Source organism: Kribbella sp. NPDC026596, from assembly GCF_040638415.1.
In the GTDB taxonomy this organism is placed as follows: Bacteria; Actinomycetota; Actinomycetes; order Propionibacteriales; family Kribbellaceae; genus Kribbella.
Window position 1 is genome coordinate 56,143 of the sequence record NZ_JBEZYF010000002.1, and the last position, 113,248, is coordinate 169,390.

Below are 113,248 nucleotides of genomic sequence, written 5' to 3' on the forward strand. Positions count from 1 at the left end.
CTGCAGCGCCGTACGCAGCGCGTCGTACCCGCCGGAACGCTGGTACGACGAGAGCTGCCAGGAACGGATCTGGTCCCAGTTGTCGGACAGTACCGGGGTCAGCATGGTCAGTCCTCCTTCTGGGTCCGGTCGGTCCGGGACGGCTGCCCCGGAGCGGTCCAGTTGCGCTCACGCGCGAGCCGGAGACCGGCCAGCGTCGCCTTGCCGCCGGTCGGGCCCTCGTCGGCCCGGCCGTCGGGGAAGCCGGCCAGCACGCGCTCGGCCTCGCGCCAGGTGCAGATCGTCGCGCCGCGCGGCGACTTCACCTCGGTGCCCTCGCGCAGGTCGTCGACCAGCTGGGTCGCCGACTCCGGCGTCATGTCGTCGAAGAACTCCCAGTTCACCATCATCACCGGCGCGTAGTCGCAGGCGGCGTTGCACTCCAGGTGCTCGAGGGTGATCTTGCCGTCCTCGGTGGTCTCGTCGTTGCCGACGTCGAGGTGATCCTTGAGCCGCTCGAAGATCAGGTCACCGCCCATCACGGCGCACAGCGTGTTGGTGCAGACCCCGACGTGGTAGTCGCCGACCGGGCGGCGCTTGTACATCGTGTAGAAGGTCGCCACCGCGGACACCTCGGCGCCGGTCAGCCCGAGCACGTCGGCACAGGCCTCGATGCCCTCCGGGGTGACCCGGCCCTCGACCGACTGCACCAGGTGCAGCATCGGCAGCAGCGCGGACCGGCCGACCGGGTACCGGGCGGCCAGCTCGCGCATCTCCGCGATCGTGGTGTCGGTGATGTTGGAATCACCCGTGCTGTAGGGCACCGGCTTGTCGGTCGCAGTCGCATGATTCTGGCTGCTGTTCTCGGCCATCTATCGGTCCACTCCACCCATCACCGGGTCAAGGCTGGCGACGGCGACGATCACGTCGGCGACCTGTGCGCCCTCGCACATGATCGGCATCGCCTGCAGGTTTGCGAAGGACGGGTCGCGGAAGTGCGCCCGGTACGGCTTCGTGCCGCCGTCGGAGACCAGGTGGCAGCCGAGCTCGCCGCGCGGCGACTCCAGCGCCACGTAGGCCTGGCCGGCCGGTACCCGGAAGCCCTCGGTGACCAGCTTGAAGTGATGGATCAGCGCTTCCATCGACTCGCCCATGATGTGCTTGATGTGGTCGAGGGAGTTGCCCATCCCGTCGGAGCCGACGGCCAGCTGGCTCGGCCAGCCGATCTTCTTGTCGGCCACCATCACCGGGTCCCCGTCCATCTTCGCCAGCCGGTCGGCGCACTGCTCGACGATCTTCAGCGACTCGTGCATCTCCTGCAGCCGGACCCGGAACCGCCCGTAGGAGTCCGAGGAGTCCCAGGTCGGTACGTCGAAGTCGTACGTCTCGTACCCGCAGTACGGCTGGGTCTTGCGCAGGTCCAGCGCGTAGCCGGTCGAGCGCACCGGCGGGCCGGAGATGCCCAGCGCCATGCAGCCGGCCAGATCCAGGTAGCCGACGTTCTGCAGCCGGGCCTTGAAGATCGGGTTCGCGTTGCAGAGCTCGGCGTACTCCGGCAGGTGCTTGTTCATCCAGGTGATGTACTCGCGGATCTTGTCCAGCGCACCCGGGGGCAGGTCCTGCGCGACGCCGCCCGGCCGGATGAACGCGTGGTTCATCCGCAGACCGGTGATCAGCTCGAACAGGTCGAGCGTCATCTCCCGCTCACGGAAGCCGATCGTCATCACGGTCAGCGCGCCGATCTCCATACCGCCGGTGGCGATGCAGACCAGGTGGCTGCTGATCCGGTTGAGCTCCATCAGGAGCACCCGCATCACGTTGGCCTTCTCCGGGATCTGGTCCTCGATCCCGAGCAGCCGCTCGACCGCCAGGCTGTACGCCGCCTCGTTGTAGAACGGCGACAGGTAGTCCATCCGGGTGCAGAACGTGACGCCCTGCACCCAGGAGCGGAACTCCATGTTCTTCTCGATACCGGTGTGCAGGTAGCCGATGCCGCAGCGGGCCTCGGTCACCGTCTCGCCCTCGATCTCGAGGATCAGCCGGAGCACGCCGTGCGTGGACGGGTGCTGCGGGCCCATGTTGACGACGATCCGCTCTTCGGGCTCCTCGCCGAGGCCGGCCACGACCGAGTCCCAGTCCTGGCCGGTGACGGTGAAGACCTTGCCCTCGGTGGTGTCGCGAGTGGTCGCGTACGGGTCTGTAGTGGTCATCAGTTGTACGACCTCCGCGTGTCGGGCGGCGGGATGACGGCGCCCTTGTACTCGACGTCGATGCCGCCGAGCGGGTAGTCCTTGCGCTGCGGGTGACCCGGCCAGTCGTCCGGCATCTGGATCCGGGTCAGCGCCGGGTGACCGTCGAAGATGATGCCGAAGAAGTCCCAGGTCTCCCGCTCGTGCCAGTCGTTGGCCGGGTAGATCGAGACGATCGACGGGATGTGCGGGTCGGAGTCCGGCGCCGATACCTCGAGCCGGATCCGCCGGTTGTGCGTGATCGACAGCAGGTGGTAGACGGCGTGCAGTTCGCGGCCGGTCTCGTTAGGGTAGTGCACCCCGCTGACGCCGGAGCAGAACTCGAACCGCAGCGCCTCGTCGTCGCGAAGGTGCCGGCACACCTCGACCAGGTGCTCCCGGGCGATGTGCAGGGTCAGCTCGGTGCGGTCGACCACGACCTTCTCGATCGCGCCGTCGGCAACCAGGCCGGCCAGCCGATCGGTCGCGCCGTCGTACCAGGAGCCGTACGGCTTCGGCGTACCACCGGGCAGGGCGACCTGGCGGCGCAGGCCGCCGAAGCCGGAGGTGTCACCGGTGCCGCGGACACCGAACATGCCCTCCCGCTGGTCCACCACCTCGGCCGCCGGGGTCTGAGCGTCACCGGCCGCCGACGTCGCCGGCAGGTTCTCGGGTTGCGTGTCGCTCACCGGAGAAGCCCCTTCATCTCGATAGTCGGCGCGGCAGCCAGCGCGGCCACCTCACGCTCCTGCAGCTCCGCCCGCTTGTTCGCGCCGAGCTTGCTGTGCTGGATGTGGTCGTGCAGCTTCAGGAACGCGTCCAGCAGCATCTCCGGCCGCGGCGGGCAGCCGGGCAGGTACATGTCGACCGGCACGACGTGGTCCACGCCCTGCACGATCGCGTAGTTGTTGAACATGCCGCCCGACGATGCGCAGACACCCATCGCCAGCACCCACTTCGGGTTCGGCATCTGGTCGTAGATCTGGCGCAGGACCGGGGCCATCTTCTGGCTCACCCGGCCGGCCACGATCATCAGGTCGGCCTGCCGCGGCGACGCCCGGAAGACCTCCATGCCGAACCGGGCGGCGTCGTAGCGCGGCGCACCGGTCGTCATCATCTCGATCGCGCAGCACGCGAGGCCGAAGGTTGCCGGCCACAACGACGCCTTCCGCATGTAGCCGGAAAGCCCCTCGATCGTGGTCAGCAGGACGCCTGCCGGAAGCTGTTCCTCAACACCCATTGCTCAGTCCCATTCCAAACCGCCGCGGCGCCAGACGTAGGCGTACGCGATGAAGACGGTGACGATGAAGATGACCATCTCGATCAACCCGAACAGCGCCATCTGGTCGAAGGCGACCGCCCACGGGTAGAGGAAGATGATCTCGATGTCGAACACGATGAAGAGCATCGCGGTGATGTAGTACTTCACCGGGAAGCGCCCGCCACCGACCGGCTGCGGGGTCGGCTCGATCCCGCACTCGTAGGAGTCGAGCTTGGCCCGGTTGTAGCGCTTGGGTCCGACCAGCGCGCTCGTCACCAGGGTGCCCGCCACGAAGATCGCCGCGAGCACACCGAGAACGAGGATCGGTACGTAAGGGTGCATCGGTCTCGTGCTCCCTCTCCTTCAGCCGGTGGTCTGTCTGTTTCTGCCTGTTTCGGAACAGCACTGTGTTATCAGTACCGCTGTGGCTCAGCTCACTCGCCCCGCCGGTCAGGCCGCCGGTGCGAGCTTGGTGAGACCGTTGATGATCTTGTCCATCACGTCCCCGTCACGCGGGTCGGTGAGGTTGGCCAGCAACTTCAAGGTGAACTTCATCAGCGTGGTGCGCGGCAGACCGTACTTGGTGCACAGCCGCATCACCTCCGGATTTCCGATCAGCTTCACGAAGATCCGGCCGAGCGTGTAATAACCGCCGTACTCCTGCTTCAGCGCCTTCGGGTACGCCGTCAACGCGCGCTCCCGCTGGTTCGGCTGCCGGCGCAGTGCCTGGGCGGCGACTTCGGCGGCGAACGCCCCGGACTCCATCGCGTACGGGATGCCCTCGCCATTGAACGGGTTGACCATGCCGCCCGCATCACCCAGCAGCATGAGTCCACGGGTGTAGTGCGGCTGCCGGTTGAAGCCCATCGGCAACGCCGCACCACGGATCGGGATGGTCTGGAACTCGTCGCGGAACTGCCACTCCTCCGGCGTGTTCTTCAGCCACTGCTTGAGCAGGTCGGCGTAGTCGACCTTGCCGAAGGCGTCGGAGGTGTTCAGGATGCCGAGGCCGACGTTGACGGTGCCGTCGCCCATCCCGAAGATCCAGCCGTACCCGGGCAGCAGCACCTTCTGGCCCGCTTGCTTCGGGTCGTCGGCCCACAGCTCCAGCCACGACTCAAGGTAGTCGTCGTCGTGGCGGGGGCTGGTGAAGTACGTCCGTACGGCGACACCCATCGGGCGGTCGTCACGCTTGTGCAGGCCCATCGCGATGCTGAGCCGCGACGAGTTGCCGTCGGCGGCCATCACCAGCGGGGCGCGGAACTCGAGATCTGTGCCATCACTGTCGGCGCGGCGTCTGCCCTGCTCGTCGACCGGCTTCGCGGTGACGCCGACGATGAAGCCCTTGTCGTCCAGGATCGGTCCGGAGACGTTGGTCCGCTCGCGCAGCCGCGCCCCGGCCTTCACGGCCTGCCGGGCGAGCATGTCGTCGAAGTCCATCCGGTTGCGGGTCAGGCCGTAGTTCGGGTGGCTGGCCAGATCCGGCCAGTCGAGCTGCAGCACGTGCCCGGCGCCCTGGATACGCAGACCGTAGTTGCGGATCCAGCCGGCCTCTTCGGAGATGTCGATGCCCATGTTGATGATCTGCTTGGTCCCGCGCGGGGTGAGCCCGTCGCCGCAGACCTTCTCCCGCGGGAACGCGGTCTTCTCCAGCAGCAGCACGTCGAGGCCCGCATTGGCCAGGTGGTACGCCGCCGCCGAGCCTGCGGGTCCGGCGCCGACGACGATCACATCGGCGGTCTCCGCCTGCTGCCCGCTCGGCACGCTCTGGCTCATCTCATCCCGGCCTGGAAGTCTGGGGCTTTGTTCACTCGTGAAGGGATTCACGAGGCCTGGTCATCCGACAGTCTAGGACTGCCTGACTCGGACACGAAACCGGCCCTGATCCCCTTGCTGGACACAGATTTACGCACGATTCACCTTGCGTAAATCTGTGTCCGCCGCACTGTGGACCAGTGATCCCGCTGGTCTACTGTCCGGGCTTGACCGCCCGGTGGATGGCCACCAGGCCGCCGGTGAGGTTGCGCCATTGGACCCGGGTCCAGCCGGTGGACTCGATGGTCCGGGCCAGGGGTTCCTGGGCGGGCCAGGCGCGAACGGACTCCGCCAGGTACTCATACGCCTCGGGGTTGGTGGAGACCGCCTTCGCGACTACGGGAACGGCACGCATCATGTACTCCAGGTACGCGACGCGGAACGGCTTCCAGGTCGGGTGCGAGTTCTCCAGTACGACGAGGCGCCCGCCGGGCCGGGTCACCCGGAGCATCTCGCGCAGCGCGACGCCGACGTCGTTCACGTTCCGCAGGGCCCACGAGATCGTCACCACGTCGAACGTGTCGTCGGCGAACGGGAGCTTCAGCGCGTCCCCGGCGATCAGGTCGAGGTCGGGATAGCGGCGCTTGCCGACCCGGAGCATGCCGACCGAGAAGTCGCACGACACCACCTCGGCGCCGGCCTCGCGCAGCTTGATGCTCGACGCACCGGTCCCGGCCGCCAGGTCGAGGATCTTCATCCCCTTCCGCGGCGCGATCTCGGCGAGCGTCGCCGGCCGCCAGTGCAGCTTCTCCAGACCCATCGTCGCCACCGCGTTGGTCCGGTCGTACCCCTCGGCCACGTTGTCGAACATGGCCGCCACGGCATGCGGTTCTTTGCTCAGGTCTGCGCGGGTCACCTGTCTAGTGTCCTGCACGGCCCTCGGTGCGCCATCTCCGGTGTCCAGGTTGGTGCATCGCAAGGCGGAGGAGCGTCCTCGATGCGGGGTTCATCGTGGACGCTCCTCCAACGCAGCGAGGCGCCGGCCTGGGCGCCGGAGATGGTGTGCGGAGGGCGGTGCAGGACGCGAGGTTCATCACGGCCGCAACGGGCGCCGAAATTCGCTGGACATCGGGCAGGCATACGCTTGCATCTCGTGAGTGCATTCTCCAGGGAGCCGGCCATCGTGACCCGGGGCCGGATCGCCAGCGAGGAGTGGGGGCTGTGAGCTTGTCCGATCCGATTGGATCCGGTCGTCTGACCGCACCGCATTTGGTGATCCGCAGCCAGCGCCTCGACGGTGTCGCGGCGCAGCTGATGGATCATCTGCCGACCGAGGGCGGCCTGGCCTGGGTACGGCGGGGCGACGGTCAGGTCGGCTGGGGTGTCGCCGCCCGTCTCGACGTTGCCGGTGGCAACCGCTTCCAGGAGGCGGTCTCCTGGTGGCAGGAGCTGACCGCGGCCGCGGTGGTCCGCGACGAAGTCGGCGTACCGGGGTCGGGGCTGGTCTGCTTCGGATCGTTCGGTTTCACCGACCAGGACCCGAGCCAGCTGGTCGTCCCCGAGGTGATCGTCGGCCGCCGCGGCGGCACCACCTGGGTGACCACGATCTCGCCGGCGAGCTCGATCGCCACATCGCCCGAGCTGGTCACGCACGAGCCCTCCCCGGTGTACGACGTCGCGTTCTCCGACGGCGCGCGCTCCGGCACGGACTGGTCGAGCATCGTCGCGGACGCGGTCCAGCGGATCACCGCCGGCGAGCTCGACAAGGTGGTGCTCGCGCGCGACCTGATCGCGATCGCCGAGCAGCCGATCGACCTGCGCTGGCCGCTGCGCCGGCTCGCATCGGCGTACCCGAACTGCTGGACGTTCTCCGTCGACGGACTGATCGGCGCCACCCCGGAGCTGCTGGTCCGGCGGGAGAAGGGCCTGATCACGTCACGCGTACTGGCCGGGACCATCCGCCGTACGGGTGACGACGCGCACGACCTGGCCCTGGCCGCGTCGCTGGCGCGATCGAGCAAGGACCTGGAGGAGCACGAGTACGCGGTCCGCTCGGTGGCGGAAGCTCTGAAGCCACACTGCACGTCGATGAACGTGCCCGAGACGCCGTTCGTGCTGCACCTGCCGAACGTGATGCATCTGGCCACCGATGTCGCCGGCGTCGCCAACAACGGCGCCTCCGCCCTCGGCCTGGCCGCCGCACTGCACCCGTCAGCGGCGATCTGCGGTACGCCGACCGACGTGGCGCGGTCGTTGATCGGTGAGATCGAGGGGATGCGGCGCGGCCGCTTCAGCGGACCGGTCGGATGGATGGACGCGGCCGGCGACGGCGAGTGGTGCATCGCGCTGCGCTGCGGGCAGGCCGACCCGGACGACCCACGCCGGATGCGGCTGTTCGCCGGCGCGGGCATCGTGGCCGGGTCCGATCCGGTCGCCGAACTGGCCGAGACGAACGCCAAACTGGTTCCGATGAGAGACGCTCTGGGAGACTGACTGTGAAGCTGACGAAGTTCGCACACGCTTGCGTCCGTTTGGAGAAGGACGGGAAGACGCTGCTCGTCGACCCGGGATCGTTCAGTGAGGACGCGGCGTTCGAGAAGGCCGACGCGATCCTGGTGACGCACGAGCACCAGGACCATCTCGACATCGAGCGGGTCGCCGCGCTCGACGTACCCGTCTACACGAACGCCGGTGTCGCGGCGCAGCTGACCGCACTGGGCGACAAGGTGCACGTGGTGGCCGGTGGCCAGTCCTTCGAGGCGGCCGGGTTCTCGGTCAGTGCCTATGGCAAGGACCACGCGGTCATCCTGCCGGAATGGGGCGTGCCCTGCGAGAACATCGGCTTCCTGATCGACGACGCCGTCTACCACCCGGGCGACTCGTTCACCCAGCCGGACCGGGCCGTGCACACCAACCTGGTGCCGATCTCCGGTCCGTGGTTCGCACTGCCGCCGGCCGTCGACTACGCCCGCGCGGTCAAGGCCGAGCAGCTCGTCGGCATCCACGACGGCCTGCTCAGCCAGATCGGCCTCAGCATGATGCCCCGCTTCCTCAACTCCGACGACCGTCCCTACAAGGCCCTCGCCCCCGGCGACACCCTAGACATCAACTGACCCTGAACAGCCGCTACTCGGCAGGGTTCGGGAAGGGCCAGCGGCGTCCGATCGCGACATGGAGGATGGTCGCGGTGGCGAGGGCGTTGAGGGCGGCGTGGCCGACCCAGTCGTCGGCGGTCCTGGGCGTCAGGTGCATGGCCCTGTTCGCGATTGCCTGCAAGGTGATCGCCAACAGGGCCGCCAAGGCGAGTATGGCCAGCAGGAGGGCAGCGCGTTCGACGGCGGGACTGAGATTGCCGAGCCAGTCCTCGAACAGCATGCCGAACAACAGGCCGGCGGCGATGAAGCAGCCACTGAGCGCGGTGATGCGCGCAGGAGTCAATCCCAGCAGTTCACGCAGGACGAGGTAGCTGACGATCCCGCCGCCGATCACCGTGACGTGGGCGATGGTGAGGCGAGCCGCTCGACTCGCGACAGTCGCGAACGGCCAACCGCGCCAGACGACGAAGAAGAGCACCTGCCAGGCGCCGATCAGGACCAGTGTCGCGCCGAGTACGGCGCCTGGCACCGGGCCGTCCCGCGCGATCACGTCCGACCCGGGGGGCGACTCGATCTCTACGACGGTCAGGTAGCCGACGATCGCGACGGCCCAGGCGATCGCGACCGCGATCGGACCGGCGACCAGCGGGTCGAGGCGTCGCAGCGGCCACCCCTCACCGACGAGCGTGATCTGGAGCGTGACGACGAACGCCAGCCCGGCGAGCGGCATCGTCGCCGGAAACGTCGGTACGTGGCCCGGACCGGGCGTGAGATCGAACAGGGCCGCGGGATCGAGACGACCGGCCAGGGCCTGACCTGCAGCGGTCAGGACGATCGCGCCCGCAATGATCAGTACGGTGTCGGCCCAGCCGGACCAGCTACTTCGCAGCCGGGTGCCCGGCCAGTCCTCCCACCAGAACGCGATCATCACGACGAGCGGCAGGGAGAACGTCACCAGCGGTGCGAGGACGCGAATCGACCCTTCGCCGCCGGCACCGATCGCCAGCGCCACCGCGACCGGGACGACGAGCAGCAGGCCGAGCAGCCCGAGTGCGGGCTGCCGGGACGATCGCGAGCCGGTACTGCGTGGTTGCGAGAGCGGCGGTCGTTCCGGGAGCCGGGAGCGGCCGGCGGGCGAGGGGGAACCCGCCGGCCCGACAGTGTTCATCTCCCGGCGTCGGCCGGATCCATCACGAGCTCCGGCGCCATCGGCAGGCTGCGGATCCGTCGGCCGGTCGCGTGGAAGACCGCGTTCGCGATAGCGGCCGCGACACCGACCTGACCGATCTCGCCCACGCCCTTGGCGCCGAGCGGGCCGACCAGTTCGTCGTCCACGTCGACGAAGTCGACGCGAACCTCGGGGGCGTCGGCGTTGACCGGCACGAGGTACTCCGCCAGGTTCGTCTCCGCCCACCGCCCGTAGCGGGGATCCATGTGGTTGCCCTCCAGAAGCGCCTGGCTCATCCCCCACAGCATGCCGCCCATCAACTGGCTGTGGGCCAGCAGCGGGTTGAGCACTCGCCCGGGCGCGAACGCGCCGTTCAGCCGGCGCACGCGGACCAGGCCGAGCTCGGGATCGACCGCGACCTCGGCGAACTGCGCGCCGAACGTGAGCAGCCCGTGCGGCGTGTCCAGGGGTGGCGGCCGCCACGCGCCGAGCGCCTCGGCGTCGGACAGGTGATTGCGCGACAGCAGCTCACGGTACGTGTCGACCGCGCCCGGGCGTTCGGCCGACGTCAGGTGTCCGTCCGCCACTTTCACCGAGCCTGCTCCGGCTCCGTGCAGGGGCGACTGTTCATCGCCGACCGCCAAGGCGATCAGCTGCTCGCGCAGCGCCGTACCCGCTGCGTGGACGGCGGAGCTGACCATGCCGGCACCGGCCGAGCCGACGGCCGCCGTACTGTTCGGCAGGTCGCTGTCGCCGGCCTGGAACTCCATGTCGCGCAGGGCGACGCCGAGGGCGTCGGCGCCGACCTGCGTGGCCATGGTGAGGACGCCGGTGCCGAACTCCTGCGTCGAGGTCTGCACGATCGCGCTGCCGTCGGCGAAGATCCGGGCCCGCGCCCGCTGCGGTGGCATGAAGAACGCGATCGGGTACGCCGCGGCCGATACCCCGGTGCCGACCAGCCACTCGCTGTCGCGGGTCGTCCGTGGCGCGGGGTTCCGTCCGGACCACCCGAACCGCTCGGCGCCGAGGCGAAGACACTCCACCAGCCCGTCGCTGGACCAAGGATTGCCGAACGGATCGACCGGCGTGTGGTTGCGCAGCCTCAGCTCGACCGGATCGATGGCCAGCTGGTAGGCGAGCTCGTCCATCGCCGTCTCGAGGGTGAACACGCCGAGCGACTCGCCCGGGCCGCGGGTGAACGTGGGCGTCATCGTGTTGCCCCTGATCAGCCGGTGGATGCCGAGGAAGTTCTGGCAGCCGTAGAGCTGCGACGAGACCCCGGTGGCCGGCTCGGCCCAGTCGTCGAACGGCGAGGTGATCGACAGCTTCTCGTGCCGGATCGCGGTCAGCCGCCCGTCCCGCGCGGCACCCAGCGTGATCCGCTGCTCCTGCTCCTCACGGTGCCCGTTGGAGGTGAACATCTGCGGCCGGGTGAGCATCAGCTTCACCGGCCGGCCGACGTACCGCGCGGCCATCGCGGTGAGCGTCACGTTCGGCCACACCATCGCCTTGGCGCCGAAGCCGCCGCCGACGAACCGGGTGATCACCCGGACGCGGGAGATCGGCAGACCGAGTAGGAGGGCCACGGTCTGCTGGGTCGCGCGGATGCCCTGGGTCGACTCGTACAGCGTCAGGTTGCCGCCGTCCCAGGTGGCCACCGTCGACGGGGCCTCGATCGGATTGTGATGGTTGGCCGCCATCGTGTAGGCGACCTCGACCCGCACGTCAGCTGCGGCCAGGCCGGCCTCGACATCGCCACGCTCGTTGCGTGCCGGCATCAGGCCGCCGAAGAGCCGCTCCGCTTCGTACGCCTGGTCGCGGCCCTCGTCGATCGTGGTGATCGACTTGGTCGGCTGGTACGAGATCCGCACCAACGACGCCGCGTGGTGCGCCTGTTCGTACTCCTCCGCGACCACGAGCGCGACGGGCTGTCCGGCGTACTGGACGACGTCGTCCTGCATCGGGAAGAAGCTCTCGCCCGGAGCGGGGCCGCCGACCAGCGACGGCAACAGGTGAGGCTCGGCTGCGATCTTCGGCAGATCCTCCGTGGTGAGTACGGCCAGCACGCCCTCAGCGGCGCGCGCGCCGTCGGCGTCGATCGCCGTCACCCGTCCGCTGGCGATGGTCGCCCCGACCACAGCCAGATAGGTCATGCCGGGCAGGCTGATCTCGGCGGAGTACCGCGCCGCGCCGGTGACCTTGGCCGGGCCGTCCACCCGGGTGACCGGCGTACCGACGGCACTCATGACTGGCTCCTGTTGAGGCTGTGGACGAGACCGCGCACCATCGCCCGCTGGGCGAGCTCGACCTTGAACGCGTTGTGCTCCCGTACGACGGCCTCCGCCAGCTCGACCGCGGCGGCGTGCCGGAACGACGTCTCGTTCGCCGGGCTTCCGACGAGGGCAGCCTCGGCCCGGCGCGCCCGCCAGGGCTTGGTACCGACACCGCCGATGGCGATCCGCACGCCCGCGACCCGGTTGTCCTCCACCTCGATCGCGGCCGCGACCGATACCAAGGCGAACTCGTACGACTGCCGGTCGCGGAACTTGAGATAGATGGAGCCGCGGGCGATCGGCGCTCCGGGTACGTCGATCCCGACGATCAGCTCGCCCGCAGCGATCGGATGCTCGAGCTCGGGCGTGTCGCCGGGAAGCAGGAAGAAGTCGTCGAACGGGATCGTGCGCTCGCCGCCCGGCCCGACCGTCCGGATGACGGCGTCGAACGCCACCAGCGCGACGGCGACATCGGACGGATGCGTGGCGATGCAGTGCTCACTGGTGCCGAGGATCGCGTGGCCGCGGTTGAGCCCGTCGAGCGCCGCGCAGCCGGACCCCGGCTCGCGCTTGTTGCAGGGCGAGACGCCGTCGCGCAGGTAGGCACACCGGGTGCGCTGACGGAGATTGCCCCCCATCGACGCCATGTTGCGCAGTTGCTCCGAGGCGCCCAGCAGCAAGGCGCGGGAGATCGCCGGGTAACGCTGGACGACACCCGGCGTACGGGCGACGTCGCTCATGCGTGCGAGGGCACCGATGCGCAAGCCGCCGTCGGGCAGGTCCTCGACTCCGCGCAGTGGCAGCTCGTTGATGTCCACGAGGTGCTCGGAGTGGGAGAGGCCGGCCCGGATCAGGTCCACCTCGGTGGTTCCGCCCGCGAGGAACGCGCTCGCCGGGTTCGCGGACGCCAGCGCGATCGCGTGCTGCACATTCGCGGCCCGGCTGTAGGTCAGGGGCCTCATGACGTTCCTCCCGCCGCGTCGCGGACATGCCGGATGGCCGCCCGGATGTTCGGATAGGCCGCACACCGGCAGATGTTGCCGCTCATGAACTCACCGATGTCGTCGTCGGTGCCGGCGTTGCCCTCTTCGATCACCTTGATCGCCGACATGATCTGGCCGGACGTGCAGTAGCCGCACTGGAAGGCGTCGTACTCGATGAACGCTCGCTGCATCGGATGCAGCTGGTCACCGTCGGCGAGCCCCTCGATCGTGACGATCTCGTGCCCCGAGGCGGCGACCGCCAGCGTCAGGCAGGCGAGCACCCGGCGGCCGTCGATCCACACCGTGCACGACCCGCACGTCCCTTGGTCGCAGCCCTTCTTGCTACCTGTCAGATCCAGGTGCTCACGCAACGCGTCCAGCAGGCTGACGCGCGGCTCGAGTACGACGACGTGCTGTCGCCCGTTGATCCGCAGCGGCACCGGGACCGTCGTCACTGCTTCTTCCACACTCGTCATGGCGCGCAGTACCTCCGTGCTGGTGGTCAGCCGAAGTCTCCTCGCGTGTACCGCGGTTCGTATCCGTGAGTCCCGGGGCCGGATTACCGGGCCCGGGGCAATGGTCCCAGGGATCGAACCGGGTAAATTTCAGACCATGCTGGTTGATCGGCTGGTTGATCGGTACGCCGAGCGCCGGCAGCTCGACGACCTCCTCGGTCACGTCCGGAGCGGCCTGAGCCAGGCCCTGGTGATCCGCGGGGAGGCGGGGATCGGCAAGTCGGCCTTGCTGGAATACCTGGTGACCGAGGCGTCCGGCTGCCGGGTCATCCGCGCGGCGGGCGTCCAGGCCGAATCCGAACTCGCCTTCGCCGGCCTTCACCAGCTGTGCTCACCACTGCTGCACCGGCTCGACCACATTCCGTCCCCACAAGGTGACGCGCTCGGCACCGCCTTCGGCCTTCGGACCGGTCCCCCACCGGACCGCTTCCTGGTCGGCCTGGCCGTCCTCAGCCTGGTGGCCGACGCCGCTGCCGAAGAACCACTGCTCTGCACTGTCGACGACGCGCAATGGCTCGACGACACCTCCGCACGAACTCTCACGTTCGTGGCCCGCCGGCTGATGGCCGAATCCGTCGCCATCGTCTTCGCCCTCCGCGACTCGGCCGACGACGAGCCCTTCTCCGGCATGCCCCGGCTCGACGTCGGCGGCCTCCCGCCAGAACACGCACGAGAGCTCCTCAGCGCGGCGATCCCCGGACCCATCGACGAACGGGTCCGCGACCGCATCCTCGCCGAGACGCGCGGAAACCCACTCGCACTGCTGGAGCTGCCCCAGGACCTCAGCTACGCCGAACTCGCCGGTGGCTTCGGCCTGCCCGACGCACAGCAACTCACCCATCGGATCGAGGACACGTTCCAGCGCCGACTCGCGCCGTTGCCGTCCGACACCCGCCGACTGCTCCTCGTCGCCGCGGTCGAACCGGCCGGCGACGCGGCCCTGGTACGTCGTGCCGCGCAACAACTGGGCATCGCCGTCGACACGGTCGATCCAGCGCAGTTCGCCGGTCTGGTGCGGTTCCACGAGCGGGTCACTTTCCGGCATCCGCTGGTGCGCTCGGCGATCCATCGGGAGGCGACGCCGGAGGAACGCTGGGAGGCGCACCGCGCGCTGGCAGACGTCACCGATCCGGCGCGCGACGCCGACCGCCGCGTCTGGCACCTCGCCCACGCGGCGAGTGGCCCCGACGACGCCGTCGCCGCGGAACTGGAACAGTCCGCAGACCGCGCCCAGGCCCGCGGCGGCTTGGCCGCGGCCGCCGCGTTCCTCGAACGCTCCGCACAGCTGACCCTCGATCCGGCGCAGCAGGCGACCCGGGCGCTGGCGGCGGCGCGAACCAAGAGCCAGGCCGGGGCGTTCGATGCGGCGCTGAACCTGTTGGTGATGGCGGAGGCCGGACCACTCAGCGAACTGCAACAGGCTCGCGTCGACCTCCTGCGCGCGCAGGTCGCCTTCGCCACCAACCGGGGCCGGGACGCCGCGCCGCTGCTGCTCAACGCCGCGAAGCGCCTCGAGCCGATCGACACCGCGCTGTCCCGGGAGACGTACCTGGACGCACTGACGGCTGCCATGTTCGCGGACCGGCTGGCCGATCCGGAGGGGAACTCGCTGGCCGTGGCGCGCGCCGCCAGTGCGACGCCCCGGCCGCAAGAGCCCACCTCGCCGGATCTCCTCCTGGCCGGCCTGGCCGCCAACTTCACCGAGGGCTACGCAGCCGGTGTCCCGCTGTTGCGGCGAGCAGTGACCTCGTTCGGCGAAGGCATGTCCGCCGCGGAGGAGCTGCGCTGGTCCTGGCTGGCCTGCGTCGCGGCCTTGCATCTGTGGGCCGACGAGTGCTGGGACGGTCTGTCCGCCCGCTACCTCGAGCTCGCCCGCACGACCGGCGCCTTGAGTGAGCTACCGCTCGCGCTGAGCATGCGCGCCTATCTGCTGCTGTTCGCCGGCGAGCTCGGCGCCGCGGGAGCACTCGTCGACGAGATCCAGACCGTGACCGAGGCGACCGGAAGCAATCCGGCGCCGTACGCCGCGCTCGCCGTTGCCGCTCTGCGCGGTGAGCGCGCCGAGGCGTCCACCCGGATCGAAGCCACCATCGCGGACGTGACCCACCGGGGCGAGGGTATCGGGGTCGTCGTCGCCGAACGGGCGAACGCGGTGCTCAACAACGGCCTCGGCCGCTACCGCGAGGCGATGGCAGCCGCGCACCGCGCACTCGGCCGGGTGAACGCTCCCGAGGTGCGGACCCCGGGCGCGGTGAACTGGGCCGCGACCGAGTTCGTCGAGGCGGCCGTACGCAGCGGGAAGAGCGCGGCGGCGAGGGAAACCCTGGGCTGGATCACCGCGATGACCAGCGCGAGCGGTACCGACTGGGCACTCGGGATCGAGGCCCGCTCGCGCGCGCTGGTCAGCGACGACCGGACGGCCGAACCCCTTTACCGCGAAGCGATCGACCGGCTCGCCAAGACCCGCGTCCGCACGGACGTCGCCCGTGCCGTCCTTCTGTACGGCGAATGGCTCCGGAGGCGACGCCGCCGCCACGACGCCCGCGAACAACTCCACACCGCCCACGACCTGTTCACCGAGATGGGAGCCGAAGCCTTCGCCGAACGCGCCCGCCGGGAACTCCTCGCCACCGGCGAAACCGCCCGCAAACGCACTCCCGCCACCGCCAACCAACTCACCGCCCGCGAGAGCCAGATCGCCCGCCTGGCCGGGGACGGGTGCTCCAACCCCGAGATCGGCAGCAGGCTGTTCCTCAGCCCACGCACCGTCGAGTACCACCTCGGCAACATCTACACCAAGCTCGGCATCACTTCTCGCCACGGACTCATGCGGTGAACTCGACGTCGACGAAGTCGGCCACCGGGCGGTAGCCGGCCTGGTGGTAGATCTTGTTCGAGGTCGGGTTGGCGAGGTCGGTGTAGAGGCAGGCTTGGTTGCCTTGCGCAAGGATCTCGGCGGATACGTGACTGGTCAGGGCGCCGGCGTACCCATGCCGGCGCCGCTCGGGCGGCGTGTAGACCGGGCCGACCCGGCAGACGCCGAAGATCGGGAGGTGGTAGCCGACCATGCTCACCGGCTCGCCGTCGACCTCCCAGATCCACATGGTCTGCTGCCGCAACTGCCGCTCGGCCCACTCCCGGTAGCCGGTCCGCAGCTCCTCCGCGAAACCGTCGTGGCCCCAGGTGCTGACCAGGTCGACCTCATCCGCGTTCATCGGCCGTGGCCCGCCCGCGTCCGCCGGGAGCGACGTGAGCGTGCCGAGCTTGTGCAGCCGGGTGCCCTTGGTCTCCGTCGCCTGGCCGCCGCGCCGCTCACACCACCGCTCCGCGAAGGCCTTGGCAGCCGGCTGATCACCCGCGACACCCGTGAGCTCCGGCAGCACGTCTGCGTACGCGTCGGCCACCGGCTCCGCGAGCTCGGGCCGCAGCGCACCGAGGTAGACACCGCGCCCCGGCGTCCGCATCGCCACCCCGACCACGCCCCCGTCATGGACCGAGACGAAGTACGACGGCCTGTCCTCGGCGCGGGCGGTCCCGTTCGCACGCTCGTGGACGTTACTCATGATGATCGTGTGCAGCACCGGATCCTGTTGCAGGAAAGGAAACACCGTCTGCTCGAAGGCTCTCGGGTCGCTCGTCACACGCACGTCCATGGCTCCGGAGAGTACGCCTCCACGCTCACCGAGTCGCCCGGATTTACACTGCGAGCATGTCCACCACGCGGTTGCTGCTGCTCGGGGTCGTGCGGATCTTCCAGCCGGCGTACGGGTACCAGTTGCGTCGTGAGCTGCTCACGTGGAACGTTCAGGACTGGGCGAACATCAACCCGGGCTCGATCTACACCGGGCTGCGGACGCTGGCCAAGCACGGGTACCTGCAGGAGATCGAGCAGGACGGCCCGCACCGGCCCGGGCGTACGTCGTACAAGCTGACGGCCGACGGCGAGACGGAGTACTTCTCGCTGCTGCGGGAGATCCTGTGGACCGTGGACGGCTTCCACCCCGACCGGATGGGGGCCGCGCTGGCGTTCATGTGGTCGCTGCGGCGCGACGAGGTGCTCGCCGCGCTCGAGGCGCGCATCGTCCAACTCGAGCAACGCCAGAAGGCCGAGCCGTTCAGCGAGCGCCAGATCCTGGAAGACCCCGGTACGCCGAACCACGTGATCGAGATGTTCCGCATCACCACCGCCCGCGACAACGGCGAACTCGACTGGACCCGCTCCTTCCACCAGCGCATCCAAGACGGCGCCTACGCCTTCGCCGGCGAACCCGACGACTGGACCCCCGCCCCCGACCTGATCACCCACTGGGACGAAACCCCCAAACCACCCACCGACTGATGCTCGGGCTGTCCCCACGCGTGCTACGCAGCCACTCCTTCGTCGCGCCCGCTACGCGCGCTGCCCACCCACCCTCCGGCTCATCGCCGGCTGGTCCCTTGCCGGCTACCGCCGGCGTTTTGCGGGGCTATCGCTCGCGATCTCGGGGCTGCCGCCCCGCGTGTGGCCGGCTGACGCTCGGCGTTCTGCGGCCTCATCGGCCGCGGTTTCGGGCTCATCGCCCGCGTGCTGCGTGCTCCTTCGTCGCGCGCGGTCGACTGCGTGGCTACCGTCTACCCACGAGACAAACCCCGTCCGGGACAACCGAGCTAAGCCGGCCAGCCGTGATTCGTGGATCGCGGTTCACGACACGCCGTCGATCCGCGCTCGGATCCACGACTCGGCGCCAGGCCTCCCCGAGCGGACGGACCTCCATGCACGACTCGCCGATCGGCCGGCGCTGGTGAGCCGGCCTGGGTGTCAACCGTGGCGTCGATGGAGCAGTTCGCGTGTGTATCCCCGGCGACTTCACGGGCGCCCCCTCCTCCAGCAAGCGCCGGCCAAGCCGTCGATCGCGGGCGACAGCCCCGCAAACCGCAGGCGGCAGCCTGCAAGATGCGTTGGGCGGCCGGGCAGCGCACGTAGCGGACGCGACGAAGGAGTGGCCGCGTAGCACGCGTGGGAAGGTCTCTGGCCCCACATTTAATCAACATTGACTATTCAAGGTTGATTTATGACACTGGCGGGATGATGATCGAAGCTCGCGGGCTTGTCCGCACCTTCAAGACCAAGCGCGGGCCGGTGCAGGCCGTGCAGGGGGTTGACCTTGATGTCGCCGACGGAGAGATCGTCGGCTTTCTCGGGCCGAACGGGGCCGGCAAGACCACCACGCTGCGGATGCTGGCGACCCTGATCACGCCGACCAGCGGCACCGCGACAGTGGCCGGGTGCGACCTGGCCAAGGATCCGGTCGGCGTCCGCCGCGGCATCGGCTACGTGCCGCAGAGCGGGTCGACCCTGCCGGAGGCCGTCGCCGGTGACGAGGTCGTCGACCACGCCCGGCTGTACGGCGTACCGAAGGCCAAGGCGGCCGCGGACGGGCAGCGCCTGTTCGAGGAACTCGACCTGCCCGGCCTGTGGAAGCGGCAGTGCAAGACCCTGTCCGGCGGCCAGCGGCGCCGCCTCGACATCGTGATGGGCCTGATCCACGACCCGAAGCTGATCTTCCTGGACGAGCCGACCACCGGCCTCGACCCGCAGGCGCGGGCGAACCTGTGGGAGCACATCCGCGGCCTCCGCGACCGCGGCGCGACGATCTTCCTCACCACCCACTACCTGGACGAGGCGGACGCGCTCTGCGACCGGATCCTGGTCATCGACCACGGCAAGATCGTTGCCTCCGGCACCCCGGAGACCCTGAAGCAGCAGGTCTCCGGAGACGCGGTCCGGCTCAGCCTGGCCGACGCCACCGAGGCTCCCGCGGTGAGCAAGATCGCGGCTGAGCTCCCCGGCGCGGTCGAGGTCGAGACCGATGGCGACGTGGTCGGCTTCCGCATCCCGAAGGGTGGTTCGGTGCTGCCCGGTCTGCTCCGCTCGATCGATGCCCAGGGCATCGAACTGCACGGAGTCGAGGTGCACCGCCCGACCCTGGACGACGTGTTCCTGACCATGACCGGCCGGTCCCTGCGCGACGAGGACGCCACCACACCCGCAGCCGACGAGGAAGCCGAGAAGGAGGCCGTGGCATGACCGCGCAGACCCTGACCCGACTCCACTACCCCGGTAACGTGTTCCGGGAGACCTGGATCGTGTTCCACCGGGCGATGCGGCTGTCGCTGCGCAACCCGATGTGGTCGATCCTGATGCTCAGCCAGCCACTGCTGTACCTGTTCCTGTTCGGCCCGCTGCTGAAGCCGATCACCGCACAGATCAGCCAGGGCGCGACCACGAACGCCTACCAGGTGTTCATCCCCGGCCTGATCGTCCAGCTCGGCATGTTCGGCGCGATGTTCGTCGGCTTCGGCCTGATCGCCGAGTACCGGGCCGGCGTGATCGAGGCCGACCGGGTCACCCCGGCGTCCCGGATCGCTCTGATGGCAGGGCGAGTACTGCGCGATGTCGTCGTACTCGTGGTCCAGTCGATCCTGCTGCTGCTCGCCGCGCTCCCGCTGGGACTGCGCGCTCCGTGGGGCGGCGTACTGCTGTCGCTGGTGATCGTCGCCTTGCTCGGCGCCACGTTCGCCTCGTTGTCGTACTCGGTCGCGCTCATCACCAAGAGCGAGGACGCACTGGCCCCGCTGCTGAACGGGATCGCCATGCCGTTGCTGCTGCTGTCCGGCATCCTGCTGCCGATGCAGATCGGCCCGACCTGGCTGCAGCGCCTGTCCGACATCAGTCCACTCAAGCACGTCGTCAACGGCGTACGGGCGCTGTTCCGCGGCGACATCGGCAGCAGTGCGTCGCTGTGGGGGCTGTTCTGGGTGGTACTGCTGACGGTTATCGGCCTGGCGGTCGGCGCCCGCACCTTCCGCAAGGAATCCGCCTGACGCAAGCCGTTGTTCATCGGGAGGTCGCACAGCAGGCCTAGCGTCCTGCTGTGCGCTCGCCGATGGTCCGTGGGGTTGTCGGCTCCGTCGTAGTTGCCGTGGCGAGCCTGGTGACGTCGGTGGTGCCGCCGTCCTCATGGGTTGCCACACTGCCGATCACCGGTGCTCTGCGGCACTCGTTGCCCGGCCGGATGGTCGGGCTCACGTTCATGGTGGCCGGGCTCGGGCTGATGGCCTGGGCCTGGCTGACCGTGGGCCGCCAGGTGATGGCCGGACTCCGGCCTCCCCTGCTGCGGATGGCGGCGTACTGGAGCGCACCGCTGCTCCTGATCCCACCACTGTTCAGCCGCGACGCATGGAGCTACGCGGCGCAGGGCGCACTCGTGGCCGAGGGCTACAACCCGTACGACGTCGGCCCCGGCGTACTGACTGGCCACATCGTCGAAGCGGTCGACCCGATGTGGATGCAGACACCTGCGCCGTACGGTCCACTGCCACTCGCGTACGGCGGTCTGGTCGCACACCTCACCATGGACCCGTACGTCCTGATGCTGGCCCACCGACTGCTCGCCGTACTGGGCATAGTGCTGATCGCCTGGGCCGTACCGCGGCTCGCGACCGCATGCCGGGTGGATCCGGTCTTCGCGACCTGGCTGGTGGTGCTGAACCCGATGCTGATCACGCATGGCATCGGCGCGGCGCACAACGACGTACTGATGCTCGGACTGGCCTGCAGCGCGTTCGCCCTGGCCCTCACCGGCCGTTGGGGTACGGCGGCAGTCGTCGCAGGTGCTGCGGCTGCGGTGAAGCTGCCTGGTGGACTCGTGGTGATCGCCATCGCCGCAGTGATGAGCCCACTGGCCGGACGGGCGTTGCGGTTCGCCAGTCTGGTCATCGCTGGTGCGGTCTCGGTGCTCACCCTGGTCACCATCGGCGAACTGACCGGCGTGGGTTCCGGATGGCTGAGTGCCCTCGACGTACCCGGACTGGTCCGTTCGCCGTTCTCGATCGCGAACCTGATCGGCATGGCGGCGTGCGGCGTACTCGGGTGGTTGGGCGAGGACACCGCCGCCCAGCAGGCGCTACAGATCGTCCGGCTGGTCGGGATGGTCATCGCCGTCAGCTTGATCGCAGTGCTGAGTCTGCGGTCGTCGATCCACCATGCGGCGCGGGCGGTCGGCATCGCCTTGCTGGCTGTGGTCCTCCTCGGGCCGACCGCGCACGACTGGTACTTCCTGTGGTGTCTACCGTTCCTTGCCGTCGCTCGACCCGGCCGGCGACTGATCACCACGATCACGGCAGTGAGCCTCATCTTCACCATCGCAGCGCCACTCAACTCGTCACTGCGCGGTGCGACGATTCCGATCCTCACCACGACCGCCCTGGTCATCGCTTCGGTCCTGCCGCTGCTCAACCACCTGCGCACCTTGCACCCAGCACGAAAGGCAGCTGTGCCGGTTACGACTGTCTGAGGCCAGCCAGCAGCGCCTCGTTCAGCGGCCGGTGATCAGTGCGCGAGACGCGAGCCTCCACCACGTCCAGTCCGGCGACGGTCGGCGCCAACGCGGCCCGGAGAGCGTCCGGCGTTTCCACCAGCTGGTACGGCGTATTCGTGGCGGCGCAGAGGGCGGCGAGGTCCACGTTGTGCGGCGTACCGAAGACGCGCTCGAAGTGCGTGGCGTGGGTCGGGTCGCCCTGCTCGAGGGTGGAGAAGATGCCGCCGCCGTTGTCGTTGACGACGATGATGCGCAGGTCGGGCCGCGCCTCGTCCGGACCGATCACGAGGCCGTTGGCGTCGTGCAGGAAGGCCAGGTCGCCGATCAGCGCGTAGGTCGGGCCGGCGTTCGCCAGCGCCGCGCCGACCGCGGTCGAGATGGTGCCGTCGATCCCGGCCAGGCCGCGGTTGGCGATGGTCCGGATCGGGACGACCGGGGCGAGGTCGAGGTCGCGGACCGGGTTCGAGGACGCGATCACGAGCATGCCGTCGGCACCGGCCGCCTCGCCGACGATCGCCGCGACGCGCGGCCCGCTCAGGCTGTCGGCGAGGACCTTGTCGATCGCCGGCCGGGCCGACTGGTCCGCCTGCTGCCACCTGTCCAGCCAGTCGGTTGCATCGGCGTCGGTGACCTCGAGACCGGTCACTACGGAGGCCGCCCGGCGCGCCGGATCCGGCCACAGCCCGGTCGGCGAGACCACGATCACCTCGACGTCCGGCCGCGCCAGCAGCTTGGAGATCGGCCGCGACAAGGTCGGGTGCCCGAACACCAGCACCCGCTCGATCTCGTCCGCCAAAGAACTTGCCTGCAGCAACAGTCGGTACGCCGAGATCACCGACGGACCGGTCCGGGCCCGGCTGGACGGCTCCGCGAACAACGGCCACTGGCCGGCCTCGGCCACCAGCCGCGCGGCCTGCGACGCTCCATCGCCCGCGACGACCACGGTCTTCGGTCCCGGTGCCACAGCCGACGGCTGCCCTGCTGCCGCGTGCACAGCGGTCCACGGCCCAGTACTGCGTCCACCCAGCGGCTCTGGCCACTCAGGACCGTCGGTAGGTACGAGCGGCTCCGACAACGGGCAGTTGAGTTGCACCGGTCCCGGATCGGCAGACCGTGCACCCGTGGCGTTGGCCACGGCCCGTGCGACCTGTGAGCGCCAGTACGCAACCTGGCCGATCTCGCGCACCGGCGTACCCATCTCGTGGAACAGCCGGACGGCGGAGCCGAACACCTTGATCTGGTCCGTGGTCTGGTTGGCACCGCTGCCCCGCAACGCCGGCGGTCGGTCGGCACTGAGGACGATCAACGGCAGTCCGCTGTGCGACGCCTCCAAGACAGCCGGGTGCAGGTTGGCCACCGCCGTACCGGAGGTAGTCACCACCGGCACCGGCAGTCCGGTTCCCCGGATCAATCCGATCGCCAGGAATCCCGCCGTACGCTCGTCGATCCGGACGTGCAGCCGCAGTCGGCCGTCTCGGTCCGCCGCGGCGAGTGCCAGCGCGAGTGGGGCGCTGCGGGAGCCCGGGGCCACTACGGCCTCGCGGACACCGCACCGGATCAGTTCGTCGACCACTACCGTCGCGAACGCCGTGGACGGGTTCATCCGGCACTCCTCTTCTGTACTCGCGCCATACGCTCTTCCCACATCGCAGTCCTGGTCTCGTCCGCCCGAGCCGCGTCCAGCAACTTGGGATCCGGCTCCACGCGCCGCACTGGCAGGAAACCGTCGACGGGCAGCAGCGGTTCCGCGACGACCTCTTGCGTGAACATCGACACCGTGGCCAGACCGCAGGCGTACGGCAGCTCCGGCAGGGCGGCGGCCAGGGCGACTCCGGCAGCGATGCCCACGGAGGTCTCCAGCGCAGACGACACCACGACGGGCAGTCCGATTCGCTCTGCGATCTCCAGGCACGCTCGGACTCCACCGATCGGCTGCACCTTTAGTACGGCGATGTCCGCGGCCTCGAGCTTCTTGACCAGGTATGGATCCTCGGCCCGCCGAATCGACTCGTCGGCAGCTACCGGTACGTCGATGCGCCGGCGTACCTCGGCCAAGTCCTCAACAGTTGCTGTCGGCTGCTCGACGTACTCCAACTCGAACCGGCGCAACGCCTTCACACTCTTCACAGCCTGATCGACTGTCCACGCACCATTGGCGTCGATGCGCACCCGACCAGGACCGATCGCATCCCGGACCGCCTCCACCCGCGCGACGTCCTCCGCCAGCGTCTGGCCGGGCTCAGCCACCTTCACCTTCGCCGTACCGCACCCTGACGCTCTGACGATCTCCGCTGCCTCCTCGGGACCGACCGCGGGCACTGTGCAGTTGACGGGTACGACGTCCCTGACAGGCGCCGGCCAACCAACCTCGGCAGCTTCACGGGCAGCCCGCAGCCAGGACACACAGGTCGCGTCGTCGTAGTCCAGGAACGGGCTCCACTCCGCCCAGCCCGCCGGTCCCTCGAAGAGCATGCCTTCGCGCACGGTGATCCCACGGAACTTGTTCTTCAGGCCGATCGAGTACGTGATCACCGCGCGCCCTCCAGCAGCGCCTGGCGATCAACCTTGCCCGAGGCAAGCATCGGCAACGCGTCCAGCCGGATGACATCCTGAGGCGCCCACGCCCGCGGCAACACCTCGGACACAAAGTCCCGCACCTCGTCGCGGCCGGGCTCGCCCACCACGAACGCGACCACCCGCGTACCCCACTCCGCATCAGGCACACCCAGTACGACCGCGTCCTTCACCTTCGGATGCTCGAGCAGCCGCGCCTGCACCGTGGTCAGCGTGACGTTCACCCCACCGGAGATCACCACGTCGTCGACCCGGCCGACCACTCGCAGCCGTCCGTCCACAAACTCGCCGCGGTCCTGGGTCCGAAACCACCCGTCCCGCAGCACCTCCGCAGTCAACTCCGGCTGCAACCGATACCCAGAGAACAGCGTGCTCCCCTTGATCAGGATCCGCCCGCCGTCCAAGTCGATCGACGTCCCGTCCAGCGGCACACCGGCGTACACACAACCACTGCCCGTCTCCGTCATCCCGTACGCCGGAATCGCCGTAACGCCGGCCTCAGCCGCGCGGGCCTTCAAAGTCGCCGGCGTGGAGGCACCACCGATGATGATCGCGTCGAACGATCGCAATGCGTCCAGGTCTGTCTCCAGATAGCGCGCCAGTTGGGTCGGCACCATCGCGGTGTACCGCCGGGACCCGGACATCGCCCAAGCGCTCTCGGTGAAGCTCTCTCCGGAGATCACCGGCGCCAGACCGGCCACTACCGAGCGGGTGAGGATCTGCAGGCCGCCAACGAAGTACGGCTTCATCGGGAGCAGCCATTGGCCCGGTCCGCCGAGCCGATCGTGGGTCGCGACCGCGGACGCCAGCAGGGCCTCGCGGGAGAGCAGTACGCCCTTTGGCTCGCCGGATGACCCGGAGGTGGTCAGCACCACCGCGCAGTCGTCCTCCAGCGGCTCATCCGGTGCAGCCGCCTGCCGGACCCGGGCGGCCGCTGCCGGATCGGCGGGCACCGGGGCGAACGGCGTACCGCTGCCGTCCAGTACGCCGGTGAGCGCGGACAGCACGGCTTCCGGCGTACCGGGGACCAGGCGCAAGGTAGACATGTCAGTCCGAGCGTACGGCCCTCGTTGCGGGCACCAGCCGAGTGGCTGACAGAATCGACGGTCATGGCCACCCCTGCCCAGTGGATCGAAGGCGCCCGCCCGCGCACGCTGCCCGCTGCGATCTCCCCTGTCCTCGTCGGTACCGGTGCGGCGGCGTACCTGGACGGCTTCGTCTGGTGGAAGGCACTGCTCGCGCTCGGCGTGGCCCTGGCGCTCCAGATCGGGGTCAACTACGCCAACGACTACAGCGACGGCATCCGCGGTACGGACGAGAACCGCGTCGGCCCACTGCGCCTGGTCGGCTCGAAGGTCGCCACTCCGGGACAGGTGAAGACCGCAGCCTTTACCTGCTTCGGTGTGGGCGCCGTACTCGGCGTAATCCTGTGCGCCACCTCCAACTGGTGGCTGCTGGTCGCCGGTGCGGCCTCCCTGATCGGTGCATGGTTCTACACGGGCGGCAAGAAGCCGTACGGGTACCGCGCGCTCGGTGAGGTCAGCGTCTTCCTCTTCTTCGGCCTGGTCGCCGTACTGGGCACCACGTACGTCCAGGCCGAGACCCTGAACTGGACCGCCGTCGCCGGCGCACTCTCCGTAGGCTCCATCGCCTGCGCCCTCTTGGTCGCCAACAACCTCCGCGACATCCCCACTGACACCGTCACCGGCAAACGCACCCTGGCCGTAGTCCTGGGTGCCTCCCGCTCCCGCAAGTTCTACGCCGCCCTCATCGCAGTTGCCTTCGTCCTGGCAGCCGTCTCGGTCATCGCCACCCCCTGGACCCTGCTCGCCTTCATAGCCCTGCCCCTGGCCATCAAGTCCACCCGTGTAGTCCTCAGCGACGCCGTAGGCCCAGCCCTCATCCCAGTCCTCAAGGGCACCGGCCAGACAGAACTCCTGTACGCCGTCGGCCTGGCGATCGGCCTCGCCCTCGGCGGCTAGCTTCCCCCTGCGTGGGCTTCGGGCCGCGCATTGTTGCGAGACCGACCGGTTCGATTCCTACGGTGGGTAACGATTGCATACGCTTTGTGGATATCCGGCCCGCAGACGCGTTGACGCGTTCGGGTCCGGCGCGCATCCTGTCCTCAAGTCAGTGGGGGACGTATGGGATCGATTTGGGAAACCAGATTCAATAATCATCCGCTGTGGGCACTGATCAATCAGATCACTGGCGAACTCGAGGGCCTCGTTCTGCCCGATGATGTGGACGAGGCGGATTCACTGTCCCGCCTGCAGTGGCTGGTCGAGACAATTCAGGATCACCGCCAGGAAGATCCGCGACGCTACTCGACGCGCATGCTCGACAATGTCCACATTCATATCGCGGCAAACGTGCAGGCCCACCTCGCCCGCTATGCACGCGATAGCGACGGCTGCGCACCTGACCTGCGGGCTGCCGCTGATGGCATCGACGCTGTGCTCGAGCAACTGGGAACCTGGCCGGCACTGAGTCCGAAAGGTGCCGGTCAAGCTCAGTCGCTCACGATCACGGCGTACAAGAGGGAACTCGAGAAGGAGATCAAGGATTCGCTGGAGAAGCAGGTCTCGGATGCCATGCAGAATTATCGAGCGCACCTGAATGAGCTCGAGGAAACGCTCATGACGGCCGCGCTCGGGGCAAGTCGAGACTTAGCCAGCTTGGCGGAGATGCGATCCCAGGGTGCGAATGTCGTGGCTGCGCTGACTCAACAGGCCGTTGCCGACAGCTACGGAAAGAATGCGCGCAACAAGGCGTTCGCCGGTTGGACCTGGGACTTGATGGGACTGACGGTCGGCGGCGTTCCGCTGGTCATCCTCCTGACCCACTACTTCAGCTCGGATTCAAGCATCCTGGCGTCGCCGGCGATCACCTTGACAAGGCTCGGGATCGCGTTCACGGCAATCGGGCTCGGCTGCCTCTGCTTCGCGCGCGGGGCCGTCAATCATCGCGAGTCCCGAAGGTCCAAGCGGGCCGATCTTCGACTGCGCACCGTCCATGGATTCATCGCCAATCAGCCCGAAGAGGTCAGGGAGGCTGTTCTCGAGGGCATGGCGAATCGCATCTATCTGCAAGGCATTCTGGAGAGCAAGGACGACAACGACGGCGGGCGAGTGGAGTTGGCTACCTACCTTGCCCGTGCCCGAGCGCGACGCGAGGCGGACTACTACCTCGGCGGCGAGAACTGACGGTCACCTGACGGGTTCGACCCAACGGCCTGTGGTTGCGAAGGTTTCGAGGGTCACCGTGTACGGGGCGATGTCCATGCCGCTGGTTCGGAGCCAGGCGTCGTCGTAGTAGGTGTTGCCGTAGCGTTCGCCGCTGTCGCACAACAACGTGACGATGCTGCCGCGGACGTTGGTGCGGCGCATTTCGGCGGCCAGGCGGAGGGCGCCCCAGAGGTTCGTGCCGGTGGAGCCGCCGACGAGGCGGCCGGTGACGCGGGAGCAGAAGCGCATCGCGGCGATCGAGGCGGCGTCGGGGACGGAGATCATCCGGTCGACGACGCCGAGGACGAACGACGGCTCGACGCGCGGCCGGCCGATGCCTTCGATCAGGGACGGGCGGCCGGTGGAGAAGCTGTCGTCACCGGCTTCGAACGCCGGGAAGAAGGCCGAGTTCTCCGGGTCGACGACCGCGACCGAGGTGTCGAAGCGCTGGTAGCGGACGTAGCGTCCGATGGTGGCCGACGTACCGCCGGTGCCGGCGCCGACCACGATCCAGGTCGGGATCGGATGCTCCTCCAACGAAAGCTGGCCGAAGATCGACTCGGCGATGTTGTTGTTGCCACGCCAGTCAGTTGCCCGCTCGGCGTACGTGAACTGGTCCATGTAGTGGCCGCCGGTCTCCTCGGCCAGCCGCTTGGCCTCGCCGTAGATCTGGCCGGAGCGCTCGACGAAGTGGCAGCGGCCACCGTAGAACTCGATCAGCTCGACCTTCTCCGGGCTGGTCGAGCGCGGCATCACTGCGATGAACGGGAGGCCGAGCAGGCGGGCGAAGTACGCCTCGCTGACCGCGGTCGAGCCGCTGGACGCCTCGATCACCGTGGTGCCTTCGGTGATCCAGCCGTTGCACAGCGCGTAGAGGAACAGTGACCGGGCCAGCCGGTGTTTGAGCGAGCCGGTCGGGTGCACGGACTCGTCCTTCAGGTACAGATCCACGCCGGTGCCGTCGGGCATCGGGAACACGTGCAGGTGCGTGTCCGCGCTCCGGTTCGCGTCGGCGTCGACGATCCGGATCGCCTCGGACACCCAGGCGCGCGCCTTCTCGTCCCGCCGATCCACCTCACGACACACCCCGTCAACCTCACTCATGCGGGCCAGGCTAGGGCGTATAGCGCGATTTGAGTATTCCTACGCTCGGTGAGCGGCCCGCGGGACCGCGAGGATGAGACGCATGGTTCCCCTGGGGTTCGTGCCGCACTTCTCCACCGGTGAGATCGTGCTGATCGTCGTGCTCGTCGTGGGCTTCGGCGTACTGACCGCTCTCCCCGCCACCACCGCGCTCGCGGCGGTCGGGCACCGGCGCGGCGTGCAGCACCCCGGGTGGAACGCTTTCTGGTACTGGCTGTGGGGCACGGGGCTCACACTGGGGAGCGTGGTGGCCTTCCTCTACCTGCACCTGCGGTGGTGGTCGGTCCCGCTCAGCTGGCCGCTTCCGCTTCTGCTCGCCTGGATGCTCAATCCCAAAGTCCGGCGACCCGGGCGCGAGCTAGGTTGGGAGGACATGACGACTGGGCAGGGGGAGCGATGAGCGAGAACGACGACCGGCCGACGCGCCAGCGGGTCACGCTGACCGACATCAGTTCGCGGGCGTGGGAGCACCCGGCGGATCGCGGTGCGCTGGTCGCCCTGCGGCAGCTGAAGGGGTTCGACTACGTCCTGCGGAAGATGTCCGGGATGATCAACGAGCGGGCCTTCCGGCTGCAGTTCCTCGGCGGGGCGATCCGGGTCGACGAGCGGCAGTTCCCGGACGTGCACCGGCTCTTCACCGAGGCGGGTACGACGCTCGACGTCCGGAAGCTGCCCGAGTTGTACGTGATCAACAGCCCGATCTGGAACGCCGTCACGATCGGCATGGACAGGCCGTTCATCGTGGTGAACAGCGCCCTGGTGCAGGGCCTGGACGAGGAGGAGCTGCGGTTCATCCTCGGTCACGAGCTCGGCCACGCGCAGAGCGGACACGCGCTCTACCAGTCGCTGCTGCTGTGGCTGATGCGGCTGACCGGTGCGATCAACTGGATGCCGATCGGCGCGCTGGGCATCCGCGCGATCATCGCGGCGCTGCACGAGTGGTCCCGCAAGGCCGAGCTGTCCGGCGATCGGGCCGGCCTGCTCGCGGTCCAGGACCCGGCGGTCGCGCTCCGCGTGCAGATGAAGCTGGCCAGCGGCGGTCAGCTCGCCGAGCTCGACACCACGGCCTTCCTCGCCCAGGGAACGGAGTACGAGAGCGCCGGCGACCTGCGCGACAGCGTGCTGAAGCTGCTGCTGCTCGAGGCGCAGACGCACCCGATGGCCGTGATCCGCGCACACGAGCTGCGGCGCTGGGTGAACGACGGCGAGTACACGACGATCGTCTCCGGCGACTACCCGAAGCGCCAGGACGACGCCACCGCGTCCATGTCCCAGGAGGCGAAGAACGCAGCCAAGTCGTACTCCGACGCCTTCGCCCGCTCCCAGGACCCGCTGGCCAAGTTCGTCCGCGACCTCAGCGACGGCCTGGGCGGCGTCCGCGACTGGGTCTCGTCCAAGTTCCCCCCGCGGTGATCGACCTGCGGGACGCCGGGCCGAACGACTGGAAGGCCTGGCGGGAACTGCGGCTGGCCGCGCTCGAGGAAGCGCCGTACGCGTTCGGCTCCCAGCTCGTGGACTGGGTGGACGCACCCGAGCAACGCTGGCGTGAGCGGCTCAGCGTGCCTGGCGCCTACCAGGTGATCGCGTCGCTGGACGGTACGCCGGTCGGCATGGCCGGCGGACTGCGTGCCGACGAGCCGGGAGTCACCGAACTAGTCTCGATGTGGATCGCTCCGGCGGGCCGCGGCCGGGGCATCGGCAACGCCTTGATGACCTCGGTCGAGACCTGGGCCCGTGGCACGGGCGCGACGATCCTGAAGCTTTCGGTTGCGGATGGCAACGACCCCGCCCACAACCTCTATCTCCGCAACGGTTTCACCGACACCGACGAACTCGGTGACCTGATGCCGGACGGCGTACGGCGTGAACTCGTGATGCGCAAGCAGCTCTGAGCGGACAGACGAAGGGCCCGCTTCCCCCCTCCCGGGAAGCGGGCCCTTCGGGCATTCGGAGCATCAGCCCACGTGGACGGGTCCGTTCGCGTTGTCCGCGGCCAGATCCTTGTGCTTGATCGACAGGCCGATCAAGGTGATCACCGCCGCGCCCAGCGCCAGGAAGGCAGACCAGGTGAACGCCCGGGTGAAGCCGTGCGTCGTCGCCAGCGCCGTGAACTGACCCTGCAACTGCTTGATCTGGTCCGGCGACTGCCCGGCCTCGGCGGCCTTCTGCAGACCCGGAGCCAGCTCGTTGAACTTGTCAGTGATCGCGTTGGTGGAGATCGTGCCAAGCAGCGCCAGGCCGATCGCACCACCGATCTGCTGGACTGTGTTCAGTACGGCGGATCCGACACCGGAGTCCTCGTTCGCGACTCCGCTGACCGCCGTCAGCGTCATCGGCACGAAGATCAGGCCCATGCCGAACGACAGCACCAGGATGTACGGCAGCAGGTGGGTCCAGTACGTCGAGTCGACCTCGAGCTGGCTGAACCCGAACATGCCGCCCGCCACCAGCACACCACCGGCACCGGCGATCCAGCGCGGATCGATCCGGGCCACCAGCGTGGACGCGACCTGGGCCGCGGCCACGATGCCGAAGCTGAACGGCAGGAACGCAAGGCCGGTCTTGATCGCGCTGTAGCCCATGATGCTCTGCACGAAGATGCCCAGGAAGTAGAACATCGAGAACATCGCCGCACCGACGATCAGCATCACGAAGAAGCTGACCCCACGGGTCCGGTTCGCGAGGATCCGGAACGGCAGCAGTGCGTGCCGCGACCGGGCCTCGATGCCGAGGAAGATCCCGATCAGGGCCAGACCGCCGAGGATGTAGGTCAGCGTGGCCGCGTCACCCCAGCCGTTGGAGGCCGCGTGGGTCAGGCCGTAGACCAGCGAGGTCAGACCCAGCGTCCCGGTGATCGCACCGGGCAGGTCGAACTTGCCGGTCTGCCGGGCCGACTCGCCCAGATACCGGAACGCCAGTACCGCCACGATCAGGCCGATCGGCGTGTTGATGAAGAAGGTCCAGCGCCAGGACGCCTCGGTCAGCGCGCCACCGAGGATCAGGCCGACGGCCGCGCCGGCACCGGACATGGCGGCGTACACGCCCATCGCGCGGTTGCGCTCCTTGCCGGCCGGGAAGGTGGTGGTGATCAGCGCGAGCGCGTTCGGCGCAGCCGCCGCGGCCGCGACGCCCTGCAGGATCCGGCTGACAAGCAGGACTTCCTCGCTCTGGGCGATACCGCCGACGAACGACGCCACGCCGAACAGCACGACGCCGAAGACGAACACCTTGCGACGGCCGAGGATGTCCCCGATCCGCCCGCCGAGCAGCAGCAGGCCGCCGAACGCCAGCGCGTAGGCGTTGACCACCCACGGCAGCGACGCGTTGCTGAAGCCCAGGTCGTCCTTGATGTGCGGCAGGGCGATGTTGACGATGGTGCCGTCCAGCACCACCATCAGCTGCGCCATGCAGATCAGTGCGAGCGCGATGCCTAGATTGCGGTGGCCATGGCCGTTCTCGGCCTCGGTCACCGAGTCGACCGGCCGATCGTCTGGCGGATCGGCCTTGATGACTTCTTCGGACATAAGAAACTTCCCCTCTTGGGCAGACTGTCTTGCTTCGTCGCGGACCGGCCCCTCGCCGGTCAGCTCACCTGCGACCCCCGCGCCGCAGGCAGGATCACGTTGTCGATCACTCGGAGGATCAGGTCATCCGTCGGCTCGACGCCGAGGATGTAGGCGTGGTGGATGATGACCGCGGGCAGCGTCACCGAGAGCAGCTCGACGTCGACGTCCGGCGCGATCTCGCCGCGCTCGACGGCCCGGGCGTAGACCGTGGCGACCACGTGCTGCCGGGGCGCGAGGAAGCGCTCCTGGAACGCCTTCTGCAGCTCCGGGTCGCGGTGCAGGGCGGTGAGCAGACCGGCGATCACCGACATCGGCAGTTCGTCGGTGAAGCCGCCGTCACCACACGACATCGAGATCAGGTCGCCCCGCAGGCTGCCGGTGTCGACGTCCTCCGGGATCGGGCAGCCCTTGGCCCTGCTGATCGCGTCGACGACCAGCTCGGCCTTGGTGGTCCAGCGCCGGTACAGCGTCGCCTTACTGGCCTTCGCCGCCGTCGCCACCGCGTCCATGGTCAGCCGGTCATAGCCCAGCTCGGCCACTACCGCGACGGTCGCATCGAGGATCTCCTCTTCGCGACCACCCTCGACCCGCGGCCGCTGCCGCACCCCGGCTGTGTCCACCACCATCATCACCCTGCGTAAGTATCAAGTCACGATAGAACGAAACCGTTTCGTTTCATCCATCACTCTACGACTCGTGTGAAGAGGTGCACAAACGATTTTTCCGGGAATTCCGGAGTGGCATAGGTCACTCTCCGTACCAGTGAACCACTGGTACGGCGTTCTCAGGCGTGGCTGCCCGATCGGGCGAGCGGACGGACCGGGCGACTGCCCGTCAGTCGTCGTCTTCGGCGGTGCGGGCCTGCTCGATCCGGTGCGAGATCTTCTCGGCGCGGTGCTCGATCTTGCCGGCCAAGCGGTCGCGGGCGGCGCGGAGCACGAAGATGGAGAGGATCGAGGAGAGGATCAGGGCCAGCAGCAACAACGGGAACAGATTCAGCCAGGTGTGCAGGGCGACCCACAGCACGGCCAGGCAGACGGCGAACAACCCCGCCCGCAAGCCGGTGTAGATGGCGAATTCCTTCATCTCACACCCCAGCGTAGGAGTGCAGACCGGAGACCAACAGGTTTACTCCGACGAAATTGAAGATGAACACGAACCAGCCGACGATCGCGATCGTCGCGGCCCGGCGGCCCCGCCAGCCCGCGGTCGCCCGCGCGTGCAGGTAGGCGGCGTACACCACCCAGGTCACCAGCGACCAGACCTCCTTGGGGTCCCAGCCCCAGTACCGGCCCCAGGCGTACTCGGCCCAGATCGGACCGGCCACCAGCACCCCGAACGTCCACAGCGGGAACGCGAACGCCAGCACCTTGTACGCCGTACCGTCCATCGCCTCCGCACTCGGCAGCCGGCGCAGTGACGCCGACATCGAGCCACCGGCGAGAACCTTGCGTTCGGCGCGGGCCTTGACCAGGTACAGCACCGACACCAGGCCGCCGACGGTGAACGCACCACCGGAGATCGCGGCCGAGGACACGTGGATGACGAGCCAGTACGAGTGCAGCGCCGGCACGAGCGGCCCGGCCGGGGTGTAGAGCGCCAGCGTCGCAAGGCCGAGTACGGCGGCGACCACCAGCGTCACGCCGAGACCCAGCCACTGCAGCTTGTACCGCTGCACGAAGATCAGGTAGACGATCGCGACCGCCAGCGAGGCGGTGATCGAGAACTCGTACATGTTGCCCCACGGCACCCGCCCCGCCGCCAGCCCGCGGGTCACGACACCACCCAGGTGCAGCACGAACGCCAACCAGGTCAGCAACAACCCGATCCGGCTAGCAGCCTCCATCCGCTCCGAGGCGGCGCCTTCGGCGCCGCTGGAGTCGGGGGTGGAGGAGACGGCGGACGACGCCGAGGCGCCGCTCTCACCGGCAGAGCCGGCCGAGCCGGTGCCGGCGTGGTCCGTCGAGGTCGCGGCGGACGCCGCCGAGGCGACGAGGAGCTCGGCCGGGGCCTCTTCCCGCGCCCCTTCCGTCGCGTCCGTCTTCGCCACCGCGGCGCGGCCGAGCGCCCATTCCATGGCGTGGGAGACCATCGCCAGGGCGTAGATGACGGTCGCGGTCGGGATCAGCAGGTTGGAGACTTGCGCGTAGGTCTCCGGGCTCATGGCTGCTCCTGGGTTTTCGATCGAGCGGGCTGCAAACTCTTGGTGATGGCCTGGATCTCGTCGCCGAGGCCGCGCTCGGGTCCGCGGTCCAGACCCGCGACCTCGACCACGGTACGCCCGTCCTCGGTCCGGACCCGCACCCAGGTACGGCGCGGATGGATGAACAGCGAGCCCATCAGCCCGAGGATCGCCAGCAGGATGCCCGCCAGCGCGAGGTTCGTCCCGGGTGTATGGCTGACCTGGAGCTTCACCCAGCGGCTGTAACCGTTGAAGGTGATCGACCCGGCCTTGTCCGGCAGCGCCATGCTCTGCCCCGGCGCGAGCTGGAACCGCAGCTTGTCACCGTTCTTCTGGAACTGGGTCAGCTTCGACTTGTCCAGCTGGTACACCGACTCCGGCTTCCCGGTCTCCGGCTGCGGGCGTCCGTAGTACCCGGTCATCACGAGCATCGGGTTCAGGTCGTCGGGGAACACCGAGACCGGACCGCGCTGGTCGATCACCGCGGTCGGCAGGAAGAAGCCCTCGAAGCCGAGCGTCATCGGCCGCGCGTCCGGCGCCTTGATCACGCCGAACGACGAGAAGTTGCCGTCCTGCGGGAGGAACGGCGCCGGCCCGGAGAACGCCACGTTCCCCTGGCCGTCCTTCACCGTCACCCGCGGCGCGTAGCCGTGGCCGAGCAGGTAGAGGCTACTGCCGTCGAGCTTGAGCGGGTGGTTGACCTGCAGCTCGTACGACTTCTCCGGGGAGTCCGGCGTCTCCTGGTACGACAGCTGCGCCTTGAACTCCCGCGCCGCGCCGCGCTGCGGCCCGTCCTCCTGGAACTTCACCTGGAAGTCCTTCACCGTCAGCGAGAACGGCGGCAGATCCTCGTCACCGCTGAACGCCCGCCCCGGCGTGAAGTCGTCGTACTGCGCCACCGTGTTGGAGAAACCGTTGCCCACGACAACCAGAACGGTGCCGCGATAGCCGAACAGCGAACCCCACGCGACCCCGATCAGCGCCAGGATCAGCGAGAAGTGGAACAACAGGTTGCCCGCTTCGCGCAGGTAACCACGCTCCGCCCCGACAGCCCCGTCGTACGTCTGGACCCGGAAGCGCCGGCGCTTGAGCTCGCGGGTCGCCACCGCCAGCACGTCACCGGGCTCGTCGATGGTGAAGCGCGCGTACCCGGGCAACCGGTTGAGGTTGCGCGGCGGCTTCGGCGGCCGGGCCCGGACGGCTTTGAAGTACACGCTGAGCCGCGGGACGACGCAGCCGATCAGCGAAATGAACAGCAGTAGGTAGATGGCCGAGAACCAGGCCGACTTGTAGACGTCGAACAGGCCGAGCTTGTCGTAGATCGGCCCGAGCTTCTTGTGCGCCTCGAGGAAGTCGGACACCTTGATCGGGTCGATCGGCGTCTGCGGGACGAGCGAACCCGGCACCGCACCGAGCGCGAGCAGGAACAGCAGCACCAGCGCGGTCTTCATCGAGGTGAGCTGCCGCCAGGTCCAGCGCAGCCAGCCGACCAGGCCCATCGCCGGCGGTTCGGACGGTTCGCCGGGGCCGGAGGCGGCGCCGATGCGGTCCTTGAGCTCGGTCATCTCACACCGCCGACCCGAAGTTGGCGACCCACTGCCGCAGATCCGCGGTCATCGCATCCCACACTCCCGTCAGCAGCAGTAGCCCCACCGCGATCATCAGTACGCCGCCGATCCGGATCACCAGCAACTGGTGCCGCCGGACCCACGCCACCGCGGCCAGCATCCGCCGGAACGCCAGCGCCGCCACGATGAACGGAATGCCCAGCCCGAGGCTGAACACCAGCGCCAGCGTCGCACCCCGCGCGGTGCTGCCCTCGGTCGTGGCCAGCGTCATCACGGTCCCGAGCGTCGGACCGATGCACGGAGTCCACCCGAATCCGAACAGTACGCCGAGCAGCGGGGCCGCCGCGATCCCGACGGCCGGCACCCGATGCACCCGCACGTCCTTCTGCAGGAACCCGAACCCGCCGAGGAAGACCAGCCCGAGTACGACGGTCAGCGCGCCGAGCACCCGCGTGATCGCGGTCTGGTGATCGATCAGCAGGTCACCGGCCTTGCCGAACACCACCCCGGTCAGGATGAACACGGCGGAGAACCCGGCGACGAACAAGGCCGTCCCGGCCAGCATCCGGCCGCGCTTGGCCGAGTCGAGCTCGGCCGCGGACAGTCCGGTGACGTACGACAGGTAGCCCGGCAGCAACGGAACGACGCAGGGCGAGAAGAACGAGATCGCGCCGGCCAGCACCGCGATCGGCAACGCCACCAGCATCGACCCCGTCATCGAGTCGGCGAACCACTGACCCATCAGCTCAACCGGCATCCTTCACCATGCCGAGCAAGGTCTCCTTGGAAACCTCGCCGACCACCCGGGACGCGACCTTGCCGGTCTTGTCGATCACCAGCGTCGTCGGGATCGCCTTCGGCGAGATCTGACCGCGGAACCGCAGCAATGCCTTGCCGTTCGGGTCGTAGATGCTCGGGTACTTCACGCCGAACTCCTGGACGAACTTCTTCGCCGGAGCAGGGTCGAGGTCACGCGTGTTCAGGCCGATGAACTGGACCGACGGACCGAGCTCCTTGGCCGCGGCAACGAGGTCCGGCGCTTCCTTACGGCAGGGCGGGCACCACGAACCCCACACATTCAGTACGACGACCTTGCCGACCTGGTCGGACAGCGTCCAGGCCTTGCCGTCCAGCGTCGTACCGGACAGAGCGGGCGCCTGCTTGCGATCGGCGGGGGCGAACACCGACACGTTGCCGGTGCCGCTCACGAATCCCGCCTGGCCCTGCCGGTTCTGCGCTGCCTGCTGACCGGACGAACACGCGGTCACCGCGAGCATCAGTCCGGCTACCAGGGCAGCTGTCCGACGCATCACGCGCCGCCCACGAACTTCTTCGGGTTCTTGACCGGCAGCATGTCTTTTGCGGGCTCCGAGTAGCCGACCGAAACGATCTGATCGCCGTGGAAGGTGAACGAGGTCAAGCTGGCCAGGCTGCACTGCCGCTTGCGCGGATCGTGCGGCAGCCGGCGGCCCTCGATCGCGGACCGGACGATCCAGATCGGCAACTGGTGCGACACGATCAGCGCCTCGTGCCCGGCGGCCTTCTGCCGGGCGGTCTCGATCGCGTCCCGCATCCGCCGGACGAGCTGCTGGTACGGCTCACCCCAGGACGGCTTGAGCGGGTTGCGCAGCAGCCACCAGGCGCTCGGATTACGCAGTGCGCCGTCGCCGACACCGAACTTCTTGCCCTCGAACAGGTTCGCCGCCTCGATCACCCGCTCGTCGATGTCCGGGGTCAGCCCGAACACCTTGGCGATCGGCTCCATCGTCTCCTGGGCCCGCTCGAGCGGCGAGCTGACCAGGTGCACGATGTCGCGGCCCTTGACGTGCTCCGCGACCCGTTCTGCCATCGCGCGGCCGAGCTCGGACAGATGGAAGTCGGGGATCCGGCCGTAGAGCACACCGGTCGGGTTGTGCACCTCGCCGTGACGCATCAGGTGCACGACCGTCGTTTCGGTCACCGCTGCCGTTCCCTTCAGATCTGTACTGCGGCTGCCGCACGGGCGGCCGGGGCGAGGGCGGACTCCAACTCGGCCAGCGCGTCATCGTCGATGGTGCTGCTGACGAACCAGGCTTCGAACGCACTCGGCGGCAGGTAGACGCCAGCGTCCAGCATTGCATGGAAGAACGCGGCGAACCGGGGCAGCACCTGGGCGTTGGCTCCGCTGAAGTCCCGGATTTCGGCAGGTCCCTCCGAGGACTCCACGAAGAAGACACTGAAGAGGTTCCCGGCCGCCTGGATGACGTGCGGCACACCTTCCTTGTCCAGCGCGGTGCCGACGAGGCGCTGGATGGTGGCCGAGGTCTCGTCCAGCCGGGCGTAGACCTCGTCGGTTGCCAGCCGCAACGTGGTCAGACCGGCCGTCGTGGCGATCGGGTTCCCGGACAGAGTCCCGGCTTGGTACACCGAACCCTCGGGCGCGAGGTGAGCCATGATGTCGGCCCGGCCGCCGAACGCCGCAGCCGGGAAGCCGCCGCCCATCACCTTGCCGAACGTCATCAGATCCGGCTGGACGCCGTCGACGCCGTACCAACCGGAGCGGGTGATCCGGAAGCCGGTCATCACCTCGTCGGAGATGAACAGAGCGCCGTTCTCGGTGCAGATCCGGGCCAGGAAGGCGTTGAAGTTGTCGCGCGGCGGTACGACGCCCATGTTGCCCGGCGAGGCCTCGGTGATGACGGCCGCGATCTGGTCGCCGTACTCGGCGAAGGCGGCGGACACGGCGGCCTGATCGTTGTACGGCAGCACGATCGTGTCGGCGGTGGTCGCCTCGGTGACCCCCGGCGTACCGGGGATGCCCAGGGTGATGACGCCGGAACCGGCCTGGGCCAGCAGTGCGTCCACATGTCCGTGGTAGCAGCCCGCGAACTTGACGATCTTGGCCCGGCCGGTGAAGCCGCGGGCCAGCCGGAGCGCGGACATGGTCGCCTCGGTGCCGGACGAGACCAGCCGGACCTTGTCCACCGGGGTGCGGGCGACGATCTCCTCACCGAGCAATACTTCGGTCTCGGTCGGCGTCCCGTACGACGTACCGCGGGCGACCGCGGCCTGGACGGCGGCGATCACCTCGGGGTGGGCGTGGCCGAGCAGCATCGGGCCCCAGGAGCAGACCAGGTCGAGGTAGCGGTTGCCGTCGACGTCGGTGATGTGACATCGGTCACCCGATGCCATGAAGCGCGGCACGCCGCCTACGGCGCGGAACGCGCGGACGGGAGAGTTGACCCCGCCCGGGGTGACTGCGGACGCCCTGGCGAAGAGCGCGGCGGATTGTTCTGTGTGGTCGGGCACGGCCGCCATTCTCCCCGACCGGCCCGCCGGTCAGGTGGGCGGGCAGGCAGAATTGCGCCGCCGGGGGTTCACAAGGGGTGTTGTTACGCGCCAGTATGGGTACCCGGTCACCGCACGTATACCGTCTGAGTCCGGCGCGTAACCCACGCACGGGGCGGACGTTAGACCAGTAACGACGGCAACCGAGACAGCAGCCCTTAGCGGGCGAACTGACGTGTCCACAGCGTGGGGCTGGGCAGGTCGATGAGTCACGGAGGGGATCATCGATGGCGAAGGGCAAGCGTCGCGCTACGAGTGGCGGGTGGCGTCAGGTGGCGCCGCTCATCCCGTTGGCGTTGTTCGCGAGCGCGTTCACCGTCAGTGCCACGGACGATCCGGCCCTCGCCACGGCGTCGCTGGAGCAGGGTCTGTCCGGGAAGAGTCCGGTCGTCGTGCCCAGGCAGCCGATCGCCGAGCCGGCCAACGTGCCGGTGCCGGGTGTCGTCGGCCACGGTGTCGATCCGGGTGAGCAGCCGACCCAGGTCGTCTCCGGCCTGTCGCGCAACGGGATCCCGAACGCGGCCCTGAAGGCGTACTCACGAGCCCAGCAGGTGCTGGCCCAGGTGGACCCGGCCTGTCACCTGCCCTGGACCCTCGTGGCCGCGATCGGGCGCGTCGAGTCGAACCACGGCCGCTTCGGCGGCAACGCGCTGAACTCACAGGGCGTCGCCGTACCGGGCATCTACGGCCCGCGGCTGGACGGCGTACACACGGCCAAGATCTCCGACACCGACGCGGGCGCGTTCGACGGTGACGGGGCATTCGACCGCGCGGTCGGCCCGATGCAGTTCATCCCGGGCACCTGGCGGTCCATGGGCGTCGACGGTGACGGCGACGGCGTGCGGAACCCGCAGGACATCGACGATGCGGCCATGTCCACCGCGGTCTACCTGTGCTCCGGCAAGACCGACCTCTCCAAGGCGAGCGATCTGAACTCGGCCGTCCTGCGCTACAACCACTCCCAGCAGTACGTCGACCTCGTGGTGAGCATCGCCAAGGCGTATGCCGGTGGCAGCTGGATCGCGGTCGGCAACGGGACCGAGGACGACGAGCAGGGTGTCGACCGGGCCGGTGACCAGGTCGGCGACCCGGGCATCGACGCCCCGGCGGACGACAACCTGCCGCAGGCGACCGACCAGGAGAGGTATCCGACGGTCCGGCCGACGACGACGGACGATCAGGGCGGCAAGCCGACGACCGACCCGACCAAGCGGCCGCCGACCACGACGAAGCCGACGGACGACCAGACCACCAAGCCGCCGACGACCAAGCCGCCGACCACGGTCCCGACCACCCCGCCGACCACGACGAAGCCGCCCGCGCCGGGTCTCGCCACCCTGCAGACGGCGGCCGGCCTGATCGTCGGCACCGTCGGCAGCACGGTGGGCGAGCTGACCAAGGCGACGCAGTACTGCCAGTCCGAGCTGACGAAGGTGACGATCACCAAGCCGACCCAGGACCAGCTGCAGAAGTGCGTGACGGCCTACCAGACCGGCGGCGCGAAGGCCGTCGACCAGGTCATCCGCAACCTGTTGTCCCTGCTCGGACTGCTGGGCGTTCTCGGTGGAGGCATCCTCGGGAACTGACCCTTCCAAGACCGGCGCGCCTGCCCCCACCCCTCCCTTGGCGCGCCTCCGGCGACGCCACGGAGCACACCCCCCCGGCTTCGTGGCGTCGCCTTTTTAACGTTCAGTTCACCGGCCAGGCCCGCTCGATGCGCTGGCTGACCTTGTTGCCGATCAGGTCCGTCGCCGTCACCCGGATGCTCGCGTACGACGCATCGCCCGGAGCGGGAGGCAGTTGCGCGCGGACGGTCCCGCCGAGTCCCCGCAACGCGAGTCGCTGCCAGGTCTTCCCGTCGTACGAGATCTCCGCCGTGGTGCGGAAGATCGGGAGCCCATGGACGCCGGGCTGGTACGCCGGCGTCAGCTCGAGCCAGCCGTCGGAGTGCCTGTAGTCGACCTGGACCAATGGCAGCACGGCCCGACTCTTCGCCGGCTTGGACAGGAAGTGCCACTCGGTGTGCGTCGCAGTCGACGTGGTCGCCCAGCTGTTCGGACCACGCTTCTGGTCGAGCGTGAGGTCGTACCAGGCCGCCTTCGCCGGCACCGCGAACTGCGCGACCGACCAGTCCTTGCTGCCGAGTTCGACCCCGTTGCTGCTGAGCTTGAGGCTGGTCACGTCACCCCGGTCGCCCCAGCCGTAGATGGTCCGGTCGCCGTTCACGTACTGCGGGATCGCGATCCGTAGCGCGTTCTCGAAGCGAGCCGGCGGCCAGCCCTGCGCTTCGTCACCTGACGCTTCCGGCACGGCCGGGCGCATCAAAGGCGCCCACCAGTCGCGGGTGACCTTCTCGTTCGGGCGGTAGCCGCGAGGGAGCGTGTTCTCGAAGCCGGACTCGTTCCACTCCCCCGCGCGCGTCTTCTCGTCCCAGGTGACGCCGTTGAGGTCCGTGGCCAGGTAGTCGGTGCGGGTGACCGGTCCGGTCACGGACCGCGTCGACGTCAGCCCGACGGGGATTCCCGGCAGGTGGGCGACCCGCTGGTCGGTGTGCAGGTACCAGGCGTCGTTGCGCTGGAAGTCCGTGGTCACCACAGCCGGCCGCAGCTTCGCGAAGTCGTACGTGAGCGGTCCCTTCACCGTCGACGGTCCGACGACCAGGTCGTACCGGTAGGTGCTGTCGAGCAAACCGTTCAGCTGCAGGGAGACCGGGCCATTCGCCAGCAGGTCGAGCAGCTGCCTCCCCTGCTCCGCCCGGAGCATGTAGAACGGGAAGTCTTCGCTGACCATGCTCGACCAGAAGCCGGGCGCCTCGTTGTACATGAAGGCCGCCTTGGCGCCAGCGTCCTTGGCCGCCTCGACCTGCGCCTGCGTGTCGTCGTTCGAGCGGAACCGGATCAGCGCGACCTTGTCCTTGGCGCCGGCCAGCTCGCCCGCCGTCCCGTCGCCGCCGTTGTAGAGCGGGAGCTTCTCGGTCCCGACGTACACCTTCCGGAAGTCGCCCTGGGCGGGGGTCGGCAGGCGGAAGCTGCCACCCACGCCATTGACGTCGACGGTCAGCATCGGCTCCGCGAGGTCCCAGCGCTGCACGACCTGGAAGGTGCCGTTGGCAACCTTTCCGAAGTCCTGCACGTAGACGTTGTCGCTGACCCGCTCGTCGAATCCCCAGCCGGAGACCGCGTCCCGATCGCCGACCTTGCGGTGCCAGGCGATCCCGATGCTCTGCAGGTCGGCCCGCCGTGGCGTCTTCACCGTCACCTTGTGCGCCTTGCGAGCGTCGAAGGTGTACGTCCGATCGCCGTCGATCCACTCGTCCGGGTCGCCGAGCAAGGTGACCGAGTTCCCCCAGCCGGCCTCGTCGCCGCCCATCGCGTACGCCATCACGCTGTAACGCCCGGTCGGTATGTCGAGAGTCCGGCTGCCGGTGTCGTCGAACGCAATCCCGTCCACGGCGCCGGTGTCCTGGTTCCACAGTTGCACGCCGCTCGCGCCGGCCGCCGCGGTGGCCGGCTGACCGTCCCGGCCGATCGCCTTCACGGTCACCTGGTTCAGCCGGCCGCCGGCCGCGAACCCGAGCCCGGTCCGGAACGACTGGTTTCCGGTCCGGGCGGTGAGGATGCCGGAGTACTTGGCCGGCTGGGTCTTGGCGAGATCGAGAGTGACCGTGGCGGACGCCGTACCGTTGGCCGGGATGGTCAGACGGGCGGGCTTGACGGTGAGGGACGCCTTCACCGTCGCGGGTGACTGGGCGCCGACGGTCAGGTCGAGGGTCACCGGCCGGTTCGAGTTGTTGCGGTAGGCAACCGTGCGGGTGACCGGGGCGGGCGCGGTCGCTCCGGTCCACGACAGGTCACCGAAGAACAGGTTCGCGGTGTCCGGCAGAACCTTCGGGTCGAGTGCGCTGGGGATGTCGACCCGGCCGAGGCCTTGCTGGTCCGGCCGCGCGTCCTTGGCCGGAACCGCCGTCGCGGCCAGGGCGGCCTTCAACTGCGGGCCGGTCCAGTCCGGGTGACGCTGGGCGAGGATCGCGGCGGCACCGGCGACGTGCGGAGTGGCCATCGAGGTGCCGCTCATCGCGGTGTAGTACTGGCTGAGCACGTGCCCCTGCTCAGTGCCGGCGGCCCGGGCGGCCGCGATCTCCACGCCGGGCGCCGTCACCTCGGGCTTCATCGCGCCGTCGCCGAGGCGCGGGCCGCGGCTGGAGAAGTTCGCCAGCTTGTCGTCGCGGTCCACCGCGCCCACGGTCAGCGCCTCGGACGCCGTACCAGGAGAACCAACGGTTTCCTCGTCGCCGGCGTTACCGGCGGCGACGACGAACAGGGCGCCGCTGGACTTCGACAGCTCGTCGACGGCCTGGCTCATCGGGTCGGTGCCGTCGGTCGGCCAGCCGCCGAGGCTCATGCTGATGACCTTCGCGCCCTGCTGGACCGCCCACTCCATGCCGGCGATCGCCTCGGAGTCGTAGCCACCGCCACTGTTGTCGAGCACCTTGCCGATCAGCAGTTCCGCGCCCGGTGCGACACCCTTGCGCTTGCCGCCGGACGCCGTACCGAGGCCCGCGACGATCGACGCGGTGTGGGTGCCGTGGCCGTGCAGGTCCTGGACCGCCTGGTCAGGGACGAAGCTCTCGGACGCGACGACCTGCTTGGCGAGGTCGGGGTGGCCGGCGTCGTACCCGGTGTCGAGGACGGCCACCTTGACGCCATGGCCGTCGTACCCGGCCTTCCACGCAGTCGGGGCACCGATCTGTTCCGTGGACTGGTCGAGGGTCGCGTGGGTGCGGCCGTCGAGCCAGATCTTGGTGACCTGGCCGGTCTTGAAGGTGGTTGGGCCGCTGATGCTGTCCCAGAAGGACTTGGCGTCGGACTTCTGCACGGTGACCGCGCTGCTGTCGACGCTGGGGAGGGTACGGCGCAGTGTCGCGGCCGCTGGGGTGGAAGGGGTGCTGCGCAGGGTCGCCGGCGCGGTGAGGAGGAGGGGCAGCCGGTCGGTTCTCGCGTCGTCGTACCCCTGCGCGACGAGCTCGGTGAGGTTGAAGAGCCGCTTGTCCAGACGGCCCTCGGTGAGCAGCGGGTAGGCCTTGGCAGGTACCAGGCTGAGCTCGCCGTCGAAGCTGCCGAAGTAGTACGGCTCGTCGCTGGTCAGCCGGGCGGAGACCTGCCCGTTCGAACTCGCGGTCAGCTCGGCGACATCACCGGTGACCAGGGTGATCAGCCGCGTACTCGCGCCTGGGGTCGGCTTGGCGACTGTGCCGCCGGGGCCGTCGGCATTCGCCGTCGCGGTGGTCGTCAGCAGCAGGGAACTGACGACCACCGCGGCGAGCAGGCTCCTCGCGAGCCGGGACGATCGGGCAAACACAGGCGGACACCTCCCGATGCCCCGACCCACGCGAGGCCATCGTCGGGAGCCTGACAGTTGCCCTCAGCCCCGGTCCACCACTGGAGTTGTCAAACACCCGCCATGACCGATACCAGCCATCACGCGAAGCGCTTGGCTACCTGCTCTACCCGGTCCACCAGGTCCAGGTCGTAGGCCACGCCAGGCACGTAGAAGATGATGTAGTCGGCGCCGGCTTCGAGGGAGGCCTCGACCTTTGCGGCGATCTCGTCCTCGGTGCCGATCAGGTTGTCCTTGTCGAACTTCTCCCGGTCCATCGGGCCGAGGGCCTTCTCGGTCGCCCGCGTCGGGTCGTCACCCTTGTCGATCGGGAACACGTTGAACGACGTCGACTTGATGATCTCGTCGTAGTCGCGGCCGACCTTCTCGCAGTGCCCGCGCAGGATCGCGGCCTTCTCCCGGATCACCTCGGGGTTGCCCCCGCCGATGTTCGCGGCGTCGCCGTACTGCGCGACCAGCTTCAGCGTGACCTTCGGGCCGCCGCCGCCGATCCAGAAGCTCGGGTGCGGCTTGCGGACACCCTTCGGCTCGTTGATCGGCGCGTCGATCGAGTAGTGCTTGCCGCTGTAGACCGGCTTGTCCTCGGTCCACATCTTGTAGATGATCTCGGTGGCCTCACGGAAGGCGGCCATCCGCGGCGGGATGTCGGTCCACTCGTAGCCGTAGGCCTTCCACTCGTGCTCGTACCAGCCCGCGCCGATCCCGGCGTACAGGCGGCCGTGGCTGGCGACGTCGACGGTGGACGCGATCTTCGCGTACAGCGCCGGGTTGCGGTAACCGTTGCAGCCGACCATCTGGCCGATGTTCACCCGGGAGGTGTCGCGCGCCAGCGCGGCCGTCGCGCTCCAGCACTCGAAGGTGGTGTTGTCAGTCGGCTCCGGCACCGTGTGGAAGTGGTCGAAGAGCCAGATCGAGTCCCAGGACTGGTCGTCGGCCCGCTTGGCGACGTCCGTCATCGCTTCCCACTGCTCTATCGGATCGGCGATCTGCGCCAGATCCATCTTCCAGCCCTGCGGGACGAAAATCCCGAAACGTGTAGTCATGCTGACATCCTTTCCGGCGACGCCGGTCGGGGTCTATCACTCTGACTACTGAATTCGTTCTCAATCGGACCACTGAAACTTCTTAATGCGCCCTGGGTGCACCCGTACGCCGGATGCACCCAGGGGCCACAGGTGTCCGCCTACGGGGCCCTACGCCCCACCGAGCTGAGCACGCCCGCGCCGAAGCCCGGACCGGTGCGGTCGACGGCACGGAGCGCGAGAATCGCGTTCAGCGCCACCGGCGCCAACCGGCCACCGAACTCCTGTCTGGTCAGCGCTGCCACGCCGGCAGCGGTCGGCGCGGAGGCCGACGTACCGAAGAAGCGGCACTCACCCTGGACCGCCGTCGGACAGACGCCGGCCCCGAACCCGCCGGCTCCACTCACGGAGACGCCGTCGGCGGCTGCCCAGTACGGCGCCGGGAAGCTCCGTGACGACCCACCGGAGATCCCCTTGCACGGACCCGGCTTTCCGCCCGGGCAGCGCGTGGTGGTGATGATCTGGGTCGGGCCGGCCGCGCTGAACGGCTCCAGCGCGATGGTCTTCGGGTCCACCGACAGACTGGCGTTGACGGCGCCGGCGCTGGTCGCGAAGCCCAGGTAGTTCGAGTCCGGGTTCATCGACCCGGCCCGCTCCGGCGGGTCGATGGTCTGTACGCCGGCCGACAGCGCACGCCAGCGCAGATCCAGGATCGGCGCCTTGCGAGCCGTCGAAGTGCCTTGGACGTCGACGACCAGCTTGACGGGCTGCGCCACGGTGGTCGTGTTCTCGTAGATGAACTGCTCGATCGTGTCGCCGACCCCGTTGGCCTGAACTCCGTTGCTCGCCGCGAGGCACGTCGTACCGGCGGCGTCCATCAGATACAGGTTGAGGTCGGTGAAGCCGCCTTGTCCCGCGGTCGGGTAGATCGCTCGCGGCTCGCTCCACTGCAGGGTCGGCAGGATCGCCGCGCCGGGCAGCAGGTTCAAGTCGTACGTCGTGTCCGCGCCGCGCAGCTTCACCACGTTGTCGGGCGCGTTCGGGCAACCGGTGAAGGGCCCGACGACACCGTCCGGCCCGCTGCCGGTTCCGGTCGCGGTCACGCGTGGCGCGTGCCTGCCACCGAGGTTCCCGGCCGACGAGCTGACCCAGATGCCGTGCTTGGCCAGACCCTCGGCCGTGGCGGCGCCGATGCCCTGCTGGAACGCCGGCTCGTCGTCGAACGCGATGTCCTCGGCGATCATCGTGACACCGGCGGCGGCCAGGTCGTGGAAGGCCTCGACGTACTGCGCGAGGGTGTCGCGCGTACTGGCGTACGCGAGCTTCGCGCCCGGTGCCATGTCGTGGATGATCTCCAGCATCGCGGTGCCTTCGTCATCCTCGTAGTCGGCTTGGCTCAGGACCTGAACGTTCTTGGGCAGCTCACCCTGGGCGATCGAGTCGGCCAGGTGGTCGACGTCGCCGGAGATCGCGCCGACCTTCTGACCACGACCGGTCAGGCCGCGGGCCTGGGCCTTGTCGGCCTTGTGCACCTGGACGCCCTCGGCCGTGATCGGGCCGACGTCGACTGCCGGCCGCAGCGACGGCCGCAAGGCAGCCACCCAACCAAGTGCGGCAACAGCGTCAAGTTTGTCGTACGGGACCGAGACGGACACCAGGCCGGTGCTCGGCAGAGCCGCACCGGGGATCGCCTTGAAGTCGGCCGAGTTCGTCAGGACGGACACGCCGAGCCTCGACAGGTCCGCCTCCTGCGCCGCGGTCACCGGTGCCGCGGCGTACACCTGGACGCCGATCCGGCCACTGGCGCCGACACCCAGCGAGCGGGCCTGTGGATCGACTGCACCTGCCTTGGCCGCCGCGGAGGCCTTGGCCAGCTCGGCAGTCTGCCGCAGCAGGGTCGGGATCTTGGACGGCTCGGCCGCGGCGGCAGCGGGTGCTGCCGTAGCGGGTTGGACAGCGGCGACGATCGCCATCGGGACGATCAACGCCACACCACTTAGTAGACAGGCCAGCTTTCTCACAGTTCCTCCCTAGAGAACGCAGGCATCACGAAGCCGCCCCCAAGAACCCCGCCGACCCGCGGCCCAGCCCTCACCCTCACCCACCAACCCCCCACTGTCCAGATCTAACCCAACTCCTTCCGCCCCGCAGACGTCGTACCCGACCGACACCCCGGAGGGACCTTTGCCCAAGTTCGACCAACTATTCGACACCGCCGTCACGCTCATCACCACCGGCCGCCACCAGCGCGACTCACTCCCCCAGGAAGGCGGCCGCTGGCCCGTCAGCGTCATACTCCCTCCACCACTGGACAGCCCCCTCAGCCGGCGGCTCGACACCCTCACCAGCGAGGCCGCGGCCCTTGCCGGGCCTGGGCACTGGGAAACGGGTCAGCCTGGATCGGCCCACCTCACCGTCCGCGCCCTCGAGGGCTACCGCGAAGTCATCCCGCCCGACGATGCTGCGATCCAGCGCTACCGTGCCGCGATCGAACGTGCCGCCCCCGGCCCGACCCGCTTCCGCGTCACCGGGCTCACCCTCACTCCCGGCAGCGTGATGGCCTGCGCGGTCCCGCTCGACGCGAGCGCGGACGACTTCATGGATCGGCTCACCACCGAACTCGGGCCGGATGGGTGGTTCGAGCGGCCGCACGGGCGTCGCGATATCTGGTACCTGAATCTGCTGCACTTCACGACCTCCGTCACGCACCCCGAGAAGCTGATCGGCTGGGTGGCTGGTCACCGGAGGACCGAGCTTGGTGAGGTCAGGATCACGGGGGCGGAGCTTGTGCGGTTCCGGTATTGCTCCGGGCCGCGGGCTCATATGGCTCCCGTGAGAGCGCTCTAGTTCCGGAACCGGTGAGGTCTTGACCTGGGGGCGGGGAGACCTGAGAGTCGGGGCCGGACGCGGGTGTGAGGCTCGCGCGGAGGTGGGGAGCGGCCATGCGTGGTTTTCGTCGGACAGCTCTGGTCGCCGCGGCGGCTCTGATCGCCGGACTGTTGCCACTCCAGGCGTCGGCCGATGATCCGGCGCCGATCGTGCTGGCGGCGTTCGAAGGTGGGGAGCCGTTCGCGTCGCCACCGAACGCCGGCATCTTCGGCTGGGGCAGCGATGCCGACGACCCGCCGACGATGGAACTGCAGACCCGCGCCGACGCCCCGTCCGGCGAGAAGGTGCTGCACGGCACCTACAACATCAGCGGGTACGGCGGCTTCAGCCACGACGTGACGTACGACGTGAACCCCGGCGACTGGTCGGCGTACAAGGGGATCCGGTTCTGGTGGTACGGCCAGAACACCGCACCGCTGCCACCCGGCTCCGGGAAGCGGATCTTCTTCGAGATCAAGGACGGCGGCGCGAACGCCGAGGCCTCCGAGCTGTGGAACACCAGCTTCACCGACGACTGGCAGGGCTGGCACCTGGTCGAGATCCCGTTCAGCGAACTCGTCTACCGCACCGACTACCAGCCGGTCGGCGGCATCGACCAGGTGCTCAACCTGACGCACATGTGGGGCTACGCGATCACCATGCCGGTCGGCTCCCCGGGTGAGTTCGCGATCGACCAGGTCGAGATCTACGGCAAGGCGGATCCCGCGCTGAAGGCGAGCGTCGTCACCGACGCGGGCGTCTACCCGGTCAAGGAGGGCGGCACCGCGCAGGTGAAGGTCTCGGTCGCGACGACCGGCGGCACCCCGCTCGAGGAGCCGGTCACCGTCGACTACAAGACCGGCACCGGCAGCGCGGGCGCCGACGACTACACCCCCGTGTCCGGCACGCTCACCTTCCCAGCGGGTACGCCGTCCGGCACCGCGCAGACCGTGGCCGTCGCGACCCGCAAGGATCGCACCGCCGAGGCCGCGGAGACCATCCCGCTCGAGCTCACGGTCACCGGCGCGAAGGCCCCCGCGACCCAGCCGGTCGTGGTGATCAACGCCCACGACCTCCCGTACCTGAACCCGAAGCTCCCGCTGAAGAAGCGCGTCGACGACCTGCTCGCCCGGATGACGCTGGCCGAGAAGGTCGGCCAGATGACCCAGGCCGAGCGCAACGCACTGCGGTCCCGCACCGACATCGCGACGTACGCGCTCGGCTCGCTGCTCTCCGGCGGCGGCTCGGTACCGACGCCGAACACCCCGGCCGCATGGGCCGCGATGATCGACAACTTCCAGCTGAACGCGCAGGCGACCCGGCTGCAGATCCCGCTGATCTACGGCGTGGACGGTGTCCACGGTCACAACAACGTAGTCGGCGCGACGATCCTGCCGCACAACATCGGCATCGGCGCCACCCGCGACCCGGACCTCGCCAAGCGGACCGGTGAAGTGACCGCCACCGAGGTCCGCGCGACCGGCATCCCGTGGGACTTCGCGCCCTGCGTCTGCGTGGTCCGCGACGACCGTTGGGGCCGCGCGTACGAGGGGTACGGCGAGGATCCGGCGCTCGTGCAGTCGATGGCGACCGTGATCACCGGCCTGCAGGGCAAGGCGGACGGCAGCCAGCTCGCGCAGAACAACCACGTACTGGCGACTGCGAAACACTTCGTCGGCGACGGCGGAACGACGTACGGATCGTCGACGACGGGTTCGTACAAGATCGACCAGGGGATCACCGAGGTCACCCGCCAGCAACTGGAGACGCTGCACCTGGCGCCGTTCGAGACCGCCGTGGATCTCGGGGTCGGCACCGTGATGCCGTCGTACTCGAGTGTCGCGATCGATGGCCAGGCTCCGGTCAAGATGCACGGGAACGGCGAGCTGATCAACGGTGTGCTGAAGCAGCGGATGGGCTTCAACGGCTTCGTGATCAGCGACTGGCAGGCGATCGACCAACTGCCGGGCGACTACGCGAGCGACATCCGTACGTCGATCAACGCCGGCCTCGACATGATCATGGTGCCGACGAACTACCAGGGCTTCACCCAGGGTCTGACCGACGAGGTCGCCGCCGGCCGGGTGCCGGTGTCCCGGGTCGACGACGCGGTCCGGCGGATCCTGACCGAGAAGTTCAAGCTGGGCCTCTTCGAGCACCCGTACGCCGACACGTCGCAGGCGAACTCGATCGGGTCGGCGGCCCACCGCGCGGTCGGCCGGGAGGCGGCGGCGAAGTCCCAGGTGCTGCTGAAGAACGACGGCAACCTGTTGCCCTTGGCATCCACCGCGAAGGTGTACGTCGCCGGCAGCAACGCGAATGACCTGGGCAACCAGATGGGCGGCTGGAGCATCACCTGGCAAGGCGGTTCCGGAGCGACGACCACTGGTACGACGATCCTGGACGGAATCAAGCAGGTGGTCCCGACGGCAACGTTCAGCGCGGATGCCTCCGCACCACTGGAGGGACACGACGTCGGCGTGGTCGTGGTCGGCGAACGCCCGTACGCCGAAGGGATCGGTGACGTGGGCAACGGTCACGACCTCTTGCTCTCCGATGCCGACAAGGCCGCGGTGGACAAGGTGTGCGGCGCGATGAAGTGCGTCGTGCTGATCGTGTCCGGCCGGCCGCAGGTGATCGCGGACCAACTCGGCAGGATCAATGCGCTGGTGGCGTCGTGGTTGCCGGGGACCGAGGGTGCCGGGGTGGCCGACGTACTGTTCGGCAAGCGGTCGTTCAGTGGCCGGCTCCCGGTCAGCTGGCCGCGGACCGAGGCCCAGCAGCCGCTGAACGTCGGTGACGCCTCCTACGATCCGCAGTACCCCTACGGCTGGGGTCTGACCACGCAGGCCGCGGCGCGGCAGAAGCTGACGGAGGCCCGGAACACCCTGCTGCGCAAGCATGATCCGTACGCGCTGGCCGCCGGGGTCGCTGCCGGTGTCGCTCTCCGGGTGAAGGACTGGTCAGGGCCGCAGGCAACCATCGCACTGGCGGCCGTGGCCCAGTCGGCGAAGCTCCTCGAGCGCACCACGGCGGACACCTTCGCCGAGGACGACGCGGTCGTCGGGACGGCCCGATGGATCGCGCAGAACAAGATCGGTCAGAACCTCACCGAGCCGACGTCCAAGCTGATCTCCGACGCCGAGCACCAGCTCCTCACCGGGCACCTGAGTGCCGCGGTCAGCAACCTGACCGCGGCCTACAGGTTCAGGTAGCGACGAGCTCGCGTTCCGGCTGCACCGGCGCTTCCCGGTGCAGCCGGTTCGGCCACCACGCCTTGCGACCCAGCAGCACGAGGATCGACGGGAGCATGACGATCCGGACCAGGGTGGCGTCGATCAGTACGGCGACGGCCAGGCCGACGCCCATCTGCTTCATCTCCAGCATGCCAAGGGTCGCGAAGACGGCGAACACCGAGACCATCACCGCGGCCGCACTGGTCACCACGCCGGCCGACTCGGTGATGCCCTTGCGCACCGCCTCGCGCGGCGTCAGGCCCTCGGCGACACCCTCGCGGATCCGGCCGAGCACGAACACGTGGTAGTCCATCGACAAGCCGACCAGGATCACGAAGAGGAACAGCGGGATCCACGACACCACGTACCCGACCGAGGTGAACCCGAGCAACCCTTCGGCCCATGTGTGCTGGAACACCAGCGACAGTACCCCGAAGCACGCCGCCACCGAGGCCAGGTTGAGCAGAGTCGTCACCAGCGCGATCGCCACGCTCCGGAACGTGACCGCCATCATCACCAAGGTCAACGCCAATACGAACGCGATCACCCACGGCAGCTTGTCCCGCTGATTGTTGCCATAGTCAACGGAGTCGGCCGATTCTCCACCCACGGCCCAGGTCGTAGATCCCAACGCGGCCGGCGCCAGATCGTCGCGCAACTGGTCCAGCGCGACCTCGGCGTTCCCACTGCTCTCCGGCAACACCGACACGACCGTCAGCACAGCGGTTTCACCAGACTGCCTAACCGCATCCGCCGGCGGTACGACGAACTTCCCGCTCTGTACGGCGGACTCCTGCAACCGAGCCAGCCCCGCGGCAGCACCGTCGCCTCGCGCGACCACGTCGTACGAGAGGCCGCCCTGCGACGGGAAGTTCTCCTGCAGCGCCTTGAACGTGCGCACCTCGGGAATGCTCTGCGGCAGTGAGTTCAGGTCGCCCGACTCGGTCTTCATCCCGAGTGCCGGTACGGCGAGCGCCACCACGACGACGGCCGAGAGCGACAGTGCCGCCCGCGGGTGACGCAGTACGGGCGCCAGGATGCGGCGGCTGATCCCACCGGGACCGATGCGCCGGTTGAGCCGCCACAGCAGCGGGACGCGCGGCCGGTCGACCCGGTGCCCCAGCTTCGCGAGCAAGGCCGGGAGGACGGTCAACGAACCGAGGACCGCCACCGCGACGACCACGATCGTTGCCGTCGCCATCGAGGCGAACGTCGCGTCCTGAGCGACGTACAGGCCGGCCATCGAGACGATCACGGCGACACCGGACACGACCACCGAGTGCCCGGAGGTAGCCGCGGCGATCTCGACGGAGTGCAAAGTGTCCCAGCCCTTGCGGCGTTCCTCGCGTTCACGCTTGAGGTAGAAGAGCGAGTAGTCGACGCCGACGGCCATCCCGATCAGCAGTACGACGTTCGCGACCGAGCCGCCGTCCGGGAAGAGGTAGGACAGCGGCGCGTAGAAGCCGAGGGCCGCGCCGACGGCCGAGAACGCCAGCAGGACAGGGATTCCGGCCGCGATCAACGCGCCGAAGGCGAGCAGCATCAACCCGAAGGTGATCGGCAGGCTGAGCTTCTCCGCCTTCGCGAGATCGGACCCGACCTGCTTCCAGATGCCCGCGTCGAGGGAGGCCTCCCCGGCCTGCGCGATGCTCAGGCCTGGGTTGGCCTGCTGCACCTCGCCGGTGGCGGCGACGACCTTCTCGATGGCGTCGGCCGCGTCGTCCGCCGTACCTTTCAGCTCGATCGGCAGCAGTGCTGCCTTGCCGTTCTCCGACCAGACCGGCTGGCCAACGCTTTGGACCGCCTCGAGGGCGCTGAACTTCTGCCGGAGCTGGCCGATCGCCGTTGTGGCGGCCGCCTTGTCCAGCGGCCCGTCCGGATCGGTCAGCAACACGGTCTCGCTCGGTTTGTCGGCGAGTCCGGCCTGCTGGATCAGTTCGGCGGCCTGCCCCGACTGCCCGACCCAGGTGTCCTTGTCCTGAGTTTGCTGCTTCGGGATCGCCACCGACATCCCGACCGCCACGACGACGAGCAACAGCCACAGGCCGATCGCCCGCCATGGATGGGTGGCACTCCAGCGCGCCACCCGCACAGTCACCGAACCTCTGCTCACGCTCGTTCTGTTCACAGAACGAGCCTCGCTGGACGGCGCGCGGAACTCAGGAGTCCTGCGCCCCCACCGGAGGTAGACCTACCTCTACCCGGCGACGGGTTCGGCGGCGCGGGCGCGGAGGCGGCGGAGCATCCGGGCGTCCTCGAAACCGACCGCTCGGGCCGCCGCCTCGATCGTGGTGCCGTGGCCGATCAGGTGTTCGGCGCGCTCGAGGCGGAGGAGTTGCTGGTAGCGCAGCGGGGTCAGGCCGGTCGCGGTGGTGAAGATCCGCGTCAGGGTGCGTTCACTGACCCCGATCTGCTGGGCGAGCTCGGTCAGCAGCAGGCGATCGGCGTACCGGGCGTCGATCAGGTCCTGCACCCGATGGGCGAGGTCGCTGAGGTGACCGCGGTGCCGCAGCATCGCGCTCTCCTGCAGTTCGTCGCCGTTCCGACGCGCGTACACGACCATCTCCCGCGCGATCCGCGCCGCCGCCTCGGCACCACGCGCGACCGCGACCAGGTGCAGTGCCAGGTCGATCCCGCTGGCGATCCCGGCCGAGGTGATCACGCGGTCGTCCACGACGTACAGGACGTCGCGGACGATAGTCGCCTTCGGGTAGCGCGCCGCCAACTCGTCGGTCAGGTCGTGGTGCGTGGTGTACCGGTGCCCGTCCAGCAACCCGGCCGCACCGAGCGCGTCGGCACCCGAACACACACTCACCACCGATCCCCCGGCCGCATGATGACTCCGCAACCGGTGCCGCGTCTCCGGGCCGATCGGCGGCACCGGCGACAACCGCGGCGACCGCCACCCCGGTACGACGATCAGGTCGTCAGGACCGAGGTCCGGCCAGTCCAGCCGCGCCTTCACCGGCACCCCTTGGGCGGTGACGATCTCGTCGACCTCGGCCACATAACTCAGCTGGTAGCCGTAGCCGAGGTCGTTCGCGGTCGAGAACACCTGCGCCGGCCCGGCCAGATCCAGCAGGTGCAGTTTCGGCACCAGCAGGAAGACGACCTGGGTAGTCATGATCCAGTCAGGATGCCACGGGTACGGCGGTCAGTTCGTCGAGCGCCCGGATGGTGGCGAACCGGCCGGCCAGGGCGTACTCGGTCCGCTCGGTGACGACCTCCGGGCTGAGCGTCCGCGGGTCGGCCAGGATCTCGTCGAGGGTCGCGTCCGCGGGCATGGTCCAGTGCGGCAGCGGGGTAGTCGCGGTCGCCTCGGAGACGAAGACGACCTCGTACCCGAGGTCCGACGCGACCCGGGCGGTGGTCTCGCAGCACTGCTCAGTGCGGATACCGCTGATCACGAGGTCGGTGACGCCGTGCTGCGTCAGGAGCTGCTGCAGATTCGTTGTGGTGAAGGCGTTGTGGGACGTCTTAGTGATCAGCGGCTCACCCTCGATCGGCGCGAGTCCCTCGATCAGCCGGACGTGGCCCTCCGCCGGGTCGAAGGCGCCGCCGGTGCCCGGCTCGGTGTGCAGGACCCAGACGACCAGGTCACCGGAGTCCCGGGCCGCGTGGACCAAGCGGTCGACCCGCTCGGCGATGTCGGGGTGGTTCACGGCCGCCCAGTTCGGGCGGACCCTGAACGATTCCTGGACGTCGATCACGATCAGTGCGGTTCGGCTCATACCGCTCATCCTCGCGGCGTACGTCGTACCCCTAGTAGACCCGATCGGGGCGGGGACCGGACCGATCCGGTCAGCACCGGCCAGTCCCCTCGATCACACCGGAGACATCGGACGAATTCGAACCGTTACGAACTGTTCCAAACATTGGCCTGGCGTGCTTATCGTGCCGAACAGCCGTTCTACAACGATTGAGGGGATTGCGATGCCCGACCACCTGCCCCGCCGCCAGGTCCTCCGGACCGCCGGCGCACTGGGCTTGGGTGCCGCCGCCGCGGGCGCTTTGCACAGCACCGCCGAGGCCACCACCCAGGCCAGTTCCACCGCTGGTACGAACGCTAAGTTGGCCGCCATGGGCGAACACCACGGCAAGCTCGAGATTCGCAAGGAACCGTTCGGCACCACCCCGGGCGGCCAGCAGGTGGACGTGTACACGTTCACCAACGGCCAGGTGACGATCTCGATGCTGACCTGGGGGGCCACCATCCAGCGCGTCGAGACCCCGGACCGGCGCGGCCGGACCACCAACATCAGCCTCGGCTTCGACAACCTGCCCGACTACGCGGCACTCAGCCCGTACTTCGGTGCCACCATCGGCCGCTACGGCAACCGGATCGCGAAGGGCCGGTTCACGCTGGACGGGACGACGTACCAGATCCCGATCAACAACGGCGAGAACGCGTTGCACGGCGGCACCATCGGCTTCGACAAGAAGGTCTGGAAGGCGGTGGTCGTCCGCAATGACAAGGCCGTCGGCGTCGCCTTCACCTACGTCAGCCCCGACGGCGAGATGGGCTTCCCTGGTGAGCTCACCAGCACAGTGACGTACACGCTGGACAAGCGCGACAACCTGCGCATCGACTACCACGCGACCGTCGCGGGCAAGCCGACCATCGTCAACCTGACCAACCACGTGTACTTCAACCTGCTCGGCGAGGGCAATGGAACCATCTACGACCACGTGCTGGAGCTGAACGCGCCGAAGTACACCCCGGTCGACGCCGGTCTGATCCCGACCGGCGAGCTCGCGCCGACCGCCGGTACGCCGTTCGACTTCAGCAAGCCGACCGCGATCGGCGCCCGGATCCGGCACGACCACCCGCAGCTGATCGTCGGCCGCGGGTACGACCACAACTTCGTCCTCGGCGGTCAACCGGACGACGACGGTCTCCGCTTCGCCGGCCGATTCACCGAGCCCGAGCACGGCCGCACGGTCACCGTGCACACCGACCAGCCCGGCGCCCAGTTCTACAGCGGCAACTTCCTCGACGGCACGTTCCTCGGCATCGGCAACAAGGCCTACCGCCAGGGCGACGCCTTCGCCTTCGAGACCCAGCACTTCCCGGACTCCCCGAACCACCCCAACTTCCCGTCCACAATCCTGCGCCCCGGCGAAACCTACAAGTCCACCACCATCTACACCTTCGGCACCAAGTAGCCCCGGCTCACGCAGAGAGGTGGTCCCGTCACCGACGGGGCCACCTCATGCCGTTCGGGGCCCACGCATTGCCTGCGCGGGGTAACGAGCGCAGGGTGGCGGTAGAGGGTGGGTGACAGGTTGTGGCGGTGCCGACGATCGAATCGGCCCGCGGACCGGGGCCGTGGGCGCTGTGGGCGACCGTCGTGGCGGGTTTCGGCACGCTGGTCGTCTCGGTCGCGCTCGCGTTGGCGGGCGACGAACTGGTCCGGCCGGGCCTGCAGGCACTGCTCTTCAACTGGATCACCATCCCGTACCTGATCAGCGGGACCCTCGCCTGGTGGCGCCGGCCGGCGAGCCGGCTCGGTCCGCTGATGATCGCCACCGGTTTCGTGATGGCCTTGACCGCCCTGCAGTGGTCGACCGTGCCGGTGCTGCTCTCGATCGGCCATCTGCTCGACCTGCTACCGGCCGCCATGTTCCTGCACGTGTTCCTCGCCTATCCGACCGGACGGGTGACAGGACGGCTCCGCCGCCTCGTCGTCGGCTGCGGTTACGCGACCGCGCTGGTCCTGCAGCTCGCGAAGATCCTGCTCGGGATCAACCCGGACAGCATCTTCACCGTCACGACGCGACCGGTCCTGGCCGGCCGGATCGAGCAGCTCGAGCTGATCACGATGAGCGTGCTGCTGCTCGTCGGCGCCGCCCTTCTGCTGGTCCGGCGACCGTCTGCGAGCCTGGTCCGTCGACGGCCGGTTGCGTTGCTCGTGGACAGTTACGGGCTGGCACTGATCATGCTCGCGATCCTGTTCATCGCGGGACTGCGGGGCTGGCCGCAGATCGAGACCGTTCGGCACGTCACGTTCGCGGCGCTCGGACTCGCGCCCGTCGTGTTCCTGCTCGGGCTGCTGGACGCCCGGCTGGCCCGCACCGATGTCGGCACGTTGCTGATGGACCTGCGCGCACACCCGGCCGGCGACCTGCGCGAGCCGCTGGCGCGAGCCCTGCACGATCCCTCGTTGACCATTGCCTTCTGGTTGCCGAAGTACGGCAGCTGGGCCGACTCCGAAGGACATGCGGTCACCCTGCCCGACGTGGCCGACGGGCGGGCGACGCGGGTCATCTATCGCGATGACGAACCCGTCGTCGCCCTCGAGTTCGACCGGTCGCTCGGGGACGAGCACGAGTTGCTGGACGCGGTCGCGGCGGCGGCCGGCATCGCCTTGGAGAACAGCCGCCTACAGGCAGAGCTGCGGGCCAGGCTGCACGAACTGCAGGGTTCGCGCGCGCGCGTCATCGACGCCGAGCAGCAGGAACGGAAGCGGCTCGAACGCAACCTGCACGACGGTGCACAGCAGCGACTGGTCGCGCTGGCGCTCGAACTCGGACTGATCGCCGGCCGGTCCGCCGATGACGCCGACACCAAGGCGCGCCTGATGCGGGCCAAGCTGCAGGTCACCACATCGCTGGACGAGCTCCGGGATGTTGCGCGCGGCATCCATCCGGCGGTCCTGACCGGTCATGGTCTGGGAGTCGCGCTGGAGTCCCTCGCCGCCGAGGCTGTCGTCCCGGTCACGCTGGAGGTCGCGGCCGGCGGAAGGCTGCCCGAGCACGCCGAGGTCGCCGCGTACTACGTGGTCAGCGAGAGCCTGACGAACATCGCCAAGCACGCCCACGCGAGTACGGCGTCCGTTCGCGTCACACGGTCCGCCGGTCAACTCGTCGTCGAGGTTCTCGACGACGGCGTCGGCGGCGCGGACACCGAACGCGGGTCGGGCCTGCGCGGTCTCGCCGACCGGGTCGAGGCGATCGGCGGCCGGCTGCGGATCTGGAGTCCCCCCGGCGGCGGCACCCGGCTCGAGGCGGAGATCCCATGCGGGTAGCCATCGCCGAGGACAGCGTGCTGCTGCGCGAGGGACTGACCAGGATCCTCGGCGACGCCGGCTTCGAGGTGGTCGCGGCGTACGACAATGCCGACGACCTGCTGCGGTACGTCCGCGGCTTCCCGCCGGACATCGCGATCCTCGACATCCGGCTGCCACCGACCCACAACGACGAAGGCATGCGCGCCGCGCTGCAGATCCGCGAGCACCATCCCGGCTTGGGGGTACTCGTGCTGTCGCAATACCTCGAGCTCGGCCTGGCGATGCAACTGCTGTCCGAATCGGCCGAAGGCGTCGGCTACCTGCTGAAGGACCGGATTAGCGACGTCGAGGACTTCACCGGCGCGGTACGGCGGGTGGCCGGTGGCGGCTCGGCCATCGATCCGAAGATCGTCTCCACCTTGCTGCAACGACGGCGCAGCGACGACCCGCTGGCCGTGCTGACGCCGCGCGAACGTCAGGTCATGGAACTGATGGCGACCGGCGCCTCCAACCAGGGCATCGCGGACGACCTGGTGGTCACGTTGCGGGCCGCGGAGAAGTACGTCTCCGGCATCTTCACCAAGCTCGGTATTCCGTCCACGCGCAGCGAGTCCCGCCGCGTGCTCGCCGTACTGCTGTACCTGCGCGCCTGACGAGACACCAGAAACCCGAACCCCTCCTTCACCGGTTGCCCGGTCTGCCGAACGCGCCCGGCGGCGCGAGTCTCGAGGTAGACCCCTGGAGGCACCCGTGAAAACCCGCATCATCCAGAACCAGCCTGACGACGACGGCACACCGCCACCGGCCAGGCAGCCCGCACCCGCCGGCAATCACTCTTCCGCAAGGAGATCCGTCATGTCGTTCATCCGCAACCACCCCGTGGCCAGCTTCTTCGTCCTGGCCTATGTCCTGGCCTGGGCAGGCATCCCGTTCGGGAGCTTCTTCGCTCCCGGCGCCCTGATCGCCGCCCTCGTCGTCGTCTCCCTGACCGAAGGTCTCGCCGGCCTGAAATCCATCGGTGCCCGGATGATCCGCTGGCGGGTTCGCTGGATCTGGTACGTCGTCGCGATCGCCGTACCGCTCCTCGTGCACTTCGTGACGATCGGGATCAACCAGGCCCTGGGCGCACCGGCGCCCGGCTCCGGCCAGTTCACGCCCTGGTACGGCATCGCGATCGTGATCGGGATGAACATCGTCAACCCGACCGGCGGCCCGTTCAGTGAAGAGCCGAGTTTCCGTGGTTACGCCCAGCCCCGGCTGCAGGCGAACCGCACCCCGCTCGCCGCGACCGCGATCATGGCCGCGGCCATCACCGGCTGGCACCTGCCCCTGTTCTTCATCTCGTCGTTCGGCCTGCAGCCCTTCGAGGCGCTGACCACGGTCGCGGTCACCTTCTGGTACGCGTGGCTGTTCAACCACGCCGCCGGCAGCGTGCTCATCACCCTCATCGCGCACGCCACCGAGGGCAGCATCAACACCGAAGACCTCTGGCCCGCCGGCGTGGACGCGACGCGGGAGACGTGGCTGTACGTCGCCGTGTGGTGCGCGGTCGCCGTCGTCCTGCTGATCGGCAGCCGCCGCTTCTGGACCAGTCCCGCACCAGCCGAAGCCGTCGAACCGCGCCATCAGACCAACGTCACGGAGACAGTCTCATGACCACCACAGTCCCTACTCCTGCAGTCCGCCGCTCGTGGAGTGGCTGGCGCACCTTGCTGGTCGTCGCGGGATCCATTGCCGGCCTGGTCAGCGTCGTCCTGTTCGCGATCGGCGGCTTCGGGCTGTGGGCCCAGCAGCAGCGCGACGGCAACGGCTACTACACCGCGGGACCGGAGCGGGTCAGCACCGGCACGTCGGCGTTGGTCTCACCGTCGCTCGACATCGGCGGCACCGGGCCGGACGCGTTCTACACCGACGATTTCCTCGGTGAGGTCCGGGTCGACTTCGCCTCGACCTCCGGCGCGCCGGTGTTCATCGGTATCGGGCCGGCCGCCGACGTCGCGGCGTACCTGGACGGCGTCGGCCACGACGAGGTCGTGGACTTCGATGTCGATCCCTTCAAGCTCTCCACGACGGCCCGCGCCGGCGACAAGCCTGCCGCGGCACCCGCCGGCCAGACCTTCTGGGTCGCCTCCGCCACCGGCACTGATTCCAGCACCCTCACCTGGACCGCCAAGAGCGGCGACTGGTCCGTGGTGATCATGAACGCCGACGGTTCGCGGAACGTCGCGGCCGAACTGAGTATGGGCGGAACCGTCCCCGCCGTCGAAGGCATCACCGTCGGCTCTCTCGTCGGCGCCGTCCTGATGCTGCTCATCGCCGCCGCCCTCGTCATCCCCGCCTTCACCACCCGGCGCGCCGCGCCGGACCGCGAGCGAAGGGTTACCTAACTCGCTTAGGGTCGTGAATATGTCGGAGCCGGTACTGCAGATTCCGTTCGAGGATGCGTTTCGGTTCGATCCCTCGCCGACGTTCGCCGAGCTCCGGGAGAACCAGCCGGTGGCGCGGGTGCGGACGTTGGCGGGGGCCGAGGTCTGGCTGGTGACGCGGTACGACGACGTGCGGATGGTGCTCGCGGATCCGCGGTTCTCGCGGGCGGCCGTCGTCAAGCAGGGCGCACCGCGGGTCGCGCTGGCCAAGCCGATGCCGAACAGCCTGACCACGACCGACCCGCCGGAGCACACCCGGTTGCGGAAGCTGGTGTCGTCGACGTTCGCGCACCGGCGGATCGAGCGGACCCGGCCGTGGGTGGCGGACCTCTCCGCACAGCTTGCCGGGGATGTGGCGAGAGCCGGGGACGGCGCCGACATCCGGCAGCTGGTCGCGTTGCCCTTGCCGATCCAGGTGATCTGCCAGCTGCTCGGCGTACCGTACGAGGACCGCGAGCAGTTCCGTGAGTGGACCGAGCTCGGGTACAGCATGAAGATGGCCGAGAAGGATCTGGTCGAGGACGCGATGACCAGTCTGACGGCGTACATCGAGGACCTGGTCACCAAGAAGCTCGCGAACGCCGACAAGCCGGCCGAGGACCTGCTCGACGAGCTCGTCCGCGCCCGCGAGGAGGGCGACCGGCTCAGTCAGGAAGAGCTAATCGCGTTCGGGGTGAACCTGCTGGTCGCCGGCCACGAGACCTCGGCGAACCAGATCTCGAGCTGCGTCGCGACGTTGCTGCGATGGCCGGAGAACTGGGCGAAGCTCGTCGACAACCACGAGCTGGTCCCGTCGGCGATCGAGGAGCTGCTGCGCTTCAACCGCTTCAGCGAGGTCGGTCAGTTGCGTGTCGCGGTCGAGGACCTCGAGCTGCACGGCGCACAGATCAAGGCCGGCGAGGGCGTGATGGCCGCGCTCAACTCGGCCAACCGGGACCCGCGCGCGTACGACGCTCCCGACGAGCTGCGGCTGGATCGGCCGGACAACAAGCACCTGTCGTTCGGCTTCGGGCCGCACTTCTGCCTGGGTGCGCAGCTGGCCCGGATCGAGCTGCAGGAGTCGTTGCTGGCCCTGGTACGGCGGTTCCCGCGAATGAGCCTGGCGAAGCCGGCCGAGGAGCTCGAGTGGCGGCGCGTGCTTGTGAGTGGCCTCGCTGAGCTGCCGGTGAACCTCGGCCTCGAAGGCTGAGATCCACCGGCAGGTCGTTCAGTTCTGCGACGTACTGATTCAGTTTTGCGAAGTGAAGGCCAAGCCGTGCTCGGCCTCGTACTGCTCGATGAAGCGCGCGGCCATCGGCTCGCTCGACGCGATCGCATCGGCCAGCTTCTTCGCCGTACGCTCGTGACCCTCCGGCCAGTCGGACAGCAAGGCCCACGCGCGCATCCGCTTCTTCTCCAGCGCGGTCGGCTCCGGCTGGTCGTCCGCCGGCTCGGCCTTCTGGGCAGCCGGCTCGGGGTTGACGACCGGAGCGGTGATCAGCGCCGGCGGCTGCGTGTCGGTCGCGTCGGCGAACGGCGACGGCGGCTGCGGCTTCTGCACCACCGGCTCGGCCTTCGGCTGCGGGGCCAGCGGCTTGAGCTTGGCAGCCCCGTTGCGCTGGGCCCCGTTCGTCGCGGCGCCGTTGCTCGCGGCACCGTTCTGGGCGCCGTTGGACTGGACGACGTGCTGCGGTTCGCTCTCGTCCTCGACCACGACCGCCTCGGCGACCGACTCGTCGGTGCTGTTGATCGGCTGGTAGTCGACAGCCATCAGCTCACCGGTCCAGGCGTCCTCGTCGCGCAGCGACAGGCCGCCGTCGGTCCGGATCTGCTGCGGCTTGCCACCCTCGAGCACCCAGACCGCCGCGCGCAGGTCACCGCGCTCCTCGAGCTCCGCCGGCTCGGGGGGCGGCGAGATCGCCTTGGTCAGCTTGTTGGTGATGACCTCGTAGTTGATCCGCTCCTCGAGCATCCCGGCCAGCCGGTCCGGGTCGTACGTCGTCTCGGCGATCTTCGCCAGCCGCTCGTCCTGGTGCTCGGACCGGATGTACTCGGCAACGGTCCCGGCGATGGCCTCGCGGCGGCTCCGGTTCCGGATCTGGTGATGAGCCGCGCGGAGGCTCTCGTACAGGCCGTAGCCGTGCTCGATCGCCAGCGACCGGGCCAGCCAGGTGACCCGGGGCTCGCGGGCCCACTGGATGACGCCGTACACCGGGCCGGTCTCGCGCATCTGACCCGCGCGCCGCAGTGCGTCGCGGCGACGGGCCGAGCTGTGGATCAGCCAGAGCACGTAGGCGAACGCCGACAGGCCGCCGAAGCCGAAGGCGAGGAACCGCTCCTCCGGGCGCCAGTGGCCGACCACGTTGAAGACGACCGCGACGAGCGCCGCGAAGAACGACATCGCGCGGTAGGCGTAGGCCTGCTCACCCTTGCGCCGGCGCAGGTCGGCGAGCGCGGCGGTGGCGACACCACCGAGCTCGAGCACCGCGACCGCGGGCGTCACGAGGAGGATCTTGAGGAACGTCGAGAAGCCGGAGTCCGGCCAGGGGATGTGGGTCACGCCGGCCCAGACCTGGCCGACAAGTGCAGCCGCGGCCGCAGTGGCGTAGAAGGCGTAGGCGACCTTGTCCGCACCGGTTAGGGGTACGTTCGCCAGTTCGCCAGTACTGGGATTGCTGGTGTTCTCCTGCAAGACGTGGTCTCCTGACCGGTTTGGGCTCTCCGGCAGTTTCGTCGGGAATGGTAGTACGGCGACCTCTCCCCCGAATGGGCGCTGCACGAGGCTACCGGTTTCCGGCCCCGATAGGGGAGGCGAATCCGGAAAACGTCTCGAACCTCCCCACTCTCACCGACCTTCACACCTCCCAATTCATTTAACTGTGACCTTCACAGGGAGGTCACAGGGAAATCGGAGGGTGTCCGAGGGGTGGGTGCTCATGCTGGGGGCATGAGGTCGAGGTGGGGGTTCGCGGCGCGCTCGTTGAGCGTGCGGGTCGCGGCGGCGATGGTGGTGCTGGTCGCGGTGGTGAGTGTCGTGATCAGCGTGCTGACGACGGCCGCGATCAGTTCGTACCTGACCAAGCAGTTGGACAGCAAGGTGCAGGCGTCGCAGGGCCGGGCGATCGGGGTGCTGACCAAGGGCGGCGGTGGCCCACCGGGGGATGCGCCGCACGGGCAGGACGCGGGCACGGTGACCGCCTACCTGACGCCGTCGAGTGCCAGCGGCAACGTCATCACCGCGGACGGCGTGGTGGCGGACCTCTCGGACACGGCAGTGTCCGTACTCGACGACGTACCGGTTGATGGGACGAACGACACCGTCGACCTCCCGGGGCTCGGGGAGTACCGAGTGCACGCGTCGCAGTTCGAGGGGGTCACGGTGGTCACGGGGCTGCCGACGAAGGACATCGACGACACGATCAACAGCCTGATCGGCTGGGAGGTGCTCTTCGGCGGCATCGGCGTACTGACCGCGGGTGGCGTCGCGGTCTTCGTCGTACGGCGTCAATTGCGGCCACTGCGCCGGGTCGCGCAGACCGCCCGCGAGGTGGCCGGCCTACGACTCGACACCGGCGAGATCGGGTTGACCGCACGGGTGCCGGACCAACTCACCGACGAGCGGACCGAGGTCGGCCAGGTCGCCGTCGCACTCAACACCTTGCTGGGCCGCATGGAGCACGCACTCGACGCCCGCCACCGGAGCGAGCAACAAGTCCGCCAGTTCGTCGCCGACGCCTCCCACGAACTCCGCACACCCCTGACCACGATCCACGGCTATGCCCAACTAAGCCTCCGCCAACGCGATCCCGAGCTCTACACCCATGCCATGGGCAAGGTCATGGTCGAGGCCACCCGAATGGCCTCCCTGGTCGAAGACCTCTTGCTACTGGCCCGCCTCGACGCCGGCCGGCCGCTCGACCTCCGGCCCGTCGACCTCAACCGGCTGGCGCAGGACTCGGTGACCGACGCACGGATCGTCGGTCCCGACCACCATTGGGCACTCAACCTGCCGCCGGAACCCTTGGTGGTCACGGGCGACGAGCAGCGGCTGCACCAGGTCGTGGCGAACCTGCTCAGCAACGCCCGGAGACACACGCCGGCCGGGACCACCGTGACCGTCGGATTGATGGCCGACGACCGCCATTCGGCCGTCCTCACCATCCACGACGACGGCCCCGGCATCCCGGCCGACCTGCAACCGAACGTCTTCGAACGCTTCACCCGCGCCGATGCGTCACGCACCCGCGACTCCGGCGGCTCGGGCCTGGGACTGTCTCTCGCTCAATCCATCACCGAGGCCCACGGCGGCGTCGTCACGGTCACGTCCCGTCCCGGCGACACGTGCTTCACGCTCGCTCTGCCTCGCTGACTAGCCGGCGGTGAGGGCCTTTTGGGCTTGGGCTGCGAGGGTTTTGGCTCGTTGGTCGTCGGAGAGGCCGTCGGCAACCAGTACGGCGTACTTCAGTCGGAGGGTCTCGCCCGCGGTGAAGGGGAGCTCTTCGGAGAAGAAGGGGGCCGGGCAGACGGCGGCGAAGTCCTCGGAGCGGACGAACCACTCCGGTGGGTGCCGGACGTTGTCGGTGGCATCGGCGACGATGATCGTCGAGGCGGTGTCGGTTTCGTCCTGGCGGGCGGTGAAGCCCATCCACGGTGCGCGCTGACCGCGGAGCTCGTCGCGGCCCTTGCCCTGCGGGGCGAGGATCGTGCCGTTGGTGAACGCGCGCGGTCCACGCCAGAACAGACCGCCGTAGCCGGCGTTCGGCCGGCCGGCCGTGGTCGGGCTGCCGATCTGGATGGTCTCGCCGGAGACGTTCGTCATCGCGGTCTCGTAGACCAGCACCCAGCCGTCGTCCGCGAGCCGCGCGGTGATCGTGCGCGCCTCGTCGACGACATGCTTGCCGCCCTGGGTGTGCCAGGACAGCTGGTGGGCGAACCGGACCTCGTCATCGGCCACGTCGAGCGCGTCGACCCGGTCGTGGTCCTGCGAACCGTTGTTGTCGAGCGGCTTATACCCGTTCTCCTTGGTGAACGTCGGCCCGCCCCAGAAGTTGTCGTGCCCGAAGTGCGGCAACGACCAGGACATCCCCTTGTGCCAGAGGTGGTCCCAAGGCCGGTACACGCTGACCAGGTCGCCGGTCAGCGTCCGGATCGGGTGGAAGTACGGTCGCGGCGACTCGTACTGCGGATCGTCCGCGTTGTAGACGTAGGTGAACAGCTCGCCATCGCCCGCCGTCACCTGGATCGAATGTCCGACAGCGTGGTTACAGCCGAGGTTCTGCGTCATCAATTCTCCCGTGTCGCTGGAATACTCCAGGGCGCCCCGAGTTCGCTGAACAACGCCAGCTCGTCCGAGGCCCGATCGATCCATTGCTCGACGTTGAGCACGACCGGATGCCGTTCGAGTTCTTCGTCCTCCCACCGGATCAGCCCGGCCGGGATCTCGGCCGGGTCCTTCGCCGTCCGCACCGCCTCGACGACGCGGGTGAATCCACCCGTCGCCTCCAGCGGGCAATACAGCGGTACGGCGGGATCCGCACGATGAGCGAGCAGGTTCTCCAAGAGATCAGCCCGCTCGTACTTCGTGGTCCCCGCACTGGTTTCGAGGGTGTCGGACGCATACCGCAGTACGGCGCGCCCCTGCGAGCCGTGCACGATCACGGCCGGCTCGAGATGCTCCGCGGCGCACAACGTGACCGCGATCAGGATCGTCGTACCGCGGCCGGTGACGATCCGGACCGTGGACGTGTCGTCGGACTCGATCGCGTTCGCCCGGTACAGCTCGGTCTCCACCGACCGTACGTCGTCAGCACCCGTCGACCCGTCGAGCAGCAAGGCGGCCGCGGTCGCGTGGGCCAGCGGGTTCGTCACCGCACCGTCGACCACCGCCACACCGTCGAGCGTCCGATGCCCGGCCCACCGGGCCCGCTGGAAGTACCGCGCCTTCCGAACCCACTTGCCCACGGCACTGATCCCGCGGATCTCGCCAAGCCGGCCGTCGGCAACCATTCCAGCCAGCGTCAGCGTGGCCTGGGACGCCTGCGCCTGGAAGCCGACCTGACAGGCCCGTCCGGTCTCCGCGACCACCGCGGACAACTGCTCGAACTCGGCCAGCGACGCGGTCGGCGGCTTCTCCAGCAGTACGTCGACCCCCGCGCGCATCGCCAGCGTCGCCAGCGGTACGTGCGTCTGGATCGGCGTACTGATGATCACCACGTCGACCTCGGTCGCCGCGAGCAGCTCGTCCAGACCACCGAAGACCTGCACGTCAGGCGGCAGCTCCGTGGCCGGCTGCGGATCGGCCACGGCGACCAGCTCGGCCTGGCCGGCCGCGGCGAGCCGGGCCACGTTGCGAACATGGGAGGCCCCGTGGCCGTGGATTCCCACCACGGCCACGCGAGGCCCCGTCATCGACAATCAGTTGCCGATAGCAACACTATTTCAGCTCCCCGTTGACCTCGTCCAGGAACTGCTGGGCCGCCTTGTCGGGGGCGAGCCGGCCGAACAGCACCTCGGTCGTGTAGCGCTGGATGATCTTCTCCACCTGACCACCACCGACCGGCGGCGCCGGCGACGGCTCGCCGAGGTCCTTGCCGATGTCCTGGATGAACTTCGCGGACGCGGCGTCGGCCGGCTGCAGCTTCGGCGTCACCTCGGCGCGGATCTCGGTGTTCGGCGGCACGCCCCGCTCGGCCAGCAGGATACTCCCGGCGGCGGTGCTGTTGGCCAGGTAGTTGACGAACTCGCCGGCCTCCTTCTGGTGCTTCGTCCGGGACGAGATCGACCAGAACATGGAGCCCTTGTAGTAGGAGCCGTTCGTACTCGCGCTGCCGTCCGGGCTCGGGATCCGCAGCAGCTTCAGCTGCTGGCCGGACGCCTTGCTCAGCGCGTTGAGCTGGTTGCTCCAGACGAAACTCATCGCCAGCTTGCCCGTCGCCATCGCGGACTGGTCGAGCGGCGCGTTCATGTCCTGCGCGGTGAACTCGGCCGACGGGATCGCCTTCGAGTCGCGCAGCTTCAGCACATAGTTGTAGAAGTCGGTCGTCTTCTCGGGCGAGACGCCGAGCTTGCCGTCCTTGGTCCACAGCGACTCGCCGTGCTGGCGGGCCCACAGGTTGAGCGCAGCCTCGTTCGTACCGGGTGCACCGGTGCCCCAGGCCTTGCCGTTCATCTTCGTGGAGATCTCGGCGGCGATCCGGTTGAAGTCGTCCCAGGTCCACGAGGTGTCGTCCGGGATCGCCACGCCCGCGGCCTTGAAGACAGCCGGGTTCGCGATCACCGCGAACGAGTTGATCCCCGCGTTCAGGCCGTACAGGCCGCCGTCGAACTCACCGGCGCCCAGCGTGTCCGGCTCGAACTTGGCGGTGTCCAGCCCGTTGGCCTTCTTCAGGTCGAGCAGCGCGCCGCGGTCGGCGTACTCGCGCAGGTACTTCTCGTCCATCTGGATGATGTCCGGCGCGTCGTTCGCGGCGACCGTGGTGGCGAGCTTGTCCCAGTAGCCGGCCCACTCGCCGAACTCACCCTTGATGGTGACGTTCGGATGGTCCTTCTTGTAGGCGTCGATCGTCTGCTGGGTCAGCTTGGTCCGGGTGTCCGATCCCCACCAGGTGAAGCGGAGCGTGACCGGACCGTCGGCGGACGAGCTGCCACCGCCGCCGGAGTCACCGCCACAGGCGCTCGCGGCGAGCAGGGTGGTAGCGATCGCGACGGCGGCCAGGCCTCGCAGGCGCCGGCCCGCGGTGGGTGGGATGTGCGGCCTCATGATGTGCACCTTTCAGGGGTTACTTGATGCCGGTGGTCGCGATGCCCTTGATCAGGAACCGCTGGCCGAGCAGGAAGGCGAGGAAAACCGGGACGAGGGAGACAACCGACATGGCGAACATCGACCCCCACGACGTACTCGCGGTCGCGTCGACGAACGACCGCAGGGCGACCGGCACCGTGTACATCTTCGGGTCGGTCAGGTAGATCAGCTGGCTGAAGAAGTCGTTCCAGGTCCAGATGAAGGTGAAGATCGCCGTCGTGGCCAAGGCCGGCACCATCAGCGGCAGGATCACCCGCAGGAAGATCCCGCCCCGGCCGCAGCCGTCGATCCGGGCGGCTTCGTCCAGCTCGCGCGGGATGCCGCGGATGAACTGCACCATCAGGAAGACGAAGAACGCGTCGGTGGCGAGCAGCTTCGGCACGATCAGCGGCAGGACCGTGTTGATCCAGCCCAGGTGCGAGAACAAGATGTACTGCGGCACGATCACCACGTGAATCGGCAGCATGATGCTGAGCAGCATGATCGCGAACCAGAACTTCTTCCCGGTGAACTCCAGCCGGGCGAACGCGTACGCCGCCATCGAGCAGGACACCAGGTTGCCGAGGATCGCGCCGAACACGACCAGCGCCGAGTTCAGCAGGTAGCGGGTGAACGGTTCGGTCAGTGCGTTCCAGCCGACCCGGTAGTTCTCGATCCGCAGGTCCTTCACCAGGATCCCCGGGTCCCGGAAGATCTCGTTGCCCGGCCGCAGTGAACTGACCACCATCCAGATCACCGGGTAGAGCATCACCAGCGCGGAGGCCGCGAGGGCGACGTGGATCACGACCGGCCGGACGCGAGCCCAGCTGATCGGGGCGGACCGCCGCGCGGCCATCGTGCCTCGGAGCGTTTCAGTCGTCATAGAACACCCAGTACTTCGAGGCGAAGAAGTTCGCCGCGGTGAAGACCCCGATGATCACGAGCAGGAACCACGCCATCGCGGATGCGTAGCCCATGTCGAAATTGCCGAAGCCCCGGTCGTAGAGGTAGAGCGTGAAGAACATGGTCGAGTCCGACGGCCCGCCGCTGCCCCCGGAGACGACGAACGCCTGGGTGAACGACTGGAACGCGTGGATGATCTGCAGCACCAGGTTGAAGAAGATGATCGGGGTTAGCAGCGGCAGCGTGATGCTGAAGAACCGGCGCAGCGTGCCGGCGCCGTCCACCGACGCGGCCTCGTAGTACATTGTCGGGATCTGCCGCAGGCCGGCCAGGAAGATCACCATCGGCGACCCGAACGTCCAGACGTTCAGCACCACCAGCGTGCCCAGCGCCGTACTCGGGTCGGAGATCCAGCCCTTGCCGTCGATGCCGACCAGGCCGAGCACCTGGTTGAACAGCCCTTCGGTGCCGAACACCTGACGCCAGAGGACCGCGATCGCGACGCTCGAGCCGAGCAGCGACGGCAGGTAGAAGACCGACCGGTAGAAGGCCATCCCGCGGACACCGCGATCGAGTACGACGGCCAGCAGCAAGGCGATCGCGAGTTGCAGCGGCACCGAGACGAAGACGTAGGTGAAGGTCACCCGGAGCGAGTTGTGCAGCCGCTCGTCGGACAGCATCCGGGTGAAGTTCTCCAGCCCGATCCACTGCGGCGCCTGGATCAGGTTGTAGTCGGTGAACGACAGGTACAGCGAGGCCAGCATCGGCCCGATCGTGATCAGGAACAGTCCCAGCAACCACGGCGCGAGGAAGAGGTAGGCGGCCAGGTTGTCCTTCTTCTGACCGACCGGTTTCTTCCCCCGGAGGCTGCCGAGCTCACCCAGCGCACTCATGGTTTCTTACCTCCGGAAAGGACAGGGCAGGACCCGGAAAGCGCTTGCCTTGGCCGGTCAAGTTAGTACGAGAAACCGGTTTATGCAAGGGCTCGCACGCTCCCGGAGTGACCGGATGCGGACGGACTGCGAGCTATTGACAGGACAAAGTCGCGGGGTGACAGTTCTGATCATTTGGCAATCGCTTACCGACCTTCCGTGGAGGCCGCCCGATGCTGCGCCGTACCTTCCTCGCCGGTTCGCTGACCACCCTCACCGTCGGGGCGCTGCACTCGACCGACGCCGCGGAGGCGACAGTGACTGCTGTGGACGAGGACTTCCTGACCCTGCTGACCAACGCCAACCAGACCCAGATCCCGCTGGTGCTCGCGAACTACCAGAACACCTCAGACAGCATCCGGACGGTGGCGCGCAAGGCTCGCCGGCTGATCTCCGGGTACGTCTGGGGCCGGTCGTCGTACCACCACGACGCGTCGCTGCTCGCACCGCTCCAGTGGCTGGTCGAACAGTTGGCCTCGCGACAGCACGACGACGGTTTGTACGACGTCGGCAACCTGCACTCACCGCCCGACAGCGCGTTCGCGATCCAGGACGTCTGCACGCTCTACGCCCTCCTCGACGCCGACGACCAAGCAGCCACCCAGGGGCACCGCGCAATCCTCGCGACGGTGATCAAGAAGGCCGGGCCTGCGCTCGCGGCCGGCGGTGTGCACACACCGAACCATCGCTGGGAGGTCTCGGCCGCGTTGGCGCGGACCCATCACCTGTTCCCGGACCGCCGGTACGCCGCGCGGATCGACGACTGGCTCGACGAGGGCATCGACGCGACTCCGGACGGGCTCTACAGCGAGCGGAGTTCGACGTACGCGGCTGAGGTGACGAACCCGTGCCTGCTGACGATCGCCTGGCTGCGTGACAAGCCCGAGCTGGTCGACTACGTACGGCGCAACCTCGAGACGACGCTGTACCTCCTCGAGCCCAACGGCGAGGTGGACACAACGGCCTCCCGGAGACAAGACCAGAAGGGCATCCGGGACGTCTGGTGGTACCTGACCCAGTTCCGCGAGCTTGCCCTGCACGCCGACGACGGCCGGTTCACGACCGTTGCCAAGAGCATCGAACAGCGTGGGACCGGTGAGCTGGGCGACTTCCTTGCCGAGGTGCTCGAACGACCGGAACTGGCGGCCGTACTCCCGGCGGCAAAACCCGCGCCGACCGACTTCGTCCAGCACTACCCCTCGCAGGCCTCGGCCCGGCTCCGGCGCGGCGCCCGTACGGCGACAGTCTTCGGCGGAACCGACTTCCACGACATCCCAGTGATCTCGTCCGGGCTATCCACCAACCCGACGTTCTTCAAGCTCCGGCAGGGCGCTGCGATCCTCGACTCGGTCCGGCTGTCACCACAGTTCTTCAGTACCGGTCATTTCCGCAGCGACGGGCTGCGCCGGACCGGCCCGAGCACGTTCAAGCTGGGCGATGAGGTGAAGGTTCCGTACCACCTGCCGCTGCCGAAGCGGTACCGGCGGGCGGATGGCCGGTACGCGCTCACGCTGGACGGCCGGTTCTACGCGTCGATGGACTTCCCGCACCGGCCGAAGCAGTACCGCTCGCTGCGGACCGAGGTCACCGTGGTCGAGGTCGGCGACGGGTTCGACCTTACGTTCGAGCTGGACGGTGACGAGACCGCGTACGCGATCGAGCTCTGTTTCCGGGCCGGCACGTTGGCCGGTGTCGAGGCGTTGGATGCCCCTGGCAACTATCAGCTGGTGTCCGGGACCGGGAGTTACACCGTGGGCTCCGACCGGATCGAGTTCGGGCCGGGGAGTGGCGCCGCGCGGGTGCCGATGGACCCGGGCGAGCGGTTCACCTACCTGAACGGCAGCCTCACCCCGGACGGCCTCCGCGTCTACCTCACCGGACGCACTCCAAACCGGCAGGTGCTGAGATTGCGCACCTCGTAGCGAAAGCCCTTTGTGCGGGACGCGCGGCTGTGCTGCAGACCTGATGATTCGTATTATCACTGGCGTCTGGCTTGACCCTTGTCCGGTGGCCGGGCTACGGTCGGACGATGCCGGACAAGGCGACCAGACTGACGCAGCGCGATGTCGCGCGGCTGGCGAACGTCAGCCAGACGACCGTTTCGCTGGTGCTCAACAACCGTAGTGACGCGACCGCCCGGATCCCGGCCGAGACCCGGGACCGGGTGCTCAAGGTGATCCGCGAGACCGGCTACCAGGCCGATCCGCTGGCCCGCCGGATGCTCAAGCAGCGCAATCAGATCCTCGGGGTGTTCACCTACGAGTCGGTGTTCCCGAGCGCGAGTGGCGACTTCTACCACCCGTTCCTGGCCGGGATCGAGGACTGCGCCGAGCGACTCGGCTTGGACCTGCTGCTGTTCACCAGCGCACCGGTCACGTCCGGTCGACGCCGGATCTTCCACGAGAACAACCGCCTGCGCATCGCTGACGGCTGCCTCCTCCTCGGTCGTGACGTCCCCGCCGACGAGCTGGCCCGCCTCATCGCCGAGGACTACCCCTTCGTCTCCGTCGGCCGCCGCAACAATGCCGGCGGCCCAGTCCCCTACGTAGGCGCCGACTACACCACCGCCACCCGCCTGATGGTCGAGCGAGTCGTGGCCCTCGGGCACCGTCAGTTCGCGTACGCCGGGCCGGGCGTCGGTGCGGAGTCCTCAGCCGATCGCCTGCGTGGCTACCACAAGGCCGCAGGCCCCAAGGCTCTCCACCTAGCAGCCGGCGATCACCTGCTCGACTCTCTCCTTGATCGCAACATCACCGCGGTGTTTGTGGAGGAGCGGGCTGATGCCGCGGCGCTGGTGGCGGCGGCTTCTGCTCGTGGGGTTGACGTGCCTGGGGAGTTGTCGGTGGTGGCGTTGGGTGATTCGACGCGGCCGGTGGCGAGTGACATCGACTTCACCGGTTTCCACGTGCCGCGGCGCGCGATGGGGCTGCGGGCGGTCGAGCTACTCGAGGCCATCCTGAGCGGCACCGCCACCGAGCGCCAGCTCCTCCTCCCGTGCGAACTCACTGACGGAACCACCCTCTCCCCGCCCAGCAAAGGTGTGTAAATGCATACGGATGTTCTCGTGGTCGGCGGCGGGCTCGGCGGAGTCGCCGCGGCCCTGGCTGCGCTGCGTTCCGGTCGCTCGGTCGTCCTGACCGAGGAGTTCGACTGGCTCGGCGGGCAGCTGACAAGCCAGGCCGTCCCGCCGGACGAGCACACCTGGGTCGAGCAGTTCGGCGTCACCGCGTCGTACCGGGCATTGCGAGACGGGATCCGCGAGTACTACCGCCGCTACTACCCACTCACCGCCGCGTCACGGGCGACCGCGCAACTGAATCCGGGCGCTGGGTATGTGTCGAAGCTCTGCCACGAGCCGCGGGTGGCTTTGGCCGTCCTCGAGGGAATGCTCGCGCCGTACCGGGCGGGCCGCCGGCTCGAGGTGCTCCAGCCTTACGTACCCGTGGCCGCGGAGACCGATGGCGATCGAGTGACCGCAGTGACCGTGAAGCATCGCGACACGGGCGAGCAGTTGACCGTGACAGCGCCGTACATCCTCGACGCGACGGAGACCGGTGAGCTGTTGCCGCTGACGGGGACGGAGTACGTCACCGGCTTCGAAGCGCAGAGCGAGACCGGTGAGCCGAGCGCTCCGGGCGAGGCGCAGCCGATGAACATGCAGGCGGTGTCGTACTGCTTCGCGATCGATCACGTCGACGGCGATCACGTCGGGGACAAGCCGGCCAACTACGCGTTCTGGCGGAACTACCAGCCCTCGTTCTGGGGTGATCGGCTGCTGTCCTGGACCGCACCGAACCCGCGCACGCTGGAGAGCTCACAGCGGACGTTCACGCCGAACCCCGACGACGACCCGCTCGGCGTGGTCGCCGACCAGCGGTTGACAGGTGGCGACACCAACCTCTGGACGTTCCGCCGGATCGCGGCCCGCCGGCACTTCGAGCCGGGTGCGTACGCCAGCGACATCTGCCTGGTGAACTGGCCGATGATCGACTACTTCGAGGGCTCCGTCATCGACGTACCGGACGCGGACAAGCACCTCGCAGCGGCGAAAGAGCTGTCCCAGTCGGTCTTCTACTGGCTGCAGACCGAGGCACCCCGGCCCGATGGTGGCGCCGGCTTCCCTGGACTGCGGTTGCGGGGCGATCTGCTCGGATCCACCGACGGGCTCGCGCAAGCGCCGTACATCCGGGAGTCCCGGCGGATCAAAGCGGAGTACACGGTCGTCGAGCAGGACCTGTCGGTCGCGGTGCGCGGCGAGCGAGGCGCGGTCGAGTACGACGACAGCGTCGGGGTCGGCATGTATCGCATCGACCTGCACCCGTCGACCGGCGGGGACAACTACATCGACGTGGCCGGCAGCCCGTTCCGGATCCCGCTCGGGTCGCTCATCCCGCAGCGCGTCGAGAACCTGCTGCCGGCGAACAAGAACCTCGGCACCACCCACATCACCAACGGCTGCTACCGCTTGCACCCCGTCGAATGGAATATCGGCGAGTCCGCGGGCCTGCTCGCCGCCTTCTGCCTGGAGCACCAGGTCAGCCCCCGCGCGGTCCGCAACACCCCGGCGCTGCTCAGCGAATTCCAGTCCAGACTGGTTGCCGACGGCGTCGAACTCGGCTGGCCGGACGTCACCGGCTACTGACCCCGTGCCGCGCGGTGTGGTCTACTGCGCGAAAGGGGGTGAGTGCGGATGGCTACGGCGCGGGAGCTGGGCGAGGTCGAGATCGCCAACACCTCCGGGCGACCGGTAGTGGTCTTCGTCCACGGGCTGTGGTTGCTGGCCGGGAGTTGGCTGCGCTGGCGGGAGAAGTTCGAGGCGGCCGGGTACGCAACGGTCACGCCGGGCTGGCCGGACGACCCCGAAAGCGTGGGCGAAGGGCGGGCGAATCCTGAGGCGTTCGCGGGGAAGTCGGTCGGCGCGATCACCGAGTACTACGCGGACATGCTCTCGCGGCTGGAGAGCAAGCCGGCGATCGTCGGGCACTCGTTCGGCGGGCTGATCACGCAGAAGCTGGCTGGGATGGGACTCGCGGCGGTGTCGGTCCCGATCGATCCGGCGCCGGGTCGCGGCGTACTGCCGTTGCCGTTGTCGGCGCTGCGCGCGTCGTTCCCGGTGCTGCGGAATCCGGCGAACCGGCACAAGGCGGTGATGCTGACCTACCGCCAGTTCCGGTTCGCTTTCGTGAACGCCGTACCGGAGGACGAGGCGCACCGGCTGTACTACGAGTTCCCGGTGCCGGGGGCCGGGTTGCCGCTGTTCCAGGCGGCGGGTGCGAACTTCAACCCGGACAGCGAGACGTCGGTGGACCGGGCCGCGGCGGACCGTGGGCCGATGAAGTTCCTCTCCGGGGAGAAGGACCACACCGTGCCCTGGGCGCTCACGAACGCCGCCTACCAGAAGCAGCGCGTCAATTCGGCTGTCACCGAGATCGAGGAGCTGCCCGGTCGCGGCCACTCCCTGGTGATCGACTCCGGCTGGGAACCGGTCGCCGACGCCGCTCTCGCGTTCATCCGCAACCATCACTCCTAAGATGTGCACTGTGAGTTTTCATGCGGCTGTGTTCATCGCCACCAGCCTCGACGGGTACATCGCGCGCCCCGACGGATCGATCGACTGGCTCACCGAGCGCGGCGAGCAGGCCGGCGACACGGGGTACGACGAGTTCATGGCGTCGATCGACACCGTCGTACTGGGGCGCAACACCTACGAGAAGGTGCTCAGCTTCGACTTCTGGCCGTACGAGGGCAAGCAGGTCGAGGTGCTCAGTACGACGCTCGACCCGGACGCCGACGAACGCGTCATCGTGCACCGGACCCTGGACGGCCTGGTCGAGACCCTGAACGACCGTGGCGCCCAGCGCGTCTACGCCGACGGCGGCGCCGTCATCCAGACCTTCCTCCGCGCCGGCCTCCTGAACGAACTCACCATCACCACAGCCCCCGTCCTCCTCGGCGCCGGCATCCCCCTCTTCGGCGACCTCCCCGCCGACATCCCCCTGACCCACAACGCCACCCGAACCCTCAAAGCCGGCTTCACCCAATCCGACTACACCCTCCCCCGCTAGCCCGCTCTCCCGCCGCCGGACGTGGAGGCCTGGGGCAGGAAGTGGGGACGCCGGACCGGATGTGGGTGCCTCGGACAGGAAGTGGGGACCTGGGACAGGCAGCGGGGGTCTGAGACAGGCAATAACTTGTTCTAGGCCCCGAGTTCCCCTCCCAACACCCGACGAGCAGGAGGCGTTTCACCAAGTGTCACGGCGATCCCGGCCGCGGCGGTGTGTGCCGCCAGCACTCGTCGAGCACATCGAGCCGAGCCCGGAGCCGCCGAGCGTCTCGCCGCGGGAGATTCCCCTCGACGACGTGCAGGATCGCCCGAACTTCCAACACCGGCGGGCAACACTCCCAGATCCCACAGCCTTCGTAGCGCGGGTCGTACAGCCGATGCGCAGGATCCCGGACGAAGCGTTCCCAGTGGTCGATCGCCTCGCGCACCTGTCCCGGCTGCAGCCGGGTATTCTCCAGCCGAGCGATCACCACCCGCCCGTGCGGCGACAGACCAGGCAGGTTGGAGATACGGCTAGTCGTAGGAAGACCAGTGGTCTTCGTCATGTGCACACGCGCGGCAAAGTTCGCGCGGAGTTGAGCCGGACGCCTACGCGGCATCGGCCTTTCTGTTGCTCAGCATGGACGCATCGTCCCACAGACCGCCCGCCGAGCGGCCAGTTACAGGGCTGCGTTGGGTAGGGTTCGGCCCGAGACTCTGAGGGCGTCTCGATTGGTTTGGTCGCGCAGGGCCGGGAAATCTTCGATCAGCTGGACGGCCTCGGGGAGGGCCTTGGTGAGGTAGAGCGACGTACCGGACAACCAGCGCCCCTCGACGTCCTTGACCTCGAAGCGGACTACGGTCTTGCCGATGCGCACCCGGTGGTACGGGAGCTCCTTGTGGTTGTAGATGTCCGCCGCCCGCGCCGACTCGGTGAACCCCCGCTGTGCGAGCGTCGCGCGGATCTCCGCGGCCGCCGCCGTCCGCACCTCCTGTGCGCTGCTGGCGTTCGAGGCATACTCCCCCGTCTGGTAGCCGCTGTACGGCTCGGGCTGAGCCACCGACTCGGTCAGATGCAGCACCGCCCGCAGCTCCTCGACGCGAGGCGCCGGCGCGAAGAACGCCTTCGCGTACCTGGCGAGGTCAGCCTGATCGGACTGCAGTGCCGCCAGCGGATCATCGTCGTCCGCATAGACGGCATCCGTCAGGTCCTGGTACTCCGCCGGCCAGCGAAGCTGCAGCCCGACCAGCCCAGCGATCAACCGAGGGTTCGTGGACACCGCGCGGATCCCCGCGATCCGCAACAGCAGCAGGAACGAGTTGATGAATCTCTTCACCTGCCGCGGATTCGCCGCCAGCCCCATCGTCGCAACATCGAACGCAATGCTGCCGAACTCATCGGGGAGCGCATCCTTCGGCGGCGCCCACCCCGGAACGAGTTCCTGTAGGAACAACTCCGGCTGAATATCCAGCCGTGGCACCCGGAACGGGACCTGGACCATCTTCTCGATAAAGACATGCCCGGACGCATGCGGGTACTTCGCGGTCACCGCGCGTACGAGCACGTCGTAGTCCAGCGCCAGTACGAACACGAACCCCGGCACGTCCAGGACCAGGTTGATCGCTTCGAGCAGCGACACCACCTTGTCAGGCGAGCAGCGATCCAAGTCGTCGACAAGGACGACGATGCGACGTCTCCCGAGCGCTCCGGCGATCGCCTTCAGATCCTGGTACGGGCGTACGTACGCCGAGTCGAGCGCCGCCGCATATCCCTCGTCGGAATCAGCCGGAGCGAATGCCGCTCCCGGATCCATCTTCAACGGCCCAACACTGATCGTGATGCTGCGAACCACCGACGCCAGCGCCGAGCGCACCTTTTCGGTGAGCTTCTTGTCGGAGAGCTCCGGCGTCGCGTTGTAAATCGCGTTGAGCATGGGGACGACGATGTGATCGGCGCGTTCGTACCGCCAGGCGTCGAACATCACCGTCAGCACGCCATCGTCCTTCGCCAACTCGGCCCGGATGGCATTCAGCAGCGAAGACTTGCCGCTCCCCCACGAGCCGTAGATCCCCACCGTGAACTGCGGCGGCGACCCACCGCGAACAGCGGACGCAATCGCTTCCGCATAAGCCTGAAACCCCATCGACGGTTGCTCGCTAGGAGTATCCGCGACGATCGGCAACAAATCACTCGGCACGACTGATCCCCCCTCCCGTCCCATACTGTCAACGAGGATCGTTGCCGCTCAACCCATCGACAGCCTCCCGCAGCACATCGGCGTGGCCGGTGTGCTTCAGGTACTCCTCGAGCAGGTCGATGAGGATCCGGCGGCGATTCTTGATCCACGCTGGGTCCGCGTCATCAACCTTCACGTCAAGGCCGCCGTCCGCACTCATCGTCGCCCAGGCGGTTCGGGACCGTTCGACACTGCCATACCAGAGCCCGTACAGCTCCTGCGGATCGTCGGTGACCGCGGATTCCCAGCCCCACTCGTCGTTGCCGACCCAGTCGCGTACGTCCCACGGAGGACCGAGGGGTTGATCGGCAGCCAGCGCAGTGAATCCGTCCTCGACGAACGCCAGGTGTTTGATCAAACCGGCCAGAGTCATCGTCGACGGAGGATGCTGCCGGCGCAGTTGCTCGGCGTCCAGCCCACCCGTCTTCCAGGCGAACTGCCGCCGTACGCGATCCAGCGCGAACTGCAGCATCTCCGCCTCATCGCCGCGCAGACACTCAGTCAGCGGAATGTCTGTCCAATCCATGGCCACTCACCGAAGCACCAACCGGAACGATGTCGAGGATCTTCCCGGGAGGGCGTCGAACGGTGCCGAGCCAGTTCGTAGCCAGGGTGAGAGATCGGCAACGCGCCGTCGGTTCACCACCGCAGATCGTCACCATGCCCGTCACCTGCTTCACGATCGTCCTGTGGCTTCGAGAGTGGCCTCTGACTGGTGGATCGGGGCGGCTCGCTCGCCGAGTCGTGGACTGAGGCGGCTGGCCCGCTAGCCCAGTCGTGATCCGTGGTTGCCGACACGCCGATTCCGTCAGCCCGGATCCACGACTCGACGGCTGGGCTGGGTAGGGACGTGGATTGGCTGAACGGCAGCGCGCGTGGTTCAGCGGTGGTTGAGGAGGTGGACGGCGTCCGTGGCCCAGTAGGTGAGGATTGTGTCGGCGCCGGCTCGGCGGATTGAGGTCAACGTCTCGAGGATTGCGCGGTCGCGGTCGATCCAGCCGTTGGCGGCGGCGGCCTCGACCATCGCGTACTCGCCGGAGATGCTGTACGCGGCAACGGGTACGTTCACGTGGTCGCGGACCTGGCGGATGATGTCGAGGTAGGCCAGGGCGGGCTTGACCATCACGATGTCGGCGCCTTCGGCCACGTCGAGGTCGACCTCGCGGATCGCGTCGCGGGCGTTGGCGTTGTCCTGCTGGTAGGTCTTGCGGTCACCGGTCAGCGAAGAGTCCACGGCCTCGCGGAACGGACCGTAGAACGCCGACGCGTACTTCACGGCGTACGCCAGGATCACCGTGTCCAGGAACCCGGCCGCGTCCAGCGCCGTACGCACGGCCCCGACCTGACCGTCCATCATCCCGGACGGCCCGACGACATGCGCACCCGCGGACGCCTGCGCGACACCCATCTCGGCATAGATCGCAAGAGTCGCGTCGTTGTCCACGCGACCAGCAGAATCGAGTACGCCGCAATGCCCGTGCGACGTGAACTCGTCCAGGCAAAGGTCCGACATCACCAGCAGCGCATCACCCACCTCCGAAACAGCGTCCCGGATCGCGACGTTCAAGATGCCTTCAGGATCCAGCGCACCGGACCCGACCGCGTCCTTCACCTCAGGTACGCCGAACAGCATGACGCCACCGAGTCCGAGCTGAGCCGCCTCGGCGACCGCCTTCCGCGCGGTGTCGCGGGTGTGCTGTACGACGCCCGGCATCGACGTGATCGCGATCGGCTCGCGAGCGCCTTCCCGGATGAACATCGGCAGGATCAACTGCCGCGGCTCCAGCGTGGTCTCCGCGACCAGTCTGCGCACCGCCGCCGACGACCTCAGCCGCCGTGGCCTCACTTCCGGGAATCCAGGCATCTCAGCTCTTCCGACGAGAGCCCGAGCGTCGCTCGGACGGACGGGTGACCGGTTCACCGGCCTCGATCATGGTGTCACGCCGGTCGGCGCCGAAACGAGCGAGTGCGTCGGCCAGCTCCTCGGCGGACGGCGACTCGGCCATCGCGTCGACCCGCAGCCCGTGCTCCTCGGCCGTCTTCAGCGTGGCCGGGCCGATCACCGCGATCACCGTCGACGCGTGCGGCTTGCCGGCGATGCCGACCAGGTTCCGCACGGTCGAGGACGAGGTGAATACGACCGCGTCGAACTTGCCCGACTTGATCGCTTCCCGCGTCGGCGCGGGCGGCGGGGCGGCCCGGACGGTCCGGTACGCCGTGACGTCGTCGACCTCCCAGCCGAGATCGGTCAGTCCCGCGACCAGCGTCTCGGTGGCAATGTCCGCACGCGGCAGGAACACCCGGTTGATCGGGTCCAGCACCTCGTCGAACGGCGGCCAGTCCTCGACCAGCCCGGCGGCGGACTGCTCACCGGACGGGACCAGGTCCGGACGGATGCCCCAGGCACCGATCGCCTCGGAGGTCTTGTCGCCGACCGCGGCGATCTTCAGGCCGGAGAACGCCCGCGCGTCCAGGCCGTACTCGTCGAACTTCTCCCGGACCGCCTTGACCGCGTTGACCGAGGTGAACGCGACCCATTCGTACCGGCCCTCGACCAGGCCGCGGATCGCCTTGTCCATCTGCTGCGGGTTGCGCGGCGGCTCGACCGAGATGGTCGGGACCTCTTCCGGCATGGCGCCGTACCGACGCAGGCGGTCCATCAGCGGACCGGCCTGGTCCTTGGTGCGCGGCACCAGGATCCGCCAGCCGAACAGCGGCTTGGTCTCGAACCAGGACAGCGCCTCGCGCTGCTCGACCACCGAGCCGACCACGATGACGGCCTCGCCGGTCACCTTGGCCGCGCGCAGGTCGGCGACGATCGTCTCCAGCGTGCCGATCACGCTGGCCTGCGCGGTCGTCGTACCACCGACCGTCGCGGCGACCGGGGTCGACGCGTCGAAGCCGGCCTCGACCAGCGCGGCGACGGTGTCCTTGAGGACCTCGGTCGCGTTCAGCAGTACGAGTGTCTGCTTCGGGTGCAGCCGGGTCAGGTCGAGCTTGGCCTCGGCCAGGTCGACCACAGTGACCTCGCGGTCCCCCTTCATCGTCAGCGGGATCCCGGCGTACGTCGGGACCGCGCTGACCTCGCTCACCCCCGGCACGACGTTGAACCCGATGCCGGCCTTCTTGCACGCGGCCGCCTCCTCGGCGCCGCTGGAGAAGGTGAACGGGTCGCCGGTCAGCAGGCGTACGACGTTCGCCGCGGACTTGGCCGTCTTCACCACGAGCCGGGCCCGGGCGGCGACCTTGAGCGCCCTGCTGCCCTCGGCACCGGAGCCGTCGATCACCTCGACACCTGGCTTGCAGAAGGTCAGGAAGGGGTCGTGCTCGGGGCCTTCGACCACCACGGCGTCGGCATTCGCCAGCACGTCGCGGCCGGCCAGCGTCAGCAGGGACGGGTCACCGGGCCCGACGCCGACGAACGTGACGTGGCCGAGCGGTCTGGTCTGTTTGACCGTGCTGGTGGCAGCGGCTTTCGCCGGCACCTTCTGAGGTGTCGTGGATGCTGCGGTGGCTGTCTTCGCGCTACTCACGTCTGCCTTCGCCCTCGTCCTCGATCTACTGCTCGTCTTGTGGCCGCTGTCGTGCGCCGTCCTGTGGGCGGCCGTCGTTCCCCGTGCCGCTGTCATGTCCGCTCCAGCAATTCGTTCGCCAGCGCTTTGCCTACGGACTCCGGGTCGTCCACCGACCCGTTCGCGGAGAGCCGCCGGACGCCGTCGTCCTGGCCCAGCGCGCCCCGCAGCCACAGCTCGGGGCCGTCCTCACCGTCGACCACCTCGGCGAGCGCACCGACCGGAGCCGTGCACCCTGCTTCCAGAGTGGCCAGCAGTTGCCGTTCCGCTGTCACCGCCGCCCGGGTGGACGGGTCGTCCAGCGGCGCCAGTGCGGCCAGCACCTCGGTGTCGTCCGCGCGGCACTCGATGCCCAGGGCACCTTGTCCCGGCGCGGGCAGGACCTGGATCGGGTCCAGTGTCTCGGTCACCTCGGCGAGCCGTCCCAACCGGGACAACCCTGCCCTTGCCAGCACCACCGCGTCCAATTTGCCATCAGCCACCATCGCGATCCTGGTGTCCACGTTGCCGCGGATCCCGGTGCATTCCAGGCCCAGGCCGAGCGCGTCGAGCTGTGCGACGCGACGCGCGGCCCCGGTGCCGACCAGGGCACCGTGGGGCAGCTCGCCGAGCGTCAGTCCGTCGCGGGCGACGAGGACGTCCCGCGGGTCCTCGCGGACCGGGATCGCGCCGAGCGTCACACCGTCGAGCGGCGTGGTCGGCAGATCCTTCAACGAGTGCACAGCGATGTCGATCTCATGAGCCAGCAGGGCGTCGCGCAGTGCGCTGACGAAGATGCCGGTGCCGCCGATCTGCTCGACCGGGGCACGGTTCACGTCACCGGTCGTCGTGATCAGGACGAGCTCGACCTCGTGACCGAGCGCCCGCAGCTGGTCGGCGACGAGCTCCGACTGCGCGGTCGCGAGCTTGGACCGTCGGGTGCCGAGGCGGATCATGCCTGCTCACTTCCGCTCGACTTGGGAGTGGTCACCGCGTCCACCGTCGCCTGATCGAGCGCGAACAGTTGCCGCAGTGCATCGGCGTACGTCGGGCCACCCGGATCGGCCGCGAGTTCCTTCACCCGGACCGTCGGGTTGTGCAGGACCTTGTCGACGACGCGGCGGATGGTCCGGGCGACCTCGTGCCGCTGGGTCTCGTCCAGCCCCGGCAGCTTGCGCTCCAGCCGGGCCAGCTCGGAGTCGACCAGCTCGGTTGCCATCGTCCGCAGCGCGACCACGGTCGGCGCGACCGACGCGGCCCGCCGGGTGGCCTCGAACGAACCCGTTTCCTCGCCGACGATCCGGCGAACCTCGTCGATGTCGTGCTCGCTGCCGCCCGCGGTCCCGGCCAGGTCGGCGAGGGTGACCAGCGTGACGCCGGGGATCCGCGCGGCCTCGGGCGCGACGTCCCGCGGCAGGGCGACGTCCAGGACGCCGAACGGCCGCCCGTCCGCCGCGTTCCGGATCATCTCCTCGGTCAGTACGACGCCCCGCGCGCCGGTGCACGATACGACCAGGTCGGCGTCGATCAAGGCGTCCGGCACGTTCGCGAGCTGGATCGCCGTACCGCCGACCCGCTCGGCCAGCGCGACCGCGCGCTCATAGTTGCGGTTGGCAATGGTCACGCTCGTGGCGCCACCGTTGATCAGGGTCTGCGCGGCCAGCGACGCCATCGAGCCGGCGCCGACGATCAGTGCGCGGCGGCCCTCGAACCCGCCGACCGCCTCGAGTCCGGCTGAGACGACCGAGCGTCCGGCGGAGTCGATGCCGGTCTCGGTGCGCGCCCGCTTGCCGACCCGCAACGCGTGCTGGATCAGGGCATTGAGATCGGTGCCGATCGTCTCCAGGTCCTGGCCGACGCGCAGCGTCTCCTTCACCTGGCCGAGGATCTGGCTCTCCCCGACGATCATCGAGTCGAGTCCGACCGCGACCTGGAACAGGTGCGCGACCGCACCTTCCTCGAAGTGCACGTAGAGGTGCTCGGCCAGGTCCAGCAGCGGTACGCCGGTGATGTCGGACAGGATCGCGGTGACCTCGTCCATGCCCGCGTGGAAGCGGTCGACGGTCGCGTAGACCTCGGTCCGGTTGCAGGTCGCGAGCACCGCGGACTCCGCGACGGCGGGGGCGTGCTTGACGGTCAGGGCCAGCTTGGTCGCCGCGTCCGGGTCGAGCGCCACCCGCTCGAGGACGTTGATGTCAGCGCTTCGATGACTGATGCCGACGACCAGGTAGCTCATGCCCCGACACCTCCGCCCACACTCGGCAGATCGGTCAGACCGTTCATCGCTGGTAGTTCGGGCACCTGGGGGAGCGCCGCCTCTCCGGACTTTCGTTGTTCGTGGTACGCCAGGATCTGCAACTCGATCGAGAGGTCCACCTTGCGGATGTCGACGCCGTCGGGCACGGACAGCACCACCGGCGCGAAGTTCAGGATGCTGGTCACCCCGGCGGCGACCAGCCGGTCGCACACCTCCTGGGCCGGACCGGCGGGGGTGGTGATGACGCCGATCGAGACCCGATCGGTCTCGACGATGTCCTCCAGCTCGGCGAAGTCGCGGACCTCCATGTCGCCGATCCGCTCGCCGACCAGGTTCGGATCGGCGTCGAGCAGGGCGACGATGCGGAATCCGCGCGTACCGAAGCCGGAGTAGTTCGCGAGCGCGTGACCCAGGTTTCCGATCCCGACGATGACCACGGCCCAGTCCTGGGTGACACCGATCTCGCGGGCGATCTGGTAGCGCAGGTACTCCACGTCGTACCCGACGCCGCGGGTGCCGTAGGAGCCCAGGTAGGACAGGTCCTTGCGGAGCTTGGCCGAGTTCACGCCGGCCGCGGTCGCCAGATCCTCGCTCGACGCGGTGGCGATACCGCTGTCGGACAGCGCGGTCAGGGCCCGCAGGTACACCGGCAAGCGCGCGACAGTCGCCTCGGGGATGCCGCGTTCGGTTCTCGTCGGCGGGCCGGGGCGACGGCTGCTGGCACGCGTCACAATTCTCCTGGGAACGGTAAGTCCAGGCCGCGGTCTGACGGCCGGCGGCCGCTTCTTACTCTAGGAGCTTGTGAACGTGAGAACAAAATCGGCGGACCACGGCGTGACCGAGAGCACTAACCGGCGAGGGCCTTCCGGAGCCTGACCGGGTCCACCCGCCAGAAATCGTGCTGCTTCCCGTCCACGAAGGTGACCGGGATCTGCTCGCCGTACTCCGTGAACAGGCGGTCATCCTGAGTGATGTCGACCTCGGTCCAGTCCACTCCGAGCTCGGCGCAGACCGCCTGGACGACCACGCGGGCGTCGTCGCAGAGATGACAGCCGGGTTTGCCGTACAGCGTGACGCGGCTCATCGGGGGGGCTCCCGGAGCCGGCCCTTGGCGACCTTGCCGGTCACCGAGTGCGGCAATTGGTCGACGACCTCGATCTCGACCGGACTCTTGAACCGGGCCAGCCGCGTCCCGGCATACTCCCGGACTGCTGCGACGTCCACGGTCGTATCCGCCTTCGGTACGACGAACGCCTTCACGGCCTCGCCCGTCTCCTCGGACGGTACGCCGATGACCGCGGCCTCCTGAATGCCGGGAGCACCGACGAGCACATCCTCGACCTCGCTCGGGAAGACGTTGAAGCCGGACACGATGATCAGCTCGCGCAGGCGGTCGACCAGGAAGAGGTCGCCGTCGGGGTCGAGGAAGCCGACGTCGCCGGTGCGGTACCAGCCGTTCGCGTCGGGGCCGTCCACACCGTCCGGCCAGTAGCCGGAGAACAGATTGCCGCCGCGGATCAGGATCTCGCCGGGGTCGTCGCCCTCGACGTCCTCGCCCTGTTCGTCGGCGATCCGGAGCTCGACGTTCGGCAGTGCGCGGCCGACCGAACCGGGCTTCGGCTCGGCCTCGCCCAGTGTCGTGGTGACACCTGGGGACGCCTCGGTCAGGCCGTAGCCCTGGTGCACGAACAGACCGCTGGCCTGCTCGAAGCGATCCGCGAGCGCACGATCCAGGGCCGACGCGCCGGTCAGGACGACCTTGACGGTCCGCAGCGCCTCGCGCAGATCCGGCCGGGCCACGAGCGCGTGGAGCGCCGGCGGGGCGAGCGGCAGCCGCGTCACGCCGTACTGGCGGATCAGGTCGATGGTGTGCGCGGGGTCGAACCGCCGGTCGATGATCAGGGCCGCGCCGGTGGCGACGGTCCATCCCAGCACGGCGTTCAGGCCGAACGCGTGGAACATCGGCAGGACGCCCAGGACGACGTCCTCAGGCCCCATCCGGTCTTCGCCGAGCTCGGAAAGATTCCGCACGTTGGCGGCAAGTGCCCGATGGGTGAGCATCGCGGCGCGCGGATCGCCACTGGTTCCCGACGTATAGAGCAGAACCGCGAGGGTCTCTGGGTCGATCGACGGAAGTAACGGAGCGTTACCGACGAGCTCGCCGGGCGCGACCGTTCGAATCCCCTCGATCTTGTCCGCGAGATCGGCGTCGGCGACCGCGATCCGTGCTCCGGAATGCTCCGCGACGGTCGCGATCTCGGGCGTGGTGAGGCCGGTGTTCAGCGGTACGGCAACCAGTCCGGCGCGCAGAATCCCCCAGTAGGACGTGACGAATTCGATGCTGTTGGCAACCAGTAGGACCACCCGGTAGCCAGGCACCAGGCCGGCCGCGGCGAACCCTTGCGCGGCCCGGTCGACGGCCTGGTCGAGCTCGCCCCAGGTCAGCCGCCGATTCCCGTCGACCAGCGCCAGACGTTCGCCGTGACGTTGCGCTGTGTCACGAAGAATGTCCGCGAAATTCAAGTTCACCAGGTGAGTCTGTCATGCGGCGGGTGCCGTCCGAGATCAACCGGCACGCTGGAACGGTTGCAGCAGAGCGTGACGACAGATATACAAGTGAACTCGTGGGTCCGATTCTGCTGAACCTCACACTGCAGAAGCCGGTCCGCGTGGGGTGACCATGCGCGATGAACCCCGACAGCAGGCTGCGCCGCTTCGCGGGGGCAGTCCGCTGGCGCATTCGCAGACGTTCGGACCGAATGGAAGGCGGCACGCCTCAGACTGTTGACAGCGAGTGCATATCAGGTAACGCTCGGTGCTGCCTCAGCCGCTGTGGCCATTCGCGGATGTGTCAAACGACGTGTCAGTTGAACGGGGAGAAATCTTGACGACGCCGGAGCCAAGCCCGGACGGGATGAGACGTGCAGAGCTCGTCGATCGCGCCCAGGCCGGGGACGTCGGTGCCTTCGGTGAGCTGTACGACGAGTACTCGCTCACCGTCTATCGCTACATCTACGCGCGGGTGTCGTCATCGGCACTCGCGGAGGACCTGACCAGCGAGACCTTCGTCCGGGCGCTCCGCGCGCTGGACTCGTTCCGCTGGCAGGGCCGGGACTTCGGCGCCTGGCTGGTGACGATCGCCCGGAACCTGATCACCGACCACTACAAGTCCGGCCGGGTCCGGCTGGAAGTGGTCACGGACGAGATCGAGACGCACGACCGGCAGACCGAGGGGCCGGAGGTCGACGTCCTGGCCGCCGCCACCGCCGAGGTGCTGCGGGACGCCGTCGCGAGCTTGCCCGACGAGCAGCGCGACTGCCTGACGATGCGGTTCTTCGCCGGTTTGTCGATCGCGGAAACGGCCAAGGCGCTGGAGAAGTCCGAAGGCGCCGTCAAGCAACTGCAACTGAGGGCCGTACGGCACTTGGCGAAGGTTATCCCCAAGGACTTGAGGTGAGGAGGATGACAACGAATGTCTTTCGTAACCCGTCAGGGAGTTTCCTCGTTTGCCTGGTGAGGACCTGTCGGTGACCCCGGCTGGCCATTGAGGAGAACGAGAACTCATGAGTGACCTACACAGGGCTCGAGCGCGCGCGGAGACATTCGCGCACGCCGTCGATCACGGGCCCCGTCACTCTTCGCGACACAGCGATGACCCGGAGCTTGTGGAGTGTGTTGAACTCGTCGGACGGCTGAGGACCGCCGGCGCAGTGGCACCACGTCCGGAGTTCAGTGCCGAGCTACGGCACCGCCTGCTCGAGCAGGCGGCCGCCCGCGCGGCGGCGACGACTCCGACGGTGGTGCGCAGCACACCGGACAGCTCCGACGACCCGCCGGGTGGCGAGGACGTCGACGCGTCCGTGACAGATATCCGTCATCGTCACGGCCGGCGCATCCGGCTCGTGGCCAGTACCGCCGCGCTCGTCCTGCTCGGAGGTGGCATCGGTTCTGCCGCCGCCGCTCAGCAGGCGATGCCCGGCGACACCTTGTACGGGATGAAGCGCAGCATCGAGAACGTCTCGACCAACGTGAGCGTCGGCGACGACTCCCGGGGCCGGCGCGATCTCGAACACGCGATGACCCGATTGTCCGAGGTCCAGCAGCTCGCCGATTCCGGCGGTGCTGTCGGCACGATCAACAGCACGCTTGACGACTTCTCGGTGCAGGCCCGCAAGGGTGTGTCCCGACTGGTCGCGTCGTACCAGCAGGACGGCGACGAGAGTTCGATCACGGCGATCACGACCTTCATCACGAACGCCCGCCAGGCTCTTGGTGAGCTCGCGCCGAAACTCCCGCCGGAGTCGCTGAAGTCCGGCGTCGAGGCACTCGCCACGATCGAGCAGTTGGCCCAGCACACCACCGTCGCCTGCCCGAAGTGCGACGCACCCAAGTCGGGCAAGGGCGGCAGCCAGCCGAACCGTCCGAGTGTCGGTACGGAGCCGAGCGACCCGGCCAACGGCAACCCGTCGGTCAAGCCCTCCACGGCTCCGACCCCCGGCGTATCGACGAAGCCGAGCACCTCACCATCCCAGCTGCCGAACACGACGATCGTGCAGGAATCCAACACTCCCCCGCCGAGCCTCAAGACCCCGCCGACATCGTCGAACTCGACGACTCCGACGGTGGTCCCCTCCCTCCCCACCCCCGGCACCCCGTCCTGGCCCTGGCCCTTTCCAACACTGAGCCTGCCCAGCACGCCGATCATCAACGTCCCGGGACTCATCCAGACCCTCCTTCCACCGTGGAAGTAGGTTCCTGACACCACGAAGCCCGGCGCAGACCCTGCGCCGGGCTTCGTCTTGCAGTTGACACAGTGTCAACTGCAACGGTGAGGGGGTCATGGTGAACATCGGAGAATTCGCTCGCCTCGGTGGTGTGTCGACGCGCATGCTGCGGCACTACGACGCCATCGGCCTCCTCGAGCCCGCCGACGTCGATCCGTCCAGTGGGCGACGCTCGTACGACGTGGCGCAGTTGCCTGTGCTCAACCGGCTGATCGCCCTCAAGGGGCTCGGCTTCAGCTTGGACGAGGTCGGCGTACTGCTCGGCGAAGGCGTGGAGCCGGCCCAGTTGCAGGGCATGCTGCGGCTGCGGCAGGCCGAGTTCGAACGCCGGATGCGGCACGACCGGCACGCACTCGACCGGGTGACGGCGCGTCTCCGACTGATCAAACAGGAGACCCAGGTGACCGCACAGATCGAAACCAAGCAGGTCGATGCTCTGACCCTTGCTGCCCTCTCGGCGACTGCCGCCGACGCTAGCCGGCTCAGCACCGGCGCCGTCGTCTACAGCTTGTTCGGCCAGGTGATCGAGCGGATGGAAGCCGTCACGGCCGATCGGACCACGCCGGTTGCCCACTACGTGTCGAGCGCCGGTGACGCGGAGGTCCAGGTCACGGCCGGGTACGCCGTACCCGCCGACTCGGTGCCCGGGCTGGCGACGTACAGCCTCCCCGCTGCCGAGGTGGCTTCGACGATTCACCAGGGCCCGATGTCCGGCATCGCCACGGCCTACCAGACCCTCGCGCGCTGGGCCGAAGCCAATGGCCATCACCAGATCCTCGAGGCCCCCCGCTGGCGCGAGCACTACCTAGAAGCAGACGGCGAGGACGAATCCCACTGGATCGTCGAACTCCAACTAGAAGTCGGAGAGCTCGGCTGACGCGGCGCGGCTAGAAGAAGACGCTTCGCCGTTGCATGAGGAGGGTGTAGAGGGTTTGCTGGATGGTTTCGCGGACCTGGTCGGTGACGTTGAAGACGAGCATGGGGTCGTCGGCGGCGCCGTCGGGGAAGTCGTCGGTGCGGATGGGCTCGCCGAACTCGATCAGCCACTTCGACGGGAGCGGGATCAGGCCGAGGGGTCCGAGCAGGGGGAAGAACGGCGTGATGGGGATGTACGGGACACCCAGCAGGCGGGCCAGGGACGCGATGTTGCCGACCAGCGGATAGATCTCCTCGGCGCCGACGATCGAGCACGGGACGATCGGTACGCCGGTCCGCATCGCGGCGCTGACGAAACCACCCCGGCCGAAGCGCTGCAGCTTGTACCGCTCGGAGAACGGCTTCCCGATCCCCTTGAAACCCTCCGGCCACACCCCGACCAGATCACCGCGCCCGAGCAGCCGCTCGGCGTCGTCGTTGCTAGCCAGCGTCGCGCCACCCTTACGCGCGAGCTCACCCACGAACGGCGTCTGGAACACCAGATCCGCGGCCAGCGTCCGCAACGGCCGATGGGCGTGATCCGCGACGATCAGTTGGGTGACGAGCCCGTCCAGCGGCATCGTCCCCGAGTGGTTCGCGACGATCAGCGCGCCGCCGTCGGACGGGACGTTCTCCACCCCGCGCACCTCGACCCGGAACCACTTCTCGGCCAGCGGCCGTAGCACCGGCAGCAGCACCTGATCGGTCAGATCCGGGTCGTACCCGAACTCGTCGACCTCGTAGACCCCGGTCAACCGCCGCCGCAGGAACGCCAGCCACTGCGCGACCCGCCGCTCTCCGTCCTCCCCGAAGAGTTCGCGCACCACCCGCTCGAGCCCCGCGAAGTCGAATCCCGCCCCGGCACTCGGGATCTGGACGTCGCCCGGCGTGGTGTCGAGCTGGATCTCGGCCGGCTCAGCCAGTCGCTCAGCGGCCCCCGGCTTCGCAGCATCTTCCCGCTTGCCCGCGGCAGGGCGGGCCTTTTTCTTCGCACCGGCAGCACCGGACTGCCCGGCGAGCGCGCGAGCCGCGGCGGAAGGCGTCGTACGGCGCCCTGAACCGCGACCCGGGCGTCCGCCCGCGCCGATCGGAATCACGTCGGCGTCAGCCACGAATCGCTCCCAGCCCCGCCGACAGCAACCCCGACATCCGCGTGACCGCGCCCGGCCCCAGCGAGCTCCGGAAGTCGTCGAACGCCGCCGCCGTCGTGTACCCCGGTTCGAACCCGAACTCCGTCCGCATCCGCGTCGTGTCCACCGCCCGTCCGTAGGTCAGGAAGGTGATCTGATCCGGCGAGAAGTCCGCGAGCCGCGCGCGTCGTACGGCGGCCGCCGTACTGGCCGCGGTGAACGACGGGAACCGCAGCGTCGGCCGGCCGAGCCGGCGGATCGCCTGGGACAGCGCGAGGACGCCGTCGCCGGCCAGATTGAACGTGCCCGGGAGGTCGTTCACGGTGGCGTGAAGGATGGCCGCGATGCCGTCGTCCTCGTGCAGGAACTGCAGGCGGGCGTCGTACCCCAGGACGGTCGGTACGACGGGCATCGCGAAGTAGCGGGTGATCGGGGAGACGGTCTTGGGGCCGATCCAGTTCGCCATCCGGAGCGTACTGACGCAGACGTCGGGGCGGCGCCGGGCAAACCCGCGCACGTACCCCTCGACCTCGACGGCGTCCTTGCTCAGCCCGGTCTGATGGATCGCCCGCGGCGCCATCTCCTCGGTGAACATGGCCGGGTCGCGCGGACCAGCGCCGTACACCGTGGTCGACGACTTCACCACCAGCTTGGCCAGGCCGGGCGCCTTCTGGCACGCGGCGAGCAGCTGCATGGTGCCGATGACGTTGATCTCCTTCATCGACGACCGGCCGCCGGCGCTGCCCGGGGTCGCCACGACGCCAGTGTGGACCACCGTGTCGACGCCCTCGGCAGCGATCACCTTGGCGATCACGGGGTTGCGGATGTCAGCCCGGACGAACCGGACCCGGCCCAGCTCGGCGCGCGGTGGCACCACGTCGATGCCGAGCACGGTACCGATCGACGGATCGTCGGCCAGCCTGCGCGCACAGCGAGCGCCGGCGTCCCGGGAGACGCCGGTCACCATCACCACCTGTGCCACGAGAGACCCCCAGCCAGACAGCAACCCCACAGCTGACCGCGCCGATCGCCGGCGCGGCGAAAACTGGCTACTTGCCGAGCTTGCGGCGCTGCACCCGCGTCTTCTTCAGCAGCTTGCGGTGCTTCTTCTTCGCCATACGCTTGCGGCGCTTCTTGATTACCGAACCCACAGTTGACCATCCAAACTCAAAGAGAACGTCGGCAAAGCTTACCTGCAGGTCACGCGCTCAACCTAAAGCAGTCCTTTGGAGGTCGTGTCTGGTGATCCCGCGCCGTAGCGAGCAGGTGCTCGGTGCGGTAACTCGGCGTGCTGGAGTGAAGGCCTCGATGTGGGTTCATCGTGGCCTTTGCTCCAGTGCGGCGAGGTGCCGTGCCGAGTGCCGCGCAGTAGGCGCGGGACCACCAGACACGGCCTAGGGTGGGGAACGACCTGGGGAGGCGCGATGACGACAGATACGACGGCCCGCTACGACGGACTCGCCGACTGGTACGACGCACGGTACGTGGCCGGTCAGGACGATCACCAACCCGGCCTGCTCGACCTTCTCGGGCCAGGATCCGGGCCGTGCCTGGACATCGGCTGCGGTACTGGGCGCAACTTCGAGACGATCCGGTCGAGCGGCCGCAGCGTCGTCGGCCTGGACTTCTCCGCCGACCAACTCCGGCTGGCCCGCAGCCGCACCGACGGACCGCTGATGGTCGCGGACGCCGGCGTACTCCCGTTCGCCGATGCCTCCTTCGATACCGCGATGGTGATGTGGATCTCGACCGATGTGGACGACTTCGCCAAGGTCGTCCGCGAGGCGACGCGAGTACTCCGGCCGAACGGCGTTCTAGTCGTGTACGGCGTTCATCCGTGTTTCAACGGCCCGCACGTCGTCTGGAACGAGGACGACAGCCGGCTCGTCCACCCCTCCTACCGCCAAGCGGGCTGGCACGAAGAGTCCCCGTACTGGGGCGACGGCATCCGCCGCCACGTCGGCATGCGCCACGTCCCTCTCGCCGACTACCTGAACGCGTTCCTCACCCCCGACCTCACCCTCGAACGCTTCGAAGAGCCGGACAGCCGAGGCGTCCCCTACTCCCTCGCCGCCCGAGCCCGACGCACAAACTGACCGAAACCTGTCGACGCGCCGAAGCCGAAGGCGGTCAGGCGGCTTTGCGGACGGGGATTTGGACGATCTTGTCGGTGAGGACGGCCAGGTGGGGAGTTGTGGTCTGCTTGGTGGTGGTGGCGTAGGCGGCGGGGGTGAAGGCTACGGCGGCCAGGCCCAGGCCGGCGATGGTGCCTACGGCAACGGTTTTCACGATCTTGATCGGCATCATGAGTTCCTCCTCGGGTCGATGACTCCATCCTCATCGCCCGGACTGCGACGGCGCTGAGAGCAACCTGGGAGGTCCCTGGGAGTCAGAAACCGGCAACCTCCGGGACCGCGGCGGTGAGGATCCGCACCGATTCCGGGGTCCACGGGCCGGAGCGGATCACGATCGCATGGTCGACTCCCCAGGATGCTTGCTCTTGGCAACGTTCAACGAAAGTGGCGACGGTGTCGTCGGGGGTGAGGCGAGTGGACAACGTCTTTTCGATCTCGGCGTACGCACGGCCGGTGTCCTCGCAGTGCTTGCGGAGTACGTCGAGTTTGCGGCGGACCGTCGTACCACCGTCGGGCAGGTCGAACAGGTTGCACGCGTCCGCGCGCCGCGCCACCATCAGCAGCGTCTTCTGCTCGCCCGTGCCACCGATCAGCACCGGCGGACGCACGGCCGGCCGCGGGCTGCAGATCGGCCCGGCCAGCTGGAAGTGACCGTCGTACGGCGAACTGTCGCCGGCGAACATCCGATCCGCGATGTCCAGCAACTCCTCCAATTGCTCGAATCGTTCCTTCGTCGGCCCGAGCGGGATCCCCATCGCCTGCGCCTCGTCGCCTTCCCAGCCGATCCCGACCCCGAACCACGCCCGCCCACGGGTGAACGCATCCAGCGTCGCGATCGCCTTCCAGCAGAGTGCGGACCGCATCTTGGCCCAGCTGGAGCTATCACTCACCAGGTAGCTTGTGGGAATGGCGTACGTGCTATTCCTCGGCGGACTCGTCGTCGTACTAGCGGCACTCACCTGGTTCGCGTCCTGGGCCAAACGCCGTGGCCGCGGATCCGGACTCGCCGGTGCGATCGCGGCGTACGAAGAGGCCTACCGCACGACGGCCCACCAGTCCCACCACGAGCTCCGCACAGCCGCCGACCGCAAGACCGAGACCGGCTCCCCGGACGACCTCTAGCACCTAGAGGTAGTTGGAGATCGGGCCGAGGGTTAGCAGGCCGGAGGCGGCTCCTGCGTGTTCGGTGGACGCGGGGGTGAGGGCGGTCTGAGCACGTTTGAGGATGTGGGTCTCGCCGAGTTGCCGGGCGGCGTGGGCGATCAGAGCCCAGTGAGCCTCCAGTAGCAGGCCGGGCGGTGGATCCGGTGCGGCTTGGAGGGCTGCGACGGCTTCGCTCGCGTCCGCGAGAAGGAGCGGGCGGATCCACGGGTCGTGCGGGCCGTAGTCCGCGACCGGGAGGGGCTGGTGGAGGCGGATGGATCGGCAGGCCAACGCGAGTGCAAGTAGGCCTTCCTGCAGACCCGGCATGCCGGCGGTGTCCAGGAGCGTGGCGGCGGCGCGGTAGGACTCTGTGGTGTCCTCGCGCAGGGCGGCGTACCAGCGGGTGAAGACAGCGACCAGCGGGAGTTCATGGCTGACGGCAAGGGCATCGGCCGCCGCGGCGTGGTGGTCGGCAGCGGCGTGGTCGGCCCGGGCGCACGCGGACTGCAGCCGGATGAGGTGGCCGAGGACCTCGTAGGTGGTGAGCTCGTGGCGCTGGGAGAGGGTGATGAGCTCGGCGCCGATGGCGTCGCGGTCGGGGGCCAGGCCGGCGCGGTCGCAGGTCTGCATGAAGCGGGCGTTGAGGGCGAAGGCGAGCAGCGCGGGGTCGTCCAATCCGCGGGCGAGACCTTCGGCTTCGAGGGCGGCCTGGGGAGCTCGTACGCCGCGTGACTCGAGTGCGATGGTCGCGAGGAGCCGGGCCCGGGCCTTGGGGTGTTGCTGCGTCGGCAAGGCTCGTTGGGCTGCCGCGACTACCGCGGCGGCGTGGGTTTCATCGTCGGACCGCGTCCAGATTGCGGGTACGTCGTACGCCCCGATGACTCGCGCGGTCAGGTCGGGATCGCCTAGTTCCTCGGCTGCGCTGATGGTTGCGAGCCGCTGCCGACGTGCCGCCTCGAGTCCACCGGTCACCGCGAGGCTCCGGAGCAGTCCAACCGTGGACTCCAACCGGGTCCGGGCTCCGACAGTCCGGTCGTACACCGCAGCTGTCTCAGCCCACACGTTTCCGGCGGACAGATGCGAAGCCTGGTTGAGGATGTCGGTTTCCAACCGGCTGAGCGCCGTACCGGGATCTACACCGAGCTGACCGACCAGCATCGCCCGAGCACGACGCAGTACGGCGAGAGCGTCGCCCTGCCGACCACTCCGGTAGAGCGCCAACGCCAGCAACCGCCATGCGTCCTCACGCCACGGATGCTCGGTCACATGTGCGTCCAGCTCAGGCACAGCCTCAGCCGCCAACCCCAACGCCAGCCGAGTCTCCGCCACTCGCTCCACAGCACCCAGCCGCAACTCGGTGAGCCGTGAGCGCTCCCCCTGAGCCCAGCCCTCCTCGGCAAACTCGGCGTACGCCGGCCCGCGCCACAACGTCAGAGCCTTCACCAACTCCCCCGGCTGCGCTGCGCTCCGCACCGCCTCCTCGAACCGCCACGCGTCGACGGCGTCCGTCCGCAAGGCATAACCAGGGCCTTCGGTAACCAGCAACTGGGCAGGTGCACGCGGTGCCCGCTCCGGCTCCAACGCTCGCCGCAACGCCGCCACGAACGTCCGTACCGCGCTCAAGGCGCCGTCCGGCGGATCGATCCACAACTCGTCCACGAGCAGAGTCGCCGGTACGACGCGACCGCGCGCCACGATCAACCGCGCCAGCACCGCCCGATGCCGCGGCCCCTTCAACGCCACCGGCCGGCCGGCATCGTCCCAGGCCACGACCGGCCCGAGCACCCCGAATTCCACTCGGCCACGGTAGCGCTCATCCGTTGCTCATCCGGACCGACGAGGCTGGCCGGTATGAAGATCAATGGGTTCGAGTACCTCCGCGTGACCGGCGCTGGTGATGTGAAGCTCAACGTCGCCGTCGCCGGCTCCGGTACGCCGATCGTCCTGCTGCACGGCTTCCCGCAGACCCACGTGATGTGGCGGCATGTCGCCGCGGACCTGGCCGCCGACCACACCGTCATCTGCCCGGACCTCCGCGGGTACGGCGCCAGCGACAAGCCCGCAGATGGCTACTCCAAACGCACTATGGCCGCCGACATCGTCGCCGTCGCCCGCGAACTCGGGCACCCGACCTTCGCTCTCGCCGGGCACGATCGGGGCGCCCTGGTCGCCTTCCGCGCCGGACTCGATCACCCGGACACCATCACTCACCTGATGTGCCTCGACGTCCTGCCGACGCTGGACATGTGGGAGGTCATGCACGGGACCAGCGCCGCGGTCGGCTTCCACCTCTACTTGATGGCCCAACCGCCCGGCCTGCCCGAAGAGCTGATCGCTGCCGCACCAGACACCTTCTTCGGCCACTTCCTGGACAGCTGGGGCAAGGACGCGATCCCTGCCGACATCCGAACCGCCTACCTGGACGCCTGCCGGTCAGCGGTTCCGTCGATCGTCGCGGACTACCGCGCCTCGGCCACGATCGACGTCAGCCACGACCAGAGCGATCTTGCCAAGGGCAATAAGTTGCGGATGCCGGTGACGGTGATCCAGCAGGACTGGGGCGCCGCGCTCGGCTTCGACGCCGCGGCCCGCTGGAAAGCGTGGGCCACCGACCTTCATCACGAGACCACGGACTCCGGTCACTTCCTGGCCGAGGAGTCACCCGCCGAGGTCTCCGCGGCCATCAGGGAACTGCTCAAGCGGTGAGGTAGGCGGTCGATTCCGCGAGGGCATCGAGCGCGGCGGGCAGCGACGTACTCACCACCTGACCGTCGCGCTTGACCGGCGTACCACCGACCAGGACGGTCTCCACGTTGCCCGGGTGCCCTAAGGTGACCACGGTGGCGACCGGATCCTGGAGGCCACCGGCCAGATTCAGATCCGTACTGCGCAGCACGATCAGGTCGGCCTGGTTGCCGATGGCAAGCGATCCGACGTCGGTCAGGCCGAGCGCACGGGCACCGGCGACGGTCGCCAGCTGGAGCACCTCGGCCGCCGTGAAGGATCGGTGGCCCAGGGCAAGCACCTGCTGCATGACACTGAACATGTCGCCCGGAGAGCTCGTCACGGTGTCGATCCCGAGACTGACACCAACCCCCGCGGCTCGCAGCCGTGCGGCGACCGGCTCGCCCATCTCCAACCGCGACTCGACCGCGGGCGCGACCGAGACGGACGCACCGGAGTCGGCGATCAATTTCAGCTCGGATTCGGGCAGGTTGTTGCAGTGCACGTACAGGGTGTCCGGCCGCAACAGTCCCGCCTCCCGTAGCTTGGCGATCGGCGTGGGGGTGAGCTCGCTGCTGTCGATGTGGGTCACGACCGGCAGACCGAGCTCCGCGGCCAGCGTCCAGTCGGCTTCGACGTACTCGAAGGGCGCGTACGCCGGACCGAGCGACGCGACCGCGACCGTGATCCGGCCGGAGACACGGCCGAGAACGTGGCGCAGGCCGTCGGAATCCACCGCACCGCCGGCCAGCGGCGAGGGGCCGAACCCGAAGACCGCCCGGATGCCGCTGCGGTCGAGCGCGTCGACGGCAGCGTCGGCGAACTCGGTGGAGCCCTGCACGTGCGAGTAGTCCTGCACCGTGGTGATCCCGCCGTCGACGCACTCCAACGCACCCACAAGGTTGCTCGCGGCAACATCTTCCGCACGATACCGAGTGCCGCGCGCCTGCATCACGCGGTCGAAGTAATACCCGAGGTCACCGTCGGTCCCGATCCCGCGCAGCGCGGTCTGCCAGACGTGCCGATGGGTGTCGACGAAGCCGGGCAGCACGATCCGCCCGGTCGCGTCGATCACCTCCGCGTCGTCAGCGACCAGACCGGATCCGACCGCTGCGATCCGGCCGTCCTCGATCAGTACGTCGGTGTCCGGCCGGACCACCACCTCCGGCGCGGTGTCGATCACCAGGCCGCCTCGCACCAGCATGCGCATGGAAAATCCCCTCAATAGAAAGCTTTACGGAAAGCTATCACCAAAGGAACCTAGACTGTCAACCATGACGAGTGACCGGGTAGACGGGATCCTCGCGGCCTGGCAACAGGAACTGCCGGACGCGCTGCACCCGACCAGCGAGCTGACCAAGCGCCTGATGGTGCTGGCCGACGACCTGGATCAGGCCACTCGACCGGTGCTGCGGGAGCTCGGCCTGACCGCGGCCGAGTTCGACGTGATCGTCGCGCTGCGCCGGTCGGGAGCGCCGTACCGGCAGAAGCCGTCGGATCTGAGCCGCAGTCTGCTGCTGTCGTCCGGGGGCACCAGCAACGTCGTCAATCAGCTGGTACGGCGGGGACTCGTGGCCCGCGAGCCTGATCCGGACGACGGCCGTGGCACTCAGATCCGGCTCACCACCGAGGGAGTGGCCGCCGCGGAGGAGGCCGTGATCGCGAGCGCCGCGGCGCATCACAAGCTGTGGGACGGCCTGCCCGACGAAACCATCCAGCGCGCGATCGCCGCGCTGCGAGCACTCTCCGGCTTACCCGAGCAGCCCGGGACATGACGAGGCGGCCGGTCCCAGAGGGATCCGGCCGCCTCGGCTTCTCGTGGTTATCCGGCCTGAAAGAACGCGCCCTTGAGGTAGTCGTGCACGGCGTCCTCCGACACCCGGAACGAACGACCCACCCGCACCGCGGGCAGCTCACCGGAGTGCACCAAGCGGTACACCGTCATCTTGGACACGCGCATGGCCGTGGCGACCTCCGCCACGGTCAGGAACTTCACCTCGGCGAGCGGCTGCTCACCACCGGACTTCTTTGATGCCATTGCGCACCGCACTTCCAGCACGGATCGTGCGCCGGCTTCCCCTCCGGCACCTCCGTCCGTGCATGCAACGAGCGTAGTGGCTGTTGGTACGAATGGGAAAGAGGGGGACTCGTGTGACTCAGGTCGGGTCTGATGGTCCCGCGCCGTAGCGAGCAGGTGCTCGGTGCGGTGCATCGGCGCGCGGGAGCGAAGGTCTCGATGCGGAGCATCGTGGCCTTTGCTCACGTGCGGCGAGGTGCCGTGCCGAGTGCCGCGCAGTAGGCGCGGGACCATCAGACCCGGCCTTAGTACGAAGGATCGAGACCCAGAAGAGGGAAACTGGTGTCGCGTGTCGCCTTGATTGCGCGGTCCAGCCAGGTGTCGGGGTTGTAGCCGCTGGACCAGTCGACGTACGTCGCGTCCCGGCCGTCCGTCATCCGCAACGGCGCGACCTGCGCGAACCGGACCTGGATCTCCTCGCGCCACGCCTCCGGCACCGGCGTCAGCGGGTCGATCGGATTGCCTGCGACGATCGCGAGCAGGTGACTCCAGGCCCGCGGGACGACGTCGATGATCGCGTACCCGCCACCACCCGTAGCGATCCACTTCCCGCCCGCTACCTCATGGGCGAGATCATGCAAGGCCAGGTACGCCGCACGCTGCCCGTCGATCGTTTTCGTCAAGTGCGCCAGGGGATCCTCGACATGTGAGTCACAGCCGTGCTGCGTCACCATTACGGTCGGCCGGAACGCCTTCACCACGTCCGGGACGATCGCATGGAACGCCCGCAACCAGCCGGCATCCCCCGTGCCCGGCGGCAGCGCGACGTTGACCGCCGTACCCTCGGCGTCCGGTCCACCGGTCTCCCCCGCGCTGCCGGTGCCCGGGAAGAGCGTGGTCGGCGACTCGTGCAGGCTGACCGTGAGTACGCGCGGGTCGTTGTAGAACGCGGTCTGTACGCCGTCCCCATGGTGCACGTCGACGTCGACGTACGCGATCCGCTCGGCGCCGTGGTCGAGCAGCCACTGGATCGCGATGGCGGGGTCGTTGTAGACGCAGAAACCACTGGCCCGGTCCGGCATCGCGTGGTGCAGGCCGCCGGCGATGTTCGCCGCGTGCAGCACGTCGCCCTCCCAGACCGCCCGAGCCGCCTCGACGGTCGCGCCGACGATGTGGGCGGAGACCTCGTGCATCCGCGGGAAGCAATAGGTGTCCTGGGTGCCGAGACCATGCGCCGGGTCGGTGCTGTCCGGGTCCTCACCAGCCCGTTTGACCGCGGCGATGTACTCAGCGGTATGCACGGTCTGCAGCAGTGCATCATCGGCCGTCGGCGCCGGCACGACCTTGAGCTCGTCGAGTATGCCGAGCGCACTCGCCAGCCGGATCGTGAGCTGCACCCGGATCGGACTCATCGGATGCCCGCGGCCGAAGTCGTACGCCGTCAACCCATCGTCAAAGACCAACATCGCCTCACCGCTCATCCGCGTCCTCGCTTCGCTCCGGGCGCGGATGAGCTTTTGCTGCTGTGCTTGTTGATGAACTCGCTCCGCTCGTCCATGCTCCGACCTTAACCGTCAGACCTCCGGAAGTGGTTTGCCAAACCTGACACTCAGTCGGTAGGCGCCTCGCTGCGCATGGAAGACGGTCATCGCCAGGATGCCGGCAGCGGCCGCGATCAGCGCGGCCCACGGATGCGAACCGACGTGCGCCCAGGCGGTCAGCGCGCCGGCGATCGCGAACGCACCCAGGCCGCCGACCGCGTTCCGCGTCGGTGAGTTGCCGGTCAGGTTCGGGTACTCACGGGCGGAGATGCCCTGAACGAAGTGCGGAATGCCGTTCGTGCCCATCAGCCCGGCCATGAACGTCAGCACGATCACGTGAATCATGGCTCCTCATTTCAGTCTACGGACGTTGACTGAAACCGTAGACCGGTCATCGCGCTTCAGTCAACATGCGTAGACTGAGCCGATGACGACGAGGGTGGAACAGCGGCAGCGGACCGAGACCCGGATCCTGGCGGCGGCGCGGCGGTTGTTCGGGGAACACGGGTACGACCGGACGACGATCCGCGCGATCGCGACGGCGGCCGGCAGCGATCCCGGCCTGGTGATGCGGTACTTCGGGTCGAAGGAGAAGCTGTTCGCCCAGGCGGCGGCGATCCCCGCGGACGGGCCGGTCGAGGGTTCGCCGGAGCAGATCGCAGAGCAGTTGACCGCCGGGCTCACCCAGAAGCTCGCGGACGATCCCGCTGTGGCGCTGGCAGCGTTGCGGGCGATGTTCAGTCACCCCGAGGCGGCCGACGAGGTGCGGTCCGCGATCACGGCGCAGCAGCGTCAGGTGGCGGAACAGTTGCCCAGGGAGGACGCCGTACTGCGGTCCGGAGTGATCGGAGCGTTGACACTCGGGCTCGTGATCGGGCGGCACCTGGTCCGGCTGGACGGACTGGATGCGGACCCGGACGAGGTGATGGCGGTGGCGGGCCCGCTGATCACCGCGTTGACCACTGCTTGACTTCAGTCCGGTGCCGACTGCATGACCCCGTCTGAAGCCTTGACCGGACCTGCATGTGGATCCGGGCGGCGCGACACCCCTCCTGAAGCCGCGCCGGCCCGTCACCACAGGCGCTGGTCCGACAGATGCTTCATCGCTCAAGGACTGCAAGGCGTTACAACATTTGCAGGATGTCGCCAAAGCCACTGCGATTCGATTGCGGAGGGTTACGAATCCCGGTCTAGTCCTGTATTCTGCCCCGGCTTGTCCCCAGCGCGTTGCAGGTTCCTGCAAATGGTGAGAATCGGACTTGCGCGGGTCGATGCTCAGACCGCACAGTTCCTTCCCGTGAGGAAGCGCTTGAGCACGTTGAAACCCAATCGACGGCAAATCTTCACGGCAGGGGCGGCCGTAGCCGCGTCGACCGTGGCCGTCCAGACCCTGGCCGCGACGGCCACCACCAACACCAGCACCGCCACGCCCGGCGGTTTGTACGGCTCCGGCACGCTCGGCTCCTGGTCCACCGCGACCCGGGCCATTTCGACCGCGGCGCAGATCCAGCGCGTCCGCGAGACCAACGGCGTGTACATGTTCGGCGACAGCATCTCCGTCCAGGACGGGAAGGCGCTGGCGATCCGGCTGCTGAACCGCGACGGCAGCCAGCTGGCCGTGAACAACTGGTCCCTCCGGCCCACCTCTCCCGCGGTCGACGTGCTGCAGCAGTGGGCGACGACGTACGGCCTGCCGCAGCGGATCCTGATGGCGAGCGGATCGAACGACATCTTCGACCCGCCGAAGTTCGCGGCGCAGATCGACCGGGCGATGAGCATCGTAGGCCAGAACCGGACGCTGTTCTGGGTCAACCTCCAGGCCGTCCGCACGGCCCAGACCGCGACCGTGCAGCTCGCCGACCAGCGCAACAGCGCCTGGCTCAACATGCAGCTGTACGACGCCCAGGAGAAGTACCCGAACCTGCGCATCATCCACTGGGCCGAGTGGCTCTGGGTCAAGCCGTACCGGCTCCTCAACTACCTGCGTGACGGCGTGCACCCGACGGTGCCGCTCGGTCAGGACGCCCGCAACGAACTGATCGTCCAGGCACTGACGCAGCGTTGAATTCCTTCCCACCCCACCGCCCCGGTCGATGAGATACGCTGGCTGTGTGAACACGAACTTGTTGCAGAGCTGGTGGGCCGCCTAGGGCGGTCACCCGGCGTTCACACGCATCCAAGAGGCCGCCTCGCCGAGGCGGCCTTTTTGATGCCCTCTCTCGGCTGGGCGCCCACACTCACCGAGAGGAACAGTCATGACATCGCTATCCGGTATCACCCCGTCCGGCCGGCTGACGCTGGGCAACCACCTCGGCGCCCTGCGGCGGTTCACCGACCCCGACGGGTTCTACTTCGTCGCGAACCTGCACGCGATGACCACCAAGCACGACCCGCGCCGGCTCGCCTCGCTGACCCGGGAGTTCGCGACGCTGATGCTCGCGGCCGGCGTTCCCGAGGGCACGGTCTTCGTGCAGTCCGACGTACCCGCGCACGCTCAACTCGCCTATCTCCTGGAATGTACGTCGTACGTCGGGGAGCTGTCCCGGATGATCCAGTACAAGGAGAAGGGCAAGGACCGGCCGATGACCCGGGCCTCCCTGTTCACGTACCCGTGCCTGATGGCCGCGGACATCCTGCTGTACGGCGCCGAACGCGTCCCGGTCGGCGGCGACCAGGACCAGCACGTCGAGCTGGCCCGTGACGTCGCGATCCGGTTCAACCGCGAGTACGGCGAGACGTTCGTCGTACCGCAGCTCGCCAAGGCGGCGTTCGCGACCCGGGTCAAGGATCTGGCCAACCCGACCAGCAAGATGAGCAAATCCGACGCCGACGAAGCGATCGGGACGATCCGGCTGCTCGACCCGCCGGATGTGATCCGCCGGCAGATCATGCGCGCGGTCACCGACTCCGACAACGAGGTCCGGCACGACGAGGCGGCCAAGCCCGGAGTCACCAACCTGCTCGAGATCCTGGCCGCCTGCACCGACGGCGATCCGGTCCGGCTGGCGGACGCGTACTCGTCGTACGGTTCGTTGAAGCAGGACGTCGCGGACGCGGTCCTGGCCGTGATCGAGCCGCTGCAGAAGGAGTACGCGCGGCTCGCGATCGACCCGGGCGCGATCGACAACCTGCTCGCGCAGGGCCGCGATCGGGCCATCGAGACGAGCGAACCCCAACTCCGGGCAGCGGTGCGCGCCATGGGTTTGGCAGGATCGGCACCATGAAGATTCGCGTCGCCACGTTCAACATCCGCAACTCCTCCGCACCCGACGGCGACAACGCCTGGCCGGTCCGGCGGAACGCGGCAGTGGCGGCGATCGAGCTCCTGGACGCAGACGTGGTCGGGCTGCAGGAAGTGCTGCCCGACCAGCTCGAGTACCTGCGCTGGCGGTTCCCGAAACACGAGATCGTCGGCGTCGGCCGGGACGACGGAATGAGCGCTGGTGAGCACTCCGTCGTCCTGGTCCGGCCCGGCGACTGGCGGGTCGAGAAGCACGAGACCCGCTGGCTGTCCGACGACCCGGGGACGCCGGGATCGGTCGGCTGGGACGCGGACCTGACCCGGATCGCGACCTTGGTCTGGCTCCGGCACAAGAACGGTACGACGATCGCCGTCGCGAACACACACTACGACCACGCCGGCGAGGTCGCCCAGCTGCAGTCGTCGCGGCTGATCGCGCGCTGGACCGCCGGCGAACTGCCGTGGATCGTGATGGGCGACCTGAACGCGACGCCGAACTCCCCGCCGCTCAAGACGCTGACCGAGTCCGGCCTGCGCCTCGCCGTACCGATCGAGGCCGGCGGCAGCTGGCACGACTTCACCGGCGCGGAGGACGACGACCGCATCGACCACATCCTGGTCAGCCCGGAGTGGACAGTGGTCGAGGCAGCCGTCTCCCACTACCGCCCGGACGGACGGCTGCCCAGCGACCACTGGCCGGTGCTGGCCACGCTTTCGCTTTAGATCTTGGCGAAAACCTCTTCGCGGAGGCGCTCCAACGCGTCGAACCGGCGGTTGCCGGTGCCGAGGAACGAGTCGGGTACGAGCAGCTCGTCGATTCCCGCCGCCGGGTACTGCGCGACCTTGTCGAGCACCTCCTGCGCCGACCCCATGATCACGTGCCCGCCACGGCTCTCGAGCCGCTCCTTGCGCTCGATCGCCTCGGTGTCACCCGGTACGACGACCTCCAGCATCGTCTGCGCGGACCGGCGTACCGACTTCGGGTCGCGGCCGAGGCGCTCGCAATGCGCGGCGAAGACCTCGCCCTTCTGCGCGGCCAGCGCCGGGTCACCCCAGTGGTTCCACTCGTCGGCGTACTTCGCAACGATGCCGAGAGCAACCTTCTCGCCGGCGGCGCCGATCATGATCGGCAGGTGGGCCGGCTTCGGCTCGAGCGGGGCGCCGGTGAGCTGGTAGTAGGTGCCGTCGAAGGTCGTACGGTCCTGGGTGAGCAGGCCCGTGATCACCTGGCAGGCTTCCTCGAACCGGGCCAGCCGCTCGCGGACCGGCGGCAGCTCGATGCCGTAGACCTCATGTTCGTTCACCTGCCAGCCGGCGCCGATCCCGAGCACGAACCGGCCGTCACTCATCTGGTCGATCGTCGCCGCCGCGTTCGCGACGACCGCGGGATGCCGGTAGGTGTTGCCGAGCACCATCGAGCCGACCCGGACCCGCTCGGTCCGGGCGACGATCCCGGCCAGCAGCGCGAAAGCTTCGTTGACGGGCACGGACAGGTCGTCGCCGTTCTGCATGAAGTGATCTGCTATCCAGACGCCGTGCCATCCGGTGCGTTCGGCGTACTCGGCTCCTTCGAGCACTTCCGACCAGTTCCTGGATGCCGCGGGCCACAAAGAGAAGTCCATGACGGTCATCCTCTCTCTTGGGCCTCCAGCACCGCTTCGCCGTTCTCCTCTGCCCACATGGTGAGCATCCGGATCGGGCCCATCAGGGTCCGGCCGAGGTCGGTCAGCTCGTACTCGACGCGGGGTGGGACACCGCCGTACTCCGTGCGCGTGGTTAGGCCGTTCGCCTGGAGTCTGCGCAGGGTCTGGGTGAGCACCTTCTTCGAGATGCCGCCGATCAGCGTGATCAGCTCCGAGTGCCGCCGCGGGCCTTCGTTGAGGCCCCACAGGACGACCACGGCCCACTTGTCCGCGATCACTTCGACCGCCAGGCGCGCCGGGCAGTCGGCGAGGAAGACGTTGCCGGGATCCAAACCATCCACGGCTGACCAGGGTACCCAGCGGTTCCCACGGCGCTGGCTACCGTCCCTTGCCATGAGCGGCCTTCCCGAAAGCACCCATCGACTCTTCACCGAGCCCAAGGACGTCACCGTCGTCACGCTCGACCCCGACGGCTCACCGCAGGCCTCGCTCGTCTGGGCCGATCGCGACGGCGACGAGCTCCTGCTCGGCATCCAGCGACCGCACCGCAAGGCCCGCAACCTGCTCCGCGATCCGCGCGTGACGCTGCTGGTCCAGGACGACCAGGTGAGCTCTCGCGGCATCACGCAGTACCTGGTCGTCCGCGGTACGGCGAAGCTCGACGGACCGGGGATCCCGGCGGACTACAAGGCGTTGATGGACCGGATGTCGCGGCGCTACCTCGGCGTACCCGAATTCCCTTTCGGCGAAGGCATCTGGGACACCGGCATGATCGCCCGGATCACCGTCCACCGGGTCACCGGCGAAGGACCCTGGGTCTAGACGACGATGTGCCAGCGGAGGAGGAAGGCGCCGATCGAGAGGATCAGGTAGGTCAGGACGAGCAGGGCGCCGATGCCGGGGCGCGGGCGGTGGCGGCGGACCGGTGCGTCGGCGGCCTGCCCGCGAATGGCCTCCATCACCGCGCCGACCTCGGCCGTGCGGTCCTTGGGGATGCCGTTGATCTCGCTCTCGTCCTGGCCGCGGCTGAGGACGACGTTGTCGTCGCCGATCTCGATCTTGTCGACGTCCTGCCAGGCGAGGCTGCGGATCAGCATGCTCGTGCGGGCTCTGAGCGCGGTTTCGGTCAGCTCCACGCGGTAGAGGACCACTCCGCCGGCAACGCGGACGACCGAGGCGCCGATGATCGTCAGCAGGCCGACCGCGAGCATGTCGCGCGCACCCATCCAGAGCCAGGAGTTCAGCGCCGGCACCACGACGAACGGCGCGACGAACAACGCCCACGCCCACCAGGGCGCCGGATCCAACGGCACGCGCCAAGGCAGCGGCGGCACCTGGGCGGAGCGCACGGGAGCAGGGCTGATGTGCTCGGGGCTCTCCTGCTCCGAACGATTACTCATGAGCGGGACAATAGTCGACTCCTCGGGATCGGTCGCGGGAAACCCCGTCGTTCATGGACGGCAGGAACAACTGCTCCCTGCTCTCGGAGAATGGAGGCTGTCGGTGCCGGCTGATTGGGTAGACGGCATGTCCAGGTTCCGGCTGTACCCGACTCCCACGCAGCAGGCTGGGCTGCTAGAGCAGTGCAGACATGCCCGGTACGTATGGAACCTCGCGCTTGAGCAGTGGTCAATGTGGACCCGTGACAAGAGACCGACGCCCGGGTACGTCGAACAGGCACGGCGACTGACTGAGGCACGAGCTGCGTTCGACTGGCTGCGGGCCGGGTCGCAGACCGTGCAGCAGCAGGCCCTGCGGGACTTCGACCAAGCCGTCAGGAACTTCTACAGTCGGACCCATCGACGGCCGACATGGCGGAAAGCCGGGAGACACGAGGGATTCCGCATTGTCGGTGGCCAGGCGTCCCGGGTCGTAAAACTCAACCGCAGGTGGGCGCGGGTGCTGGTGCCAAAGGTCGGATGGGTACGGTTCCGGCTATCCCGCGGCATACCGGATGCGAAGTCGTACCGCATCACGTGCGACCGGGCCGGCCGCTGGCACCTCGCGTTCGCCCTTATCCCGCCGCCGATTCCAGCGCCGGGAACAGGCGAAGTCGTCGGCGTAGATCGCGGCGTCACCGTCTCTGCTGCGCTGTCCACCGGTGAGCTCCTGCTGTGCCCCGGACTGTCGGAACGCGAGCTAGACCGACTCATGCACCTGCAGCGGCGCCTTGCCCGCTGCCGTCGAGGATCCAGCCGGCGCCAACAGATACAAGCTGCGATCGCCAAGCTCCACGGCCGGACTCGCGACCGTCGCAAGGACTGGGTGGAGAAGACCAGCACCGACCTAGCGCGACGCTTCGACGTCGTCCGGGTTGAAGACCTGCGCATTTCCCAAATGACCAGGCGACCGAAGCCCAAACCCTCTCCGGGGCGACCAGGTAAGTTCTTGCCGAATCGTCGCAATGCCAAGGCGGGTCTGAACCGAGGCATTCTGGCCAACGGCTGGGGAGATCTGGTGAACCGGCTGGAGCACAAAGCGCCGGGACGGGTCGAGAAAATCAATCCTGCGTACACGTCGCTGACCTGTAGCGCCTGTGGGCATTGCGCATCGGAGAACCGCAAGAGCCAAGCGGTGTTCCGATGCGTGGCCTGCGTGCATCAGGCGAACGCGGACGTGAATGCAGCCGTCAACATCGCGGCCGGGCGGGCCGTCAGAGCACGCCGAGAGACGCCCGTACGGGTCTCACCGAAGCGTGAACCTCAACTCGCTACCCCTCCGTAGTGGTTGGAATCCCCGTCCTTCGCGATGGGGAGGACGTCAACCCTTGAACACGGCGGGGAACTGCGGCGCCAACAATAACGCCAGCTGGTGGAGAGGTGTTATTCGGCTGCGAGGGCTCGCGAACGGTTGCGGGCGGCTTCGATGGCGGAGAGGAACGCGGCGCGGACCTTGTGGTCCTCCAACTCCCGGATCGCGGCGGCCGTCGTACCTCCTGGCGAGGTCACTCGCTCGCGCAGGACGGTCGGGTGCTCACCGGTCTCCCGGAGCAGCTTCGCAGAGCCGACGACCGTCTGGACGACGAGCTCCGACGCGGTGCCACGGGGCAGGCCCATGTGGACGCCGGCCTCGATCATCGCCTCGACCACGAAGAACAGGTACGCCGGACCGGAACCGGAGATCGCGGTCACCGCATCCTGCTGCTTCTCCGGCACCCGGATGACCCGACCGGTCGCGGCCAGCAGGCCCTCGGCCAGCTCGAGGTGGCTCTCGTCGCAGTGCGCACCGCGGGAGATCGCGGCCATGCCCTCGTCGACCAGCGCCGGCGTGTTCGGCATGACGCGGACGACGGCCACACCCTCCGGCAACCGGGACTCGACGAAGCTGGTGGTGATCCCCGCGGCCAGCGAAACCACGGTCTGCGACGCGCGGACCGCCGGGGCGATCTCGGCGAGCAGGTCGCCCATGTCCTGCGGCTTCACCACCAGGACCAGGGTCTCCGCCTTGGTCGCCGCGTCCACGTTGGACACGACGTCGACGCCGTACCGCTCCCGCAGCTCGGCGGCACGCTCCTCCCGGCGCTCGGTGATCAGGAGCTCCTCCGGTCGCCGCCCGGCCCGAATCAGCCCGGACAGCAACGTCTCCCCCATCACACCGGCCCCGAGAATCGCCACCTGACTAGTCATGCCCAACAGACTACTGACCTTCGGCCGGACTACTTCTTGCTGATCAGGGAGCGGGCGAAGAACTGGAGATTGGCGGGGCGCTCGGCCAGGCGGCGGACCAGGTAGCCGTACCAGTCCTCCCCGTACGGGATATAGATGCGCACGGTGTGGCCGAGGCCGGACAGCCGGAGCTGCTCCTCGGGCCGGATACCGAAGAGCATCTGGTACTCGAAGCTGCCCGGCTGACGGTTCGCGCGCTCGGCCAGCGAACCGGCGATCGCGATCAGCCGCGGGTCGTGCGAGGCGATCATCGGGTAGCCGGTGCCGTTCATCAGGATCTTCATCGCCCGGACGTACGCCTTGTCCACCTGGCGCTTCTCCTGGAACGCGACCGACTCGGGCTCCTTGTACGCACCCTTGCAGAGCCGGACCCGGGACCCGGCGTGGGCCAGGTCGCGGCAGTCGCCCTCGGTCCGGCGCAGGTACGCCTGGAGCACCGCGCCGGTCTCCGGGAAGTCCTGGCGCAGCTCGCGCAGGATGCCCAGGGTGGAGTCCGTGGTGGTGTGGTCCTCCATGTCGAGGGTGACCGTCGTACCGGCGTTGCGGGCGGCGAGGCAGATGGTCCGCGCGTTCTCCAGCGCGATCTTCTCGCCGTCGCCGGGCAGCGCCTGGCCGACGGCGGACAGCTTGACCGAGACCTCGGCGTGCTTGGTCAGGCCGGCGGCCGCGAGTTGCTTCAGGAGCTCGAGGTAGGCGTCCGCGGTGGCGGTCGCGGCGGCCAGGTCGGTGACGTCCTCCCCGAGGTGGTCCAGGGTGACGTTCAGGCCGTTGCTGACCAGCTTCTCGGTGGCCAGTACGGCCTCCGGATTGGTCTCGCCGGCCACGAACCGCGAGACGATGCCACTGGACACCGGGAGCGACGACACGGCCTTCTTGATCTGGGGGCTGCGGGACATGCCCAGCAGGACTCGCCGAAGCACTACAGGTTCCTCCTCATCAACCCACCCGGCCCCATATGCCAGTGGTGTCAGCAGGTTACGCGCCTGAACCGAACCCGCCCTAATCATGTGGCCGGGACCACACCAGCGGGTCCACTGGTTCGGTACTCGACCCTTGCTCAGGAAAGATGCGGGCATGCCCATCTTCAAGCGTCGGCGGCGGACCGTGGTGGAGGCCGATCCGATCGGCGCGTTCTGGTCGTGGTGGTCCGCGTCCGGAGCCGCTGTCGTCGCCGACTCGATCGCCCGGACGGAACCGACCGAGACGAGCGGCCTCCTGACCGAGCGGATCGCGGAGATCCACCCGGATCTCGAGTGGGAGCTCGGTCCCGGGCTGCACGCCGAGCACGTCCTGATCGTCACCGCCGCCGGCAACCCCGTGCACCGGGCCGTCGCCCGCCGCTGGTTGCGTGCCGCGCCGCCGTCCGACCAGACCTGGGAGTACGCCGACCTGCGCCGGCCCGGGCCCGCGTTCACGATCCGCTTCGACGGGCTGCCGCCGATTCCGGTCGACGAGGCCGTCGTCTCGGTCGAACCCGATGCCGCCTCGATCCACGTCGGCGTACATCATCCTGTTTTTCCTGAGCTGCCGATCGACGTGCAGCGGCGGGTGACGTTCCTGATCCTCGACCTGGTTCTCGGCGAGGAGATGGTGGAGACCTGGGTCGGCGCCATCGAGACGCTCACCTCGGTGCCGGATGATGCTCGGCCCATCGAGGCGCTACTGCCGGAGGTCGCCGGGTTCGCGTCCGAGCACACGCTCGAGGACGGCAGTCCGGCGTGGAAGATGCTCGAGGGTACGCGCGACGGACACCGGCTGATCGCGACCGCCGAGTACCCACTCCGCTCGATCCGCCGCCCGCACCTCGACACCCACGCCGCGGTCTCGATCGGGTACCCCGTGGTCCGCGAGGACGGCCTGCCCGAAGCCGAGATGCTCGACGAACTCCGCAGTTTCGAAGACCACCTCACCGACCGCCTCGGCGGCTCCGGCAACCTCCTCGCCCACGAAACCTCCGCCGGCACCCGCATCCTGCACTACTACACCGACGGCACCACCCCCGCCGGAGCCCAACTCAAAGCCGCCACCACCGGCTGGCCCCACGGCGCGGTCACCGTAACCACAACCCCAGACCCCGCCTGGCACAACGTCTCCCACCTCGCCGGATAACTGCGACCCACGCGCCCGCTACGCGCGCTCCTACCGTCGCGTGCTACGCCGGGTCGCTCCCACCCACCCTTTTGCACGCGGCTACCGCCGCATCCTCGACCACACCGTGGTCCCGCGGACCGTCGTCAGGCCCAACGCCGCCGCTCGATCGGCTGCCGGGCTATCCCGCCCACGGGTTGGGGCCTTGCCGGACGATCAGCAGCTCGCGGGGCTGGCCCGCCGGCCAAAGGTCGACTTGATAGAGGAAGTGGTCACCGGGGCTGCCGTTGACTTCGGCGGTGGGTGGCGGCGACGGGATGTAGGAGACCCGGGCACGTAGTAGTCCAGCTGGCACGGCGAGACTCGGCCCATCGACCGGATCGACACTGGGGCTGTATACGGCGAGTTCACCGCTCGGAACATCGAGGTCTGCTTCCACGATGTGCTCGGCCGATGCCTCGATGATCGGCGTCGACGCGTGAACGGTGATCAGCGACTCGACGAGATCATCCCGGGCGGTGCCGACCGCGATCGAGTGCGGTTCGACGCCGACGCGATGGACGTAGACCGCCTCATGCGTCCAACCGGCCGGCGGCAGGTCTGGATCTATCGCGTGCTCGGCTATCCATGCCCTGTAGAGCTCAAAGTCTTGGACGTAGAACTGCCCGTGATCAGCATCGATCAGGAACCTCAGCGACGCGGCACCCATCGACGCAGGCTATCGGAGCTCGCGCCGCTACCACTGGCGCCAGCCGCCGGCGGCGTCCCCACACTCAACCGCTGAACCATTCGCATCCCAGTCAACACGGCGATGAAGCCGGTCGTCACGAAGGCCACGATCCGCCCGACGCGATCGAGTCGTGGCAACCGGCGGCGCCCGACATCGCCGAGTCGTGGATCCTGGCGACGGCTTACGGCGTGTCGGCCGCCAGGATCCACGACTGAGCGACGGCTCACGCGCTAAGGCGCCGGAAACGGGTGCGGTTTGCGCATGAGCTCCCTGAGGACGCGCGTCAGACATCGAGCGCGCACGACTGAGCAGCCTTCGCGCTGGGTGGTGGGCTCGACGTTGCCGAGTCGTGCAAACTGGCGGGCGCTGTTCGGCCAGACGTCACCGAGTCGTGGATCCTGGCGACGGTTTTCGGCGTGTCGACAGCCAGGATCCACGACTGAGTGACGGTTCACGGGGGTCCGGCTTGTCCTGCGTCCGGGGTCGCGGCGGGCCGGGTGGACGCGACGCAGGAGCGGGCTTGGCGGGGCGTCGAACGGACCGCAGTCGGCGAGACCACGTTGTGGTCGATGAGCGGCGGTAGCCGCGCGCAAAGGGGCGGGTGGGAGTGGCCGGCGTAGCACGCGACGCAGGAGCGGGCGTGCCGG

At 68.5% G+C, this 113,248-nt stretch carries 105 protein-coding genes (1 of these 105 cut by a window edge); 41 read left to right on the top strand and 64 right to left on the bottom strand.

What is annotated here, in order from left to right; translation table 11 throughout:
* From nuoF to AB0E63_RS01875, 8 genes are all read right to left on the bottom strand, one after another.
* Positions 1–105, bottom strand: partial view of an NADH-quinone oxidoreductase subunit NuoF gene (nuoF, locus tag AB0E63_RS01840; RefSeq protein WP_360359777.1) — the beginning only. 1,197 nt of this gene lie to the left of the window's left edge; 105 of the gene's 1,302 nt are visible here — the first part of the coding sequence; it begins with the start codon at positions 103–105; its stop codon lies beyond the left edge, outside the window.
* 2 nt (positions 106–107) lie between these two features.
* The gene (gene nuoE / locus AB0E63_RS01845) at positions 108–851 is read right to left on the bottom strand and encodes an NADH-quinone oxidoreductase subunit NuoE (RefSeq protein ID WP_360359780.1); all 744 of its coding nucleotides are present in this window, start codon (positions 849–851) and stop codon (positions 108–110) included.
* Positions 852–2,189 carry an NADH-quinone oxidoreductase subunit D gene (locus AB0E63_RS01850; RefSeq protein ID WP_360359782.1) on the bottom strand — a complete coding sequence of 446 codons (1,338 nt, stop codon included), beginning with the start codon at positions 2,187–2,189 and terminating at the stop codon, positions 852–854.
* Positions 2,189–2,896: an NADH-quinone oxidoreductase subunit C gene (locus tag AB0E63_RS01855; protein WP_360359784.1), complete on the bottom strand. Its 708-nt coding sequence runs from the start codon at positions 2,894–2,896 to the stop codon at positions 2,189–2,191. Before AB0E63_RS01855 ends, AB0E63_RS01850 begins: the two co-directional genes overlap by 1 nt.
* Entirely contained in the window at positions 2,893–3,447 is a 555-nt protein-coding gene (locus AB0E63_RS01860) for an NADH-quinone oxidoreductase subunit B family protein (protein ID WP_360359785.1), read from the bottom strand. Before AB0E63_RS01860 ends, AB0E63_RS01855 begins: the two co-directional genes overlap by 4 nt.
* Before the next feature lie 3 nt (positions 3,448–3,450).
* Positions 3,451–3,810, bottom strand: coding sequence for an NADH-quinone oxidoreductase subunit A (locus AB0E63_RS01865; protein ID WP_360359788.1), 360 nt, complete (start codon positions 3,808–3,810; stop codon positions 3,451–3,453).
* A 108-nt stretch (positions 3,811–3,918) separates the two neighbouring features.
* Entirely contained in the window at positions 3,919–5,244 is a 1,326-nt protein-coding gene (locus AB0E63_RS01870) for a geranylgeranyl reductase family protein (RefSeq protein WP_360359791.1), read from the bottom strand.
* A 193-nt stretch (positions 5,245–5,437) separates the two neighbouring features.
* Positions 5,438–6,139 (bottom strand): demethylmenaquinone methyltransferase, encoded by a 702-nt coding sequence (locus tag AB0E63_RS01875; protein ID WP_360359793.1) that lies wholly within the window; start codon positions 6,137–6,139, stop codon positions 5,438–5,440.
* Between the two features lie 305 nt (positions 6,140–6,444).
* On the opposite strand from AB0E63_RS01875, the gene AB0E63_RS01880 reads away from it, so the two are divergent.
* Positions 6,445–7,716, top strand: a complete 1,272-nt coding sequence (locus tag AB0E63_RS01880; RefSeq protein WP_360359796.1) for an isochorismate synthase — start codon at positions 6,445–6,447, stop codon at positions 7,714–7,716.
* 2 nt (positions 7,717–7,718) lie between these two features.
* Complete coding sequence (locus AB0E63_RS01885) at positions 7,719–8,336, top strand: MBL fold metallo-hydrolase (RefSeq protein ID WP_360359799.1); 618 nt, start codon at positions 7,719–7,721, stop codon at positions 8,334–8,336.
* 13 nt (positions 8,337–8,349) lie between these two features.
* Here AB0E63_RS01885 and AB0E63_RS01890 read toward each other — a convergent pair whose 3' ends face one another.
* From AB0E63_RS01890 to AB0E63_RS01905, 4 genes are read right to left on the bottom strand one after another with little or no spacing between them, the layout of a single operon-like run.
* Positions 8,350–9,486 carry a hypothetical protein gene (locus AB0E63_RS01890; RefSeq protein ID WP_360359801.1) on the bottom strand — a complete coding sequence of 379 codons (1,137 nt, stop codon included), beginning with the start codon at positions 9,484–9,486 and terminating at the stop codon, positions 8,350–8,352.
* Entirely contained in the window at positions 9,483–11,732 is a 2,250-nt protein-coding gene (locus AB0E63_RS01895) for a xanthine dehydrogenase family protein molybdopterin-binding subunit (protein WP_360359804.1), read from the bottom strand. Before AB0E63_RS01895 ends, AB0E63_RS01890 begins: the two co-directional genes overlap by 4 nt.
* Positions 11,729–12,721 (bottom strand): xanthine dehydrogenase family protein subunit M, encoded by a 993-nt coding sequence (locus AB0E63_RS01900; protein WP_360359807.1) that lies wholly within the window; start codon positions 12,719–12,721, stop codon positions 11,729–11,731. Before AB0E63_RS01900 ends, AB0E63_RS01895 begins: the two co-directional genes overlap by 4 nt.
* Positions 12,718–13,218 carry a (2Fe-2S)-binding protein gene (locus AB0E63_RS01905; protein WP_360359810.1) on the bottom strand — a complete coding sequence of 167 codons (501 nt, stop codon included), beginning with the start codon at positions 13,216–13,218 and terminating at the stop codon, positions 12,718–12,720. Before AB0E63_RS01905 ends, AB0E63_RS01900 begins: the two co-directional genes overlap by 4 nt.
* A gap of 136 nt (positions 13,219–13,354) precedes the next feature.
* On the opposite strand from AB0E63_RS01905, the gene AB0E63_RS01910 reads away from it, so the two are divergent.
* Entirely contained in the window at positions 13,355–16,093 is a 2,739-nt protein-coding gene (locus AB0E63_RS01910) for an AAA family ATPase (RefSeq protein WP_360359813.1), read from the top strand.
* Here the strand turns inward: AB0E63_RS01910 and AB0E63_RS01915 are convergent.
* On the bottom strand, positions 16,083–16,910 hold the full coding sequence (locus AB0E63_RS01915) for a GNAT family N-acetyltransferase (protein WP_360359816.1): 828 nt from the start codon (positions 16,908–16,910) through the stop codon (positions 16,083–16,085). The genes AB0E63_RS01910 and AB0E63_RS01915 overlap by 11 nt on opposite strands.
* Before the next feature lie 56 nt (positions 16,911–16,966).
* Between AB0E63_RS01915 and AB0E63_RS01920 the strand changes: the two genes are divergently transcribed.
* The 4 genes from AB0E63_RS01920 (at position 16,967) to mptB (ending at position 21,593) form a co-directional block, all read left to right on the top strand.
* Complete coding sequence (locus AB0E63_RS01920) at positions 16,967–17,596, top strand: PadR family transcriptional regulator (protein WP_360359819.1); 630 nt, start codon at positions 16,967–16,969, stop codon at positions 17,594–17,596.
* A gap of 726 nt (positions 17,597–18,322) precedes the next feature.
* Positions 18,323–19,324 (top strand): ATP-binding cassette domain-containing protein, encoded by a 1,002-nt coding sequence (locus AB0E63_RS01925; protein WP_360359822.1) that lies wholly within the window; start codon positions 18,323–18,325, stop codon positions 19,322–19,324.
* Positions 19,321–20,121, top strand: a complete 801-nt coding sequence (locus AB0E63_RS01930; protein ID WP_360359825.1) for an ABC transporter permease — start codon at positions 19,321–19,323, stop codon at positions 20,119–20,121. The genes AB0E63_RS01925 and AB0E63_RS01930 overlap by 4 nt, the downstream gene beginning before the upstream one ends.
* A 50-nt stretch (positions 20,122–20,171) precedes the next feature.
* Positions 20,172–21,593 carry a polyprenol phosphomannose-dependent alpha 1,6 mannosyltransferase MptB gene (mptB, locus tag AB0E63_RS01935; RefSeq protein ID WP_360359828.1) on the top strand — a complete coding sequence of 474 codons (1,422 nt, stop codon included), beginning with the start codon at positions 20,172–20,174 and terminating at the stop codon, positions 21,591–21,593.
* Here mptB and menD read toward each other — a convergent pair.
* From menD to menE, 3 genes are read right to left on the bottom strand one after another with little or no spacing between them, the layout of a single operon-like run.
* Positions 21,580–23,220, bottom strand: a complete 1,641-nt coding sequence (menD, locus tag AB0E63_RS01940) for a 2-succinyl-5-enolpyruvyl-6-hydroxy-3-cyclohexene-1-carboxylic-acid synthase (RefSeq protein ID WP_360359831.1) — start codon at positions 23,218–23,220, stop codon at positions 21,580–21,582. The genes mptB and menD overlap by 14 nt on opposite strands.
* Positions 23,217–24,149 carry an o-succinylbenzoate synthase gene (locus AB0E63_RS01945; protein ID WP_360359834.1) on the bottom strand — a complete coding sequence of 311 codons (933 nt, stop codon included), beginning with the start codon at positions 24,147–24,149 and terminating at the stop codon, positions 23,217–23,219. Before AB0E63_RS01945 ends, menD begins: the two co-directional genes overlap by 4 nt.
* Complete coding sequence (gene menE, locus AB0E63_RS01950; RefSeq protein ID WP_360359837.1) at positions 24,146–25,237, bottom strand: o-succinylbenzoate--CoA ligase; 1,092 nt, start codon at positions 25,235–25,237, stop codon at positions 24,146–24,148. Before menE ends, AB0E63_RS01945 begins: the two co-directional genes overlap by 4 nt.
* Before the next feature lie 63 nt (positions 25,238–25,300).
* On the opposite strand from menE, the gene AB0E63_RS01955 reads away from it, so the two are divergent.
* On the top strand, positions 25,301–26,173 hold the full coding sequence (locus AB0E63_RS01955) for a 1,4-dihydroxy-2-naphthoate polyprenyltransferase (protein WP_360359840.1): 873 nt from the start codon (positions 25,301–25,303) through the stop codon (positions 26,171–26,173).
* Positions 26,174–26,335: 162 nt separating this feature from the next.
* A complete protein-coding gene (locus AB0E63_RS01960; protein WP_360359843.1) occupies positions 26,336–27,397 on the top strand; it encodes a hypothetical protein in 1,062 nt (353 codons plus the stop codon).
* A gap of 3 nt (positions 27,398–27,400) precedes the next feature.
* On the opposite strand, the gene AB0E63_RS01965 is transcribed toward AB0E63_RS01960, so the two are convergent.
* Positions 27,401–28,522, bottom strand: coding sequence for a PLP-dependent cysteine synthase family protein (locus AB0E63_RS01965; RefSeq protein WP_360359846.1), 1,122 nt, complete (start codon positions 28,520–28,522; stop codon positions 27,401–27,403).
* An 82-nt stretch (positions 28,523–28,604) separates the two neighbouring features.
* Here AB0E63_RS01965 and AB0E63_RS01970 point away from each other — a divergent pair, with 82 nt between their 5' ends.
* From AB0E63_RS01970 to AB0E63_RS01980, 3 genes are read left to right on the top strand one after another with little or no spacing between them, the layout of a single operon-like run.
* Entirely contained in the window at positions 28,605–28,961 is a 357-nt protein-coding gene (locus AB0E63_RS01970; RefSeq protein WP_360359848.1) for a hypothetical protein, read from the top strand.
* Positions 28,958–29,974, top strand: coding sequence for a M48 family metallopeptidase (locus AB0E63_RS01975; protein ID WP_360359851.1), 1,017 nt, complete (start codon positions 28,958–28,960; stop codon positions 29,972–29,974). Before AB0E63_RS01970 ends, AB0E63_RS01975 begins: the two co-directional genes overlap by 4 nt.
* The gene (locus AB0E63_RS01980; RefSeq protein WP_360359854.1) at positions 29,971–30,453 is read left to right on the top strand and encodes a GNAT family N-acetyltransferase; all 483 of its coding nucleotides are present in this window, start codon (positions 29,971–29,973) and stop codon (positions 30,451–30,453) included. Before AB0E63_RS01975 ends, AB0E63_RS01980 begins: the two co-directional genes overlap by 4 nt.
* Positions 30,454–30,516: 63 nt before the next feature.
* On the opposite strand, the gene AB0E63_RS01985 is transcribed toward AB0E63_RS01980, so the two are convergent.
* The 9 genes from AB0E63_RS01985 to hemL all read right to left on the bottom strand — a co-directional run bounded on the left by AB0E63_RS01985 (position 30,517) and on the right by hemL (position 39,174).
* Positions 30,517–32,085, bottom strand: a complete 1,569-nt coding sequence (locus AB0E63_RS01985) for an MFS transporter (RefSeq protein WP_360359861.1) — start codon at positions 32,083–32,085, stop codon at positions 30,517–30,519.
* A 59-nt stretch (positions 32,086–32,144) separates the two neighbouring features.
* Positions 32,145–32,750, bottom strand: coding sequence for a TetR-like C-terminal domain-containing protein (locus AB0E63_RS01990; RefSeq protein ID WP_360359864.1), 606 nt, complete (start codon positions 32,748–32,750; stop codon positions 32,145–32,147).
* 211 nt (positions 32,751–32,961) lie between these two features.
* Entirely contained in the window at positions 32,962–33,213 is a 252-nt protein-coding gene (locus AB0E63_RS01995; RefSeq protein WP_360359867.1) for a DUF4229 domain-containing protein, read from the bottom strand.
* Between the two features lies 1 nt (position 33,214).
* Positions 33,215–34,291, bottom strand: coding sequence for a c-type cytochrome biogenesis protein CcsB (gene ccsB, locus AB0E63_RS02000; RefSeq protein WP_360359870.1), 1,077 nt, complete (start codon positions 34,289–34,291; stop codon positions 33,215–33,217).
* A complete protein-coding gene (locus tag AB0E63_RS02005; protein ID WP_360359872.1) occupies positions 34,288–35,874 on the bottom strand; it encodes a cytochrome c biogenesis protein ResB in 1,587 nt (528 codons plus the stop codon). The genes ccsB and AB0E63_RS02005 overlap by 4 nt, the downstream gene beginning before the upstream one ends.
* Position 35,875: 1 nt before the next feature.
* Positions 35,876–36,619, bottom strand: coding sequence for a cytochrome c biogenesis protein CcdA (locus tag AB0E63_RS02010; protein WP_360360306.1), 744 nt, complete (start codon positions 36,617–36,619; stop codon positions 35,876–35,878).
* Positions 36,620–36,623: 4 nt separating this feature from the next.
* Complete coding sequence (locus tag AB0E63_RS02015; RefSeq protein ID WP_360359874.1) at positions 36,624–37,187, bottom strand: TlpA disulfide reductase family protein; 564 nt, start codon at positions 37,185–37,187, stop codon at positions 36,624–36,626.
* Positions 37,187–37,810, bottom strand: a complete 624-nt coding sequence (locus tag AB0E63_RS02020) for a histidine phosphatase family protein (protein ID WP_360360309.1) — start codon at positions 37,808–37,810, stop codon at positions 37,187–37,189. The genes AB0E63_RS02015 and AB0E63_RS02020 overlap by 1 nt, the downstream gene beginning before the upstream one ends.
* A gap of 41 nt (positions 37,811–37,851) precedes the next feature.
* Positions 37,852–39,174, bottom strand: a complete 1,323-nt coding sequence (hemL, locus tag AB0E63_RS02025) for a glutamate-1-semialdehyde 2,1-aminomutase (RefSeq protein WP_360359877.1) — start codon at positions 39,172–39,174, stop codon at positions 37,852–37,854.
* 257 nt (positions 39,175–39,431) lie between these two features.
* Here hemL and AB0E63_RS02030 point away from each other — a divergent pair, with 257 nt between their 5' ends.
* Positions 39,432–40,790, top strand: coding sequence for a lytic murein transglycosylase (locus AB0E63_RS02030; RefSeq protein WP_360359880.1), 1,359 nt, complete (start codon positions 39,432–39,434; stop codon positions 40,788–40,790).
* Between the two features lie 103 nt (positions 40,791–40,893).
* Here AB0E63_RS02030 and AB0E63_RS02035 read toward each other — a convergent pair whose 3' ends face one another.
* From AB0E63_RS02035 to AB0E63_RS02045, 3 genes are all read right to left on the bottom strand, one after another.
* Complete coding sequence (locus AB0E63_RS02035; protein WP_360359882.1) at positions 40,894–44,562, bottom strand: S8 family peptidase; 3,669 nt, start codon at positions 44,560–44,562, stop codon at positions 40,894–40,896.
* A 119-nt stretch (positions 44,563–44,681) separates the two neighbouring features.
* The gene (locus tag AB0E63_RS02040; RefSeq protein ID WP_360359885.1) at positions 44,682–45,644 is read right to left on the bottom strand and encodes an LLM class F420-dependent oxidoreductase; all 963 of its coding nucleotides are present in this window, start codon (positions 45,642–45,644) and stop codon (positions 44,682–44,684) included.
* A gap of 140 nt (positions 45,645–45,784) precedes the next feature.
* Positions 45,785–47,614 carry a hypothetical protein gene (locus AB0E63_RS02045; RefSeq protein WP_360359888.1) on the bottom strand — a complete coding sequence of 610 codons (1,830 nt, stop codon included), beginning with the start codon at positions 47,612–47,614 and terminating at the stop codon, positions 45,785–45,787.
* Positions 47,615–47,807: 193 nt separating this feature from the next.
* Here AB0E63_RS02045 and AB0E63_RS02050 point away from each other — a divergent pair, with 193 nt between their 5' ends.
* Positions 47,808–48,470, top strand: coding sequence for a hypothetical protein (locus tag AB0E63_RS02050; protein WP_360359891.1), 663 nt, complete (start codon positions 47,808–47,810; stop codon positions 48,468–48,470).
* A 95-nt stretch (positions 48,471–48,565) separates the two neighbouring features.
* Entirely contained in the window at positions 48,566–51,706 is a 3,141-nt protein-coding gene (locus tag AB0E63_RS02055; protein WP_360359894.1) for a glycoside hydrolase family 3 N-terminal domain-containing protein, read from the top strand.
* On the opposite strand, the gene AB0E63_RS02060 is transcribed toward AB0E63_RS02055, so the two are convergent.
* The 3 genes from AB0E63_RS02060 to AB0E63_RS02070 form a co-directional block, all read right to left on the bottom strand.
* Positions 51,699–53,825 carry an MMPL family transporter gene (locus AB0E63_RS02060; protein ID WP_360359897.1) on the bottom strand — a complete coding sequence of 709 codons (2,127 nt, stop codon included), beginning with the start codon at positions 53,823–53,825 and terminating at the stop codon, positions 51,699–51,701. The genes AB0E63_RS02055 and AB0E63_RS02060 overlap by 8 nt on opposite strands.
* Before the next feature lie 99 nt (positions 53,826–53,924).
* The gene (locus AB0E63_RS02065) at positions 53,925–54,851 is read right to left on the bottom strand and encodes a DJ-1/PfpI family protein (protein WP_360359900.1); all 927 of its coding nucleotides are present in this window, start codon (positions 54,849–54,851) and stop codon (positions 53,925–53,927) included.
* Positions 54,852–54,858: 7 nt separating this feature from the next.
* The gene (locus AB0E63_RS02070) at positions 54,859–55,458 is read right to left on the bottom strand and encodes a cysteine hydrolase family protein (protein WP_360359903.1); all 600 of its coding nucleotides are present in this window, start codon (positions 55,456–55,458) and stop codon (positions 54,859–54,861) included.
* Between the two features lie 202 nt (positions 55,459–55,660).
* On the opposite strand from AB0E63_RS02070, the gene AB0E63_RS02075 reads away from it, so the two are divergent.
* From AB0E63_RS02075 to AB0E63_RS02100, 6 genes are all read left to right on the top strand, one after another.
* On the top strand, positions 55,661–56,893 hold the full coding sequence (locus AB0E63_RS02075) for an aldose epimerase family protein (RefSeq protein WP_360359905.1): 1,233 nt from the start codon (positions 55,661–55,663) through the stop codon (positions 56,891–56,893).
* Positions 56,894–57,021: 128 nt separating this feature from the next.
* Entirely contained in the window at positions 57,022–58,755 is a 1,734-nt protein-coding gene (locus AB0E63_RS02080) for a sensor histidine kinase (RefSeq protein ID WP_360359908.1), read from the top strand.
* Positions 58,746–59,390, top strand: a complete 645-nt coding sequence (locus AB0E63_RS02085) for a response regulator transcription factor (RefSeq protein ID WP_360359911.1) — start codon at positions 58,746–58,748, stop codon at positions 59,388–59,390. Before AB0E63_RS02080 ends, AB0E63_RS02085 begins: the two co-directional genes overlap by 10 nt.
* Before the next feature lie 202 nt (positions 59,391–59,592).
* The gene (locus AB0E63_RS02090) at positions 59,593–60,393 is read left to right on the top strand and encodes a CPBP family glutamic-type intramembrane protease (RefSeq protein WP_360359914.1); all 801 of its coding nucleotides are present in this window, start codon (positions 59,593–59,595) and stop codon (positions 60,391–60,393) included.
* Positions 60,390–61,124 carry a hypothetical protein gene (locus tag AB0E63_RS02095; protein ID WP_360359916.1) on the top strand — a complete coding sequence of 245 codons (735 nt, stop codon included), beginning with the start codon at positions 60,390–60,392 and terminating at the stop codon, positions 61,122–61,124. The genes AB0E63_RS02090 and AB0E63_RS02095 overlap by 4 nt, the downstream gene beginning before the upstream one ends.
* 19 nt (positions 61,125–61,143) lie before the next feature.
* Positions 61,144–62,352 carry a cytochrome P450 gene (locus AB0E63_RS02100; RefSeq protein WP_360359919.1) on the top strand — a complete coding sequence of 403 codons (1,209 nt, stop codon included), beginning with the start codon at positions 61,144–61,146 and terminating at the stop codon, positions 62,350–62,352.
* A 39-nt stretch (positions 62,353–62,391) separates the two neighbouring features.
* Here the strand turns inward: AB0E63_RS02100 and AB0E63_RS02105 are convergent, their stop codons facing one another.
* Entirely contained in the window at positions 62,392–63,834 is a 1,443-nt protein-coding gene (locus AB0E63_RS02105; RefSeq protein ID WP_360359922.1) for a hypothetical protein, read from the bottom strand.
* 255 nt (positions 63,835–64,089) lie between these two features.
* Between AB0E63_RS02105 and AB0E63_RS02110 the strand changes: the two genes are divergently transcribed.
* Positions 64,090–65,511 carry a HAMP domain-containing sensor histidine kinase gene (locus tag AB0E63_RS02110; RefSeq protein WP_360359925.1) on the top strand — a complete coding sequence of 474 codons (1,422 nt, stop codon included), beginning with the start codon at positions 64,090–64,092 and terminating at the stop codon, positions 65,509–65,511.
* Here AB0E63_RS02110 and AB0E63_RS02115 read toward each other — a convergent pair whose 3' ends face one another.
* From AB0E63_RS02115 to AB0E63_RS02135, 5 genes are read right to left on the bottom strand one after another with little or no spacing between them, the layout of a single operon-like run.
* Complete coding sequence (locus tag AB0E63_RS02115; RefSeq protein WP_360359928.1) at positions 65,512–66,426, bottom strand: PmoA family protein; 915 nt, start codon at positions 66,424–66,426, stop codon at positions 65,512–65,514.
* A complete protein-coding gene (locus AB0E63_RS02120; RefSeq protein WP_360359931.1) occupies positions 66,426–67,550 on the bottom strand; it encodes a Gfo/Idh/MocA family oxidoreductase in 1,125 nt (374 codons plus the stop codon). The genes AB0E63_RS02115 and AB0E63_RS02120 overlap by 1 nt, the downstream gene beginning before the upstream one ends.
* Positions 67,551–67,575: 25 nt before the next feature.
* Entirely contained in the window at positions 67,576–68,901 is a 1,326-nt protein-coding gene (locus AB0E63_RS02125; RefSeq protein WP_360359934.1) for a sugar ABC transporter substrate-binding protein, read from the bottom strand.
* Between the two features lie 19 nt (positions 68,902–68,920).
* Positions 68,921–69,805: a carbohydrate ABC transporter permease gene (locus AB0E63_RS02130; RefSeq protein WP_360359937.1), complete on the bottom strand. Its 885-nt coding sequence runs from the start codon at positions 69,803–69,805 to the stop codon at positions 68,921–68,923.
* Positions 69,795–70,718, bottom strand: coding sequence for a sugar ABC transporter permease (locus tag AB0E63_RS02135; RefSeq protein WP_360359939.1), 924 nt, complete (start codon positions 70,716–70,718; stop codon positions 69,795–69,797). Before AB0E63_RS02135 ends, AB0E63_RS02130 begins: the two co-directional genes overlap by 11 nt.
* A gap of 212 nt (positions 70,719–70,930) precedes the next feature.
* Here AB0E63_RS02135 and AB0E63_RS02140 point away from each other — a divergent pair, with 212 nt between their 5' ends.
* The 5 genes from AB0E63_RS02140 to AB0E63_RS02160 all read left to right on the top strand — a co-directional run bounded on the left by AB0E63_RS02140 (position 70,931) and on the right by AB0E63_RS02160 (position 76,822).
* The gene (locus tag AB0E63_RS02140; protein WP_360359941.1) at positions 70,931–72,679 is read left to right on the top strand and encodes a hypothetical protein; all 1,749 of its coding nucleotides are present in this window, start codon (positions 70,931–70,933) and stop codon (positions 72,677–72,679) included.
* Positions 72,680–72,786: 107 nt separating this feature from the next.
* On the top strand, positions 72,787–73,803 hold the full coding sequence (locus tag AB0E63_RS02145) for a LacI family DNA-binding transcriptional regulator (protein ID WP_360359944.1): 1,017 nt from the start codon (positions 72,787–72,789) through the stop codon (positions 73,801–73,803).
* On the top strand, positions 73,804–75,399 hold the full coding sequence (locus AB0E63_RS02150; RefSeq protein WP_360359947.1) for an FAD-dependent oxidoreductase: 1,596 nt from the start codon (positions 73,804–73,806) through the stop codon (positions 75,397–75,399).
* A gap of 48 nt (positions 75,400–75,447) precedes the next feature.
* Positions 75,448–76,287, top strand: coding sequence for an alpha/beta hydrolase (locus AB0E63_RS02155; protein WP_360359950.1), 840 nt, complete (start codon positions 75,448–75,450; stop codon positions 76,285–76,287).
* A gap of 1 nt (position 76,288) precedes the next feature.
* Entirely contained in the window at positions 76,289–76,822 is a 534-nt protein-coding gene (locus AB0E63_RS02160) for a dihydrofolate reductase family protein (RefSeq protein ID WP_360359952.1), read from the top strand.
* A gap of 187 nt (positions 76,823–77,009) precedes the next feature.
* On the opposite strand, the gene AB0E63_RS02165 is transcribed toward AB0E63_RS02160, so the two are convergent.
* The 10 genes from AB0E63_RS02165 to AB0E63_RS02210 all read right to left on the bottom strand — a co-directional run bounded on the left by AB0E63_RS02165 (position 77,010) and on the right by AB0E63_RS02210 (position 87,374).
* Complete coding sequence (locus AB0E63_RS02165) at positions 77,010–77,366, bottom strand: hypothetical protein (RefSeq protein WP_360359955.1); 357 nt, start codon at positions 77,364–77,366, stop codon at positions 77,010–77,012.
* 114 nt (positions 77,367–77,480) lie between these two features.
* A complete protein-coding gene (locus tag AB0E63_RS02170) occupies positions 77,481–78,944 on the bottom strand; it encodes a P-loop NTPase fold protein (protein ID WP_360359958.1) in 1,464 nt (487 codons plus the stop codon).
* An 82-nt stretch (positions 78,945–79,026) separates the two neighbouring features.
* Positions 79,027–79,563, bottom strand: coding sequence for a DUF664 domain-containing protein (locus AB0E63_RS02175; protein ID WP_360359961.1), 537 nt, complete (start codon positions 79,561–79,563; stop codon positions 79,027–79,029).
* A gap of 354 nt (positions 79,564–79,917) precedes the next feature.
* Positions 79,918–80,901, bottom strand: a complete 984-nt coding sequence (gene hemB / locus AB0E63_RS02180) for a porphobilinogen synthase (protein ID WP_360359964.1) — start codon at positions 80,899–80,901, stop codon at positions 79,918–79,920.
* A 1-nt stretch (position 80,902) separates the two neighbouring features.
* Positions 80,903–82,570 carry a uroporphyrinogen-III synthase gene (locus AB0E63_RS02185; protein ID WP_360359967.1) on the bottom strand — a complete coding sequence of 556 codons (1,668 nt, stop codon included), beginning with the start codon at positions 82,568–82,570 and terminating at the stop codon, positions 80,903–80,905.
* Between the two features lie 92 nt (positions 82,571–82,662).
* The gene (gene hemC, locus AB0E63_RS02190; RefSeq protein ID WP_360359970.1) at positions 82,663–83,544 is read right to left on the bottom strand and encodes a hydroxymethylbilane synthase; all 882 of its coding nucleotides are present in this window, start codon (positions 83,542–83,544) and stop codon (positions 82,663–82,665) included.
* Positions 83,541–84,824 (bottom strand): glutamyl-tRNA reductase, encoded by a 1,284-nt coding sequence (locus AB0E63_RS02195; protein WP_360359972.1) that lies wholly within the window; start codon positions 84,822–84,824, stop codon positions 83,541–83,543. Before AB0E63_RS02195 ends, hemC begins: the two co-directional genes overlap by 4 nt.
* A complete protein-coding gene (locus AB0E63_RS02200; RefSeq protein ID WP_360359975.1) occupies positions 84,821–85,576 on the bottom strand; it encodes a redox-sensing transcriptional repressor Rex in 756 nt (251 codons plus the stop codon). The genes AB0E63_RS02195 and AB0E63_RS02200 overlap by 4 nt, the downstream gene beginning before the upstream one ends.
* A gap of 116 nt (positions 85,577–85,692) precedes the next feature.
* Positions 85,693–85,929 carry a glutaredoxin family protein gene (locus AB0E63_RS02205; RefSeq protein WP_360359978.1) on the bottom strand — a complete coding sequence of 79 codons (237 nt, stop codon included), beginning with the start codon at positions 85,927–85,929 and terminating at the stop codon, positions 85,693–85,695.
* Entirely contained in the window at positions 85,926–87,374 is a 1,449-nt protein-coding gene (locus AB0E63_RS02210) for an AMP-binding protein (RefSeq protein WP_360359981.1), read from the bottom strand. The genes AB0E63_RS02205 and AB0E63_RS02210 overlap by 4 nt, the downstream gene beginning before the upstream one ends.
* Positions 87,375–87,759: 385 nt before the next feature.
* Between AB0E63_RS02210 and AB0E63_RS02215 the strand changes: the two genes are divergently transcribed.
* The 3 genes from AB0E63_RS02215 to AB0E63_RS02225 all read left to right on the top strand — a co-directional run bounded on the left by AB0E63_RS02215 (position 87,760) and on the right by AB0E63_RS02225 (position 90,506).
* Positions 87,760–88,302, top strand: coding sequence for a sigma-70 family RNA polymerase sigma factor (locus AB0E63_RS02215; protein WP_360359984.1), 543 nt, complete (start codon positions 87,760–87,762; stop codon positions 88,300–88,302).
* Between the two features lie 253 nt (positions 88,303–88,555).
* A complete protein-coding gene (locus tag AB0E63_RS02220; protein WP_360359987.1) occupies positions 88,556–89,596 on the top strand; it encodes a DUF5667 domain-containing protein in 1,041 nt (346 codons plus the stop codon).
* 88 nt (positions 89,597–89,684) lie between these two features.
* Complete coding sequence (locus AB0E63_RS02225) at positions 89,685–90,506, top strand: MerR family transcriptional regulator (RefSeq protein WP_360359989.1); 822 nt, start codon at positions 89,685–89,687, stop codon at positions 90,504–90,506.
* 10 nt (positions 90,507–90,516) lie between these two features.
* Here AB0E63_RS02225 and AB0E63_RS02230 read toward each other — a convergent pair whose 3' ends face one another.
* From AB0E63_RS02230 to AB0E63_RS02240, 3 genes are all read right to left on the bottom strand, one after another.
* On the bottom strand, positions 90,517–91,656 hold the full coding sequence (locus AB0E63_RS02230) for a lysophospholipid acyltransferase family protein (RefSeq protein ID WP_360359992.1): 1,140 nt from the start codon (positions 91,654–91,656) through the stop codon (positions 90,517–90,519).
* Complete coding sequence (locus AB0E63_RS02235; RefSeq protein WP_360360312.1) at positions 91,649–92,641, bottom strand: NAD-dependent epimerase/dehydratase family protein; 993 nt, start codon at positions 92,639–92,641, stop codon at positions 91,649–91,651. The genes AB0E63_RS02230 and AB0E63_RS02235 overlap by 8 nt, the downstream gene beginning before the upstream one ends.
* An 82-nt stretch (positions 92,642–92,723) precedes the next feature.
* Positions 92,724–92,825: an AURKAIP1/COX24 domain-containing protein gene (locus AB0E63_RS02240; protein WP_008356322.1), complete on the bottom strand. Its 102-nt coding sequence runs from the start codon at positions 92,823–92,825 to the stop codon at positions 92,724–92,726.
* A 273-nt stretch (positions 92,826–93,098) separates the two neighbouring features.
* Here AB0E63_RS02240 and AB0E63_RS02245 point away from each other — a divergent pair, with 273 nt between their 5' ends.
* A complete protein-coding gene (locus tag AB0E63_RS02245) occupies positions 93,099–93,770 on the top strand; it encodes a class I SAM-dependent methyltransferase (RefSeq protein ID WP_360359995.1) in 672 nt (223 codons plus the stop codon).
* 34 nt (positions 93,771–93,804) lie between these two features.
* Here the strand turns inward: AB0E63_RS02245 and AB0E63_RS02250 are convergent, their stop codons facing one another.
* Both AB0E63_RS02250 and AB0E63_RS02255 read right to left on the bottom strand, forming a co-directional pair.
* A complete protein-coding gene (locus tag AB0E63_RS02250; RefSeq protein ID WP_360359998.1) occupies positions 93,805–93,981 on the bottom strand; it encodes a hypothetical protein in 177 nt (58 codons plus the stop codon).
* 82 nt (positions 93,982–94,063) lie between these two features.
* Positions 94,064–94,699: an LLM class flavin-dependent oxidoreductase gene (locus AB0E63_RS02255; protein WP_360360001.1), complete on the bottom strand. Its 636-nt coding sequence runs from the start codon at positions 94,697–94,699 to the stop codon at positions 94,064–94,066.
* A 16-nt stretch (positions 94,700–94,715) separates the two neighbouring features.
* On the opposite strand from AB0E63_RS02255, the gene AB0E63_RS02260 reads away from it, so the two are divergent.
* Positions 94,716–94,931 (top strand): hypothetical protein, encoded by a 216-nt coding sequence (locus AB0E63_RS02260; RefSeq protein WP_360360004.1) that lies wholly within the window; start codon positions 94,716–94,718, stop codon positions 94,929–94,931.
* A gap of 3 nt (positions 94,932–94,934) precedes the next feature.
* On the opposite strand, the gene AB0E63_RS02265 is transcribed toward AB0E63_RS02260, so the two are convergent.
* Positions 94,935–96,749, bottom strand: coding sequence for a BTAD domain-containing putative transcriptional regulator (locus tag AB0E63_RS02265; protein ID WP_360360007.1), 1,815 nt, complete (start codon positions 96,747–96,749; stop codon positions 94,935–94,937).
* A 54-nt stretch (positions 96,750–96,803) separates the two neighbouring features.
* Between AB0E63_RS02265 and AB0E63_RS02270 the strand changes: the two genes are divergently transcribed.
* Positions 96,804–97,658: an alpha/beta hydrolase gene (locus tag AB0E63_RS02270; protein ID WP_360360009.1), complete on the top strand. Its 855-nt coding sequence runs from the start codon at positions 96,804–96,806 to the stop codon at positions 97,656–97,658.
* Here AB0E63_RS02270 and AB0E63_RS02275 read toward each other — a convergent pair.
* Positions 97,648–98,886 carry an amidohydrolase family protein gene (locus tag AB0E63_RS02275; RefSeq protein WP_360360011.1) on the bottom strand — a complete coding sequence of 413 codons (1,239 nt, stop codon included), beginning with the start codon at positions 98,884–98,886 and terminating at the stop codon, positions 97,648–97,650. The genes AB0E63_RS02270 and AB0E63_RS02275 overlap by 11 nt on opposite strands.
* A gap of 64 nt (positions 98,887–98,950) precedes the next feature.
* Between AB0E63_RS02275 and AB0E63_RS02280 the strand changes: the two genes are divergently transcribed.
* Positions 98,951–99,451, top strand: a complete 501-nt coding sequence (locus AB0E63_RS02280; protein ID WP_360360014.1) for a MarR family transcriptional regulator — start codon at positions 98,951–98,953, stop codon at positions 99,449–99,451.
* 47 nt (positions 99,452–99,498) lie between these two features.
* Here the strand turns inward: AB0E63_RS02280 and AB0E63_RS02285 are convergent, their stop codons facing one another.
* The 3 genes from AB0E63_RS02285 to AB0E63_RS02295 form a co-directional block, all read right to left on the bottom strand.
* Positions 99,499–99,714, bottom strand: coding sequence for a helix-turn-helix domain-containing protein (locus AB0E63_RS02285; protein WP_012923942.1), 216 nt, complete (start codon positions 99,712–99,714; stop codon positions 99,499–99,501).
* Between the two features lie 284 nt (positions 99,715–99,998).
* Positions 99,999–101,174: an acetoin utilization protein AcuC gene (locus AB0E63_RS02290; RefSeq protein ID WP_360360017.1), complete on the bottom strand. Its 1,176-nt coding sequence runs from the start codon at positions 101,172–101,174 to the stop codon at positions 99,999–100,001.
* A gap of 93 nt (positions 101,175–101,267) precedes the next feature.
* On the bottom strand, positions 101,268–101,579 hold the full coding sequence (locus tag AB0E63_RS02295) for a hypothetical protein (RefSeq protein WP_360360020.1): 312 nt from the start codon (positions 101,577–101,579) through the stop codon (positions 101,268–101,270).
* 82 nt (positions 101,580–101,661) lie between these two features.
* On the opposite strand from AB0E63_RS02295, the gene AB0E63_RS02300 reads away from it, so the two are divergent.
* From AB0E63_RS02300 to AB0E63_RS02315, 4 genes are all read left to right on the top strand, one after another.
* Entirely contained in the window at positions 101,662–102,204 is a 543-nt protein-coding gene (locus tag AB0E63_RS02300; RefSeq protein ID WP_360360023.1) for a TetR family transcriptional regulator, read from the top strand.
* 327 nt (positions 102,205–102,531) lie between these two features.
* Positions 102,532–103,299: a hypothetical protein gene (locus AB0E63_RS02305; protein WP_360360026.1), complete on the top strand. Its 768-nt coding sequence runs from the start codon at positions 102,532–102,534 to the stop codon at positions 103,297–103,299.
* A gap of 190 nt (positions 103,300–103,489) precedes the next feature.
* A complete protein-coding gene (gene trpS, locus AB0E63_RS02310; protein ID WP_360360029.1) occupies positions 103,490–104,458 on the top strand; it encodes a tryptophan--tRNA ligase in 969 nt (322 codons plus the stop codon).
* On the top strand, positions 104,455–105,198 hold the full coding sequence (locus AB0E63_RS02315; protein ID WP_360360032.1) for an endonuclease/exonuclease/phosphatase family protein: 744 nt from the start codon (positions 104,455–104,457) through the stop codon (positions 105,196–105,198). Before trpS ends, AB0E63_RS02315 begins: the two co-directional genes overlap by 4 nt.
* Here AB0E63_RS02315 and AB0E63_RS02320 read toward each other — a convergent pair.
* Both AB0E63_RS02320 and AB0E63_RS02325 read right to left on the bottom strand, forming a co-directional pair.
* Positions 105,195–106,097: a TIGR03560 family F420-dependent LLM class oxidoreductase gene (locus AB0E63_RS02320; protein ID WP_360360034.1), complete on the bottom strand. Its 903-nt coding sequence runs from the start codon at positions 106,095–106,097 to the stop codon at positions 105,195–105,197. The genes AB0E63_RS02315 and AB0E63_RS02320 overlap by 4 nt on opposite strands.
* Before the next feature lie 5 nt (positions 106,098–106,102).
* A complete protein-coding gene (locus AB0E63_RS02325) occupies positions 106,103–106,459 on the bottom strand; it encodes a helix-turn-helix domain-containing protein (RefSeq protein ID WP_360360037.1) in 357 nt (118 codons plus the stop codon).
* Between the two features lie 52 nt (positions 106,460–106,511).
* Here AB0E63_RS02325 and AB0E63_RS02330 point away from each other — a divergent pair, with 52 nt between their 5' ends.
* The gene (locus tag AB0E63_RS02330) at positions 106,512–106,940 is read left to right on the top strand and encodes a TIGR03618 family F420-dependent PPOX class oxidoreductase (protein WP_360360040.1); all 429 of its coding nucleotides are present in this window, start codon (positions 106,512–106,514) and stop codon (positions 106,938–106,940) included.
* Here the strand turns inward: AB0E63_RS02330 and AB0E63_RS02335 are convergent.
* The gene (locus AB0E63_RS02335; RefSeq protein ID WP_360360043.1) at positions 106,937–107,518 is read right to left on the bottom strand and encodes a hypothetical protein; all 582 of its coding nucleotides are present in this window, start codon (positions 107,516–107,518) and stop codon (positions 106,937–106,939) included. The two genes, AB0E63_RS02330 and AB0E63_RS02335, sit on opposite strands and share 4 nt — an antisense overlap.
* Before the next feature lie 127 nt (positions 107,519–107,645).
* Between AB0E63_RS02335 and AB0E63_RS02340 the strand changes: the two genes are divergently transcribed.
* Positions 107,646–108,842, top strand: coding sequence for a transposase (locus tag AB0E63_RS02340; RefSeq protein ID WP_360360046.1), 1,197 nt, complete (start codon positions 107,646–107,648; stop codon positions 108,840–108,842).
* A gap of 98 nt (positions 108,843–108,940) precedes the next feature.
* Here AB0E63_RS02340 and proC read toward each other — a convergent pair whose 3' ends face one another.
* Together proC and AB0E63_RS02350 are read right to left on the bottom strand one after the other, a co-directional pair.
* Positions 108,941–109,744: a pyrroline-5-carboxylate reductase gene (proC, locus tag AB0E63_RS02345; protein ID WP_360360049.1), complete on the bottom strand. Its 804-nt coding sequence runs from the start codon at positions 109,742–109,744 to the stop codon at positions 108,941–108,943.
* A gap of 29 nt (positions 109,745–109,773) precedes the next feature.
* The gene (locus AB0E63_RS02350) at positions 109,774–110,703 is read right to left on the bottom strand and encodes a proline dehydrogenase family protein (RefSeq protein ID WP_360360052.1); all 930 of its coding nucleotides are present in this window, start codon (positions 110,701–110,703) and stop codon (positions 109,774–109,776) included.
* A 154-nt stretch (positions 110,704–110,857) separates the two neighbouring features.
* Here AB0E63_RS02350 and AB0E63_RS02355 point away from each other — a divergent pair, with 154 nt between their 5' ends.
* Entirely contained in the window at positions 110,858–111,892 is a 1,035-nt protein-coding gene (locus AB0E63_RS02355) for a DUF695 domain-containing protein (protein WP_360360055.1), read from the top strand.
* A gap of 160 nt (positions 111,893–112,052) precedes the next feature.
* Here the strand turns inward: AB0E63_RS02355 and AB0E63_RS02360 are convergent, their stop codons facing one another.
* Positions 112,053–112,580, bottom strand: coding sequence for a hypothetical protein (locus AB0E63_RS02360; RefSeq protein ID WP_360360058.1), 528 nt, complete (start codon positions 112,578–112,580; stop codon positions 112,053–112,055).
* Positions 112,581–113,248 lie beyond the last annotated feature (668 nt).

Excerpts from the sequence above, each read along its gene's own strand:
- nuoE (WP_360359780.1), bottom strand. The coding sequence starts at position 851 with ATGGCCGAGAACAGCAGCCAGAATCATGCGACTGCGACCGACAAGCCG.
- AB0E63_RS01850 (WP_360359782.1), bottom strand. The coding sequence starts at position 2,189 with ATGACCACTACAGACCCGTACGCGACCACTCGCGACACCACCGAGGGC.
- AB0E63_RS01860 (WP_360359785.1), bottom strand. The coding sequence starts at position 3,447 with ATGGGTGTTGAGGAACAGCTTCCGGCAGGCGTCCTGCTGACCACGATC.
- AB0E63_RS01865 (WP_360359788.1), bottom strand. The coding sequence starts at position 3,810 with ATGCACCCTTACGTACCGATCCTCGTTCTCGGTGTGCTCGCGGCGATC.
- AB0E63_RS01870 (WP_360359791.1), bottom strand. The coding sequence starts at position 5,244 with ATGAGCCAGAGCGTGCCGAGCGGGCAGCAGGCGGAGACCGCCGATGTG.
- AB0E63_RS01890 (WP_360359801.1), bottom strand. The coding sequence starts at position 9,486 with ATGAACACTGTCGGGCCGGCGGGTTCCCCCTCGCCCGCCGGCCGCTCC.
- AB0E63_RS01895 (WP_360359804.1), bottom strand. The coding sequence starts at position 11,732 with ATGAGTGCCGTCGGTACGCCGGTCACCCGGGTGGACGGCCCGGCCAAG.
- AB0E63_RS01900 (WP_360359807.1), bottom strand. The coding sequence starts at position 12,721 with ATGAGGCCCCTGACCTACAGCCGGGCCGCGAATGTGCAGCACGCGATC.
- AB0E63_RS01905 (WP_360359810.1), bottom strand. The coding sequence starts at position 13,218 with ATGACGAGTGTGGAAGAAGCAGTGACGACGGTCCCGGTGCCGCTGCGG.
- AB0E63_RS01910 (WP_360359813.1), top strand. The coding sequence starts at position 13,355 with ATGCTGGTTGATCGGCTGGTTGATCGGTACGCCGAGCGCCGGCAGCTC.
- AB0E63_RS01915 (WP_360359816.1), bottom strand. The coding sequence starts at position 16,910 with ATGGACGTGCGTGTGACGAGCGACCCGAGAGCCTTCGAGCAGACGGTG.
- AB0E63_RS01920 (WP_360359819.1), top strand. The coding sequence starts at position 16,967 with ATGTCCACCACGCGGTTGCTGCTGCTCGGGGTCGTGCGGATCTTCCAG.
- AB0E63_RS01925 (WP_360359822.1), top strand. The coding sequence starts at position 18,323 with ATGATGATCGAAGCTCGCGGGCTTGTCCGCACCTTCAAGACCAAGCGC.
- AB0E63_RS01930 (WP_360359825.1), top strand. The coding sequence starts at position 19,321 with ATGACCGCGCAGACCCTGACCCGACTCCACTACCCCGGTAACGTGTTC.
- menD (WP_360359831.1), bottom strand. The coding sequence starts at position 23,220 with ATGAACCCGTCCACGGCGTTCGCGACGGTAGTGGTCGACGAACTGATC.
- menE (WP_360359837.1), bottom strand. The coding sequence starts at position 25,237 with ATGTCTACCTTGCGCCTGGTCCCCGGTACGCCGGAAGCCGTGCTGTCC.
- AB0E63_RS01955 (WP_360359840.1), top strand. The coding sequence starts at position 25,301 with ATGGCCACCCCTGCCCAGTGGATCGAAGGCGCCCGCCCGCGCACGCTG.
- AB0E63_RS01960 (WP_360359843.1), top strand. The coding sequence starts at position 26,336 with ATGGGATCGATTTGGGAAACCAGATTCAATAATCATCCGCTGTGGGCA.
- AB0E63_RS01965 (WP_360359846.1), bottom strand. The coding sequence starts at position 28,522 with ATGAGTGAGGTTGACGGGGTGTGTCGTGAGGTGGATCGGCGGGACGAG.
- AB0E63_RS01970 (WP_360359848.1), top strand. The coding sequence starts at position 28,605 with ATGGTTCCCCTGGGGTTCGTGCCGCACTTCTCCACCGGTGAGATCGTG.
- AB0E63_RS01975 (WP_360359851.1), top strand. The coding sequence starts at position 28,958 with ATGAGCGAGAACGACGACCGGCCGACGCGCCAGCGGGTCACGCTGACC.
- AB0E63_RS01985 (WP_360359861.1), bottom strand. The coding sequence starts at position 32,085 with ATGTCCGAAGAAGTCATCAAGGCCGATCCGCCAGACGATCGGCCGGTC.
- AB0E63_RS01995 (WP_360359867.1), bottom strand. The coding sequence starts at position 33,213 with ATGAAGGAATTCGCCATCTACACCGGCTTGCGGGCGGGGTTGTTCGCC.
- ccsB (WP_360359870.1), bottom strand. The coding sequence starts at position 34,291 with ATGAGCCCGGAGACCTACGCGCAAGTCTCCAACCTGCTGATCCCGACC.
- AB0E63_RS02005 (WP_360359872.1), bottom strand. The coding sequence starts at position 35,874 with ATGACCGAGCTCAAGGACCGCATCGGCGCCGCCTCCGGCCCCGGCGAA.
- AB0E63_RS02010 (WP_360360306.1), bottom strand. The coding sequence starts at position 36,619 with ATGGGTCAGTGGTTCGCCGACTCGATGACGGGGTCGATGCTGGTGGCG.
- AB0E63_RS02015 (WP_360359874.1), bottom strand. The coding sequence starts at position 37,187 with ATGCGTCGGACAGCTGCCCTGGTAGCCGGACTGATGCTCGCGGTGACC.
- AB0E63_RS02020 (WP_360360309.1), bottom strand. The coding sequence starts at position 37,810 with ATGCGTCACGGCGAGGTGCACAACCCGACCGGTGTGCTCTACGGCCGG.
- hemL (WP_360359877.1), bottom strand. The coding sequence starts at position 39,174 with ATGGCGGCCGTGCCCGACCACACAGAACAATCCGCCGCGCTCTTCGCC.
- AB0E63_RS02030 (WP_360359880.1), top strand. The coding sequence starts at position 39,432 with ATGGCGAAGGGCAAGCGTCGCGCTACGAGTGGCGGGTGGCGTCAGGTG.
- AB0E63_RS02040 (WP_360359885.1), bottom strand. The coding sequence starts at position 45,644 with ATGACTACACGTTTCGGGATTTTCGTCCCGCAGGGCTGGAAGATGGAT.
- AB0E63_RS02055 (WP_360359894.1), top strand. The coding sequence starts at position 48,566 with ATGCGTGGTTTTCGTCGGACAGCTCTGGTCGCCGCGGCGGCTCTGATC.
- AB0E63_RS02065 (WP_360359900.1), bottom strand. The coding sequence starts at position 54,851 with ATGACTACCCAGGTCGTCTTCCTGCTGGTGCCGAAACTGCACCTGCTG.
- AB0E63_RS02070 (WP_360359903.1), bottom strand. The coding sequence starts at position 55,458 with ATGAGCCGAACCGCACTGATCGTGATCGACGTCCAGGAATCGTTCAGG.
- AB0E63_RS02075 (WP_360359905.1), top strand. The coding sequence starts at position 55,661 with ATGCCCGACCACCTGCCCCGCCGCCAGGTCCTCCGGACCGCCGGCGCA.
- AB0E63_RS02085 (WP_360359911.1), top strand. The coding sequence starts at position 58,746 with ATGCGGGTAGCCATCGCCGAGGACAGCGTGCTGCTGCGCGAGGGACTG.
- AB0E63_RS02090 (WP_360359914.1), top strand. The coding sequence starts at position 59,593 with ATGTCGTTCATCCGCAACCACCCCGTGGCCAGCTTCTTCGTCCTGGCC.
- AB0E63_RS02095 (WP_360359916.1), top strand. The coding sequence starts at position 60,390 with ATGACCACCACAGTCCCTACTCCTGCAGTCCGCCGCTCGTGGAGTGGC.
- AB0E63_RS02100 (WP_360359919.1), top strand. The coding sequence starts at position 61,144 with ATGTCGGAGCCGGTACTGCAGATTCCGTTCGAGGATGCGTTTCGGTTC.
- AB0E63_RS02110 (WP_360359925.1), top strand. The coding sequence starts at position 64,090 with ATGAGGTCGAGGTGGGGGTTCGCGGCGCGCTCGTTGAGCGTGCGGGTC.
- AB0E63_RS02115 (WP_360359928.1), bottom strand. The coding sequence starts at position 66,426 with ATGACGCAGAACCTCGGCTGTAACCACGCTGTCGGACATTCGATCCAG.
- AB0E63_RS02120 (WP_360359931.1), bottom strand. The coding sequence starts at position 67,550 with ATGACGGGGCCTCGCGTGGCCGTGGTGGGAATCCACGGCCACGGGGCC.
- AB0E63_RS02125 (WP_360359934.1), bottom strand. The coding sequence starts at position 68,901 with ATGAGGCCGCACATCCCACCCACCGCGGGCCGGCGCCTGCGAGGCCTG.
- AB0E63_RS02130 (WP_360359937.1), bottom strand. The coding sequence starts at position 69,805 with ATGACGACTGAAACGCTCCGAGGCACGATGGCCGCGCGGCGGTCCGCC.
- AB0E63_RS02135 (WP_360359939.1), bottom strand. The coding sequence starts at position 70,718 with ATGAGTGCGCTGGGTGAGCTCGGCAGCCTCCGGGGGAAGAAACCGGTC.
- AB0E63_RS02140 (WP_360359941.1), top strand. The coding sequence starts at position 70,931 with ATGCTGCGCCGTACCTTCCTCGCCGGTTCGCTGACCACCCTCACCGTC.
- AB0E63_RS02145 (WP_360359944.1), top strand. The coding sequence starts at position 72,787 with ATGCCGGACAAGGCGACCAGACTGACGCAGCGCGATGTCGCGCGGCTG.
- AB0E63_RS02150 (WP_360359947.1), top strand. The coding sequence starts at position 73,804 with ATGCATACGGATGTTCTCGTGGTCGGCGGCGGGCTCGGCGGAGTCGCC.
- AB0E63_RS02155 (WP_360359950.1), top strand. The coding sequence starts at position 75,448 with ATGGCTACGGCGCGGGAGCTGGGCGAGGTCGAGATCGCCAACACCTCC.
- AB0E63_RS02160 (WP_360359952.1), top strand. The coding sequence starts at position 76,289 with ATGTGCACTGTGAGTTTTCATGCGGCTGTGTTCATCGCCACCAGCCTC.
- AB0E63_RS02165 (WP_360359955.1), bottom strand. The coding sequence starts at position 77,366 with ATGACGAAGACCACTGGTCTTCCTACGACTAGCCGTATCTCCAACCTG.
- AB0E63_RS02170 (WP_360359958.1), bottom strand. The coding sequence starts at position 78,944 with ATGGGGTTTCAGGCTTATGCGGAAGCGATTGCGTCCGCTGTTCGCGGT.
- AB0E63_RS02175 (WP_360359961.1), bottom strand. The coding sequence starts at position 79,563 with ATGGATTGGACAGACATTCCGCTGACTGAGTGTCTGCGCGGCGATGAG.
- hemB (WP_360359964.1), bottom strand. The coding sequence starts at position 80,901 with ATGCCTGGATTCCCGGAAGTGAGGCCACGGCGGCTGAGGTCGTCGGCG.
- hemC (WP_360359970.1), bottom strand. The coding sequence starts at position 83,544 with ATGATCCGCCTCGGCACCCGACGGTCCAAGCTCGCGACCGCGCAGTCG.
- AB0E63_RS02195 (WP_360359972.1), bottom strand. The coding sequence starts at position 84,824 with ATGAGCTACCTGGTCGTCGGCATCAGTCATCGAAGCGCTGACATCAAC.
- AB0E63_RS02205 (WP_360359978.1), bottom strand. The coding sequence starts at position 85,929 with ATGAGCCGCGTCACGCTGTACGGCAAACCCGGCTGTCATCTCTGCGAC.
- AB0E63_RS02215 (WP_360359984.1), top strand. The coding sequence starts at position 87,760 with ATGAGACGTGCAGAGCTCGTCGATCGCGCCCAGGCCGGGGACGTCGGT.
- AB0E63_RS02225 (WP_360359989.1), top strand. The coding sequence starts at position 89,685 with ATGGTGAACATCGGAGAATTCGCTCGCCTCGGTGGTGTGTCGACGCGC.
- AB0E63_RS02235 (WP_360360312.1), bottom strand. The coding sequence starts at position 92,641 with ATGGTGACCGGCGTCTCCCGGGACGCCGGCGCTCGCTGTGCGCGCAGG.
- AB0E63_RS02245 (WP_360359995.1), top strand. The coding sequence starts at position 93,099 with ATGACGACAGATACGACGGCCCGCTACGACGGACTCGCCGACTGGTAC.
- AB0E63_RS02250 (WP_360359998.1), bottom strand. The coding sequence starts at position 93,981 with ATGATGCCGATCAAGATCGTGAAAACCGTTGCCGTAGGCACCATCGCC.
- AB0E63_RS02260 (WP_360360004.1), top strand. The coding sequence starts at position 94,716 with ATGGCGTACGTGCTATTCCTCGGCGGACTCGTCGTCGTACTAGCGGCA.
- AB0E63_RS02270 (WP_360360009.1), top strand. The coding sequence starts at position 96,804 with ATGAAGATCAATGGGTTCGAGTACCTCCGCGTGACCGGCGCTGGTGAT.
- AB0E63_RS02275 (WP_360360011.1), bottom strand. The coding sequence starts at position 98,886 with ATGCGCATGCTGGTGCGAGGCGGCCTGGTGATCGACACCGCGCCGGAG.
- AB0E63_RS02280 (WP_360360014.1), top strand. The coding sequence starts at position 98,951 with ATGACGAGTGACCGGGTAGACGGGATCCTCGCGGCCTGGCAACAGGAA.
- AB0E63_RS02285 (WP_012923942.1), bottom strand. The coding sequence starts at position 99,714 with ATGGCATCAAAGAAGTCCGGTGGTGAGCAGCCGCTCGCCGAGGTGAAG.
- AB0E63_RS02290 (WP_360360017.1), bottom strand. The coding sequence starts at position 101,174 with ATGAGCGGTGAGGCGATGTTGGTCTTTGACGATGGGTTGACGGCGTAC.
- AB0E63_RS02295 (WP_360360020.1), bottom strand. The coding sequence starts at position 101,579 with ATGATTCACGTGATCGTGCTGACGTTCATGGCCGGGCTGATGGGCACG.
- AB0E63_RS02300 (WP_360360023.1), top strand. The coding sequence starts at position 101,662 with ATGACGACGAGGGTGGAACAGCGGCAGCGGACCGAGACCCGGATCCTG.
- trpS (WP_360360029.1), top strand. The coding sequence starts at position 103,490 with ATGACATCGCTATCCGGTATCACCCCGTCCGGCCGGCTGACGCTGGGC.
- AB0E63_RS02315 (WP_360360032.1), top strand. The coding sequence starts at position 104,455 with ATGAAGATTCGCGTCGCCACGTTCAACATCCGCAACTCCTCCGCACCC.
- AB0E63_RS02320 (WP_360360034.1), bottom strand. The coding sequence starts at position 106,097 with ATGGACTTCTCTTTGTGGCCCGCGGCATCCAGGAACTGGTCGGAAGTG.
- AB0E63_RS02330 (WP_360360040.1), top strand. The coding sequence starts at position 106,512 with ATGAGCGGCCTTCCCGAAAGCACCCATCGACTCTTCACCGAGCCCAAG.
- AB0E63_RS02335 (WP_360360043.1), bottom strand. The coding sequence starts at position 107,518 with ATGAGTAATCGTTCGGAGCAGGAGAGCCCCGAGCACATCAGCCCTGCT.
- AB0E63_RS02340 (WP_360360046.1), top strand. The coding sequence starts at position 107,646 with ATGTCCAGGTTCCGGCTGTACCCGACTCCCACGCAGCAGGCTGGGCTG.
- proC (WP_360360049.1), bottom strand. The coding sequence starts at position 109,744 with ATGACTAGTCAGGTGGCGATTCTCGGGGCCGGTGTGATGGGGGAGACG.
- AB0E63_RS02355 (WP_360360055.1), top strand. The coding sequence starts at position 110,858 with ATGCCCATCTTCAAGCGTCGGCGGCGGACCGTGGTGGAGGCCGATCCG.
- AB0E63_RS02360 (WP_360360058.1), bottom strand. The coding sequence starts at position 112,580 with ATGGGTGCCGCGTCGCTGAGGTTCCTGATCGATGCTGATCACGGGCAG.